This window comes from Azohydromonas caseinilytica (assembly GCF_012927045.1).
GTDB classification, from domain to species: domain Bacteria; phylum Pseudomonadota; class Gammaproteobacteria; order Burkholderiales; family Burkholderiaceae_C; genus Azohydromonas; species Azohydromonas caseinilytica.
Map to the genome: position 1 here is coordinate 167,410 of NZ_JABBFW010000007.1, position 109,745 is coordinate 277,154.

Below are 109,745 nucleotides of genomic sequence, written 5' to 3' on the forward strand. Positions count from 1 at the left end.
CGGCACCGAGGCTGGCGGCTTGAGCTTGCGGGCGAGCTTTGCCCTGGAGAGGGGTGAACAGGAGGACGCGCGATGAGCGGGAGTGCCTTGCGCATCGGCCTGGTGGACGACCACGCCGTGGTGCGGGCCGGCTACCGCCGGCTGCTGGAACTGGAGGGCATGGCCGTGGCGGCCGAATTCGCGGACGCGGACAGCGCCTACGCCGCGCTGTCGGTGGGAGACGCATGCCCGGTGGACCTGCTGATCCTGGACCTGTCGCTGCCCGGGCGCAGCGGGCTGGAGCTGCTGCGGCGGCTCTCGGTGCGGCGGCCGGATTTGAAGGTGCTGGTGTTCACCATGCACGACAGCGCCGCGGTGGTGGTGCAGTGCCTGCGCGCCGGCGCGGCGGGCTTCGTGACCAAGAACAGCGCGCCGGAGGAACTGATCGAGGCCGTGCACCGCGCCTGGCGCGGCGAGCGGCCCTTGTCCGCGGACGTGGCCCAGGCCGCCGCGCAGGCCGCGGAGCCGGCGCCGCATCTGCAGCTCTCGACCCGGGAATTCGACGTGCTGCAGGCGCTGCTGCGCGGCGCGGGGGTGGAGGAGATTTCCCGGCAATTGCGGCTCAGCCCTAAAACCGTGGCCAATTACCAGACGCTGGTGCGACAGAAACTCGGGGTCGGCAACGCGGTGGAATTGCTGCGCTATGGGCGCGAGCACGGGCTGGCGGATTGAGCCGGCCCCGCCTCAATTCGGGCAAACCACCTCGCCCGTGGCCTGCCGCTTGAAGCACAGGCCGCTGGGTTTTTCCGGTTGGGCTTTGGCCTTGAAATTCGGCTCCAGGGCCTCGGCCTTTTCCCGGTCCAGGCGCTGCTGCCGCTCCAGGGCCGCGTCGTGCTCCCTGCTCTTCTGTCCGCAGCTCGCCAGCGTGTCGGGCGTCGCCTGCTTGGGGCAGGTGCGGCTGGCATTTTCGAGATCCCGCAGCATGCCCGGATAGGCATGGGCCTGGGCGGCCGCAATGGCGAGCAGGCAGGCCAGGAGTTTGACCGAGCGCATGGCTTATTTCTGGTTGTTGAGGTTCCCGTTGATTTCGGCATGGCGGTGGCCGACTGAAGCCGGCGGGGCCGGTGGCCGTCGGCGCTGTGCCAGGTCGGGTGAGGCGGCCTGCCAGGCCGCGATCAATGTCTCGAAAACCTCGGGATTGCCGGGATATTGAGGCAACTGGTCATCCAGTTGCACCCAGGCCTGCTTGCTGCCCGTCCAAATATGGCCGGCCAATTGCAGCCCTTGGGTGTCGTCCAGCGTGCCGGGCTTGAGGCTGATGATTTCATTCTGGCCCAGCCCCTGGTGAAACAGCCGCGTGCCGCAATCGGGGCAGAAGCGGCAGGCCATCTTCTTGCCGGAGGGCAAATCCCGCACCCATTCCTTCATGGCGCCTTTTTCCAGCACCACCTCCGCATTCTTCACCCACAACGACAGGCCGAAGGCGCTGGAGGATTGGCGCTGGCATTCGGTGCAGTGACAGGCGAATAAAGTCAAGGGCGTGCCGGTGACGCGGTAGCGGACGGCGCCGCATTGGCATTGGCCAGTGAGGGAATGAGTCATGATTCAATTGGTGAATCAGAGGTTTTGAATATGAGGTCTGGCTTGCTTCTGAATGGAGCGCTGAAAATCGCCAATTTCAAGATCGTTTCCTAAGCCGTCGAGCATGGTGAATGTGGTGCTGCGTCCATGCAGGCCACACAGCAGGTACCTGTCTGAGGTAGTGCTTTGCTCGAAAGACTTGATGGCAAACCTGGCGCGCTCGATGCATGCGTCTACCAAAGGCCGCGAACTTCTGTAGAAAATCATGCAGCGCAAATCGGCGCGGGCCAGGAGTAGCTTTGAAAAGTCGTAAACAATTTCTTCTTCTCTGGGACTCCATTCACATTCGAGGACAAGAAGAGCTCGGCGCAATGGTGAGTGGGTGTAAAAGTATCCATTTCGTTCGTTGAAGGCTCCGGAAGTTTTCAAAAGGCAGATGTCATAAAGGAATTCGTAATTCCGCGGTTCCGATGCCGTGAACCTGACATCGCATTGGAGTTTTTCCGCCAGATGCCTGAACTGAGGAAAGACGCGCGCAGAAAAGCGCCCGCTGCTGTGCATCTCTTCGTCACTCCAAGTATCGAGATCGAAGAATGCCCGCTGTACCGCCTCGATGACCCCTTCGATGATTTGCGCGGTGCCTGCCGTATGGTTATTGCTGATTTCATGATTCATGAGCCGACTCTAATTTGAAGAGTTATTGACATGTGGATTTTTAATATGACGGAGTTTTTGGTGTGAATTGCTCCTCGCGTGTTGTGTGCCTGTAACGCCGGCGTCGGCGTGTCATGGTCTTGCAAGTTGCATATGTCAAGTCATATGGGCAGAGCCCAACTGCCTTGTCGTATTCAATGGCGGGCGGATTCACGTGTTCAGCGGTGCATGGGCGATGCCGCCGCCGCGCCAGCCGCTACCGTTCAGCGAGGGCCGTCCGCGGCCCTTGCCCTTCCGCCCTGCCCCGCCTGGCGGCGCAGGCCTTCTTCTCTACCCCGCAGTGAGCCCGTCATGAACCACCCGTCCGCCTGCTCCCCCGTGGACCTCGACGCCCTGCGCCCCTGGATCGGCCGCGAGGCGCTGGACGAGGACTTGCTGTCCGTGCGCCACGCCCGCCTCATGGCGGCGACGCTGGGCCTGCCGCAGGACGCTTTCAACATCGGCACGCCGCTGCCGCCGCTGTGGCACTGGCTCTACTTCCTGGAGGGGCTGCCGCCGGCCGAGCTGGGGCGCGACGGGCACCCGGCGCGCGGTGGCTTCCTGCCGCCGGTGCCGTTGCCCAACCGCATGTGGGCCGGTGGCGAGCTGGAATTCCACGCGCCGCTGCCGCTGGGCGCCACGGTGCGCAAGCGCTCGCGCGTGCGCTCCATCGAGCACAAGCGCGGACGCAGCGGCGAGCTGGTGTTCGTCGCCGTGCGGCACGAGCTGTTCCACGGCAACACCCTGGCGCTGAGCGAGACGCACGACATCGTCTACAAGCACCCCACCCCGCCCGGCGCCCGGCCCGCCGCGGTGCCGGCCCCGTTGGCGGCGCGCTACAGCGAGCCGGTGGAGGTGACGTCCACGCTGCTGTTCCGCTACTCGGCGCTCACCTTCAACGGCCACCGCATCCACTACGACGCCGACTACTGCCGCGCGGTGGAGGGCTACGCCGACCTGGTGGTGCACGGCCCGCTGCAGGCCACGCTGCTGGCCGGCTTGGCCAAGCGGCTGGGCCCGGGGCCGCTGCGGCGCTTGCGCTACCGCGGCCTGCAGCCGGCGCTGCTGGGCATGCCGCTCACGCTGCAGGCCGCCCCGCAGGGCGACGGGCTCACGCTCTGGACCGCGCTGCCCGACGGCAGCGTGGCCATGCAGGCCGAGGCGGCTTTTTGACTCGCGACCGCAGCAAGGCTTCCCAATAAACGTACCATATACGTTTCGTATATCGGGAGGACCCATGGGTCTTGTGAAGATCTCCGAGCCCATGCACGAGAACGTGCGCGTGGCCAGCGGGGCGCTGAACCGCTCCATCAACGCGCAGGCCGAGCACTGGATGCGCATCGGCATGCTGTGCGAGCTGCATCCGGAGCTGCGCTACGGCGACCTGTGCCGGCTGCTGATCGAGGACGAGATCCGGGCCGAGGCGCAGGTCGCGGCATTGGAAAGGCAGGCCCGCGCATGAAGTCCGCCCGCATTTCCATCCACTCGGCCGAAGGCATCGAGATGGCGCGCCGCGCCGGCCGCCTGGCCGCCGACGTGCTGCGCATGATCGGCGCCCATGTCCGGCCCGGCGTGAGCACCGACGAGCTCGACCGCATCTGCCGCGAGTACATCGTCGATGTCCTGGGCGCGGTGCCGGCCAACATCGGCTACCACGGCTACCCCAAGACCTTGTGCACCTCGGTCAACCACGTGGTGTGCCACGGCATCCCCTCGCCCAAGCCGCTCAAGGCCGGCGACATCGTCAACATCGACGTGGCCGTGATCAAGGACGGCTGGTACGGCGACAGCAGCCGCATGTACTTCGTGGGCCAGCCCGGCCCGCTGGCGCGGCGCCTGGTGCGCACCACCTACGAGGCGCTGCGCGCGGGCATCCTGCAGGTGCGCCCCGGCGCCACGCTGGGCGACATCGGCCACGCCATCCAGACGGTGGCGCACCGCGAGCACTTCAGCGTGGTGCGCGAGTACTGCGGGCATGGCATCGGGCAGGTCTACCACGACGAGCCGCAGGTGCTGCACTACGGCCGCCGCGGCGAGGGGCTGCGCCTGGAGCCGGGGATGATCTTCACCATCGAGCCCATGATCAACGCCGGCAAGCCCGCCATCCGGCAGCTGCCCGACGGCTGGACCGTGGTCACCAAGGATCACTCGCTCTCCGCCCAGTGGGAGCACATGGTGGCGGTGACCGAGACGGGCTTCGAGATCCTCACGCCCTGGCCGGACGGCTACGGTGACTATCCCGCCATCGAGCCCAAGGCGGTTGCGGGCGCAGCGGCTGCGGCGAGCGTGGCAACGGCCGGCTGAGCGCGCGCCGGCGTTGCGGGTGGCAGCGCCGAAGGTCCGCGCAGAGGCCGCCGCGGCGGCCTCGCTCAGCCACAACCCGAGCGGGTGAGTGCGGAGATGGATTTTTTCAGGCTGGCTTGAAGAGGGACCGGCAACGCAGGCGGCAGGCCTCGCGAGCCCGTTCGTGCTGCGCCTGACCCCAACTTGACGCCCATCCCCGCCCGCGGCCCCGATCCGGTATTTGTTCACGCCCGCCGCCCTGGCCTGGACCCCGGCGCCGCGCGTGCCTACAGAGTGCGCGCGCCGCGCCGAACTCCCTGGGATCACCGTCCTGCTTGAGCACCGATGAGCGTCTGTCGAGCCATTGAACGCGGTGCCCGTGTCTGCGCCCTACTGGTCGGCGTGTGCGGTGCGCTGGCGCTGGCTCTGCTGCTGTCGGGCCACGAGCGCGCGCTGGCGCTGGGCCTGCCGGGCTCGCCGCTGATGAAGCTCGGCTCGGCGCTGGGCTTCACCTTCGCCGGGCTGGCCGTGGCCGGCATGGGGCTGCGCTCGCGCGCCCGGCGGCTGGCGCGCGCCGCGGCCGCCGCGCTGGCATTGCTGGCGCTGCTGAGCCTGGCCATCGGGCTGGGCTGGCCCGGGCAGTCGCTGGCCGCCAGGGCCGCCCCCGCCTCGCTGGCGCTCACCTTCGTGCTGGTGTCCGTGGCGGCGCTGCGCTTCGACCCCGCGGCCGGCCGGGGCCTGCGCAGCGCGGTGGTGGCCTGCGTGACGGCATCGGCCCTGTCCGCCGGCGTGCTGGCGTTCTACGCCGCGTGGTGGTGGCACGCGGGCGAGCGGCTGCTGCTGGTGACGCTGGCGCCGCAATCGGCCGTGCTGCAGGCGCTGCTGGCGCTGGCGGTGAGCGCGCTGTGCCTGGCCGCCACGCCGCCGGGCTTCTTCAGGCGCCACGCGGCGCTGCTGTCCGTGGCCGGCACCATGACCGCCGCGCTGGTGGGCGCCTGGGGCCTGGTCATGGCCACCACCAGCGCCAGCATGTCGCGCGAGGTGGCCCAGCGCACGCAGAGCGTGGTCCAGACCCTGGTGGAGCACCTGCACCGCTCGCTGGACCCCGCCGACCTGATCCTGCGCCAGGTGGCGCTGCGCATCCGCGACGTGGGCGTCGAGCGCTTCGCCCGGTCGCGCCTGGAATGGGCCGAGCTGGCCGCCACCGCGGCGGCGCTGGAGCAGGTGGACGCCATCCTCGTGCTCGACCGCGAGGGCCGGGTGGCCAGCTTCTCCGGCCGCTTCCCGGCGGTGCTGCCGGGCAACTACGCGTACCGCGACTACTTCCTGGCGCACCGGCGCGGCGAGACGGTGTACCTGGGCCCGCTGATCCGCACCGCCATGGGCGGGCCCGCCTTCACCTACAGCCGGCGCATCGAGGACCGGGACGGTGCCTTCGCCGGCGTGGTCGTCGCCACGCTGGCCCCGGCCTACTTCCGCGCCTTCTACCGCGCGCTGGACCTCGGCCCCGACGGCGCCGTGGGCCTGTTCCGCACCGACCAGCGCACGCTGGTACGCGAGCCCATGCCGGAGCCGCTGGAGATGGTGGACATGAGCCGCTACGCGCTGTTCAGCAAGCATGTGCCGGCCCGCGACAACGGCACCTTCGTCGGCCTCTCGCCCTTCGACCAGGGCGAGCGCTTCATCGCCTACCGGGTGTCGGGCTCGCTGCCGGTGGTCGTGACCGCCTCGGTGGGCGCGGCGCCGCTGGCCGCGGAGTTCGCCGGGGAGTTCTTCGCCTCGGCCATGCTGCTGACGCTGGCGGTGGTGGTGCTGGCCAACGGCACGGCGCAGCAGCTGCGCGCCGTGGCCCGCGACCACGCGCAGCAGCGCGCGCTGCAGGAGCGCGAGCAGCACATCCGCGAGATCGCCGCCACCGTGCCGGGCATGCTCTACCAGTGGTACGCGCGCCGCGACGGCGGCAGCGGCTTCTACTACCTCAGCCCCCGCGTGCAGGAACTGTTCGGGCAGGGGCCGCAGGCCTACGAGCGCGACTGGACCGCCATGGTCGATGCGCGGGACCGGCCGGAGGTGCGGGAGTCCGTCGCGCGCGCGGTGGCCGCGCAGGCGCCCTGGCAGCACGAGTACCGCATCGCCCATGCCAGCGGCCAGGTGCGCTGGGTGCGCGCCATGTCGCGGCCCGTGCGCTGCACGGCCCGGGAGATCGTCTACACCGGCTTCGTCATCGACGTCACCGAGGAGCGGCGCGCGCAGGAGGCGCTGTCCGACAACGAGCGGCGCTACCAGACGCTCATCGAGGGCTCGCTGCAGGGCATCCTGGTGCAGAAGGTGCACGACGGGTTCAAGGCCCTGTTCGCCAACGAGGTCGCCGCGCGCATGTTCGGCTACGCCAACGCGGCGCAGCTGCTGGAGCAGCCCGACCTGCGCCACCTGCTGCCCGAGGGCGTGCAGGCCGAGCTGCGGCAGGGCTGGCAGCAGCTGTGCGAGGGCACGGTCGAGTCGGTGCACCAGCGCTTCGCCGCGCTGCGCCGCGACGGCACGCCGTTCTGGATGGAGATGCTGGGGCGGCGCATCGACTGGCGCGGCGACGCCGCGCTGCAGCTGACGATCATGGACGTGACCGAGCAGCAGCGCCTGGAGGCCGAGCTCAAGCGCCAGGCCAGCATCGACTCGCTGACCTCGCTGCTGACGCGGCGCCAGTTCAACCTGCAGGCCGAGCAGGAGCTGCGGCGCTGCCGCCGCTCGCTCCAGCCGCTGACGGCGCTGATGATCGACATCGACCACTTCAAGCGCGTCAACGACACCCATGGCCACCAGGGCGGCGACGCGGTGCTGGTGCGCGTGGCCGAGATCGTGCGCGGCGTGCTGCGCGGCAGCGACCTGGCGGCCCGCTTCGGCGGCGAGGAGTTCGTGGCGCTGCTGGTGGGCTCGGACGAGGCAGAGGCGGTGGGCGTGGCGCAGCGGCTGCGCGAGGCGCTGCACCGCGAGAGCGTGCCGCACAAGGGTCGCGAGATCCGCGTGACCGCCAGCTTCGGCATCAGCGCCTGGCAGCCGCATGAAGACAGCCTGGAGCCGGCGCTGGGACGCGCCGACGAGGCGCTGTATGCCGCCAAGGCCGCGGGGCGGGACCGGGTGTTGGTGTACGGGGCGGCGCAGGCCGGGGCGGCGACGGCGGCGTCGCCGCTGTAAGGGCTGGACGCGGCGCCTGCGTCTCGCCCGGGAGCCGTGCGGGGACGACCGCCGGCATCGCGATTGCTGCGCGGCACGGAAGCGTCCGAGGGGTTGCATCAGCCGTGCGCCGCACGGACGCGGCCAGCCCCACTGCGGGGCTGGCCCGGCACAGCACGCGAAGGAGAAGGCAATGACGGCATGGCGTCGCGGCACCGCACTCTTGGCCCTGGCATGGGTGGTCTGCCTGCCACTGCAGGCCCAGGACTGGCCGGCCAAGCCGGTCACCATCGTCGTGCCCTGGCCGCCGGGCGGTCCGTCCGACACCGTGGCCCGCCCGATGGCCAAGGGCCTGACCGAGGCGCTGGGCAAGTCCTTCGTCGTGGACAACCGCGGCGGCGCCGGCGGCAACATCGGCTCGGCCGCCGTCGCCAAGGCCGCGCCGGACGGCTCGATGCTGCTGATCACCTCCAGCGCGCCGATCGTGATCAACCCCCACATCTACAAGAAGATGCCCTACGAGGCGCAGAAGGACCTGGCGCCGGTGACGAACCTGCTGCGCGTGCCGCTGGTGCTGGCCGTGCACCCCTCGGTGCCGGCCAAGAACCTGAAGGAACTGATCGCGCACATCCAGTCGCAGAAGGGCAAGTTCCAGTACGCGTCGTCGGGCAACGGCACGCCGCAGCACATGACCGGCGAGCTGTTCAAGATGACCGCCAAGCTCGACATGGCGCATGTGCCCTACAAGGGCTCGGCCACCGCGATCAACGACGTGCTCGCCGGCCACGCGCCCATGATGTTCGACAGCACAGTGGCGATCCTGCCGCACATCAAGGCCGGCAAGCTCAAGGCCATCGCCGTCACCGGCGCGCAGCGCTCGCCGCAGCTGCCCGAGGTGCCCACCTTCGCCGAGGCGGGCCTGCCCGGCGTGGAGTCCTATGCCTGGTACGGCCTGTTCGCACCCGGCAAGACGCCCAAGGCGCTGGTGGCGCGCATCAACGCCGAGGCGCTCAAGGTCATGAAGGGCGACGAGTACCAGCGCGTGCTCAAGGAAACCGGCTCCGAGTTCGTCGGCGACACGCCGGAGAACTTCGCGGCCTTCGTGAAGACGGAAGCCGACAAGTGGGGCAAGGTGGCCAAGGCGACCGGGGCGACGGTGGACTGACTAGATCAGCCCCCGCAGCGTCTGCGCCGTCTCCAGCAGCGCCGGCAGCAGCCGGGCGTGGATCTGCTCGTCGCTCCAGAAGGCGGCCTGCAGCGTCAGGCCGATGGCAGCCTTGGTCTCGCCGCGGCGATCCTTGAGCGGCACGGCCACGCCCACCAGGCCGGGGTCGAGCGCGCCGCGCGAGATCCAGGCGTCCTGCCCGCGCGCGGCGCGCACCTGCGCCAGCCAGGCATTGGCCTCGGTCACGGTGCTGGCACTGAAGCCCGGGAAGGCGTAGTCCGCCACCCAGCCCTGCAGTGCCTCCTCGGGCAGCGCCGCCAGCAGCACCGCGCCCGGCGCCACCACGTGCGCCGGCACGCGCGCGCCGGCATGGAAGCCGATGGACACCACGCGCGGGCTGTTGCTGCGCGCCACGTACACCACCTCGTGGCCGTCGAGCACGCTCACGTTCACCGTCTCGCCGGTGGCCATGGACAGGCGCTGGATGAAGGGCTGCACCAGCCGCGGCAGCCGCGCCGCGTCCAGGTAGCTCTGCCCCAGCCGCAGCACGCGCGGCGCCAGCCAGAAGCGTTTCCCGTCGGTCTCCGCATAGCCGAAGTGGCACAGGCTCAGCAGGTAGCGGCGCGCTGCCGTGCGCGGGATGCCGGTGCGCGCCGACACCTCGGCCGCCGTCATGCGCGGGTGCGCGTCGTCGAAGCTCTCGATGACGGCCAGCCCGCGGCCCAGGCCGGCGATCAGGTCCGCCGGGTCGATGGGGAAGGCCGATGTCCCGATGTCGGCGGGCGCGGCAGGTGGGGAATGAGGCATAGGGATAACGAGAAGTCCGTCCGTTAATCGGACAATGGTGTCCGATTGCCGGACATTCTGTGAGTGTGGCATGCGCCGCAAGGCGGGTGCGCTGCCTACATTTGCGCCCCATCGCGCCGGGTGGCGCAGGCGGTACGGAGGTGGGGCGGTCATGAGGATTTCGGGCACGACGCGCGTGTTCATGGTGCTGGGCGACCCGGTGTCGCAGGTGCAGGCGCCGCAGCTGTTCAACCCGCTGTTCGAGCGCCACGGCATCGACGCCGTGCTGGTGCCGGCGCAGGTGGCGCGCGCCGAGCTGCCGGCCTTCTGCCGCGCGGTGCTGGCGGCGGGCAACATCGACGGGCTGTGGCTGACCATCCCGCACAAGCCGCTGGTGCTGCCGCTGCTGGAGCGCTGGGACCGCCACGCCGAGACGGCGCAGGCCGTCAACGCCGTGCGCCGCAACGCCGACGGCGGCCTGGAAGGCGCGCTCTTCGACGGCCGTGGCTTCTGCAAGGCGCTGCGCCACTTCGGCTTCGAGCCGCGCGGCCGGCGCGCGCTGCTGGTGGGCACCGGCGGCGCCGGGGCCGCCATCGCCACGGCGCTGCTCGACGAGGGCCTGGAGCTGCTGGCGCTCAACGACCTCGGCGACCGCGCGGCGCAGCTGACCCGGCTGCTCGCGGCGCAGGACGGCGGCACGCGGGTGGTGGCGGCGGACAACGACCCGGCCGGCTTCGACCTGGTCGTCAACGCCACGCCGCTGGGCCTGCGCGCCGACGATCCCCTGCCCTTCGACCCGGCGCGGCTGAAGGCCGACGCCACCGTGGTGGACATCCTGATGAAGCCGCAGGGCACGCCGCTGCTGCGCGCCTGCGCCGAGCGCGGCATCAAGGCCCACCCGGGCTTCGAGATGCTGGTGCAGCAGGTGCCCGACTACCTCGATTTCTTCGGCCTGAGCGACGCCGCCCATGCGGTGCGGGCCGACCTGTCCTCCGTGCGCGCCCTGGTAGGCGCGCTCTGATTCTTCACTGGAGAGCGAGATGGCCCATTCGGCATCCCATGACACCCAGCAGACCAAGAAAGCCACGGCCAGCGGCTGGATCGGCTCGACGCTGGAGTACTACGACTTTTTCATCTACGCCACCGCGGCGTCGCTGATCTTCCCGCAGCTCTTCTTCCCGAGCGCCGACCCCACCACGGCCATCATCGCCTCGCTGGCCACCTACGGCGTGGGCTACGTGGCGCGCCCCATCGGCGCCTTCGTGCTGGGCCACTGGGGCGACACGCTGGGCCGCAAGCGCGTGCTGGTGGCGTGCATGTTCCTGATGGGCTTCTCGACCATCGGCGTGGGCCTGCTGCCTACCTACGAGCAGGTCGGGCTGCTGGCGCCGGCGCTGCTGGTGGTGATGCGCCTGATCCAGGGCTTCGCCGTGGCCGGCGAGATCTCGGGCGCGAGCTCGATGATCCTGGAGCACGCGCCCTTCGGCCGCCGCGGCTTCTACGCCAGCTTCACGCTGCAGGGCGTGCAGGCCGGACAGATCCTGGCGGCGGCGGTGTTCCTGCCGCTGGCGCACTACATGCCCAAGGACGACTTCAACAGCTGGGGCTGGCGCATCCCGTTCCTGCTGAGCTTCATCGTCATCATCGTGGGCTACGTCATCCGCCGCGAGGTGGAGGAGACGCCCGCCTTCGCCGAGGAACTGCGCGAGGGCGAGGTACCCAAGGCGCCCTTCGTGCAGGCCATCACCGAGAGCTGGCGCGACATGCTGCGCGTGGTGTGCATGGCGCTGATGAACGTCATTCCCGTGGTGACCACCATCTTCGGCGCGGCCTACGCCGTGCAGCCGGGCTACGGCATCGGCTTCGAGAAGGATGTGTACCTGTGGATTCCGGTGCTGGGCAACATCGTGGCCGTGCTGGTGATCCCCTTCGTGGGCCGGCTCTCCGACCGCATCGGCCGCCGCCCGCCCATCATCGTGGGCGCGCTGGCCTCGGGGGCGCTGTCCTTCGTCTATCTGTATGCCATCAGCATCCACAACGTGCCGCTGGCCATCGCCATGTCGATCCTGATGTGGGGCATCGTCTACCAGGGCTACAACGCCGTGTTCCCCAGCTTCTATCCCGAGCTGTTCCCCACGCGCACCCGGGTCTCGGCCATGGCCATCTCGCAGAACCTGGGCACGCTGGTGACGGCGATGCTGCCGGCCGTGTTCACCGCCATGGCCCCGCCGGGAGCGGCCAACATCCCGACCACCGTGGGCGCCATCACCTTCGGCATCACCGTGCTGGCGGCGCTGGCGGCCTGGAGCGCCCGCGAGACGCACCGCGTCGCCATGCACGACCTGGGCAACCGCGACGCCGTGCCGATGGACCGGGCCGAGTACGAGCGGCTGCGCCTGCAGTCCGCCGCCATGCGCTGACGAACAATCGAACCCTTTCTTCCCCGTTCCATACAACACAAGGAGACCACCATGACCCCGCGACGCACCCTGCTGGCCGCCGCCCTGGCCACCGCCGCCCTGTCGAGCCTGCCGGCGCTGGCCGCCGACATCCAGGCCCGCACCATCAAGTTCACCGCGGCCAGCAACAAGGGCCATCCGCAGGTGATGGGCGTGGAGAAGTTCGCCGAGCTGGTGGCGCAGAAGAGCGGCGGCAAGTTGACGGTGAAACCTTTCCCCGGCGGCGCGCTGGGCCCGGACGCGCAGGTGGTGTCGGCGATGCAGGGCGGCACCGTCGAGATGAACGTCATGAACGCCAGCCTGCTCGCGGGCAACGTCAAGGAGATGGCGGTCTTCGACTACCCCTTCATGTTCAACAACACCCGCGAGGCCGACGCGGTGGCCGACGGCCCGGTGGGCCGCAGGCTGCTGGACAAGCTGCAGGAGCGCGGGCTGGTGGGCCTGGCCTACTGGGACCTGGGCTTCCGCCAGATGCACACCGTCAAGAAGCCCATCCGCACGGCCGACGACCTCAAGGGCATGAAGATGCGCGTGATCCCCACCGCGCAGTACGTGGACTTCATGAACGCCATCGGCGCCGTCGCCACGCCCATGCCCTACACCGAGACCTACACCGCGCTGGAGCAGGGGGCCATCGACGGCATGACCAATCCGCTGCTCAACATCGTCAACGAGAAGTTCTACGAGGTCACCAAGCACCTCACGCTAACGAACCACATGTACACGCCGCAGGCGGTGATCGTGAGCAAGAAGTTCTGGGACAAGCTCTCCGCCGACGAGAAGAAGATCCTGCAGGACGCCGCCACCGAGACCGCCCAATACCAGCGCAAGGTGGCGCGCGACGAGGCCGCCAAGGCCTTGGAGGACCTGAAGAAGCGCGGCATGCAGGTGCACGAGCTGCCGCCCGCGGAGGTGGCCAAGCTGCGCGAGCGCGCCAAGCCGGCCATCGACAAGCTCACGGCGCAGGTGGGCGAGCCGCTGGTGAAGGAGGTGCTGGCCGAGGTGCAGAAGGTGCGCACGGCGGCCAAGTGAGGCCGGCGCCGGGGGCAGAATCCCGCCCCTGACCTGTTCATCCTTCCCGGAAGTCCTCCCATGCTCGCAAGCCCCACCGACCGCGAAGCCATCGGCGCCGCTCCGAACCCGCTGGGGCTCGACGGCGTCGAGTTCATCGAGTTCGCCACCTCCCGGCCGCAGGCCTTCGGGCAGGTGCTGGAGATGATGGGCTTCCGGCCCGTGGCGCGGCACCGCTCGCGCGAGGTGCTGCTGTACCGCCAGGGCGGCATGAACCTGATCGTCAACGCCCATGGCAGCGCGGCGGCGCCGCTGGGCGAGACGCCGGTGATCTCCGCGGTGGCGCTGCGCGTGCGCGACGCCGCCGCCGCCTACCGCCGCGCGCTGGAGCGCGGCGCCTGGGGCGTGCCGCCGCGGGTGGAGGTGATGGAGCTGTACATCCCGGCCGTCCACGGCGTGGGCGCGAGCCGGCTGTACTTCGTGGACCGCTACAAGGAGTTCTCGATCTACGACGTGGACTTCACGCCCATCCCGGGCGCGGACCCGCAGCCGCCGGCGCTGGCCGGGCTGCACGGCTTCGGCATCGTCCAGTACATCGGCCTGGGCCGCACCGAGGACTGGACCGAGTTCTACGCCGAGCTGCTGGGCTTCAGCGCCCTGCCCGACGCGGAGCGCTTCGGCATCCTGCCCACCGGCCGCGTGCTGCGCAGCCCGGACGCGAGCTTCTACCTGCAGCTCATCGAGCCGCAGTTCGATGCGCTGGAGATCGACACCGAGGAGACGCTGCACCGCGTCGCCTTCGGCACGCCCGACGTGCTGGCCGCGGTGCGCGAGCTGCGCGCGCGCGGCGTGGAGTTCATCGAGAGCAGCGGCGTGCACACCGAGGCGCGCGGCGCGCTGACCCGGCCCGTGCTGGGCGGCCTCAGCTTCGAGCTGGTGCAGCACGAGTTGCCGCGATGAGCCCGGACATGGAGCGGGCCATGACCCCCATCGACGATTTCGGCCTGGACACGGCCTCACTCGCCGGGCCGCTGGAGGCGCGGCTGCGCGCCCTGCGCGAGGCGGGCTTCTCGCGCGTGGTGCTGCAGGCGCGCGACCTGATGAGCCATCCCGGCGGCTTCGAGGCCGCGGTGGCGGCGGTGAAGGCCAGCGGCCTGCAAGTGGCCGCGCTGCAGGCGCTGCGCGACTTCGAAGGCCTGCAGGGTCCGCGGCACGACTACAAGGTGGAAGTCGCCAAGGCCATGCTGGAGACCTGCCGCGCCGTGGGCAGCCCGCTGCTGGTGGCCACCTCCGCCTGCGCCGCGGCGCAGCCCGGCGGCGACCCCGAGGCGCTGGCGCGCGACCTGCGCAAGCTGGCGATGCTGGCGGTGCCGCCGGGCATCCGCATCGCCTACCAGGCGGTGGCGGCGGGGCGGCATGTCAACGACTTCAACATCGCCTGGGAGCTGGTCAGCCGCGCCGACTGCCCCAACCTCGGCCTAGCGCTGGACGCCTGCCATGCGCTGGGCGCCGGGACCTCGCTGGAGCTGCTGGAAGACATCGACCCGGAAAAGCTGTTCCTGGTGCGGCTGGCCGACGCGCTCAGCGACGCGCCCTGCGCGGACGGCGCGGCGGTGAACGTGTTCCCCGGTGAAGGCGTGCTGGCGGCGCCGCTGGCGGCGCTGACGCTGCGCCTGGACCGCATGGGCTACCGCGGCAGCTACGCCCTGAGCGTGTGCAACGACGAGAGCCAGCAGCTGCCCCCGGCCACGGTGGCGCGGCGCGCGCGCCGCGCCGCGGAATGGCTGTCCGAAGAAGTGCTGCGCCGCTCGGCGCCGCTGCCCAACCTGATGAAGCTGCGCGGGGCCGCGGGCGGGTAGCCCGGCCCGCCTCGCCGTGGCGCCAGCGTGAAATCCGCTCGCGCCACGGGCCCGTGTCGGCGATGGGCTGGCGCCAGCCTCTAGCATCGGCGGCTTTCACCTCTGGAGTCCCCGTCATGAGCCAGCCTCTTTCCCTTGGTACGCCCCTGTCCCCCACCGCCACGCGCGTGATGCTGCTGGGCTCCGGCGAGCTGGGCAAGGAGGTGCTGATCGCGCTGCAGCGCCTGGGCGTGGAAACCATCGCCGTGGACCGCTACGAGCACGCGCCGGGGCAGCAGGTGGCGCACCACGCGCGCACCATTGCCATGAGCGACCCCGAGGCGCTGCGCGCACTGATCGAGGCCGAGCGCCCGGCGCTGGTGGTGCCCGAGATCGAGGCCATCGCCACGCCGGTGCTGCAGGAGCTCGAAGCCCAGGGCCTGGTGCGCGTCATCCCCACCGCGCGCGCCGCGCGGCTGACCATGGACCGCGAGGGCATCCGCCGCCTCGCCGCCGAAACGCTGGGCCTGCCCACCAGCCCCTATGCCTTCTGCGACTCGCTGGAGGAACTGCAGCAGGCTATCGACGGCGGCATCGGCTACCCCTGCGTGGTGAAACCGGTGATGAGCAGTTCCGGCAAGGGCCAGAGCAAGCTCGACGGCCCGCAGGACGTGCGCAAGGCCTGGGACTACGCCATGGCCGGCGGCCGCGTCAGCCACGGCCGCGTCATCGTCGAAGGTTTCATTGATTTCGACTACGAGATCACGCTGCTGACGGTGCGCAGCGTCGGCGCCGACGGCCAGGCCGAGACCAGTTTCTGCGCCCCCATCGGCCATGTGCAGGTCAGCGGGGACTACGTGGAGAGCTGGCAGCCGCACCCGATGTCTCCGGCCGCGCTGGAAAAGGCTCAGCACATCGCGCGCGCCGTGACGCAGGACCTGGGCGGCCAGGGCCTGTTCGGCGTGGAGCTGTTCGTCAAGGGCGACCAGGTCTGGTTCAGCGAGGTCAGCCCGCGCCCGCACGACACCGGCATGGTGACGATGGCCACGCAGTGGCAGAGCGAGTTCGAGCTGCACGCCCGGGCCATCCTGGGCCTGCCGGTGGATACGTCCCTGAAGAGCCCCGGCGCCAGCGCCGTGATCTACGGCGGCGTGGAAGGCACCGGCGTGGTGTTCGAGGGCGTGGCCGAGGCGCTGCGCGTGCCGGGCACCGACATCCGGCTCTTCGGCAAGCCCGAGAGTTTCAGCAAGCGCCGCATGGGCGTGGCGCTGGCGCATGCGGACGATGTGGACACCGCCCGCGTGCGCGCCAAGGAGGCGGCGGGCAAGGTGCGGCCCAGGCTGGGCTGAGAACGGGCCGGGCCGCGGCGCGCGCGGGCCTCAGCCCGGCTGGCCGCAGCCGGCGGGCTTGAGGACACGCTCGGTGGAGGCCGGATATTTCTCCAGCTTGCCCGCCGGCCGGCGCGGCCGCGCCACCAGCTCGCCGCCGCAATTGGGGCAGCGGCCGTGCAGCTTCTCGTCCGCGCAGCTGCTGCAGAACGTGCATTCGAACGAGCAGATGCGCGCCTCGATGGAATCGGGCGGCAAATCCTTGTCGCAGCATTCGCAATTGGGGCGGAGTTTCAGCATGGGAACCTCGATGGGCGGGTTGCCCGAAAGCGGACCGTTTTCGGACTGGCAACGGTAACGCAGCGTGCCGGAATACCTGCGACGCCACGGTTCGTGACCTGAAAAGCGGCAATAGTTCACGAGAAAAGCCGCGGCCTGGCGTGGAGCTGATCACAAACCCTTCGGGCGGCCGATAAGGGGCCGCCGGCTCCCTGGGCGGGGCGCCGGACCAGGCCGGAATATCCGGGGCGCCGGCACAGCCTCGCGCCCGGATCGGGACGGTGTTTTGCCGTGATGACCGCCGCCATCGGCCACAGGAGTCAGCGACCATGATGGAAACACGAGATATCGCGAGCTGGGTCTATTCGGGTGCCGAGCGCCGCAGGACCGAGCGCAAGGTGCTGCGTGGCTCCGCGCAGTTGCTGCTGCCCAGCGGCAACCTGGTGGAAACCAGGCTGGTCGATATCAGCCAGGGCGGGCTTGGCCTGGTGGCGCCCGTGAACCTGCCGGTCGGGACGGTGTGCGAGGTCAAATTCCGCTCCGCCCTGTTCGGCAATGGCACCGAGGCTTTAGTGGTTCGCGGCCGCATCGCGCGCAGCATTCTCAGCGGCAAGGAAGGCGGATTCATGATCGGCCTGGAGTTTTCCAATCTTGCGCCGGCCTTGCGCGACAAGATCAAGCGCTATGTGACGCCTTGAGCGGCGAAAGCGGCCGGGCCGCGGACGGCCTCCCGCCTGAGGTGGCCGGTCGGATCTCATAATAAATATCACAGGGGAGCGGACCGGGGCCCGCAATGGCGCCGCGGTTGGCCGATGAATGAATCCAATAGGTTGTACCTCCAGGCGGTGGCTTGAAGCCGAAACGCTGCCGCATGAGCCGGCGCCGGAAATCGTAGCTTGCACCCGCGCGTGCCGGTGAAACCGTCCGACCACAGCGGAAATTCGGCCATCACGGTGGAAATCCAAGAGCAGGCGACCTGGGTATACCTGGGGCTGCAGCATCGCCATGTCGAGCGCCGCAGATTCAGGTCACTGGCGCAGGTATTGCTTCTGCCGACGCGAGAATTGATGGCGGTGCCCACGGTCGATATCAGCCCGGGCGGGGTGGGATTCGTTTCGCCGCTGAACCTGCCGCTGGACCTGGCTTGCGAAATCAGGTTTCGCGCGCCCATCATCGGCCAGCACGTTGAAATGTTCGTGGCCCGGGGACAGGTGGCGTACAGCGTCCTCAGCGGTCCGGAAGGCGGTTTCATCATCGGCCTGCAGTTCACCGACATCGCGGTGTCCGCGCTGGCGCTCATTCGCGAGTATGTGAGCCAGAGCGCCTGGCCGGCGTGATGCCGCGCGGCGGCATGAAGAAATTGGCCGGGAATATCAAGGCCCGTCCGGTTCCGCAGGCTGGCTTCTCTGCAATGTGAAACCGCAATAGCGGTGTCCGGTATTTGTTCACGACTGCCGGGCCAAGCTGGAACCTTTCCACAATTACGCCATGGTTTTACCCGCGGTCGGGCCACGATGTAACTAGATGAAAGTTGATTTGACGGTACTGCGCCGAGCGTTTTGACAAGCCGTTCGGTTCGGGAATTCATGCAAGCCGCCGGCAAGGGCCGGGCGGAATAGGACACAGCGATCATGATGGAGTCGGGCGACATCGCAACATGGGTCAACCTGGGGTTGGACCGCCGCCAAGTCGATCGCAAGGCGTTTCGGTCCCTGGGCCTGCTCAGGCTGCCCAGCCGGCAGGTGCTTGAAGTGCGTACCGTGGACATCAGCGTGGGCGGCATGGGCGTCGTGGCGCCCTGGAACCTGCAGCGGGACTTGTGTTGTGACATCCGCCTGCGCGCCCCGGTGATGAGCGCCGGCATGGATTTCCTGGTGCTGCGCTGCCGGGTGGCGCACAGCATCCTCAGCGGCAAGGCGGACGGCTTCATGATCGGCCTGGAATTCCTGGACCCGCCGGCCGCGGTCCTGGACGTGGTCCGGCAGTACGTCACCGAGTGAGGGCCGGCTGAAGGCTTCCGGCGCGGGCCCGGCCCTGCGATTGCCGGGAGCCGGGGCGATGCTCTTCAGGGTCTGCCCGCACCGAGCCATGTCCTGTCTTTTCACCGCGCGCCTGGTCAACGGCGCCACCGGCGACCCGGGCCTGCACTGCCAGCTCGCGGGCCAGCGCCGCGGCCTGCTGTTCGACCTGGGCGACGTGACGGCGCTGATGCCGCGCGAGCTGTTGCGCGTCTCGCACGCCTTCGTCAGCCACACGCACATGGACCATTTCGCGGGGCTGGACCACCTGCTGCGCGTGATCCTGGGGCGCCAGCCGCGGCTGGTGCTGCACGGTGGTCCCGGCTTCGTGGCGCAGGTGGAGCACAAGCTGCACGCCTACACCTGGAACCTGGTGCACCGCTACGAGGTGGCGCTGGAGATCGAGGTGCACGAGTTCCGTCCCGACGGGCGCCGGCGCAGCGCGCTGTTCTCCAGCCGCGACGGTTTCAGCCGCGCGCGGGACGAGGAGTCGGCCTGGGACGACGACGTGCTGCACGACGAGGACCAGTTCCGCGTGCGTGGCCGCTTCGTGGACCACGGCATCCCGGTGCTGGCCTTCGCGCTGGAGGAGAAGGCGCGCGTGGCCGTCAACGTCGAGCGCATGGCGGCCCGAGGCTTCACCAGCGGCGCGTGGCTGCGCGAGCTGAAAGCCGCCGTGATGTCCGGCGCCCCGGGCGCCACGCCGATCGAGGTGCGCTGGAAGGACCGTGCCGGCGAGCATGTGGCGCTGCGCACGGTCGATGAGCTGCGGCCCGTGGTGCTGGACCAGCGCCCGGGCCGTTGCATCGGCTACGTCACCGACCTGTGCGGCAGCGAGGCCGACGCGCGCACCCTGAGCGGGCTGCTGCGCGGCGTGGACCAGCTGCACATCGAGTGCGTGTTCCTGGACGCGGACCGCGCCCACGCGCAGCACAAGCACCACCTCACCGCCCGGCGCGCCGGCGAGATCGCGCGGCTCCTGGGCGCGCGCGAGCTGGTTCCCTTCCATTTCTCCCCACGCTACGAGGGCCGCGGCGAGGAGCTGCGCACCGAGGCACTGCAGGCCTGGACCGGCCGCTGAGGCCCGGACCGCGTCCGGCCGAGCCGCCGGCTCCCCCCAAGGGGGGACATGGCGCCGCCCTGCCCCGCGCCCTTTCCCTCCGTGGAGGGAAAACGCGCTTTCGCCCCTGCCGGGCCTGAACCGCCGCCGAGAGCCCCGCAACTGAGCCAGCGCATGGGACGCATCGATCGCGTCCCGGCCCCAGGGGCTGCCGCCGTACCAGGCAGCGCGCCGGCCCCGTCACTTCCCCGTTGCGCCTGGGTTTTCCTTCAAGGACTTCACCGATGAACCGTTTTGCCTTCTCCCCGCGCCGTACCGCCCTGGCTGCCGGTCTGCTCGCCGCCGCGGCCGTCTCCACCTCCGCGCTGGCCAACGAACAGGAAGCCGCCGCGGCCGGCTGGGACGACCCGGTCGTGTTCAACATGGTGCGTTCTCCGGGCCTGAAGGACGCGCCCAACTGCGCGCGCTGGGCCAAGGGCCGGGTCTCCATCCAGAAGATGGGTGGCGTCGAGGAAATGACCGTCAAGGTGCAGGGCCTGCCGCCCAACACCGACTTCGCCTTCTTCGTGCTGCAGGTGCCCAACTTCCCCTTCGGCATGGGCTGGTACCAGGGCGAGATCCGCACCGACTGGCAGGGCAAGGGCCAGCAGAAGTTCGTGGGCCGCTTCAACCAGGAGACCTTCTCGCTGGCCATCGGCAACCCGGCGCCGGCGCCGAGCGTGCATCCGCACAGCCCGTTCCCGGATGCGACGACGAATCCGCTGACCCCGCCGCTGCACCAGTTCCACCTGGGCATGTGGTTCAACAAGGCCGCCGATGCCCAGAAGGCCGGTTGCCCCGGCAACGTCACGCCCTTCAGCGGCGAGCACGACGCGGGCATCCAGGTGCTCAACACCAGCAACTTCCCCGACCACGCCGGCCCGCTGCGCCGCGTGAAGTAAACGGCCCTGCCTTTGTGTGTGTGGGACCGCGGCTCAGGGCGCCGCGGTCCGGTTTTGCCGGGGTTGCGCCGCTGGTGCTCCCCGGCCTTTTTGCGCCTGCCGGGCTCAGGCCGCCAGCCGCATCGGCCGCAGGCGCGAGGCCTGGCCCGCGCAGCCGAAAGCCTCGAAGCGCTGGGCGCACAGCTCGCGCGCCGCGGCGGTGGCCTGCTTGAGCACGCTGCGCGGGTCGAAGTCGCCCGGGTTGCGCGCCATGGCACGGCGCATCGCGCCGGTCATGGCCAGGCGGATGTCGGTGTCGATGTTGATCTTGCGCACGCCGTGGCGGATGCCTTCCTGGATCTCCTCCACCGGCACGCCGTAGGTCTCGCGGATCTTGCCGCCGTGCTCGCGGATGACGGCCAGCCACTCCTGCGGCACCGAGGAGGAGCCGTGCATCACCAGGTGCGTGTCGGGCAGCCGGGCGTGGATCTGCCTGATGCGGTCGATGGCCAGGATGTCGCCCGTGGGCTTGCGGCTGAACTTGTAGGCGCCATGCGAGGTGCCGATGGCGATGGCCAGCGCGTCCACGCCGGTCTGGGCCACGAAGTCCGCGGCCTGCGCCGGGTCGGTGAGCATCTGCTCGTGCGAGAGCGTGCCCTGCGCGCCCACGCCGTCCTCCTCGCCGGCCTGGCCGGATTCCAGCGAGCCCAGGCAGCCCAGCTCGCCCTCCACCGACACGCCCACCGCGTGCGCCATGCGCACCACCTGGCGCGTCACATCCACGTTGTAGTCGTAGCTGGCGGGCGTCCTGGCGTCGGGCATGAGCGAGCCGTCCATCATCACGCTGGTGAAGCCGGAGCGGATGGCCTGCACGCACACCGCCGGGCTGGCGCCATGGTCCTGGTGCAGCACGATGGGCAGTTGCGGGTACATCTCGGTCGCGGCTTCGACCATCTTGCGCAGGAAGGGCTCGCCGGCGTACTTCCTCGCGCCGGCCGAGGCCTGCAGGATGACCGGGCTGTCGGTGGCGGCGGCGGCCTGCATGATGGCCTGGATCTGCTCCAGGTTGTTGACGTTGAAGGCCGGCACGCCGTAGCCGTTCTCGGCGGCATGGTCGAGCAGCTGGCGCAGGGAGATCATGGGCATGGTGGGCTCCTGAGAGGTGGGAGGTTGAGGGGGCGACGAAAAACGGAAAGCGTGTTTGAGGGCGGCCGTGGGCTGATCTGGACCGCTCTCTACGTCGTCATTCCCGCGAAGGCGGGAACCCAGGCGGCCCCGCGTCGGAGCGAAGCAGCGGTGCAGTGAGCCGAGCCAGAAGCCCTCGGTGTGCCGACCGATCCACTCACGGCCGACTGGGGGACTGCCTGGGTCCCCGCCTGCGCGGGGATGACGAAGTAGTGGATGTGGACGGTGGGCTTCGGCCCGCAGCCCTCAACCGTGGCTTGGCTTATGCAAGCAGCCTCCTCGCCCTCTCCGCCACCGCCTGCGGCGTGAACCCGAAGTGCTCCAGCAGCGCCGGCGCCGGCGCGGACTCGCCGAAGCGCTCCAGCGCCACCACGTCGCCGTCCTCGCCCACGTACTTCCACCACAGCCCGCTGCGGCCGGCCTCGATGGCCAGGCGCGGCAGATGGCGCGGGATCACGCTGCGCCGGTAGGCCTCGTCCTGCCGCTCGAACACCTCCAGGCAGGGCGCGGACACCACGCGCGCGGCGATGCCCTCATCGGCCAGCCGCTGCGCCGCCGCCAGCGCCAGCTGCAGCTCGGAGCCGGTGGCGATCAGCACCACGCGCTCGTCGCGCGCGCCGCGCAGCACGTAGGCGCCGCGGGCGATCAAGTCGGCGCGTTCCTGCCCGCCGTCGGCATGCGGCAGCGCCTGTCGGCTCAGCAGCAGGCAGCTCGGCCCGTCGCCGCGCTGCAGCGCCTGCTGCCAGGCCACGGCGGTTTCGGTGGCATCGGCCGGGCGCCACACGTCCAGGTCCGGGATCAGGCGCAGGCTGTGGGCGTGCTCCACCGGCTGGTGCGTGGGCCCGTCCTCGCCCAGGCCGATGGAGTCGTGCGTGAACACGTGCACCACCGGCAGCCGCATCAGCGCCGACATGCGCAGCGCGTTGCGGCTGTAGTCCGAGAAGGTGAGAAAGGTGCCGCCGAAGGGCTTGTAGCCGCCGTGCAGCGCCACGCCGTTCATCACCGCCGCCATGCCGAACTCGCGCACGCCGTAGTGCACGTGGTTGCCGCTGCCCTGCCCCGTGAGCGGGCGGCTGCCCTTCCAGTCGGTGAGGTTCGATCCCGTCAGGTCGGCCGAGCCGCCCAGCAGCTCCGGCATCGCCGGGGCCACGGCATCAAGAAACTCCTGCGAGGCCTTGCGCGTGGCGACCTTGGCGGCGCGGCGCTCGGCATCGAGCACGGCGCGGGCCAGCGCGGCGGCCGTGTCCTCGCGCAGCGTGCCGCCGGCGCGGCGGCGCAGGAACTCGGCCGCCAGCTCCGGGAAGGCCCGCGCGTAGGCGTCGAAGCGCTGCTGCCACTGCCGCCGCTGCGCGCCGCCGCGCTCCACCGCGTCCCAGGCCTGGCGCAGCTCGGCCGGCACCTCGAAGGGCGGCGCGTCCCAGTCCAGCGCCTGGCGCACCAGCGCGATCTCCGCCTCGCCCAGCGGCGCGCCGTGCACGTCGGCCGTGCCGGCGCGGTTGGGCGAGCCATGGCCGATCTGCGTGCGGCAGCACACCAGCACCGGGCGCCCGGACTTGCGCGCCTGGGCGATGGCGGCGTCCAGCGCGGCGAAATCATGGCCGTCCACGTTGCGGATCACGGTCCAGCCGTAGGCCTCGAAGCGCGCCGGCGTGTCGTCGCCGAACCAGCCTTTCACGTCGCCGTCGATGGAGATGCCGTTGTCGTCGTAGAAGGCCACGAGCTTGTTCAAGCCCCAGGTGCCGGCCAGCGAGCAGGCCTCGTGGCTGATGCCCTCCATCAGGCAGCCGTCGCCCAGGAACACCCAGGTGCGGTGATCGACGATGTCATGCCCCGGGCGGTTGAACTCCTGCGCCAGCAGTTTTTCAGCCAGCGCCATGCCGACCGCATTGGCCAGGCCCTGGCCCAGCGGGCCGGTGGTGGTTTCCACGCCGGGCGTCATGTGGACTTCCGGATGCCCCGGCGTGCGCGAGCCGAGCTGGCGGAAGCGCTTGAGCTCGTCCATGGGCAGGTCATAGCCGCTGAGGTGCAGCAGCGCGTACAGCAGCATCGAGCCATGGCCGTTGGAGAGCACGAAGCGGTCGCGGTCGGGCCACTGCGGGTCGGCCGGGTCGTGCTTGAGGTGATGGCGCCACAGCGCCTCGGCGATGTCGGCCATGCCCATGGGCATGCCGGGATGGCCCGAGTTGGCGGCCTGCACGGCGTCGATGGCGAGCATGCGCAGGGCATTGGCGCAGCGGCGGCGGATGGGGTCCGGAGCATGGGGCATGGGTTCTCCTTCCAGTGAAATTGACGTACCGGGAAATCAATAGGCACGGTTCGGCACCACAGACCGAGACCGGCATCCCGTGAGTTCGCGCGCCGCGCGCCCTACTTCGTCATTCCCGCGAAGGCGGGAACCCAGGTGGTCCCCACGCCGACCGTCAGCCCATGCGGCGGCGTGCCGGGCATTTCAAATCCCGGGTTTCCCGCAAGTGCTCTTGCGCTCTGGCGTGGGACCGCCTAGGTCCCCGCCCCCGCCTACGCGGGGGCAGGCTCTGCGCGGGGATGACGAAGTGGCAGGCGAAGCAGGCACGCTTACGGTCAGCGTCCGCGACGGTTGCTCACGCCACCATCGCCTGCCTCCTGCGCTCCATCAGCCGCAGGATCATGGGCGTGAAGATGAGCTGCATGGCCAGGTCCATCTTGCCGCCCGGCACCACCAGCGTGTTGGCGCGCGACATCCACGAGTCGTGCAGCATGCTCAGCAGGTAGGGGAAGTCGATGCCCTTGGGGTCGGCGAAGCGGATCACCACCAGGCTCTCGTCGGGCGTGGGGATGGTGCGGGCGATGAAGGGGTCCGAGGTGTCCACCACCGGCACGCGCTGGAAGTTGATGTGCGTGCGCGTGAACTGCGGACAGATGTAGTGCACGTACTCGTGCATGCGGCGCAAGATCACGTCCGTCACCGCCTCGGTGGAGTAGCCGCGCGTGGCCTTGTCGCGGTGGATCTTCTGAATCCATTCCAGGTTGATCACCGGCACCACGCCGATGAGCAGGTCCGGGTAGCGCGCCACGTCATGCTCATCGGTCTTCACGCCGCCGTGCAGGCCCTCGTAGAACAGCAGCTCCGACTCCGGCAGCGGCTCCCAGGGCGTGAAGGTGCCCGGCGGCTGCTGGTAGGGCGCGGCCTCGCGCTCGTCGTGCAGATACTTGCGCGCCTGCCCGGTGCCGGTCTCGGCGTAGTGGCGGAACAGGTTCTCCAGCTCGGCGAAGAGGTTGGCGTCGGTGCCGAAATGGCTGAAGTGCGGCTTGCCGTTGGCCTCGGCCTCGGCCATGGCCTTCTTCATCTCGGCGCGGTCGAAGCGATGGAAGCTGTCGCCCTCGACGATGGCGGCGCGCACGCCCTCGCGGCGGAAGATGGTCTCGAAGGTGCGCGTCACCGAGGTGGTGCCGGCGCCCGAGGAGCCGGTGATGGCAACGATGGGGTGTTTCACGGACATGGGCTGCTCCCGTAGATGGCTTCGATTTCTCCGTTCGCCCTGAGCTTGGTCGTTGGGCCTGCAGGCGGGTCGTGCGGCAGGGCTTCGACGGGCTCAGCCCGAACGGAACCTTTCTCTCAAACCGGGGCGAACAGCCCGCGCTGCCCGAACAGCGGCGAGCGGTAGCCGCCGTCCAGCAGTTGCTCTTCGTGGTAGCGCTCGATGCGTTCGACCTCCTCGGCCGAGCCGAAGATGAAGCCCACGCGCTGCTGCAGCGCTTCGGGCTGCAGGCCCAGTACGCGATGCCGGCCGGTGCTGGCGCAACCGCCGGCCTGCTCGATGAGCATCCCCACCGGGTTGGCCTCGTGCAGCAGCTGCAGGCGGCCCGGGCGCTTGGGGTCGGTGCCGTCGCGCGGGCACAGGAACACCCCGCCGCGCAGCAGGATGCGGTGCGTCTCCGCCACCAGCGAGGCGATCCAGCGCATGCTGAAGTCCGCGCCGCGCACCCCGGCGCTGCCGGCCAGGCATTCATCGACATAGCGCTTCACGGCCGGCTCCCAGAAGCGGCTGTGCGAGGCGTTGATGGCGAACTCGCGCGTGCGCCGCGGCACCTGCAGGTTCGGGTGGCTCAGCATCCACTCGCCCAGCTGCGGGTCCAGCGTGAAGCCGTGCGTGCCGTTGCCCAAGCTCAACACCAGCATGGTGGCGGCGCCGTACAGCGCATAGCCGGCACAGACCTGCTTCGCGCCGGCCTGCAGCCAGTCTTCGGCGGTCGGCGCCGCGCCGGCGGTGGGCGCGCGCAGCACCGAGAACAGGCTGCCCACGCCGTGGTTGATGTCCAGGTTGCCGGCGCCGTCCAGGGCCTGGAACAGCAGCAGGTATTTCCCTCGCGTGTAGGGCTCGGGGATGGGCGTGGCCTCGGCCTCGCCGCAGGCCGAGTAGCCCGCCAGGTTGCCGCCCCACTCGCAGCCGCGCGTGAAGGCCTCGCGCGCGAACTGCAGCGTCGGCTCGCACGCCGCCTCCTGGCCCAGCGCGCCGCGCGCCACGCGCGCGGCGATGGCCTTGCAGGCCAGCGACACGTCGGTCACCAGCGCATTGAGCTCGCCGGTGGCGCGCGGGTGGCGGCGCCGCTCCTCGATGAGGAACTGCGTGAGGTTGCTGCGGCCTTCGATGAGCATGGGAGGTCTCCGTCCTTGGTGGTGTGTGTTTCTGTCAAAGGCCGGCCTGGGCCGCCTGGCGCGGCAGCAGGGCCAGCAGTTGCTGCGGCGCGCGCAGGCGCCACACGGCCGGGCCGGGGTCGGCCACGCCGCCGTAGCCCCAGTCCACCAGCGCGGCCGGGCAGCCGGCGGCGGCGGCGGCCTGCAGGTCCGCCGGGCCGTCGCCCACCATCAGCAGCCGCGACGCCGCCACGCCGAGCTGCCGCGCCGCCGTGTGCAGCAGCGCCGGCTCGGGCTTGCGCAGCGCGGGCGTGTCCGCGCCCAGCACCTCGGTGACGTAAGGCATCAGCCCGGCGGCCTGGACCACGGCACAGGCCAGCTTCGTGGGCTTGTTGGTCACCACCGCAATGGGCAGCACCTCGGACAGTCCGTCCAGCACGGCTTCGATGCCCTCGAACACGCGCCCATGCGCCAGCGGCGCGGCCAGCGTGGTGGTGTCGAAATGCGCGCGCAGCCGCCGCAGCAGCTCGGGCGCCGGGTTGTCCAGGCCGTGCGCGGCCAGCGCGCGCCGGATCAGCACGTCGGGCCCGTCGCCGATCCAGGCCCGCACCACGCGCAGCTCGAAGCTGCCGAAACCCTCGGCTCGCAGCGCGGCGGCCAGGGCGGCGGCGATGTCGGGCGCGCTGTCCACCAGCGTGCCGTCGAGGTCGAAGGCCAGGGCGTCGGCGCGCATCAGGCCACCCGGTACAGCTGCTGCACGGCGCAGGTCGAGAGCGGCCGGCGCAGCTGCTCCAGCCCCTGCAGCGTGAGCCAGGGCGCATCGGGCAACCGGCCGCCGGGCTCGCCGGACAGCGGCTGCTCAGGGTCGCCCAGGTGCGGCAGCAGCAGCGAGGCCTCGCCCAGCTCCTCGTCCACGGTCCACAGCGTGGGCGTGACCACGGTCCACAGCCCGGCCGCGCGCGCCGCGCGCAGGCCGTTGGCCGAGTCCTCGAAGGCCACCGCCTCCTCGGGCTCCAGGCCCAGCGTGCGCAGCGCCAGCTCGAACACGTCGGGCGCGGGCTTCTTCCGGCGCACCAGGTCGCCGCAGGCGATGACGTCGAACAGCCCCGGGCCCTCCGGCCCCAGCGTGGACACCAGCAGCGCCTCGACGTTGGAGGGGCTGGTGGTGCTGGCGATGGCCAGGCGCAGCCCGGCTTCGCGCGCCTCGCGCAGCAGCCGTGCCACGCCCGGGCGCAGCCGCAGCGCGCCGCTTTCGACCAGCGCCGCGTAGTGCCGCGTCTTGGCCGCGTGCAGCGCCGGGACGCGCGCCAGCGCGGCGCGGCGGTCGTTGTCGCCAAGGCCGAGGCTGTCGATGTGGTGCGCGATGCGCTCCTTGCCGCCGGTGACGCGCAGCAGCTCGCGGTAGCGCGCGCGGCCCCAGTCCCAGCGCAGGCCGGCGTCGGCGAAGGCGGCGTTGAAGGCCTGGCGGTGCAGTTCCTCCGTGTCGGCCAGGGTGCCGTCCACGTCGAAGATCAGGGCATTGAGAGTCAAGTGCGGCTCCTTGGGGGTCACTCCACGCCCCGTTCGCCCTGAGCTTGTCGAAGGGCCTGCGGCTTGCTGGGGCTACAGGGCTTCAACAGGCTCAGCCCGAACGGGATGCTTGTGTTCATCAAACGAGTCAGGTGTCGGCAGTGGCCGAGGTGGAAAACACCCGGCTGGCCAGCACGTCGGCGGCCTCCAGGGTGACGAGGTCGTCGGGCTGCAGCGGCGTGTCGCTGTCGAACAGCCGCGTGGCGTGGCGCAGCCGGATGCGGTCCAGCGCGTTGCGGATGGAGCGCGCGTTGGCAAAGTGCGGCTGCAGCCGGCGCAGCGCGATGTAGCGCGCGAAGGCTTCTTCCGCCTCGTCGTCGAGGCGGTAGTGCAGCTTCTGCAGCATCAGCTGGGCGATGCGCAGCAGCTCGGCCTCGTCGTAGTCGGGAAAGTCGATGTGGTGCGCGATGCGCGAGGCCATCCCCGGGTTGGAGCCGAAGAAGGTCTGCATGCGGTCCTTGTAGCCGGCCAGGATCACCACGATGTCCTCGCGCTGGTTCTCCATCACCTGCAGCAGGATCTCGATGGCCTCCTGGCCGTAGTCGCGCTCGTTCTCCGGGCGGTAGAGGTAGTAGGCCTCGTCGATGAACAGCACGCCGCCCATGGCCTTCTTCAGTACCTCGCGCGTCTTGGGCGCGGTGTGGCCGATGAACTGGCCCACCAGGTCGTCGCGGGTCACGGCCACGAGGTGGCCCTTGCGCACGTAGCCCAGCTGTTTCAGCACCTCGGCCATGCGCAGCGCCACGGTGGTCTTGCCGGTGCCGGGGTTGCCGGTGAAGCACATGTGCAGCGAGGGTGGCTGCGAGTTGAGGCCTTGTTGCGCGCGCAGCTTGTCCACCAGCAGCAGCGCGGCGATGTCGCGGATGCGGCCCTTCACCGGCGCCAGGCCCACCAGCTCGGCATCGAGCTGCGTGAGCACCGATTTCACGCCGCTGCTCTCGAAGAGCTGGCGCGGGCTGAGGGCCGCACCAGCCTCCGGGGAGGCGGCCGCTTCGAGCACTTCGGCTTCCATGGCAGCCTCCCGCGCTCAGTAGCGTGCGCCCTCGGGCTTGGCCTGCGCGGCGTAGCCCTCGATGCGGTAGTGGATCTGCCGGCCCGGCCCTTCGGAGCGCACCAGGCGGAAGCCGGGCTCGTCCTGCGGGCGGTTCACGATGAAGGACAGCACCACCGATTCGACCCCGTGCGTGGAATCGAAGGCCGTGACGCGGATGTAGTGGTTGGGAAAGGCCTTGCGGCAGTCCTTGATCTCCATGAGCACGCCGGCCGGGTCCTGCAGGTCGAACATCGGGTTGCCGTGCATCTCCCAGAAGGTGTTGCGGGGATGGGGGTCGTCGGTGTACTCGATGCCGACGGCCCAGCCTTTGTCGAGGGCGTATTCGACCTGCTTGAGGATCTGCTCGTCGCTGAGGTCGGGCAGGAAGGAGAAGGTGCCTTGGGTCAGACGCATGGTGGGGGCTCCGTTTGCAACGTTCAGGCCACGGACGGCGTGGGCACGAAGTCCGAGGTGTCGGTGGGCGTGTAGTTGAAGCTGATCTCGCCCCAGGTATCGAGGGCGGCCTGCAGCGGCGTGCACCACTTGGCGGCGGCGCGCAGGATGTCGGGGCCTTCTTCCTTGATGTCGCGGCCCTCGTTGCGGGCCAGCACCATGGCTTCGAGCGCGACGCGGTTGGCGGTGGCGCCGGCCTGGATGCCCTGCGGGTGGCCGATGGTGCCGCCGCCGAACTGCAGCACCACGTCGTCGCCGAACAGGTCGATGAGCTGGTGCATCTGGCCGGCGTGGATGCCGCCCGAGGCCACGGGCATGACCTTGCGCAGCGCGCCCCAGTCCTGCTCGAAGAAGATGCCGCGCGGCAGGTCGGGCACCGTGTGCGCGTCGCGGCACACGTTGTAATAGCCCTGTACCGTCAGCGGGTCACCTTCGAGCTTGCCCACCGCCGTGCCGGCGTGGATGTGGTCCACGCCCGTCAGGCGCATCCACTTGGCGATGACGCGGAAGGACACGCCATGGCTCTTCTGCCGGGTGTAGGTGCCGTGGCCCGCGCGGTGCAGGTGCAGGATCATGTCGTGCTGCCGGCACCAGTGCGACAGGCTCTGGATGGCCGTGTAGCCCACCACCAAGTCCACCATGATGATCACCGAGCCCAGCTCCTTGGCGAACTCGGCGCGGCGGTACATCTCCTCCATCGAGCCGGCGGTGACGTTGAGGTAGCTGCCCTTGACCTCGCCGGTGGCGGCGCTGGCCTTGTTGACCGCGTCCATCACGAACAGGAAGCGGTCGCGCCAGTGCATGAAGGGCTGCGAGTTGATGTTCTCGTCGTCCTTCATGAAGTCCAGGCCGCCCTTGAGGCCTTCGTAGACCACGCGGCCGTAGTTGCGGCCCGACAGGCCGAGCTTGGGCTTGGTGGTGGCGCCCAGCAGCGGGCGGCCGAATTTGTCCAGCCGCTCGCGCTCCACGATGATCCCGGTGGGCGGGCCGCTGAAGGTCTTGACGTAGGCCACGGGGAAGCGCATGTCCTCCAGCCGCGCCGCCTTCAGCGGCTTGAAGCTGAAGACGTTGCCGATGATGGAGGCGGCCACGTTGGTGATGGAGCCTTCCTCGAACAGGCTCAGGTCGTAGGCCACGTAGCAGAACCACTGGCCCGGCTGGCCCGGCACGGGCTCCACGCGGTAGGCCTTGGCGCGGTACATGTCGCAGGCGGTGAGCCGGTCGGTCCAGACCACGGTCCAGGTCGCGGTGGAGGACTCGCCCGCCACCGCCGCGGCGGCTTCCACCGGGTCCACGCCGTCCTGCGGCGTGATGCGGAACAGCGCCAGGATGTCGGTGTCCTTGGGCTCGTAGTCCGGGTTCCAGTAGCCCATCTGGGCGTACTTCAGGACGCCGGCCGCGTAGCGCTTGCTGGCGTCCACGATCTGCTTGAGTTCATTCATCTCGCCCATCAGCTGCTCCTCGGTGGTGGTTGGTTCGATGCGTCGGCATCGGCTTGGGAGCAAATCTAGGGACGAGCTGGCATCAGGAAAAGTTAATTATTTTTAAGGTGCTATCAGTCCGGACTAATATCAGTGCATGTCAGCCCTGCGCCATGCCACCTTCAAGCAGCTCGCCGCCCTGCATGCCGTGGCGCGGCTGGGCAGCGTCTCGGCCGCCGCGGCGGAGCTGCACCTGACGCAGCCGGCGGTGTCGATCCAGATCGGCGCGCTGGAGGCGGCGGCGGGCACGCCGCTGCTGCAGCGCACCGGGCGCGGCATCCGGCTCACCGAGGCCGGCACGCTGCTGGCGGGCTATGCCGGGCGCATCCTGGAGCTGTGGCGCGAGGCCGGCGACGAGATGGCGGCGCAGCACGGAGACTTTTCGGGAACGCTGCGCGTGGGTGCGGTCACCACGGCCGAGTACCTGCTGCCGCCGCTGCTGGTGGCGTTCGCCAACGCGCATCCGAAGGTGAAGGTGAAGCTGCAGGTGGGCAACCGCGACCAGATCGTGCGCATGCTCGCCGGCCAGGAGGTGGACCTGGCCATCATGGGCCGCCCGCCGGCGGAGCTGAAGACGGTGTCGGCGTCGTTTGCGCGCCACCCCATGGCCTTCCTGGCGGCGCCGGGGCATGCGCTGATGCAGCAGCGCGGTCTCAACTTGGCACAGTTGCTCGACGCCGAGCTGCTGGTGCGCGAGCGCGGCTCGGGCACGCGCGCGACGGTGGAAACGCTGTTCAAGGAGGCCGGGCTGCCGCTGCGCATCGGCTCGGAGATGTCGAGCAACGAGGCCATCAAGCAGCTCGCCGCGGCCGGGCTGGGCGTGGCCTTCCTGTCGCTGCACACCTGCACGCTGGAGATGCAGGCCGGGCTGCTGGCGCTGCTGCCGCTGCCGGGCAACCCGATCGAGCGCGACTGGTACGTCATGCACCTGGCGGCACGCCAGCTGCCGCAGGTGGCGGCGGCCTTCGAGCGCTTCCTGTGCGAGCAGGGCCAGGACCTCGTGCGCGCCCAGCTGGAGCGCCGCCCGGCCGCGCCCGCTGTAACGCGCTGACGCGCGCGCGGAGCGCGACTGTTCAATTTTGACCCTCACCGCAGGGTCTGCACCTAGTGGTTGGGTGCGCGCCCGCTCACTACAACGCCTGCCTGGGAACCCGTCGAGGACGCCACGGTGTGCCCGCTGACATTCACCAGGAGACGACAATGACCATGAGACTGAAGCCCTCCCTTGCTGTGCTGGCCCATGCCTTCGGTGGGCTGATGCTCGCTGCCCCCACCGTGGCCTCGGCCAACGCCGACGTGGAAAAGAACATCGCCAACCCGCGCAACTGGGCCGTGCAGGCGGGCGACATGTTCAACCAGCGCTACAGCCAGCTCAAGCAGATCAACAAGGGCAACGTCGGCAAGATGCAGGTGGCGTGGACCTTCTCCACCGGCGTGCTGCGCGGCCACGAGGGCTCGCCGCTGGTGATCGACGGCACGATGTACCTGCACTCGCCCTTCCCCAACAAGGTCTTCGCCCTCGACCTCGAGACGCAGAAGATCAAGTGGAAGTACGAGCCCAAGCAGGACACCGCCGTGATCGCGCAGATGTGCTGCGACACCGTCAACCGCGGCCTGGCCTATGCCGAGGGCAAGGTCTTCCTGCAGCAGGCCGACTCCACGCTGGTGGCGCTGGACGCCAATACCGGCAAGGTGATCTGGAGCGTCAAGAACGGTGACCCGAAGGTCGGCGCGGTCAACACCAACGCGCCGCACGTCTTCAAGGACAAGGTCATCACCGGCATCTCCGGCGGCGAGTGGGGCGTGCGCGGCTTCCTGGCCGCCTACGACATCAACACCGGCCGCCAGGTCTGGAAGGCCTACAGCGTCGGCCCCGATGCCGAGATGCTGATGGACCCCGAGAAGACCATGACCTGGGCCGACGGCGGCCTGAAGCCCGTGGGCAAGGATTCCTCGCTCAAGACCTGGCAGGGCGACCAGTGGAAGACCGGCGGCGGCACCACCTGGGGCTGGTACAGCTACGACAAGGCCACCAACATGGTCTATTACGGGACCGGCAACCCCTCCACCTGGAACCCGGCGCAGCGCCCCGGCGACAACAAGTGGTCCATGACCATCTTCGCGCGCGACCTCGACACCGGCGTGGCCAAGTGGGCCTACCAGATGACGCCTTACGACGAGTGGGACTTCGACGGCATCAACGAGATGATCCTGGCCGACATCCCGGTCAAGGGCAAGCAGACCAAGGCGCTGGTGCACTTCGACCGCAACGGCTTTGCCTACACCATGGACCGCGTCACCGGCGCGCTGCTGGTGGCCGAGAAATACGACCCCACGGTGAACTGGGCCACGCACGTGGACATGCGCACCGGGCGCCCGCAGGTGGTCAAGCAGTACTCCACGGCGCAGAACGGGCCTGACGTCAACACCAAGGGCATCTGCCCCGCGGCGCTGGGCACCAAGGACCAGCAGCCCGCCTCCTTCGACCCCAACACCAAGCTCTTCTACGTGCCCACCAACCACGTGTGCATGGACTACGAGCCGTTCAAGGTCGAGTACACGGCCGGCCAGCCCTATGTGGGCGCCACGCTGTCGATGTACCCCACGCCCAACAGCCACGGCGGCATGGGCAACTACATCACCTGGGACGCCGGCACCGGCAAGATCGTGCAGAGCAAGCCCGAGAAGTTCTCGGTGTGGAGCGGCGCGCTCAACACCGCCGGCGGCTTGAGCTGCTACGGCACGCTTGAGGGCTACCTGAAGTGCGTCGATGCCAACGACATCTCCAAGGAGCTGTTCAGGTTCAAGACGCCCTCCGGGATCATCGGCAACGTGTTCACCTACGAGCACAAGGGCAAGCAGTACATGGGCGTGTTCTCGGGCATTGGCGGCTGGGCCGGCATCGGCATGGCCGCGGGCCTGGAGAAGGCCAACGACGGCCTGGGCGCCGTCGGCGGCTACCGCGAACTGAGCCAGTACACCGAGCTCGGCGGCTCGCTGACCGTGTTCGCGCTGCCCAACTGAGCCGGCTCGCCTTCCATACCAAGCACAAGCAGATCAGCGCCTGAAGCAGGGCGCTGAGCGCGCGGCGGCAGGCGCGTCCCATCCCCCGATGGGCGCGCCCGTTGCCCGCGTTTCCTCACCGACGATCGTTGGAGTGAACCTTTCATGAAGTTCCGCAAAACCGCCCTGACGGCCCTGTCGTGCCTTGCCCTGTTCGGCGTCGCGGTCTACAGCAATGCGCAGGGCAACCAGCTCTACACGGTGGTGGATGGCAACAAGGTCGATCCCCAGACCATGAAGGGCTTCCGCACCTGGCGCTCCGCCGCCTGCGACCGCTGCCATGGCCCGAACCAGGAAGGCATGGTCGGCCCCTCGCTCATCGAGAGCCTCAAGAAGCTCAGCAAGGACGAGTTCACCAAGACCGTGCTGGAAGGCCGCCTCGAAAAGGGCATGCCCTCCTTCGGCAGCAATCCCGCCGTGGCCGAGAACATCGACCACCTCTACGCCTACCTCAAGGGCCGCTCGGACGGGGCCATCACTTCTGCCCGGGTGCAGGAGATGCCGTGATGAACGCCGCCTTTCCGCGCTCGCGCCGGCGCGGCTGGAGCGCGGCGCTGTTCCTCGGCGCCCTGGTGGCGGCAGCGCCCGCCGCCGCGCAGGAGGAGCCGCCACGCCAGGCCTTCAAGGTCTGCCAGGACCCGCACAACCTGCCCTTCTCCAGCGCCCAGGGCAACGGCATCGAGAACCGCATCGCCGAGCTCTTCGCCCGCGACCTCGGCCTGAAGCTGGAGTACTACAACTTCCCGAATCGCCTGGCCTTCATCCGCAACACGCTGCGCTACAAGCTCCCCGGCGAGGATTGGCGCTGCGACGTGGTGCTGGGGGTGCCCGAGGGCTTCGACCAGGTGTCGGTGACCAAGCCCTACTACCGCTCGACCTACGCGCTGGTGTTCCCGCGCGGCAAGGCGCTGGACGCGGTGCGCACGGGCCAGGACTTCCTCCAGCTCAATCCGGCCGTGCTGAGCAAGCTGCGCATCGGCGTGCACGACCGCTCGCCGGGCTCGCAGTGGCTGGCCAAGCACCAGCTGGTGGACCGCGCCGTGGTCTACCCGATGATGAGCCCCGACACCGAGCACGATCCCGGCCAGGCCGTGGAGCAGGACCTCGCGGCCGGGCGCATCGACGCGGCGATCCTGTGGGGACCGATGGCCGGCTTCGCCGCCAAGCGCCAGGGCGCGGCCAACCTCGTGGTGGTGCCGCTGGCCTCCGAGCCGGGCGTGCGCTTCGACTACGCCATGGCCATGGGCGTGCGCTACGGCGAGCCGCAGTGGAAGGGCCAGATCGAGGGCCTGATCGAGCGCCACCGCCCCGCCATCCAGGCCATCCTGCGCGAGTACGGCGTGCCGCTGGTGGAGCAGCAGCCGGCGGGCGCCGGCGGCCGTCCCGCGCCCAAGGACTGACATCGTGGCGCACCGGCTTTCGCCGCGGCATCGCAGCCTCATGGGCTCGGCCCTGCTGGCGGCCTGCCTGGTCAGCAGTAACAGCGCGCATGCGGAGTTCGACCGCCGCTCGCTGATCCTGCTGGGCCGCAGCGTGATGCGCGTCGAGGCCGAGGGCGAGAACGGCCGGCTGCAGCTGGGCTCGGGCGTGGTCATCGCCCGGGAGCGCGTGGTCACCAACTGCCATGTCACGCGCAACGCCCGCAACATCTCGGTGGTGCAGGCCGGCACGCGCTGGTCGGTGCAGGCGCAGTCGCTGGATGCCGAGCGCGACCTGTGCGTGCTGCAGGTGCCGGGCTTGCCCAACGCGCCGGTGCCGCTGGGGCGCGCCGCCTCGCTGCGCGAGGGCCACGAGCTGGCCGCGCTGGGCTACACCGGCGGCCCGGCCCTGCAGATCAGCGGCGGCAGCGTCGTGGCGCTGCACCACTGGAGCGGCAACGTCGTGATCCAGTGCAGCAACGGCTTCACCTCCGGCGCCAGCGGCGGCGGGCTGTTCGATCGCGACGGCCGCCTGGTGGGCATCCTCACCTTCCGCCTGCCCGGCGGCCGTACCCACTACTACGCCGTGCCCGCCGAATGGCTGCTCGACGAGGCGCTGGAGCAGCGCATGCGCTTTGCCGAGGTGCGCCCGCACAACGGCGAGAGCTTCTGGCAGCGGCCGACGCCTGCGCAGCCGCTGTTCCTGCAGGCGGCCACGCTGGAGCGCGCCGGCCAGTGGCAGGAGCTGCTGCAGCTGGCCGAGCGCTGGGCCCGCGACGATGCCACCGACGCCGAGCCGCTGTACCTGCGCGCCCTGGCCTACGCCCAGCTCGGCCGCGACGCCGCCGCGGTGCAGAGCTGGCAGCGCAGCCTGGACGTGGACCCGAACTACAGCCGCAGCTGGGCGGCCCTGGCCCAGCTCTACCACCGCAACGGGCAGGCGACCCGGGCACAGCAGGCCATCGAATCCCTCACCGCGCTCAATCCCGGGCTGGCACTGGAAGTGTCGGACCGCTTGCGCGCCGAACCTTCCGAACCGCAGGAATCCACACGCCAATGAGCTTTTCAACCGCACGCCGCTGCACCGGTGCCGCTGCGCTGGCCGCCGCCCTGCTGGGCGGGCTGCCGGTCCAGGCCGCCGAGGAGGCCCCGCGCGTGGCCGGCAGCGGCGCCATCTCGGCCGCCGAACAGCAGATCTTCATGGCGCCGCACCTGCGTGGCCTGCGTTCCGGCACCGTGCTGCGCTATGCCTTCGTGCATGGCGGCTCCATGGAGACCGGCTACCAGGGGCCGCTGGAGCTGCAGCTGCGCGCCGGCGCCGATGGCCGCTGCTGCGACGCCGGTGCCACATCCTTTCCCGAAGCGCAGGGGCCGCGCCCGCTGCCGACGGTCGAAGGCGCCAGCTCGAACCCCGTGATCCTCTATTTCCTGGAGCACGACCTGCGCGAGATGCAGCGCCTCACGCGCGGGCAGATGAACCATTTCCGCCGCCGCATCCGCCTGGCCCTGGCCGAGGATGCACGCAGCGACGACGTCCGCGTGCGCTACCAGGGCCGCGAGCTGAGCGCGCAGCGGCTGCAGGTCAGCCCCTACCTCGACGACCCGATGCGCTCCCGCTTCGAGCAGTACGCCGCCAAGCGCTACGAGTTCGTGCTGGCCGACGTGCCCGGCGGCGTGGTGCAGCTGCGCACGCAGCTGCCCGCCGGCCAGCCCGGCGCCCAGCCGCTGCTCGAAGAAACCCTGACCCTCGAAGGCGCCGAAGTGAGCGCCGCGACTGCGAAACCATGACCCTTTCCTTCGTCCGCCTGACCCGCTTCCTGCGCCGTGCCGCCCCGCCCGCGCTGCTGGCCCTCGCCAGTCCCTGGGCTGCCGCGCACGACTACCCGACTGCGGCGCGCGTGGAATACGTGCAGGCCTGCATGCGCGACCACCCCGGCAGCTACTACGAGATGCTCAACAAGTGCTCGTGCGTGCTCGACCGCCTGGCCAGCGATATTCCCTTTGACGACTTCGTCACCATGAGCACCGCCACCAACGCCAACAGCATCGGCGGCGAGCGTGGCAACACCATCCGCGACACCGAGCCGTTGCAGAAGCAGATCCGCGAGTTCCGCAAGCTGCAGGCGGCGGCGCGGGAGGGCTGCTTCATCAGGAGCCAGGCCGCGCGATAGATGGAATACGGGGCGCCCTGCTCCAGGGCGAGCCCCAAGCGTTGCAAATCAGCTCAGGATGTGTTGCGGCACGGCGCTGCCGCCGTGAGCTTCGATATCGACTTGCTGCGATATTCCAAATTCCACCGGATATTTGAGCTGCGGTAGGTTCTCCACGGCGAATACGGGTTCGAAAACCAAGTCCGATCCGTATCACACCACCCCGTATTTGGCCAGCAAGCCCAGCCCGGTTTTTACAAGCCCCATGAGTTCTTGGAGGCTTCGGTCCTGCTTGATGGCCTCGTCGATGTCACCCAGGATCTTTCTCAGTTCTTCGTCCGACAGGACCGGAGCGGATGTCTGTGCCTCCAGGAATTCTCTGCTGATCACGACGTGAGTGAACGGGTTGTCCGGGCTCTGCAAGGTTTCAGCGGCCGCCACGTCGGCTATCAGGTTCTGGAAACTGACTGCGATCTTTTTCTTCAGATCATGTTCATCCATTTTGCGCTCCTTCGGGATGGTGGTGATCAATTTCCTTTCTTGCTTTTTTCTTCGTCTATTTTGCTGAGGTCCGCGTCGATCTGCGTCAGCAACGTGGAAAAATCGCCGGCGGTAAATTTGTCCGACGCGGAATACTGCATCACCTTGGCATGGAGCGCCTTGAGAATTTCCAGGTTTCGGCTGTTCAGGTATCGGTCTCTTGCCAAGTTGGCTTGCGCCACCAGTGTGGCGCGTTGCTGGGTTCTTTGTGTTTCCAGGCGGTTGATGTCTGCGGCGGTCATTTTCTTGCCTGACAGTTCCAGCTTTTCTATCTCATACCTGAAGATATCAGCCAGCCGCCCGTCAATCATTTTGACAAGTTCGGCGTGATACATGTTCACCGAGTTTTTGTAATCGGCTTCGACGGCGTTGATGGCCGCTGCTTCTTTTTCCAGGGCGATATTCACGGACGCAGGCATGGAGGAGCAGCCCGTGACAAGTGCCATCGCGCAAACCACGATTGCTTTATTCATCGTTTTCTCCGGTCCACAGCCACGGCAGAAATTGTGTGCGTGGCCAGGCCGGGACGCTACGTCTCTGAAGTCACTTGCTGTTTGCCGCCGGCGGTGAGAAACGTACGCGATGAACGAAGCGGGAGGGAGGGGTTTCCTACATCCCGTACTTCGGATTCGTCTGCCGCTTCTGTGCCATGTCGCGCACCATGAAGCGCACGGCCCGCTCCCAGGACTCGTCGTTGTTGCCGCGCATGTCCACCGACTTGGACAGCACCACGCGGCCGCGGCGCACGTCGTGCACCTCGATGTTGAGGTTGAGGATCAGCTCGCTGACCTTCTGCACCCAGCCGGTGATGGCGTAGTCGGTGTCGAGCTGCCGCCCCACCTGCCGCGCGCAGTCCTCGCAGCGGTGCATGTACTCCTGCTCGGCCTGCAGCTTGTCCAGCAGCGCCCGTGCGCCCTGCAGCGGCACGATGCGGTAGAGGCCCTGCGCCTGCAGCTGCTGCTCCAGGCTCTCGCGCGCCTGGCGCAGCCGCCGCTGCAGCGCGGGCTGCCCTTCCGGGTTGGGATGGTCGTCGAGCAGGTCGAAGTCGATGACCACGGCGCTGGGCGGCGGCGTCTGCTGGGCCCAGGCCGGGGCCGCCAGCGCGGCGGCCAGGACGGCGAGCAGGCGGCGGCGCCGCATCGGGTGGAGCGGCCTCATCTTCAGCGCCGGCGCAGCTTGCGGTAGATGGTGTTGCGGCTGATGCCCAGCCGCTTCGAGGCCAGCGAGATGTTGCCGTCGAGCTCCTGCACCACGCGCAGGATGGTCTGCATCTCCAGCTCCTCCAGCGTGGCGGTGGACTTCGCCGCATCGGGCTGCGGCGCCGGGGTCCGGGCGGCGTCGTTGGCCGCGCCCGGGCTGCCGGGCGGTGCCGCGCGCCGCTGTGCCGCGCGCTGCAGGTCCTCGATGAAGTCATCGGGCAGGTGCGCGCGGGTGATGGCCGGATCGTCGCCCGCCATCGCCGCCGCGGCGCGCAGCACGTTGACGAGCTGGCGCACGTTGCCCGGCCAGTGGTAGCCCTGCAGCAGCTGCACCACCTCCGCATCCAGCGCCGGCGTGCGCAGCGGGCAGCGGCTGCGCAGGATCTTGTGCGCCAGCGCCATCAGGTCGCTGCGTTCGCGCAGCGGCGGCACCCGCACCGACAGCCCGTTGAGCCGGTAGTACAGGTCTTCGCGGAAGGTCTGCTGCTCGATCATGTCGCGCAGGTTGCAGTGCGTGGCCGCGATCACGGCCACGTCGGCCGCCAGCGCGCGCGTGCCGCCCAGCGGCGTGACCTCGCGCTCCTGCAGCACGCGCAGCAGCCGCGCCTGCAGCGCCAGCGGCATGTCGCCCACCTCGTCCAGGAACAGCGTGCCGCCGTGGGCCTGCAGGATGCGCCCCACCGCGCCGCGCCGGCGCGCGCCGGTGAAGGCGCCTTCCTCGTAGCCGAACAGCTCGGCCTCGATCAGCGACTCCGGGATGCTGGCGCAGTTGACGGCGACGAAGGGCTGGCGCGCGCGCGAGGATTCCTGGTGGATGGCGCGCGCCAGCACCTCCTTGCCGGTGCCGGTCTCGCCCAGGATCAGTACCGCGATGTCGCGGTCGATGACGCGGCGCAGCTTGGCCACCACCGTCTCGACTTGCGCGTCGCCGGTCTGCAGCCAGGACAGGTCGGGCGCGGCCTCGGCCTCCGGCGCGGCGCGGGCGCGCTCGCGGGCTTGCGGCGCGGGCGGCGCCGGCTCGGCCGCGACCTCGGTGACCTCCCTGACCTCGGCGACGGGCGCCTCGGGGCCGCCCAGCTCCATGGCCGGGCGCACCAGCGGCCAGTTCATCTGCAAGCGCGCGTGCAGCTGCAGCCCGTTGGCCAGCGTGAGCGCCAGCGGGCCGGTCGAGGCGCTGCGCGCCTGGCCCAGCAGCCGCGCCAGGTCCATGCCGAAGAGGCTTTCCAGGCTGTTCATGCGCAGCCCGGCGGGGCTCAGGCCGAGCAGGTCCAGCGCGCTGCGATTGGCGCCCATGAGGCGGCCGTCCTCGCCCACGGCCAGGATGCCGCCCATGAGCGTGTCGATGAACTCCACGCGGCTGTGGAAGTGCAGCCGCAGCGCGTGGCGGCAGTCGTCGGTGAGCCAGTGGTTCTCGATCATGCGCGCCGACATCTTCACCAGCCCCAGCGTGTGGGCGTGGAAGGTGCGGTGGTCGCCGGTGACGTCGAGCACGCCCAGCAGGTTGCCGCGCGGGTCGAAGATGGGCGCTGCCGAGCAGGTCAAGAAGTCGTTGGCGTACATGAAATGCTCGTCGGCATGCACGAACACCGGCTCTTCCGTCACCAGCGCCGTGCCCATGCCGTTGGTGCCCTTGCTGCTCTCGGACCAGTTCACGCCCGGCGCCAGGGCCACCTTGGCCGTGCGCTCCATCAGGTCGGAGTGGCCCACCGAGTGCAGCACCGTGCCCTGCGTGTCGGCCAGCACCACCATGCTCTTGCTCACCAGGATCTGCTCCAGCAGCAGCTCCATCACCGGCGCGGCATGGACGAAGAGGCGACGGTTGCGCTCATGCGCCAGCGCCAGGTCGGCACGCGGCAGCGGGGTGTAGTCGCCATGGCCGATGCGCGTCAGCCCCAGGGCCGCGCAGCGCTCGTGCGATTTGCGGATCGCTTCCACGTGCGCCGGGTCGCTGGGCACCAGCACGCTCGTGGCCGAATGCCCGAAGCCCAGCTCGCGCTTGCGGCCGGACGCCGTGCCATCGGTAGGACGGGTCGTGAGCATCACTGTCCTTTCAGTCCGCCCAAGGCGAACGTCTCCTCTGGGTTTTCTTACAGGCGGCGCAGCATACGCCTGCGGCGCTCCGTGACACTGTGTCCTGATTCCAGGGCAGCAGCAGGGTTGTCCGACATCTGGGATTGCAACAAGTACGCCATGACGTCGCCGTGGAACGGGGCTTGCAACCAACCGGTTCCACTCCCTGAGACGCGTCTCCCGCCATGACCCCTGCCGTCGCCGTGTCCGCTGCCCCCCTGGCCTTTTCCGACCGTGTGCGCGTGAGCGCGCCCGGCCGCCTGCACCTGGGCTTCCTCGACCCGGGCGCCTCGCTGGGACGGCGCTTCGGCAGCCTGGGCCTGGTGGTGGACGGGCACGCCACCGAGCTGGAGCTGTGCTTTGCCGGGCGCAACAGCGTGGAGGCCGCTCCCGATGCCGATGCGGCCGAGGTCGAGCGCGCCGCCGCGCACCTGGCGGCGATGCAGGTCCACACCGGGCTGCTGCGGCCCGTGCACCTGCACCTGTTCAGGCATCTGCCGCCGCATGCCGGCCTGGGCTCGGGCACGCAACTGGCGCTGGCGGTGGGCATGGCCTTCGCACGGCTGCACGGGCTGGAGCTGGGCGCGGCCGACGTGGCCCGCATGCTGGGACGCGGCTTGCGCTCGGGCGTAGGCATCGCCGGCTTCGAGCGCGGCGGGCTGCTGCTCGACGGCGGTCCGCAGTCCGACGGCCGGCCCGCGGCCGTGACGGCGCGGCTGGACTTTCCCGCCGAGTGGCGCGTGCTGCTGGTGCTGGACCCGTCCCGGCGCGGCCTCTCCGGCGCGCAGGAGAAGCAGGCCCTGGCCACGCTGCCGCCCTTCCCGCGCGAGTACGCCGCCGAGCTGTGCCACCGCGTCGTGATGCAGGTGCTGCCCGGCGTGGCGGCGGCCGACTTCGGCTGCTTCGCCGAGGGGCTCAACCGCATGCAGGCGCTGCTGGGCGGCTACTTTGCGCCGGCGCAGGGCGGGCTCTCCTACACCAGCCCGCCGGTCGATACGCTGATGCGCTGGATCGGCCGCCACGGCGAGGCCGCCGTCGGCCAGAGCTCCTGGGGCCCCACGGGCTTCGCCGTCCTGCCCTCGGCCGAGGCCGCCGCCGCGTTGCTGCAGGGTGCGCGCGCCGCCGGCATGGTGGCGCCGGGGCTGCGATTGCAAGTCGTGCAGGGCCGCAACGTCGGCGCCGACCTCCAGATCCTGGCGGCCTCCGCGGCCGCTGCCTGCGCCTGACGGCGCGCCTTTCTCCGGCATCACCACATGGAACGACCCTACATCCTGCACATGCTCACGCCCGGGCCCTGGATGAGCCCCTTCGACGTCAACATGGCCGCCGACGCCGGCTACCAGGTGATCGTCCCGTACTGCGGCGTGGACGTGGCCGCCACGCCCGGCCTGACGCAGGACGCGATCTTCTCGCGCGGCCCCAAGGGCGTGGCGCGCACAGGCCTGTTCATTGGCGGGCGCGATGTGGCGCAGGCCGTGGACATGCTCGACGCCGCGCGCAAGGCCATGGTGCCGCCCTTCGTGGTGTCGGTGATGGCCGACCCCAGCGGCGCCTTCACCACCGCCGCGGCGATGCTGGCCTGCGTGCGCCAGCAGTTGAAGAAGGCGCATGGCGCCGAGCTGGCCGGGCGCCAGGTGCTGGTGCTGGGCGGCACCGGGCCGGTGGGCCGCGTGGTGGGCGTGCTGGCCGCGCGCGCCGGCGCGCAGGTGCGCATCGCCAGCCACAAGGGCCTGCAGGCGGCGCAGGAGACGGTGGATGCCGTCAACAAGCGCTTCGGCACCGCGCTGCTGCCGGCCTCCAGCGCCGACAAGGCCGCGCTGCGCGAGGCACTGGCCTCGACCGACGTGGTGCTGGCCACCGCCGCGGCCGGCGTGCAGGTGCTCAGCGCCGACGACCTCGCCGCGGCCGGACAGAAGCTGCTGGTGGCGGCCGACGTCAATGCCGTGCCGCCCGAGGGCATCGCCGGCGTGGGCGTGATGGACGACGGCAAGCCCGTGGCCGGCACGCAGGCCGTGGGCATCGGCGCGCTGGCCGTGGGCAACGTCAAGTACCAGGTGCAGAACCAGCTGCTCAAGCGCATGCGCGAGGCGGAGAAGCCTGTGACGCTGAGCTTCGACGACGCCTTCGCGCTGGCCTGCGAGCTGCGCGCCTGAAGCCATGACCCGGCCCACGCTGCTGGTGGCCGGGCTGTCGGTGCGGCAGCTGGCGCAGGCCGCCGCGCGCGAGGGTTTCATGACCATCGCGCTGGATGCCTTCGGCGACCGCGACACGCGCCATGCCGCGCGGCGCTGGCAGGCCTGGCGCGGTTTCGACGCCGGCGACCTGCTGGACGCGCTGCAGCAGGCCGCGGACGCCGGCGCGCTGGGCTGGATCGCCGGCAGCGGCTTCGAGGCCCACCTCGACCTGCTCGCCGCCGGCGCGCTGCGCCTGCCGCTGCTGGGCACGCCGGCCGAGGGCTGGCGCCTGGTGCGCGACCCGCGGCGCTTCTTCCCGCTGCTCAAGGCGCTGGGCCTCCCGCATCCCGACACGCGCTGGGACAGCGCGCCCGCCGACCCGGCCGGCTGGCTCATCAAGGACGGCACGGCCTGCGGCGGCTGGCATGTGCGGCCGGCCGCCTCGGCGGCCGGGCCGGGCTGCTGGCAACGTCGCGTCGGGGGCATGCCGATGTCCGCGGCCTTTGTCGCCGACGGCTGCCGTGCCGTGCTGCTGGGTTGCAACGAGCAGCTCGTGGGCGTGGCCGATGCGCCTTTCGCCTGGCGCGGCGCCATCGGCCCGCTGCCCCTGCCGCGGGACGTGGCGGCGCAGATCGACACGGCCTTGCAACAGCTTGTCCCGGCTTGCGGCCTGCGCGGGCTGGGCAGCCTGGACTTCATGCTCGGCGACGGCGGCGTGTCGCTGCTGGAGCTGAACCCCCGTCCCGGGGGCACGCTGCAGCTCTACGCGCCGCAGGCGCCGCTGCGACTGCACCTGCGCGCCTGCCTGGGTGCGCCGTTGCCGGCACAACCTGTACCGCAACCGGTCCACGCCCTGGAAGTGCTGTACGCGCCGCGGCGGCTGCGCCTGGAAAGCCCGGCGCTGCAGCGGCTGGCCCGCCGCGACTGGGTGCATGACCTGCCGGCCGCGCCGGTGGAGCTGGCCGCACTGGAGCCGGTGTGCTCGCTCAGCGCGGGCGGACCGGATGCCGACACGGTGCGGGCGCTGCTGCGCCGGCGCCACGACGAATTGACTGAACTTCTGGAGGACTGCCCGCATGAGCTCCCTTGCTGAACCCTTGAGCGTCAACCACCTGGCGCAACCGCTGCTGCAGCGCCTGCTGGACGAGGAGGCGGCGCTGCGCATCCGCGTGCAGCGCGACGAATTCGGCGTGCAGATCATCGATGCCGGGCTGGAAGCACCCGGCAGCGTGGAGGCCGGCCTGGCCGTGGCGCGCATCTGCATGGGCGGCCTGGGCGAAGTGAGCCTGCGCAGCGCGCCCGAGGAGGGCTGGCCGACCTGGGTGCAGGTGCACAGCGCGCAGCCGGTGCTGGCCTGCCTGGGCAGCCAGTACGCGGGCTGGAGCCTGTCGGCGACCAAGGAGGAAACCGGCGGCAAGAAATTCTTCGCCCTGGGCTCCGGGCCGGCGCGGGCGCTGGCCGGGCGCGAGGACCTGTTCCAGGAGCTGGGCTACCGCGACCGTGCCGACGCCGGCTGCCTGGTGTTGGAGGTGGACCGCCTGCCGCCCAACGTGGTGGTGGAGAAGGTGCTGCGCGACTGCGCCCTGCCGCCACAGGGGCTCACGCTCATCGTCACGCCCACGGCCAGCCTGGCGGGCACCACGCAGGTGGTGGCGCGGGTGCTGGAGGTGGCGATGCACAAGGCGCACGAGCTGGGCTTCCACCTCGACGACATCGTCGGCGGCAGCGCCACCGCGCCGCTGCCCTCGCCCGGCGCCGATGGGCTGGAGGCCATGGGCCGCACCAACGACGCCATCCTCTACGGCGGGCGCGTGCACCTGCAGGTGCGCGGCGACGAGGCCGCGGCGCAGCGCCTGGCGCAGCAGCTGCCCGCGCGCAACGCCAAGGAGTACGGGCGCAGCTTCGCGGAGATCTTCAAGGCCGCGGAATACGACTTCTACAAGATCGACGGCGCCCTGTTCGCGCCGGCCGAGGTCTGGGTCAGCCACCTCGGCTCCGGGCGCACCTGGCGCGCCGGCGGCTGCGACATGGCGCTGCTGCGCAAGCTGTGGCTGGAGGAGGCGTGAGCACCGGGCGGGACGAAATCCCCGTTCGGGCTGAGCCCTTCGACCAGGTTCAGGACAGGCCTGTCGAAGCCCTGTTGCCCGGCCAGGCTGCAGGCCCTTCGACAAGCTCAGGGCGAACGGTGTCAGGTGGACCGGTCCTGAGGCCCACCACCACCGGCCTGCGCGTCGCGCTCATGAGCGACGAGTCCGGCTGGCACGTGCGGCGGCTGCGCCGGGCGCTGTTGGCGCGCGGGGCCGCGCTGGTGCGCTGCCTGGACCTGGCGCAGTGCGGCGTGGCGACGCACGCCTCGCGCCACGGGCTGGTGCTGCCGGGCTTCGGCCGCGAGCTGCCCGATGCCGTGATCGTGCGCGGCATCGCCACCGGCAGCTTCGAGCAGGTCACCCAGCGGCTGACGCTGCTGCACGCCCTCGCCGCGCTGGGCGTGCCGGTCTACAACGAGGCGCGCGCCATCGAGCGCAGCGTGGACAAGGCCATGACGAGCCTGCTGCTGCGCGCTGCGGGCATTGCCTCGCCGCCGGCCTGGAGCACGGAGTGCCCGGCGCAGGCACAGCGCATCGTGCTGCGCGAGGCGGCGGCCGGGCATGCGCTGGTGCTCAAGCCGCTGTTCGGCTCGCAGGGCAAGGGGTTGCAGCTGGTCGGCCAGGTGGACGGCACGTTCGTGCCGCTGCCGGACCTGGCGCCCTATGGCGGCCTGGCCTACCTGCAGCGCTTCGTGCCGCCGATGAGCGCGCCGGGCTTCGACTGGCGCGTGCTGGTCATCGGCGGCCGGGCCGTGGCCGCCATGCGGCGCGTGAGCGCGCACTGGGTGCACAACTTCGCGCAGGGCGCGCGTTGCGAGGCGGCCGAGGTGACGCCGGCGCTGGCGCAACCCGCGGTGCGCGCGGCGCAGGCGCTGGGGCTGGACTACGCCGGCGTGGACCTCATCCCCACGCCCGACGGGCCGCAGGTGCTGGAGGTCAACGGCGTGGCGGCCTGGCAGGGGCTGCAGCGGGTGACGGGCTTCGACATCGCCCAGGCCATCGTGGACGACCTCATCGACCGGAAGGTGGCGGCGGCGGTGGGGAGACGGAGTGCGTGAGGGGGTTGTCGCGCTGCTTTTCCGCCAACGCCACAACCTGTCACCCCGCCCGTGACACCCCTACACCCATGACCGAACCGAGTTCTCCTCCCGTCGCCCTCACCCGCGCCCGCGCCGCCTTCCTCGCCGCCTGCCGCCTCGACGTCGAGGTGCGCAAGCCCGGCAATGTCAGCGTGTTCTCGGCCGGCCACGGCATGCAGGCGCGGCAGTTCCTGGACAGCGCCGCCGCGGCGCAGGAGGCGCTGTTCGCGCCGGGGCTGTCGGTGGGGCGGCGCATAGAGGGCGCGGTGCGCGCCACGCTGGCCGTGGCCGGCTGCAACACCAACCTGGGCATCGTGCTGCTGTGCGCGCCCATCGCCGCGGCGGTGGAGCGTGCGCCCCATTACCGAGACGCCGAGGAACTGCACGCCGCCGTCCGGGACGTGCTCCGGGGGCTGGACATCGAGGACGCGGCGCATGCGTTCCGCGGCATCGCCGCCGCCAACCCCGGCGGGCTGGGCCGCGCCGAGGCGCAGGACGTGAAGGAGGCGCCCACGCTGGACCTGCGCGCCGCCATGGCGCTGGCGGCGGAGCGCGACAGCATCGCGCGCCAGTACGCGCAGGGCTTCGACGACCTGTTCCACACCGGCCTGCCCGCGTTCCGGGCCGGCGCGAATGCGCGGGACGGGATGCTGCGCGCCTGGCTGGCCTTCCTGGCGCGCTGGCCCGATTCACACATTGTTCGAAAGCACGGTGCAGCGGTGGCACAGACTGTCCTGCGCCGCGCGGCCGAGATCGAGGCGCGGCTGCGGCAGGAGGGCCCGGCGGCGCTGGCGGAAACGCTCGCCGCCTGGGACGAGGCACTGAAATCCCGGGGCATCAACCCCGGCACCAGCGCCGATCTGGCCGTGGCCACCGCGCTGCTGGCCGGGCTCGCGGGCGGTGGCACGGATCGTGATTGATGTCATGAAGCGCCGCGTCCGCGGCGTTGCTCGCGAAACTCTCATGGAGACTGACCCATGGCAAAAATCGACCGCATGCTCGTCGGCGAATCACTGGTGGGGGATGGCAACGAGGTCGCCCACATCGACCTGATCATCGGCCCGCGCGGCTCCCCGGCGGAGACCGCTTTCGCCAACGCGCTGGTGAACAACAAGGAAGGCTTCACGTCGCTGCTGGCGGTGGTCGCGCCCAACCTGATGGCCAAGCCGGCCACCGTGATGTTCAACAAGGTCACGATCAAGGGCGCCAAGCAGGCGGTGCAGATGTTCGGTCCGGCCCAGCGCGGCGTCGCCATGGCGGTGGCCGACAGCGTCGAGGACGGCACCATCCCGGCCGACGAGGCCGACAACCTGTTCATCTGCGTCGGCGTGTTCATCCACTGGCAGGCCGAGGACGACAAGAAGATCCAGGAGTTCAACTACCGGGCCACGCGCGAGTCCATCGCCCGCGCCGTGCGCAACGAGCCCAGCGCCCAGGAAGTCGTCTCCAAGAAGTCTTCTTCGGCCCACCCCTTCGCGGCCGGCTGAAGCAGGCCGCCAACCATCCTCCCCGCCACCCGGCGGGGATGTGAAAAAGGCCCGTGGCGCCACAAGCGCCACGGGCCTTTTGTGTCCTGGCGTTTCAGTCCGCCTGCCCGCGCCCCGGCACCATGCCCTCGCCGATCAGCGACAGCACCCGCGCGCCGGTGCGGCTGGGCGCGGCGGCGGCCTTGAAATCCTCGGCGCGGCGCTCGATCACGACGCCCACGCCCCGCAGGTCCTCGAACTTGCGGGGTTTGGCCAGCGCCACGCGCACCCAGTGCGCGCCGAACTCGCAGACGGTGATGCGCGCGATCTCCTCGGCCAGCGCCTCCAGCAGCTGCACCTCGTGCTCGGCGAAGAGCCGGTGCAGCCGCTCGCGCAGCACGGCGTAATCGATGGTGTCGCCAATGCGGTCGCTGTCGCAGGCTGCCGCGCGCGGCAGCCCGGCCGCCACGTCCACGCGCACGGGCTGCGGGTCGTGCAGCTCGGTGTGGTGGATGCCGATCACGGTCGGGATGGTCAGGCCTTCGATGAACACCAAGTCCAGCGCGGCGCCGGTGGTGTCGTGGCGAGGCAGGGGCGACAAGGGCATGAGGGCGGACATCGGTGCGGTCTCCAGACTTCTTGGCAGTGAGAGGGCGCGCCTCCGCAAGTTGCGCGCCAGTCACCGGCAGGAGGCCTTTCAGTCCCGGCAATTGGGACGCCCGCGCACTGTCACGTTCTGGCGCACTTCCCCGGGTTACCACGGGCAATTCCTGACGCGGGCCTTGCTGCTGCGGCACCGCACAATGCCCCCCGACCGGGGCCCTCCGAAGGGGGAGCCCGAGAAGAAGGAGCACTACATGACACAAGGCCTGCTGGCAGCCGCGGGACATGGGCAGCGCGTGCTGGGCGCCGTGCTGCAGGGCATGCGCACCGGGCTGCAGGAGCAGGTGGCGCAATCCTGGACGCGCTGCCTCAACGATTACCGGCTCGATCCCGACGCTGAGCCGCATCCGCCCCTGCTGGACCGCAGCGCGCTGGCGCTGCGCTGCCGCCGCCTGGGCGACGTGATCGAGGCCGCGCGGCTGGAGATGAGCACGCTCTACCAGCAACTGGCCGACACCGAGACGGCGGTGGTGCTCACCGACGGCGACGGCGTGATCCTGCACCTGGTGTCCTCGCACGAGTTCGCGCAGGAGCTGGAGCCCATGGGCTTCACCGTGGGCGCGCAATGGAGCGAGGACGCCGCCGGCACCAACGGCATGGGCACCTGCGCGGCGCTGGCCGAGCCGGTGTCGGTGCGCCAGGAAGACCACTTCTTCACCCGCCTCACCTCGCTCACCTGCTCGGCCGTGCCGGTGCACGATCCCGAAGGCCGCATGGTGGCGGTGCTGGACGTGACCAGCCGCTCGGCGCTGCAGCAGCAGCATGTGCTGGTGCTGCTGGGGATGACGGCGCGCATGATCGAGAACCGCCTGCTCGAGCTGCGCTACCGCGACAGCCACCCCGTGCATTTCCACACCCGGCCGGAGCTGGTGCACACGCTGCACGAGGGCCGGCTGGCGCTGGACGGTGAGGGCATCATCCGCGCCGCCAACCGCAGCGCGCTGTTCCAGCTCGGCGCCGAGTCGCCGCAGGCGCTGTGCGGGCGGCGCGTGGAGGAGGTGTTCCAGACCACGCTGGACGACCTGCTGGAGCGCAGCCGCGGCGCCTCCTTCCACCCGGTGCCGGTGTACCGCGTCAACGGCGCGCACCGCTTCTTCGCCGTGGCGCGCTGCCCGGCCACCGAGGCCCAGCCGCCGCGCACGGGCACGCCCGCGCTGCAGGCCCGGCCGCCCGCCAAGGCGCCCTCCGCGCCCAGCGTTGCGCTGTCCGACGCGCAGCTGGTGCAGCAGCTGCACACCGGCAGCCGCGTGCTGGCGCGCGGCACGCCGCTGCTGCTGCGCGGCGAGACCGGCGCGGGAAAGGAGGTATTCGCCCGCGCGCTGCACGAGCGCAGCCCGCGCGCCCCGGGCGCCTTCGTGGCCGTGAACTGCGCCAGCCTCCCGGAGAGCCTGATCGAGTCCGAGCTGTTCGGCTACCGCGCCGGCGCCTTCACCGGCGCGCAGCGCAACGGGCGCCGCGGAAAGATCCTGCAGGCCGACGGCGGCACGCTGTTCCTGGACGAGATCGGCGACATGCCGCTGGACCTGCAGGCGCGGCTGCTGCGCGTGCTCGACGAGCGCCGCGTCACGCCGCTGGGCACCGAGGAGACGCTGCCGGTGGACTTCCAGCTGCTGAGCGCCAGCCACCGCAACCTGCTCGATCTCGTGGCGCAGGGCCGCTTCCGCGAGGACCTGTACTACCGGCTGGCCGGCATCGAGCTGCACCTGCCGGCGCTGCGCGAGCGCAGCGACAAGCGCGAGCTGATCCAGCGCATCCTGCAGGAGGAGAACGGCGGGCCGGTGACGCTGCGCCCCGAGGCCGAGCAGCTGCTGATGACGCACCGCTGGCCGGGCAACGTGCGCCAGCTGCGCCATGTGCTGCGCGCCGCCGTGGCCCTGGCCGACGGCGCCCCGGTCGGGCTGGAGCACCTGCCCTCGCTGCGCGGGCAGCCCGCGGCCACGCCGGCGCCGGCCCTGGCCTCGCCCTTGCTTGAGATGGCGGCGGCCGCGGCGCCTGCGGCCGTGGCGGGGGTGGCCCCGCCCGAGAATCCCGTCCCGCAAGGACTCAACCTGATCCAGTCCCACGAGCGGCAGGTGCTGCTGCAGTTGCTGGAACAGCACCGCTGGAACGTCAGCAACGTGGCCAAGGCGCTCGATGTCAGCCGAAACACCCTCTACCGCAAGCTCCACAAGCTCCAGATCGCCGTCTCCCAGCGCGTCGGATGACCCCAGCCTGAGCCCTGACGAAGCGCTGGTCGCGCCGGACGGCCCGCCGCGCTCGCGCTTCGCCTTCGCTGTCACCGGCTCGGGCCACTACCTCGAAGAAAGCATGGCGCTGGCGGCGCGGCTGCCGGCGGTGGACCTGTTCCTCTCCGCCGCGGCCGAGGAAGTGCTGGCGCAGTACGGTTTCACGCTGGACGCGCTGCGCAAGCGGCACAAGCTGTTCCGCGACAAGAGCGCCAGCTCGGTGCCGGTGGGCATGCTGTATTCGGACGTCTACCACACGGTGATCGTGGCCCCGGCCACGAGCAACACGGTGGCCAAGTGCGCCTTCGGCATCTCCGACACCCTGCCGACGAACATGTTTGCCCAGGCCGGCAAGCTGGGCATCCCGGGCATCGTCTTCGCCTGCGACACCGAGCCCACCGTCATCACCAAGGCGCCGCACGAGTGGGTGACGCTGCACCCGCGCCGCATCGAGCTCGACAACGTGGAGCGGCTGCGCGGCATCGACCACTGCCGCGTGGTGTGCTCGCCCGCCGAGCTGGAAGCGGCACTGTCACGTCGCCTGCGGGAACTGTCCCTGGAATGGAACACATCGTCTTCCTGACGGGGCGCCTGGCGCAGCCCGCGCTGGAGCGCGTCATCGCCGGCATGGACCCGCCCTTCACCTGGGAAGTGCGCGAGATCGGCTTGCAGGTGGCCGGGCTCATGACCGCCGACATGGTGCGCCGCCGCGTCACTGCGCCCGTGCGTACCGAGCGCGAGGGCGAGGCGCCGCGCGCCGCCGACCGCCTGCTGCTGCCCGGCCGCTGCCGCGGCGACGTGCACGCGCTCGAAGCCCACTTTGGCATCCCCGTGCAGCGCGGCCCCGAGGAGCTGAAGGACCTGCCCGCTTTTTTCAACCGTCAGGCCAAGCCGGTGGACCTCTCCAGCTACCGGGTGGCGATCTTCGCGGAGATCGTGGACGCGCCGCGCCTGGGCGTGGAAGAGATCCTGGAGCGCGCCCGCGCCTATGCCGCCGACGGCGCCGACGTGATCGACCTCGGCGGCCTGCCCGCCACGCCCTTCCCGCACCTGGAAGAGAGCGTGCAGGCGCTCAAGGCCGCGGGCTACCGGGTCAGCGTCGATTCGCAGGACAGCGCCGAGCTGCTGCGCGGCGGGCGGGCCGGCGCCGACTATCTGCTGAGCCTGAACCTGGACACGCTGTGGATCGCCGACGAGGTGGCGAGCACGCCGGTCCTGATCCCGCGCACGCCGGAGGACGAGGAGTCGCTGGCGCAAGCCATCGAGGCGATGCGGGCCAAGGGCCGCGCCTTCCTGGCCGATTCCATCCTCGATCCCTTGCCCTTCGGCTTCACCAAATCCGTCTGCCGTTACCAGCGCCTGCGCGACCGCTTTCCGGACATCGACATCCTGGTCGGCGTGGGCAACGTCACCGAGCTGACCGAGGCCGACACCTCGGGCATGAACGCGCTGCTGCTGGGCATGTGCGAGGAGCTGCGGGCCAGCGGCATCCTGACCACGCAGGTCAGCGGCCACGCGCGCCGCGCCGTGCGCGAGGCCGACGCGGCGCGGCGCCTGATGCACGCGGCGGTGGCTATCCAGAGCCTGCCCAAGGGTCTCACCGACCAGCTCATGACGGTGCACGCCAAGCGGCCCTTCCCCGACTCGCCGGAAGAGATCCGCCAGACCGCGGCCGGCGTGCGCGACCCGAACTTCCGCGTGCAGGTCGCCGGCGACGGCATCCACGTCTACAACCGCGACGGCCACCACCTGGCGCAGGACGCCTTCAGCCTGTGGCCGCAACTGAAACTGGAGCACGACGCCGCGCACGCCTTCTACATGGGCGTGGAGCTGGCGCGTGCCGAGATCGCGTGGCAGCTGGGCAAGCGCTATGTGCAGGACCAGTCGCTGGACTGGGGCTGCGCGGTGGAGCGGCCCGCGCAGGACCTGGACGCCTGGTGCGCGCCGGGCCCCACGCTGCGCAAGGACGACAAGACATGAACGACCAGATCTTCGAGACGGTGGTGAGCACCGTCTCTCCCGAAGGGCAGCCGCACCTGGCGCCGCTGGGCGTGCGTTACCGCGGCGACGAGGTGGTGCTGATGCCCTTCAAACCCTCGACCACGCTGCAGAACATCCTGAGCACTGGCCATGCCGTGCTCAACGTGGTGGTGGACACGCGGGTGTTCGCCGGCTGCGTCACCGGCCGGCGCGAGTGGCCCACCGTGCCGGCCGAACGCATCGCCGGCGTGCGGCTGAAAGCTGCGCTGTCGCACCTGGAGCTGCAACTGGTGGACGAGCAGGACGACGCGCAGCGCCCGGTGCTGCGCATGGCGCGCGTGCACGAGGCGCGCCATGGCGACTTCCGCGGCTTCAACCGCGCGCAGGCCGCGGTGGTGGAAGGCGCGGTGCTGGTGAGCCGGCTGCACCTACTGCCGCGCGACAAGATCGAGAGCGAGATGCGCTACCTGCAGATCGCCATCGACAAGACCGCCGGCTCCGAGGAGCACGAGGCCTGGGGCTGGCTGTGCGAGGCGGTGGCGCGCCACCGCGCACGGGAGGCGGCGTGATGGCGGCACGGGAGTTCAATGACGACGCTGCGGGCGTACCCGATGCAGCTCCGGCGGCCCGGCCGTCCCGCCTGCAGGCCGTGGACGGCCGCGTGCAGGTGCTGGTGAGCGTGCGCGACGTGAACGAGGCGCTGGCCGCGGTGGCCTGCGGTGTGGATCTCATCGACCTCAAGGAGCCCGGCAGCGGCGCGCTGGGCGCGCTGCCCTTGCACGTGGTGCACGAGGTGGTGCAGGCGCTGCGCGGTGCGGGGCATGGGCAGGTGGTCAGCGCCACGGTGGGCGACTGGCCGGTGGACGCGCGCGATGAGGTGCTGGAGCGGGTGCGCGCCACTGCGGCCTGCGGCGTGGACATCGTGAAGGTCGGCATCCCGCGCGCCGATGGCGCCGCCGCGCTGCTGGCCGCGCTGGCCGGCAGCCCGGCCACGGTGGTGCCGGTGTTCCTGGCCGACGAGGGGCTGGACGAGGCGCTGCTGGCGCTGGCGTGCTGGCTGCCCTTCCCGGCGCTGATGCTGGACACGGCCGACAAGCTGGCCGGCAGCCTGTTCGACTGCCTGGACCCCGCCACCGTGGCGCATTTCATTGCACGCGTGCGCGGCGCCGGCAAGCTCGCCGGCGTGGCCGGGGCGCTGCGGCTCCCGCATGTGCCGCTGCTGCGCGAGCTGGCGCCGGATTTCGCGGGTTTCCGCAGCGCCGCCTGTGAGCAGGGCCGCGGTGGAGAACTGGTGCCGCAGCGGGTACAGGCCCTGGTGCGGGATTTCGCTGCCAAATAGTGTTGCGCTGGCCACGACTACGGCGTGGCCGGAGCCCGGTAGGGCACCCGGCCCAATTGCCGCAATTCGCGGCCGAGATTGAGCACTGCCGACCGGATGAGCGCGAAGCAGCTGCGCATGTAATCGTCGTCCATCCGGTAAGGGTCCTGGATATGCAGCCGCTGCGGCCGCGCCCAGTGGCCCAGCAAGGCCACGCGCTCGGGCGGAAAACCCTGGCGCACCAGGTGATAGGCGTGGCGCGATTCCATCACCAGATACAGGTCACCGGCGGCGGGCTCGAAATCCGGCAGGTTCGTGGCTTGGTGGCTGCCGATCGGGCAGCCCAGTTCCCCGGCAATATCCACGCTGCGCGCGGAGGGGCTGCGCCCGGTCTGGGCCTGTAGCCCGAACGAGGCGGCATTCAGGCCGGCCTGGACGCCGACGGCCTGGGCGAAGGCGCTGCGCTTGAGATTGGCCAGGCAGACGAACACCAGGCGATCCACCTTTGAAAGATCGGGCCGGGTGAATTTCACGGCCGGGCCCAGCACATAATCAGCCTGGGTCAGCAGTAGACGCAGCAAACCTTTGAAGCCACCGAAATTGCGCATCAGCATGGCGTTCAGGCGTTTTATCGCGCTGCTTTCTTCGAGAGCCGGATATTTTGATATTGGCGCCATGCTGCAAGTATTTAAATACTATATTCAGGATATGGGAATTGTGGCATAGCCGCCGCACTCAGCCATTTTTCATGCCTTTTCTTTGGCCGCCATCGGCCGCAGCCCGTGGTGTCGGTGCGCATCTGCGCAGCGCTGGTCGCCGAGGCGGAAATCAGGACGGATGCTGGAGCGTTGAGCATCGAGCGCGATGTTGAGCCACAGCAATGTGGCGGGCACCGGGGCCGGGAAAATAGCCGCGTTTTCCGTTCCGGGCGCTGGTAACTCCGGTGTCCCGATGCCAATAAGTTCGTTCCACCGAACCCCTCCGGCCTGAAGCCGGTTTATATGCCTCGCCCTTGGCGAGGCATTTTTTTCGGACCTGATGAGCCTGCCGTGGTGACGGCGCCGGCCAGCAGCGTTCAGGCGTTCGGGAAAAGGCAGGCCTGGCGCCGCCTGCCGGCCGGGTGCGGGGAATACCGCGGGCGTCGGATGCGGGCCTGCCGGCCGGCGGGCCCGTGTGGGATGTGAGTCGCCTCAGGAAGCTTCCACCGCTTCGGCCGGCGCGCGGGTGTGCGTGTGCGGCGGCTGCGTGGCGGGGGCGTCGTCCGCCTCTCCTTCGGGCACGGCCGCCAGCTGCCGCACCAGCGCGGGGGACGGCGGCGGCGCTTCGCTGAGGTCGAAAGCCTGGAGCTGCCCCTTGTCCAGCCGCACCGCCAAGCGCACGGGCTTCTGCAGCGAGGCGCGCAGCTCCGGCAGCCGATCCAGCTCCTCCTTGATCACCACCAGCTCCGTGCGCGCGTTCTCGAAGGTGTTCTGCGCGAAGGTCCGCATGGCGGCGCGGCGATGGGCCAGCGTCTTGTCGTCGGTGAGCGTGGTGTCCAGGTTGTCGAGCTGGTGCAGGATGGTCTGCAGCGTGGCGTCGAAATCTCCGGCGATCTCCGGCGCCTCGGTGGCCTCGGCGATCGCCCCCTTGCGCGGCTCCAGCCGGCTCGTGTCCTGCGCGAACATGAACAGGAACTGGCAGCACATCGCGCGCAGCCGCACGCTGATCACGTACTGCTTGCGCGTCGCATCGATCTTCTTGATGTGCTCGGACAGCAGCTTGAAGGTGTCCTCGGTGTCCACGCCCTGCGCGTACTTCACGTGCTTGGTCTGGCTGATGAGGGCGTTGTGCTGGCGCACCAGGTGGCGCATCACGCCGATGAGCTTGGACTCGATGCCGTCGAGCTCCTCGGTCAGCGCCGTGGAGTACTCGCCGCGCATGACCGCCGGCAGGGCCTTCTCCTTCAGGTAGGTCATGGCCTCGGCGATGTCGGGCTTGCGCTCGGTGCTGGCCGGGTCGCGCAGCTCCGACAGCGTCAGCTTGAAGCTCTCCAGGCGGCTGTCCACGCCTTCGAGGTAGCGCTGCGCGGCGATGGCCGACGCGATGGAGGCCGCCAGGTCCGAGGACAGCCGGCCCAGGCTGGGCGAGTTGCGCAGCCGCGCCTGCTCGAAGTAGCGGCCGTTGGCGCCCTTGACCATGGAGATCAGCGCCTCGCCGGGCCGCGACGCCGCCAGCGCGCCGTTGATCAGCACCTCCATGTGGCTGCCCTGCACCAGGTTCGCATGGGTCAGCACCGCGGGCACCGCCTGCAGCAGGCCGCTGATGTCGCCGAGCCGGCTCTCGGCCAGGCCCAGGTCGCTCTTGTGGTACCTGGCCAGCCGCTGGCGCTCGATCTTGCGGATGCCCAGGATCACCTTGCCCTCGCCGGTGCAGAAGTACAGGTGGGTGGGCTGCAGCTCCTCGGCCGACAGGTCTTCCACCTGCCTGGACGGCACGTCCTGCCGGCTCGGCTCATGGCCGGGCTCCGCGCCGTCGCGCGTCACGGGCGCCACCGTGTGCCCCGTGGTCATCAGCAGCTTCAGCTCGGCCAGCTGCTCCAGGATCTGGTCTGTCTTGCGGTTATTGCGCACGACAACGACGCCCACGCCGATCGTGGCAGCGAGCAGGGTCAACAGGGCGGCAATGTCCATAAGCAGGCGTGATGGCTCCGACGAGCGCTTCGTTCGTTTGGTGTGATGGCCGGTGCGGTCGTGCCCAGCCGGGTCGGACACGCGGGGTGTCTGAACAGGCTATCGGCAGGTCCCGCAGTCTATGGAGTCGCAGTGACAATTCGTATCGCCGGTGTGCAATTTTTTGCCGGAGCCGGTGATCTTGCTCAAGCCGGGCTCAGGCCGGCGCGTGGCGGCAGCCGCCCACCAGCAGCGCCCGCATCTCTTCCAGCGCGCCCTTCTCCACCACGTCCACGCCGCAACCCGCGCCGGCCGCCATGGCGGCAAAGCGGGCATCGAGCACGCCGGCATCGGCCAGCGCCTGCACACCGGCCGAGGGGTCCAGCGCGCAGCTCTTGACCACCACCACCCGCTCGGCATTGAGCCGCAGCGCCAGCCACAGCGCCAGGCTGTCGGAGGTGACGTCCCAGCTGGTGAGCTCGTCGGCGTGCTCGCGCAGCAGCTCCAGCGGCATCCACAGCGCCGTCTTGCCCGCGCGCAGCGCGCGCCGGATGTCGGCGTCGCGCCCGGCCAGCTGCAGCGAGGGCTGCAGCGCGCGCAGCAGCAGCGCGCTCTGCCCCATGCCCAGGATCGCCATGTTGTGCGCCGCCAGGTCGTCGAAGCCCCAGGCCGCCTGGGCCTGACGCACCTGCTCCACGAAGGGCCCGCCACCGGGGACGATCACGACCCGGCCGCGGCCGAGCGAGCCCAGCAGCTCCAGCCAGCGCCGCAGTTGCGGCGCGTCCTCCTGCAGGCTGCCGCCCAGCTTGACGACCCACATGTCAGTGCCGCTCCCGCTCCAGCAGCAGCGCCACGGCCACCGCGGGCGCGCACAGCTGCGCCTGGCGCAGCGCTCCCGGCCCGGCACCGGGGTCCAGCGGCACCGCCTGCGAAGCGAAATGCACGCAGGGCCGGCCGCGCGCCGCCGCCAGCTTCTCCACCAGGAAGGAGCCGCAGCCCGCCGCCACCAACGGTGCCCGCGCCGGCACGCCGGCAGCGGCCAGCACGCGGTCGAGGTTGTGGCCGATGAGGTTGAGCTGCTCGGCGCGCCAGGCGCGGGCGAAGTCCAGCCAGGCCTCGGCGCCGGCCTCCTCGGCGTCGCGCCCGACCATGCGCGCCAGGCGGCGGCGGGTGCCCTCGGCGTCCTTGGCGCCATGGTCGGCAGCGGGATGCTGGTCGTGCGCCGGGTCCAGCTCGCCCAGCAGCCGGTACACGTCCGCCGTGGTGGCGAAGAACTCGTTCATCACGTTGTGCGGCCGGCCCTCGAAGTCGATGCGCTGCGCCAGCGCGCACAGCGGGGTGCGCACCACGCCCTGGTAGACCAGCTCGCCGCTCATCAATCGCTGCGCGTCGGTGCGCCCCCGCGCGGCAGCCTGTTCCTGGCGCAGCGGGATCAGGTCGCAGGTGGTGCTGCCGATGTCCACCAGCACGCCGTCGCCCACGCGCCGCGCCGCCAGCTGTGCCGTGGCCAGCCAGTTGGCCGAGGCGATGGCTTCCCATTGCGCCGCCACGTCCTCGGGCGCGACGAAGCCCTGCTCGCCCGCGTAGAAGCGCAGCCCGATGCCCGGCTGCCGCGCCATGTGGTCGGCGATGCGGCGCACGCCCTCGGCGCGGCTGGCGAACAGGTCGGCCATCTCGCCCGTCATCGTCACCACGTGCTGCGCCCGGCGCATCTGCGGCCAGCGCGCGCGCGCCTGCGCCAGCACGGCATCGAGCCGGTCCAGGCTTTCCCACAGCGGGCAGGCCCACTGCACCGCGTCCTGCAGCCGGCCGTTGCGTACCCAGGCGGCCTTGACATGCGCGCCGCCGATGTCCCAGCCGACGACGTGGCGTTCAGGCTGCATGCCGCACCTCCGCGCGCGCGAACTGGCTCAGCACCTCCAGCCCCAGCCGCCGGCCCAGCCGCTGCGACAGGCCGACGAAGGCGGTGGTTAGGCGCGGGTTCACCTCGATCAGCACCGGCCCGCGCGTCGCGTGCCACACCAGGTCGATGCCGATGCAGCCGCGCAGGCCCGGCAGCGCCAGCACCACGTCGCGCGCCAGGCGCTGCAGCACCGGCGCGCGCGCGTCGTCCAAGGGGATCACCCCCTGCTCCACGCCGCCGAAGTGCAGCGCTCCATCCGCGCCCACCGCCACCCGCTGGCGGTTGATGCTCAGCAGCTCGGTGCGGGCGCTGCCGCACAGCAGCGACAGGCTCAGCGGCTCGCCGTCCACCCAGGGCTCCAGCGTGGCGCTGGCGTTCATGCGCTGGCGCTGGCGCAGGTCGGCCTTGGCCTGCGCCAGGTCCTCGTGCACGCGGGTGTGCAGCGCGCCGGCGCCGTCGTCGGGTTTCACCACCCAGCGCGCGGCGGCGTCCGCGCTGGCGCCGTCCAGCGGCGTGGGCAGCCCGTGGCGCGCCAGGTGCTCCAGGGTGGCGAGCTTGCTGCTGGCCACGCGGATGGCGGCGCTGTCGCAGCCGATCCAGCGCAGCGGCCCGACCAGCTTGCGCAGGCAACCGAGCAGGCCGCCGGTTTCGGGCGCGACGATCCAGCACAGGTCATGCGCCGCGGCCTGGCGCAGCACGAAGTCGTGCGGCGATTCGTCGGGGCGCGGACTGACCCACTGCACCCCCGGCGGCGCCGGGCAATGCGGCACGGTGGCGGCGGCGCTCACCTGCAGCCCCGGCACGCCGGCGAGGTCGGCCACCAGCGCGTCGCGCATGGCGACGCCCTGTTCCAGCAGCTCCTCGTCATCGCCGTCCTCGCCGCCGACCAGGCCACCCCCGCTGAGATACTCGTAGACGAACACGCGTTGGGCTTGCATGACTTCATTCCTTCTTGTTCCTGTCATCGACCTGCTGGGCGGCCAGGTGGTGCGCGCCGTGCGCGGCCAGCGCCACCTCTACCGACCCATCGAATCGCCCCTGTGCCGCGGCAGCGAGCCGCTGGCCGTGGCGAGCGCGCTGTGCGAGCGCGCGGCGTCGGACACCCTCTACGTCGCCGACCTCGACGCCCTGACGGGCCGTGATGCGCAGACGCCCCTGCTGGCGCGCCTGCTCGCTGCCCGGCCCGGCCTGAGGGTGTGGCTGGACGGTGGGTTCAACGATCTGGCCTCGGCCCGGGCCACGCTGGCCGGCCTGGGCGAGCACGCGGTGCGGGTGCGGCCGGTGTTCGGCACCGAGTCTTTCAGTTCGGCCGAGGCTTTCGACGAGTGCTTCCCGGAGGGCGCCGCTGCGGGCACGCCCTTGCCGGAGGCGCTGCTGTCCCTGGACCGCCGCCAGGAGACGCCGATGGACCCGGCCGGCGCCTGGACGCAGCCCGCGCGCTGGCCGCGCGAGCTGATCGTGATGACGCTGGACCGCGTCGGCGCCGACGCCGGGCCGGACCTGGACACGCTGGCCGCGGTGCAGGCGCGCTCGCCGCAGGCCGGGCTCATCGGTGCGGGCGGCATCCGCAGCAAGGCCGACCTGGAGGCCGCCCAGGCCGCCGGCGCCCGCGGCTGGCTGGTGGCCAGCGCGCTGCACGACCTGAAACTGCGCGCGCGCTGACACCCCTGGCCGCCCGGCGGGTCGGGCGGGCCGGCTGAAAGAGGGTGGCCGGTGCTCCATGGCGGGGGTGAAACACGTTCCGTGCCATGGGGGGCGTGCGCTTTCACGGTAGCCCGGACACTGAAAGGTGCCGCCATCCACTTCGTCATTCCCGCGAAGGCGCCCGCCACACACTGTCCCACCCCCGTGGCACTGTGAATCTCCCCCGGCGCAGCCTCCGCCCGCGACAGCCCCGAGGTTCCCCATCGCAGCTCGTGGCATGGGCCTTGCGGAATCCGCCGCCATGGATGACGCCCCTGACGTGGTTGCCGACCCGGCCGCCGGCCCCTGGACCTGCCCCTTCTGCACGCTGCTGTGCGACGGCTTCGGCGTGGCCGCCGGGCCCGACGGCCGGCTGCAGTTGCAGGGCAGCGACTGCCCGCGCGCGCAGCGGGGGCTGGCGCAGTTCGCGGCCCAGCCGGGCAACGCCGCACCGCCCCTGGTCAACGGCACCCCCGCCACGCCGGAAGCGGCCGTGGCCGCCGCTGCGCAGCTGCTGCGCCGCAGCCGGCTGCCGCTGTTCGGCGGCCTGGGCACCGACGTGGCCGGTGCCCGTGCGCTGTACCGGCTGGTGGAGCGCAGCGGCGGTGTCAGCGACCACATGAACGGCCCGGCGCTGTTCACCGCCGCGCGCGCGCTGCAGGACCGCGGCGGCTACACCACCACGCTGGCCGAGGTGCGCAACCGTGCCGACCTCATCGTCTGTCTGACGCGGCCCACCGAGAACTTCCCCGAGTTCTTCCGCCGCTGCAGCGTGGGCGACACCTCGCTCGTGCCGAATCGCCGCATCGTCTACCTGGGCCTGGAACCCGAGGCCGCGCTGCAGGGCCTGCCCGGCGTGACGGTGGACCAGCTGCCGCTGCAGAACGGTGACCTGTTCACCACCCTCTCGACGCTGCAGGCGCTGTGCGCTGACCGCGTCGTGCCGGGCGCGGGCCAGGACCTCGTGGACCTGGCCGAGGCGCTGGTCGCGGCCCAGTACACGGTGCTGGTGTGGGAGCCCGGCCGGCTGGGCGAGCACGGCGCGCTGGCGGCGGAAGTGATCCACCAGATCGTCAACGCCATCAACCACGTGGCCCGCGCCGCCTCGCTGGCGCTGGGCGGCAACGAGGGCGCCGGCACGGTGCAGCAGGTCTTCGCCTGGCTGTCCGGGCTGTCCACGCGCACGCACTGCTCGCCCCTGGGCCTGGAGCACGATCCGCTGCGCCACGACGCGCGGCGGCTGGTGGCGCAGCAGGACGTGGACGCGCTGTTCTGGGTCAACGCCTTCCATGCCGAGCCCCCGCCGCCGACGGGTTTGCCGCTGGTGCTGCTGGGGCATCCCGGCACGCCGCCGCCCCCGGCCGGCGTGGACAGCGTGTTCATCCCGGTGGCCACGCCCGGCATCGGGCAGGCCGGCCACCTGTTCCGCACCGACGGCACGGTGCTGATGCCGCTGCGCGCGCTGCGCCCGGACCCGCTGCCCGGCGTGGCCCAGGTCGTGGCGGCGATCAGCGCGGAGTTCGAAAAAGCATGACCACATTCCTGCTCAGGGGCGGCCACGTCGTCGATCCGGCCTCCGGCCTGGACGCGGTGCAAGACGTGCACGTGCGCGACGGCCACATCGTGGCGCCCGACCCGGCCACGCCGCCTGCCGAGGTGTTCGATGTTTCCGGCTGCGTGGTGATGGCCGGCGGCATCGACATGCACACGCATATCGGCGGCGGCAAGGTCAATCTGGCGCGCATGCTGCTGCCCGAGGACCACCGCCGTGGCCGTGACCCGGTGCCGCGCCCGACCAACCCGCTGGAGCTCGACGCCTGCGGCACCTGCGCGCCGGGCACGCTCTCCACCGGCTACCGCTACGTCGAGATGGGCTACACGGCCGCCTTCGAGCCGGCCATGGTGGCGAGCAACGCGCGCCACGCCCACATGGAAATGGGCGACGTGCCCATCCTCGACCACGGCGCCTACGTGATGCTGGGCAACGAGGAGCTGTTCCTGCAGATGCTCGCGGAGGGCCAGCCCTTCGAGCGCATCCGCGACTACGTGGGCTGGGCCATCGACGCCACCAAGGCCATGGGCGTGAAGGTGGTGAACCCGGGCGGCATCTCGGCCTTCAAGTTCAACCAGCGCCGCCTGGACGTGGACGGCAAGCACACGCACTGGGACATCACGCCGCGCCAGGTGCTGGCCACCCTGTCGCGCGCGGTGCACGAGCTGGGCCTGGCGCACCCGCTGCACATCCATGCCAGCAACCTGGGCGCGGCCGGCAACATCGCCTCCACGCTGGCGACCATCGACGCGCTGGAAGGACTGCCCGGCCACCTCACGCACGTGCAGTTCCACAGCTACGGCAAGGAAGGGCCGTTCAAATTCTCCTCGGCGGCGCGGGAGCTGGCGGAGGCGGTCAACGCCCACCCGAACGTCTCCATCGACGTGGGCCAGGTGATCTTCGGCCAGACCGTCACGGCCTCGGGCGACACCATGAGCCAGCTCGCCACCGCGGCGCTGGCACATCCGCGCAAGTGGACCGGCGCCGACATCGAGTGCGTGGGCGGCTGCGGGGTGGTGCCCTTCAAGTACCGCGAGCAGAGCTACGTCAACGCGCTGCAGTGGAGCATCGGCCTGGAGCTGTTTCTGCTGATCAAAGACCCGTGGCGCGTGGTGCTGACCACCGACCATCCCAACGGCGGGCCGTTCACCAGCTACCCGCATCTGATCCGGCTGCTGATGGACAAATCCTTCCGCGACGAGCAGCTCTCCAAGCTGCACCCGGAGGTGGCGGCCAACTCGGCGCTGAAGTCGATGGACCGCGAGTACACGCTCAACGAGATCGCCATCGTCACGCGCGCCGGCCCGGCGCGGCTGCTGGGGCTGCGCGACCGCGGCCGGCTGGGCGCGGGCGCGGCGGCGGACATCGCCGTGTACCGGCGCCAGGACGACGCGCAGGCCATGTTCACCACGCCGGAGCTGGTGTTCAAGGACGGCCGGCTGGTGGCGCAGGCCGGGCGCATCCTGGCCGTGCCCACCGGCGGCACGCACTTCGTGACGCCGGAGTACGACCGCTCCATCACCAAGCTGCTGCGCAGCTGGGCGAACAAGCACGGCAGCATCCACCCCGACCATGTCGCCATCGGGCGCGACGAGCTGTGTGCCTGCTGCAACGGCGGACGGCTGCTGCCGGCGGCGTGCTTCGGCACGGAGGAGTTCGAGGCATGACGGGCGCTGTGAACCTCAACGGCGTGCTCGTCGATGACGGCTTCGCCGAGGCCTTTCCGATGAAGGGCACGCGGCTGCTGATCACGGCGCACAACGCCGAGTGGGCGCACCATGCCGCCGTGGCCGCCACCGGCTTCGCCACCTCCGTGATCGCCTGCGGCTGCGAGGCGGCCATCGAGCGCGAGCTCTCGGCCGAGGAGACGCCCGACGGGCGCCCGGGCGTGTCGGTGCTGATCTTCTCCATGTCCGGCAAGGAGCTGGCCAAGCAGGTGGAGCGGCGCGTGGGCCAGTGCGTGCTGACCTGCCCCACCACGGCGGTCTATGCCGGGCTGGACCAGGGCGAGGCCATCGCGCTGGGCAAGAACCTGCGCTTCTTCGGCGACGGCTGGCAGGTGAGCAAGGTCATCGACGGCCGGCGCTACTGGCGCGTGCCGGTGATGGACGGCGAGTTCGTCGCGCAGGAAACGACCTTCGTCGTCAAGGGCGTGGGCGGCGGCAACCTGCTGCTGATCGCGCGCGACGTGCCCGCCGCGCTGGGCGCGGCCGAGGCCGCGGTGGCGGCGATGCGGCGGGTGCCCAACGTCATCATGCCCTTCCCCGGCGGCGTGGTGCGCTCGGGCTCCAAGGTGGGCAGCAAGTACCCGGCACTGTCCGCTTCCACCAACGACGCCTTCTGCCCCTCGCTGGCCGGCGTGTCGCCGCGCAGCGAGCTGCAGCCGGGCCAGGACTGCGTGATGGAGATCGTCATCGACGGATTGAGCGAGGCCGACGTGGCCGCCGCCATGCGCGCGGGCCTGCACGCGGCGCTGGAGCGCGGAGCCGACAGCGGCCTGCTGCGCATCTCCGCCGGCAACTACGGCGGCAAGCTGGGCCCCTTCCTCTTCCACCTGCACCCGCTGCTGGAGGTGAAAGTATGAGCTGGGTGTTGAGCCTGATGCAGCCGCCGCCGCTGCGCCTGGACCTGCGCAACCTCGTGCCGCAGGCGCTGGCCGGCCTGGCGCCGGCGGCCGTCGAGACACTGTCGCTGTGGCAAGGCCGGCAGGCGCTGCCGCTGGCCGAGTTCTTCCAGGTGTCCCGCACCGAGGGCGCGGACGACACGCTCGTTTTCGAGGGCGACCTGTCCCGTTGCGACCGCATCGGCTGGCAGCTGGCCGGCGGGCGCATCGAAGTGCGCGGCAACGCGGGCGATCTGGTCGGCGCGGGCATGGCGGCCGGCGAGATCAGCGTGGCCGGCAGCGCCGGGCTGCTGGCGGGCTGCGAGATGCAGGGCGGGCTGCTGACGGTGCGCGGCAACGTCGGCGACTTCGCCGCCGCGCCGCTGCCCGGGAACATGGAGGGCGTGCGCGGCGGCACGCTGGTCGTGCACGGCAATGCCGGGGCGCGGCTGGCGGACCGCATGCGCCGCGGCCTGGTGCTGGTGCACGGCAGCGTGGGCGACTTCGCCGCCTCGCGGCTGGTGGCCGGCACGGTGGCCATCGGCGGCGCGGCGGGCGCGCACGCCGGCTTCCAGATGCGCCGCGGCACGCTGCTGTGCGCGGGGCCGGCGCCGCTGCACTCGCCCACCTTCGTTCCCACGCGCCACGACACCGGCGTGATCTGGCAGCTGCTGTCGCGCTCGCTGGTGCGCCATGGCGGCGCCTTCGCCGGGCTGCCGGCGCGGCGCATGCAGCGGCTGGCGGGGGACCTGGCGACCGGCGGGCGGGGGGAGATCCTGCTGCCGCAATGAAAGTGTCCCGTTCGGGCTGAGCCCTTCGACAAGCTCAGGGCGAACGGGAAGAGACAGCAACCTTCGCGGCACGTTCCAGCGTCCGCGGTTTCACACAGACAGGAACATCACCATGACCAAGGACCTCATCTTCCACGCCGGCGAAGCCACGGTGCTGGCCGCCGAAGGCCAGTACACCGACGCGATGCCCGAGATCCTGATCGGCCGCACCGACGGCCCGGTGGGCCAGGCCTTCGCCAACATGATGGCCCAGAGCAAGGGCCACACCGCCATGTTCGCCATCCGCGCCTGCAACCAGCTGGTGCGCCCGGCGACCATGCTGGTCCCCAAGGTCACGCTCAAGGACATGGCCAACATCGACCTCTTCGGCGGCGTGGTGCAGTCGGCCACGGCCGACGCGGTGGTGGACTGCCTCATCGAGGGCATCATTCCCAAGGAGCAGGCCAACGAGCTGTGCATCATCTCCCTGGTGTGGATCGACCCGCGCTGCGCCACGCACGCGCAGCTCGACAAGAAGGACATGTACCGCACCAACTACGAGGCCACCAAGCTGGCCATCCGCCGCGCGCTCGCCAACGAGCCCAGCGTGGAGGAGCTCATCGCCAACCGCCACACCATCAAGCACGACATGGACGACTGGAGCTGAGCCGGTACGGGCTTCATGCCGGGGGGTCTGGCAGCGGCGGTGCGTCGGCGCAAGATGCAGCCTGCGGCGGCGGCTGCCGCGCGATCCCCGCGCGGTCCGCGGCCCTCAGGAGGGATGTCATGACGCAATGGCGCAAGTCCACGGCCGACACGGTCTACAGCCCCGAGGAGATCGAGGCGCGGCTCAAGCAGGAGCTGCCGCACTGGTACTACGAGGACGGCTGGATCAGGCGCAAGTACAGGACCAGCGGCTGGAAGTCCACGCTGATGGTGGTCAACACCGTCGGCCAGCTCGCGGAGGCCGCCTGGCACCACCCGGACCTCACGGTGTCCTATGCCTTCGTGATCGTGAAGCTCATGAACCATGCCGCCAAGGGGGTGACCGACAAGGACTTCGCCCTGGCCCACAAGTTCGAGGAGGTGCTGATGTGGCAGCCGGGCAAGGACGAGAGCTCGCCGCTGGAGGGCACGCCCGATGACCCGCGCTTCAAGCACCTCAAGTACGACTGAGCCCATGGCCCGATCCCAACGCCTGGCGCTGTTCGATCTCGATCACACGCTCATTCCCTTCGACAGCGGGCGCGAGTGGCTGCTGTTCCTGGTGGAGCGCGGCGCCGTCGATGCCGCGGTGGAGCGGCGCTACCTGGAGTCCTGCCGCAGCTACGTCAGCGGGCGCTGCGGCATCGAGGTGCTGCACCGCGCCGTGGTCACGCCGGTGGGCCACACGGCCGAGGCCCAGATCGCGCGCTGGAGCCGCGAGTTCGAGGCCGAGATGGCGCGCCGCGTGCCGCGCTCCACGCTGGCGCTGGTGGCCAGCCACCGCGACGCCGGCGACCGCTGCGCCATCGTCACCACCACCACGCGGCTGGTGGCCGAGCCCTTCGCGCGGATCTTCGGCGTGCCGCACCTGCTGGCCACCGAGCCGCGGCGCGTGGGCGGCTGGCTCACCGGCGACATCGAGGGCCACGCCTGCCACCGCGAGCACAAGGTGACGCACGTGCAGCGCTGGCTGGCCGCGGAAGGGCTGATGCTCAAGGACTTCGAGCGCAGCTGGTTCTACTCCGACGCCGCGGGCGATCTGCCGCTGCTGCAGGCGGTGACGGACCCGGTGGCGGTGCGCCCCGACGACCGGCTGCGCGCCGTGGCACAGGAGCGCGGCTGGCCGGTGCTGGGGACGGCGGATGTGGCGTTCTGAGCGGCGCGCCGCCCTGGCCCGCCGCACCGTGGCCGCGGCGCTGCTCCTGGCCGCCGGCGCCGCCGAGGCCAGCGGTGCGCTGGCCTTCATCACCAACCAGGGCAGCCACGACGTGAGCGTGGTGGACCTGGCCCAGCGCCGCGTGGTGGCGACGGTGGCGGTGGGGCGCTCGCCCGCGGGCGTGGCGGTGGCGGGCGACCGCGTCTTCGTCACCAACCCCGACAGCCACGAGCTGGCGGTGATCGAGCTGGGCAGCTCGCGGCTGCTGGGCACGCGGCCCGCGGGCGAGCAGCCGCTGGGCATCGCCGCGGCGCCGGACGGCCGCCAGGTCTGGGTGGCGGACTGGCAAGGCCAGCGCCTCCTGGGCTTCGACGCGCGCAGCCTGGAGCGGGTGGCCGACATCCCGCTGGGCCGCACTCCGTCGGGCGTGGCCGTGTCCGCCGACGGCCGGACCGCCTATGTCGCCGAGCGCGACGACGACGTGGTGGCGGTGGTGGACCTGGGCGCGCGGCGCGTGAAGGCGCGCATCGCCGTCGGGAGCCATCCCTACGCCCTGCTGCTGGACGCGGCGCGCGAGCGGCTGCTGGCGCTCAACGTCCAGGGCGACGACATGAGCGTGGTGGACCTGCGCACGCTGCGCGAGGTGCGGCGCGTGCCGCTGGGCCGCGCGCCCTACGGCGCGGCGCTCTCCGGCGACGGGCGGCGCCTCTACGTCACCAACCAGCACGAGGACACGGTGAGCGTGCTGGACGCCCAGAGCTACGAGTCCCTGCAGCGCCTCACCGGCTTCGGCCATCCGGAGGGCGTGGCGGTGCAGGGCGATGATCTTCTCGTCGTCAACTGGATGGACGACGACCTCTCGGTGCTGGATGCCGACAGCGGGCGGCTGCGCGTGCGCATCCCCACCGGTTCCAATCCCCGCGGTTTCGGCGCCTTCGTGGCGACCGTGCCCTGACCCCCACGCGACCACTCAAGGAGACCCGTCGCATGCATTCGCCCCTGTTGTTGAGAAGAACCCTGCTCGCCATGGGCCTGGCCGTCGCCGTCGCCGGCGCCCAGGCCCATGGCCCGACCCGCCAGAAGGTGGTCGAGAAAGTGACCATCGACGCCCCGGCCGCGGCGGTGTGGGACAAGGTGAAAGCCTTCGACGGGCTGCACCAGTGGCATCCGGCCGCCGCCTCCACCACCGCCACGCAGGGCAACACGGTGGGCTCGGTGCGCACCATCAAGCTCAAGGACGGCGGCGAGATCGTCGAGACGCTGGAGGGCTACAGCGAGGAGCAGCGCCGCTACACCTACCGCGCCAAGGACGGCGGCGCGCTGCCGGTGAGCAACTACACCTCCACGCTGCAGGTCTCGCCCGAGGGCGACAACAAGTCGGTGGTGGAGTGGCGCGGCGCCTTCTACCGCGCCTTCCCCGGCAACGATCCCCCGGCCGACAAGAACGACGAGACGGCGCTCAAGGCCGTCACCGAGGTTTACCAGGCCGGGCTGGCGAACCTGAAGAAGGTGGCGGAAGGGCGCTGAAGCCATGCGCGCGCGCCTGCTCGCAGCCCTGGCGGCCGGTTGCACGGCCGCGCTGCTGGCGGCGTGCGCAGCACGACCCGGGCCGGAGGCCGCGGCACCGGGCGCTGGCGGCGCGGCGGCTGTCCCGGCCGTCGAAACCCTCGCCCCCGGCGCCTACCTCCTCCCCGGCCGCCATGCCGTCTGGGACGCCGCGCACACGCGCGTGGCCAACACCGGCTTCATCGTCGGCAGCCGCTGCGCGGCGGTGATCGACAGCGGCGGCAGCCCGCAGCATGGGCGCGAGCTGCTGGCGGCGCTGCGCCGGGTCACGCCGCTGCCGGTGTGCTACCTCATCAACACCCACGTCCATCCGGACCACGTGATGGGCAACGGCGCTTTCGCCACCGCCAACGGCGGCAAGGCGCCCCAGGTCGTCGGCCACCTCAAGCTGGCCGCGGCGCTGGCGGCGCGCACGCCCTACTACCTGCGCGCGCTGCAGCGCGAGGGCGCCACTGAAATTCCCGAGCGCATCGCGCCGCCGACGCTGGCCGTGGCCGACCGCATGGAGCTGGACCTGGGCGGGCGCAGCCTGGAGCTGCGCGCCTGGCCCACGGCCCACACCGACGCCGACCTCACGGTGCTGGACACCACCTCGGGCACGCTGTGGCTGGGCGACCTGGCCTTCGACGGCCACCTGCCGGTGCTGGACGGCAAGCTGCAGGGCTGGCTGCAGGTGCTCGACGCGCTGGGCCGCGAGAGCGCCCGCCGCGCCGTGCCCGGCCATGGCCGCGTCATGGCCGCCTGGCCGGCAGACCTGCAGCCCACGGTGGACTACCTCGCCGGTCTGCGGCGCGAAGTGGAAGCCGCGCTGGGCAAAGGCCTGAGCCTGACCGAAACTCTGGAAGCCACCCGCTTGCCCGGACAATGGCAGCTGGCGGAGGACTTCCACCGCCGCAACCTCACCACCGCCTACGCCGAGCTGGAGTGGGCGCGCTGACGAGGACCACCACCTCCCAGGAGGTCACCATGACAACCGTCTTTACCCGCCGCCGCCAGGTGCTCGGCCTGCTGCTGGCCGCGCCCGCCGTCACCCGCGCGCAGCTGCGCACGGCCGAGGAGCTGGAGAACAACCCGCGCTGGCTGCAGCAGCGCGAGGCGCTGTTCGGCGCTCGCGCCATCGTCGAGGACGAGGCCCTGATCTCGCTGCAGGCCCCGGCGCGCGCCGAAGACGCGGCGGTGGTGCCCATCGCCGTGCGCGCGGGCCTGGTGCAAGGCCAGCAGGGCCGGTTCATCCGCCGCCTGGTGCTGATCATCGACAACAACCCCTCGCCGCTGGCCGCGCAGATCGAGTTCGGCCCGGCCAGCGGACGCGCCGACCTGGAGACGCGCGTGCGCATCGACGAGTACGGCTTCGTGCGCGCCATCGCCGAGTTTTCCGACGGCCGCCTGGCGATGAGCAAGCGCTTCGTGAAGGCCTCGGGCGGCTGCTCCGCGCCGCCGGGCAAGGACGCCGAGGCCGCGCGCGCCACGCTGGGGCGCATGCGGCTGGCGGTGCAGGAGGACGCGCCGGCCGGGCAGCCCTTGCGCGCGCAACTGATGGTCAGCCATCCCAACGACTCCGGGCTGGTGATGGACCAGGCCACGCGGCTCTACACCAAGGCGCAGTACGTGCGCCGCATCGAGCTGGCCTATGCCGGGCAGCCGGTGCTCAAGGCGGAGGTCGATTTCTCGCTGAGCGAGAACCCGCACCTGCGCTTCTGGCTCAAGCCCGAGCCGCGCGGCGGCGAGCTCGTCGCCCGGGTGGACGACACCGAGGGCCGCCACTTCGAGCAGCGGCTCCAGCTCGCGGCCTGATCCGGGCGCAAGGAGCCGATCCTGGGTGCCGCCGCATCGCCCTCGCTCCCGTCCCGCCGCCGCTGCCTGCGCGGGATGGCGGCGCTGGCGCTGGGCAGCTGGGCGCAGGCGTCCACGGCGGCCGTGGCGGCGCTGCCGCCGGCCCGCTACGGCCAGCCGCTGGCGCTGGCGCCGGGCGTGTTCGCGCTGCCGGGCGGCCTGGAAGGCGCCGAACCCGACAACCAGGGCGCCGTCGGCAACCTGGGCCTGATCGACACGCTGGCCGGGCCGGTGCTGGTCGAGACCGGCGGCTCGTACCGGCTGGCGCGCTGGGCCATCAGCGAGGCGCGGCGGCTCACCGGGCGCCGGCCGGTGCTGGCCGTCATCACCCAGGCGCGGCCGGAGTTCCTGATGGGCGGCGCGGCCTTCGAGGAGGCCGGCATCCCGGTGCTGGCGCATGCGGACACGGCCGAGCTGATGGCGCTGCGCTGCCATGAGTGCCTGCGCCGGCTGCGCGCCGACCTGGGCGAGGCGGCGATGCGCGGCACGCGGCTGGTGCTGCCGGGGCGGCGCATCGAGGCCGGCCTGTCCCTGGAGCTGGGCGGGCGGCGCATCGAGCTGCTGCACCTCAACGGCCACACCTCGGGCGACCTGGTGGTGCTGGCGGCCGACCGCGGCGTGGCCTTCGCCGGCGCGCTGGTGCCGGCCGGGCGCATCCCGGAGATCGACCCCGGGCGCGAGGCCACGCCCTGGCGCGCGGCGCTGCGGCGCCTGGGCCGGCAGGAAGGGCTGCGCACGCTGGTGCCCGGCTACGGGGCGCCGGGGCCGGCGGCGGGGCTGGTCGACGCGGTCGAGGCCTACCTCGCGGCGCTGGAGTCGCAGGTGCAGGCGCTGCTGGACGCGGGCGTGGACCTGCTCGAAGCGCAGCGCCGCGTGGAGCTGCCGGCCTGGCGCGGCTGGGCGCGCTACGAGGCCTTCCACAAGCGCAACGTGCAGCGCCAGTACCTGGCGGCCGAGCTGCGCTGGCTGGGCGGCGTGCCGGACCCTGGCGCGCCACGCTGAAGGCCCAGCGCGCGCCACCCGGCACCGCGGCGGGCGTTGGCGGTTCGCAACAGAAAGACCCTGCTGGGGGCTCGGGTGTCCGCCTCCCGCGCCACCGCGCCGGCGCGGCTGCGACAGCCGGCTTACGTGCAAACCCGAATGCGCCGGCCATTGGCGCCGTGGTTGCGCACGCATGTGCCGCTGCCGGTGCTACCGCCCGCCACAACGCTGCAAGCCGAAGCAAGGCCGCGCACGGCTAGCCCGTGGAAACCCGGGCGGGTGGCCGCTTTTGGCGCAACAGACACTCGCTTCGCCGAAATGCCGGGCCGGCCCGTGAAGCGGGCGCCGGCGGCGGCGCGGTCCGTCAGCGCGAGGACCGGCCGAGCCAACGCATTCCACCAAGAGGAGACGTCTCCATGAAGCAGTCCATCCTGAAGCCCAGCCTGATCGCGGCGGCCATCCTGGGCGCCGCGCCGCTGGTGCAGGCCCAATCGAACGTGACGCTGTACGGCCGCGTGGACCTGGGCGTGCAGCACAGCACCAAGACCGCCGCTGACCTTCTGTCCCCGGTGGACGCCGGCAAGCTCACCGAGCTCTACAACGGCGGCATCCTGCCCAGCATCTGGGGCCTGCGCGGCACGGAAGACCTGGGCAGCGGCCTGAGCGCCTTCTTCAATCTGGAGAGCCACTTCAATGCCGACACGGGCACGAGCGTCAATGGCCTCTTCCGTCGCCAGGCCAACGTCGGCCTGAAGGGCGGGTGGGGCGCGGTGGCCCTGGGCCGCCAGTACTCCCCGGCCTTGCTGGCGCACCTGGGCACGGACCCGCGCGGGTTCAAGGAGCAGTTCTCGATGCTCTACCCCTACGCGTTCAACCAGTTCCAGGCCGGTGGCGCCAACGACCTGGCCGTGTTCCTGGGCAACGCCATCTCCTACACCGGCAGCTTCGGCCCGGTGAACGTGGGCGTGGCCTATGCCTTTGGCGAGCAGACCGGCAGCACCAGCAACGGCAGCACGGTGTCGATTGGCGGTTCCTACACGGGCCCGGTGACCGTGTCGGCCTCCTACCAGCAGATCAAGCTCAACAACGGTGCCGGCGACACCAAGCAGTTCGGTCTCGGTGCGGCCGTCCCGGTGGGGCCGGTGAAGATCAAGGCGCTGTTCATGCGCAACAAGGGTGACGCCGGCGTCCTGACGGCGTTCTCCGGCCGCGCCACGGAAACCGAGGTCGATGCCTGGGGCGTGGGCGCGGACTACGCCTGGGGTGCCAACACCACCACCCTGGCTTACTACTTGGCCAAGGACCGCAACTTCTCGGCCGACAAGACCAAGACCCTGGTGCTGAGCAACGACTACGCCCTGTCCAAGCGCACGACGCTGTACGCGCAGATCGCGTATGCCGATGCCGAGGCCGGTGCCACCAACCTGACCAACATCATCGCCACGCCGGGGCTGCGCGGCCTGGTCCAGAACGAGAAGACGGCCGTGTTCGGCGTGGGCGTGAAGCACGACTTCTGATCCCGCCTTCCAGTTCGAAGAGTCCTGCTCTGGGCGGCGCCGCAAGGCGCCGCCCTTTTTCATGGCACGACCTGAGCGCGCTGGCTCAGCGGCAATAGCGCCCGCCGCCGACCTCCAGGTGCAGGTGGTCGCGGTGCGCGGCGTTGTAGTCCGGGCCCAGCACGCCGTCGAAGCTGCGGCAGGCGCCGCGGTGCAGCGTGCGCAGGAAGCGCCCGGCCGGGGCGTCGGCGTCGCTCCAGTCGCGCCGCACGCTGACGCGGCGCCCGTCCTCCAGGGTGAAGCCGGCCACGTCCAGCGCATCGGCCTGGGCATGGCGGCTGCGCCGCCCGGGCCGCGCGGCGATGTCGCGGCAGGCCAGGCTGCCCAGGTGCTGCAGCCGCTGCACCGGCGCCCCCAGGATCCGCACGGCCGCGGGCTGCACCACATGCGCCTCCCACAGCGCCAGCGACACCGCGGCGCGGCAGCTCAGCAGGAAGGGCGTGTCCAGCGCGAAGCGGGTGCGGGTGATGCGCACGGCGTCGGCGAGGCGGCAGCCGGGGCCGAGCTCGCGGTCCGGCACCGGCGTGGCCCGCAGCGGCGCTTCGGACAGCACCTCGCGGCACAGCGCGCCGTCGCGCCCCAGGCGGGCGAGCTTCCATGGCGTGAGCACGTTGGGCGGGTCGGCGATGCGCAACGGCGCCCAGGGATTCCAGCGCGGCGGAATGCCGCCGTGGTCGGGCGGGCGAGGCAGCGCCAGCAGGATCAGCAGCAGTACCGCCAGGCGGATGAAGTCGGCCATGCGCGCGGCATGGCAAGGGGGGTGCCGATATCCGGCTCAGGTTTCGAAGAAGTACCGCTTCAGTCCCGCCAGGATCATCTCCACGGCGATGGCGGTGAGCACCAGCCCCATGAGCTTTTCCAGCGCCGTCACCACCGAGTCGCCCAGCAGCCGGCGCAGCCGCTCGGCCGCGAGCATGACCACGCCGCACACGATCATGGCCGCCGTCAGCGCGCCCACCCAGTCGGGCATGCGGTCGGGCGCGCGCGAGGCCAGCAGCAGCACCGTGGCCATGGCCGAGGGGCCGGCCAGCAGCGGCACCGCCAGCGGGAAGATGAAGGGCTCGCGCGTCTCGCCCGCGTACAGCGAGTGGGCCGACGCGAAGATCATGCGCATGGCGATCACCAGCAGGATCACGCCGCCGGCGACCTCCAGCGAGCGCTCCGACAGGTGCATCAGCCGCAGGAAGCCCTGGCCGCTGAACATGAAGGCCAGCAGCACGAGGAAGGCGATGGCGGTCTCGCGCAGCGCCACGCGCGTGCGCCGCGCCGGGTCCACGTTGCGCAACACCGAGATGAACACCGGCAGGCTGCCCAGCGGGTCCAGCACCAGCAGCAACAGCACGAGGGCGGAAAGAAAGGTGTGATCCAAGGGCCGATCCGGACAGAAGGTTGAGAACGCGGGCGGCCCGAAGAGGTCATAGCCCCGAGGGCTTCGGCCACCTGGGCACGGCGGCGGGGGCGCGCATCCTACGATGCCGCGGCGGCGCGGCCAGGAGAGGCCCCGCCCGTCAAGGAGCCGCCCATGAACGTGCCTTTCCTGGACTTCGCCGGACAGCTGCAGCCGCAGTCGGTGCTGCGCTCGGCCATCACCGCCGCCAGCCGCCGGCCCGAGGCCGAGGCGGTGGCGACGCTGCTGGAGGCGGCGCGGCTGCCGCCCTCGCAGGCGCTGGCGACGCACACGCTGGCGGCCTCGCTGGCGCAGCGCCTGCGCGAGCGCAGCGTGGGCGCCGGGCGCGAAGGCCTGGTGCAGGGGCTGCTGCGCGAGTTCTCGCTGTCCTCGCAGGAGGGCGTGGCGCTGATGTGCCTGGCCGAGGCGCTGCTGCGCATCCCCGACGCCGCCACGCGCGACGCGCTCATCCGCGACAAGCTCGGCGACGGCGACTGGGGCGCGCACCTGGGCCGCAGCGGCTCGCTGTTCGTCAACGCCGCCGCCTGGGGCCTGCTGCTGGGCGGCCGGCTGGTGGCGACCAATTCCGAAGCCGGGCTGCGCAGCGCCCTGTCGCGCGTGCTCACCCGCAGCGGCGAGCCGCTGCTGCGCAAGGGCGTGGACCTGGCCATGCGGCTGCTGGGCGAGCAGTTCGTCAGCGGCCAGAGCATCGGCGAGGCGCTGACCCGCGCCCGCCGCCGCGAGGCCCAGGGTTTCACCTTTTCCTTCGACATGCTGGGCGAGGCCGCCCTTACCGCGGAGGACGCGCAGCGCTATTGCAGCGCCTACGAGCACGCCATCAACGCCCTGGGCATCGCCATCGCGGGACGCGACCTGCACGAGGGCCCGGGCATCTCGGTGAAGCTGTCGGCACTGCACCCGCGCTACGGGAGGGCCCAGCACGAACGGGTGATGGGCGAGCTGTACCCGCGGCTGCTGCACCTGGCGCTGCTGGCGCGGCATCACGGCGTGGGCCTGAGCATCGACGCCGAGGAGGCGGAGCGGCTGGAGCTGTCGCTGGACCTGCTGCAGCAGCTGTGCGGCGAGAGCGCGCTGGCGGGCTGGAGCGGCATCGGGCTGGCGGTGCAGGCTTACCAGAAGCGCTGCCCGCAGGTGATCGACTTCTGCATCGACCTCGCCCGCCGCAGCCGCCGGCGCCTGATGCTGCGGCTGGTCAAGGGCGCTTACTGGGACAGCGAGATCAAGCGCGCCCAGGTGGACGGGCTGGAGGGCTACGCGGTCTACACCCGCAAGGCGCATACCGATGTCTCGTACCTGGCCTGCGCGCGGCGGCTGCTGGCCGCGCCGGATGCCGTCTACCCCCAGTTCGCCACGCACAACACGCACACGGTGGCGGCGATCTTCCACATGGCCGGCGCCTGGCAGCCCGGGCGCTACGAGTTCCAGTGCCTGCACGGCATGGGCGAGCCGCTGTACGAGATGGTGCTCGCGCCGGAAGCCGAGGGCGGCCTGGGGCGGCCCTGTCGCATCTACGCGCCGGTCGGCACGCACGAGACGCTGCTGCCCTACCTGGTGCGGCGGCTGCTGGAGAACGGCGCCAACACCAGCTTCGTCAACCGCCTGGCCGACGAGCAGGTCCCGGTGGCGGCGCTGGTGACCGACCCGGTGACGCTGGTGGAGCAGCGCGTGCTGGAGGAAGGCGGCACCGGGCTGCCGCATCCGGCCATCCCGCTGCCGCGCGCGCTGTACGGCGCGCAGCGGCCCAACTCGGCGGGCATCGACCTCGGCAGCGAGCACCGGCTGGCCTCGCTGTCGGCGGCGCTGCTGCACAGCGCGCGGCAGGACGGGTTCGCGTCGCCGCTGGTGGCGGGCCAGCCCCGGCCCGGCGACCTGCCGGTGCCGGTGCTCAATCCGGCCGACCGGCGCGACCGCGTCGGCACCGTGCACGAGGCGCGGCCCGACGAGGTGCGCGAGGCGCTGGCCGCCGCCGCGGCCGTGCAGGGCGCCTGGGGCGGGACGCCGCCCGCGCAGCGCGCCGCGCTGCTGGAGCGCGCCGCCGATGCGCTGGAGGAGCGCATGCAGGGAGTGATCGGCCTGATCGTGCGCGAGGCCGGCAAGACCGTGCCGGCCGCCGTGGGCGAGGTGCGCGAGGCCGTGGACGCGCTGCGCTACGCGGCGCTGCAGGCGCGCGCGCTGGGCCCGGACGCCCTGCCGCTGGGCCCGGTGGTGTGCATCAGCCCCTGGAATTTCCCGCTGGCGATCTTCACCGGCCAGGTGGCGGCGGCGCTGGCGGCAGGCAACGCGGTGCTTGCGAAGCCGGCGCGGCAGACGCCGCTGGTGGCGACGGAGATGGTGAAGCTGCTGCACGGCGCGGGCGTGCCCGGCGCGGCGCTGCAGCTGCTGCCGGGGCATGGCGAGTCGGTCGGGATGCAGCTCGCGGGCGACGAGCGCGTGCGCGGCGTACTCTTCACCGGCTCCACCGCCGTGGCGCGGCGGCTGCGGGAGCTGCTGGCCGGGCGGCTGGACGCGCAGGGCCAGCCGCCGTTGCTGGTGGCCGAGACGGGCGGGGTCAATGCCATGGTGGTGGACTCCTCGGCGCTGGCCGAGCAGGTCGTTGCCGATGCGCTGCTCAGCGCCTTCGACAGCGCCGGCCAGCGCTGCTCGGCGCTGCGCGTGCTGTGCCTGCAGCAGGAGGTGGCCGAGCGCGTGCTCCAGTTGCTGCGCGGGGCGATGGCGGAGCTGAGCGTGGGGCGGCCGGACGTGCTGGCGACCGACGTGGGGCCGGTGATCGGCGAGGCGGCGCGCACCGCCATCGACAAGCATGTGCAGCGCCTGCAGGCGCAGGGGCTGCGCGTGACGCGGCTGCCGCTGCGCGAGGGCCTGAACGAGCACGGCAGCTTCGTGGCGCCGACGCTCGTCGAGCTGGAGTCGCCGGCGCTGCTGCCCGGCGAAATCTTCGGCCCGGTGCTGCATGTGCTGCGCTACCGGCGCGAGGAGCTGGAGGAGCTGCTTGGGCAGCTCAATGCCACCGGGTATGCGCTGACGCTGGGCCTGCACACGCGCATCGACGAGACCATCGATCTCGTCACCAGCCGCTCCCGCGCCGGCAACCAGTACGTCAACCGGTCGATGATCGGCGCGGTGGTGGGCGTGCAGCCTTTCGGCGGCGAGGGGTTGTCGGGCACGGGGCCGAAGGCGGGCGGGCCGCTGCTGGTGCGGCGCTTGTGCCGGCGGCATGGCCTGGCGCTGCCGGCCCTCGGGCCCGCGGCGGCCGGGCCGATGACCATGACGGCGGCAACCCCGGGCAACGGGGCGGCGCCGGAGACGGCAGCACTCGACGCGGCCCTGCACCTGCCGGCGTTGCAGGCATTGCGAAGCTGGCTGGAGGAAATGAACGAAGAGCAGGCGCTGATCACGGCCTGCGACACCCTGCTCGCGTGCAGCCCCGCGGATGTCAGCGCCGTGCTGCCGGGGCCAACCGGCGAGCGCAACGTCTATGCGCTGCGGCCGCGGCGGCGCGTGCTGTGCCAGGCGGCGGCGCGGGGTGACGCGCTGTTCCTGCTGGCGCTGGTGCTGAGCACCGACGGCCGCTCGCTGTGGGCCGACTCGGGACCGGCGCGCGAGTTGCGCGCCGCGCTGCCGATGCCGGTGCGCGAGCGCATGGAGTTCTCAAACGCACCGCTGCAGGAGGACATCGACCTGGCCGTGGCGCAGGACATGCCGGGGCGGGTGCTGGAGCTGTCCCTGGCGCTGGCCGGGCGCCCGGGCGCGATCGTGCCGCTGCTGGCGGGTCCGCCCGGCGCCCGCGACGTTCACCTGCTGCCGCCGGAGCGGCTGATGGTGGAGCGCAGCCTGAGCGTCAACACGGCGGCGGCCGGGGGGAATGCGGGGTTGATGGGGGTGGGGTGAGGAGAATCCGGTGCCTATGGAAACCATTTCTTCAGACGGCTCGGCGCGGCTGGTGCAGGTGATGCTGAGAGCCGTTTCGGTGTTCGAGAGCGAGCAGGCTGCGTGGGCTTGGCTGCAGTTGCCCAACGGCGCCTTGAGCGGGGCCACGCCTGCCTCGTTGCTGGGTACGGTGCGAGGAACAGCCTCAGTGTTGGAAGTGCTGGGCCGGATCGAGCACGGGGTGTTTTCCTGAGGACTTGAGCTGGCGGGATGCCGCAGGCTGCAGCTTCCTACCCTTCGCGCCCCGCCCGCAGCGCCCCGAATCCCCAGGCTACCGCCAGCACCCCTGCCGCACCGAGCGCGATGGTGGCGGTCGAGCCCCAGCGCGCCATCAGCCAGCCCGCCAGCACCACGCCGGCCGACTGGCCCAGGAAGAACAGGGACGCGAAGGCCGACACCGCCGGGCCGCGGCGCTGCGGCGCCATCTGCGTGGCATTCACCTGCAGCGTGTTGTGCAGCATGTAGAAGCCCAGCCCCATGCCCAGGCAGCCCGGCAGGGCCCAAAGCCAGTGCGGCGCGAAGGCCACCAGCGCCATCGATGCCGCCATGGTCGCCCCGCCCCAGCGCGCCAGCCCGACCTCGCCCAGCCGCGCCACCAGGCGGCCCGCGCCCAGCGCGAACACGAAGCCGCCCATTCCGAACAGCATCAGCACCGAGCCGGCGGCCGACAGCGTCAGCCCGAAGCGCTCGTGCAGGTGCGCGGCGATGAAGGCGAAGGGCCCGTACAGCGCCACCGCCTCCAGGAACACGCTCACCAGCACCACCCGCGCCCAGCGCTGGGCCAGCACGTGGCGGAAATCCCCGGCGATGCGCGCCAGCGCCGAGCCGCTGCCCGGCCGCCGGGTGCGCGCATGCGCGGGCAGGCCACGCTCCACCATGAACAGCACCACCGCCACGGCGCTGAACAGCAAGGCCAGGATGAAGTACGGCACGCGCCAGCCCAGGTGATCCGCGGCGATGCCGCCCAGCCACACCCCGGCGGACAGGCCCAGGATCTGGCCGATCAGGAAGCGCGCCAGCACCGGCTGGCGGTTCTCATAGGGCACCACGTCGCCGATCCAGGCCATGGACAGCGGGATGATCGCCGCCGCCGTCACCCCGGCCAGCGCCCGCAGCGCGCGCAGCGCCGTGAAGCCGGGCGCCAGCCCGCACAGCATCGCGGCCAGCGCGCAGGCGGCGCAGCCCCAGGCCACCACGCGGTATTTGCCGTAGCGGTCGCCCAGCGGGCCGAAAAAGAGCTGCGCCAGGCCGTAGGCGATGGCGAACACGCTCACCACCTGCGCCGCCTGCGCCAGCGGGATGGCGAACTCCCCGGCCAGGCGCGGCAGCAGCGCGTCGTTGACGCGCAGCGACATGCCGCTGCCGAAGGCGCCCAGGGCCAGGGCGGCGATGGAGAGGGTGGAAACCGATGGCGCGGCGTCGGCCGCCGTGGAGGGCGGCGCGGTGGAAGTGGGGGACTGCATGGGGCGTGAAGGATGGCGCGGACGCCGTGCCGACGTGGCGTGATGGGTGCGTGGCAAACGCCCGTCCTGCCAAAGGGTGGGACGGCAGGCGGCTACCATGCGCCCCCTCATGAGAGAGCTGCTGCTTGCCCCCATGGAGGGGCTCCTGGACCACCCCCTGCGCGAGACGCTCACGCGCGTGGGCGGCATCGACCGCTGCGTCTCCGAGTTCATCCGCGTCACCGGCACCCTGCTGCCCGAGCGCGCCTTCACGCGCGTGGTGCCCGAGCTGCTGCAGGGCGGGCGCACGCGCGCGGGCACGCCGGTGCGGGCGCAGCTGCTCGGCTCGGACGAGGCCTGCCTGGCCGACAACGCGGCGCGGCTGGCCTCGCTGGGGCCGGCGGGCATCGACCTGAACTTCGGCTGCCCGGCCAAGGTCGTGAACCGCCATGGCGGCGGCGCCATGCTGCTGCAGGACCCGGAGCTGGTGCACCGCATCGTGGCCGCCGTGCGCCGCGCCGTGCCGGCGCACATGCCGGTGTCGGCCAAGATGCGGCTGGGCTTCAACGACGACACGCGGGCCGAGGACTGCGCCCAGGCCATCGAGGCCGCCGGCGCCGATGAGCTGGTCGTGCATGCCCGCACCAAGGTCCACGGCTACAAGCCGCCCGCGTACTGGGAGCGCGTGGCCGACATCCGCGCCGTGGTGCGCCTGCCCATGGTCGCCAATGGCGAGATCTGGACCGTCGAGGACGCCCGCCGCTGCCGCGAGGTGTCGGGCTGCCAGTCGCTGATGCTGGGCCGCGGCATGGTCAGCGACCCGGGGCTGGCGCTGGCGATCCGTGGCGGCGCGGGCATCGCCTGGAGCGCGCTGCTGCCGCTGATGCTGGACTTCTGGGCGCATGTCTCCCGCCGCGTCGAGCCGCGGCACCGCGCCGGGCGCCTCAAGCAATGGCTGAACTACCTGCGCCGCACCTACCCCGAGGCGCAGGCCGCCTACGACGCCGTGCGCACGCTCAACGACCCGCGCCAGGTGGCGGCGGCGGTGTTCGGCGAGGCGGCGGCGCGCATCGACATTCCGGCGCCGCGACGCCGCGCCTGGGCCGAGGCACGGGAGCGGGACGAGGAAGTCCCGGCCTGACGGGGTCGCTGCCATGGACACGCCGGCGCTGCCCCTGACGCGCTTCCACCTGCGCCGCCTGCACGAGCTGTGGCGCTCCGCGGGCTGGCCCTGCCAGGACCTGCTGGAGGTGGAGCTGCTGGCTGCCGGGCTGCTGGAGCGGCTGGTCGAGGACGGGCGCGAGCGGCTGCGCCTGACGGAAACCGGCATCGCCGCCCTGGCCGCCGGCCGGCAGCGCAACCGGCGCGCCTTCGATGCGCACGAGGCCTTGGTGGAGCGCGTGGCGCGGCACCTGCAGCGCAGCGGGCGCGTGGTCTACACCGAGCTGAAGCTGCGGGCGCAGGTGGCGGTGAGCTCGCCGACGCAGGCCGTGGCGGTGGCGGAGGGCGCGCCAGCCGCGCTGCCATCCCTGCCCTCGACCGAGCCGCTGCCGCCCGGCCTGGGCTTCGAGGACGAGATGCCGCTCCCCAGCGCGGCACCGGGAAAACTGCGCTGGGTGCAGGCGCGGCCGGACGTGTTCTCCATCCGCTACACGAGCGTGGAGGCCTACCTGCAGCCGCTGGTCCACGAGATCAAGGTGCGGCGCTCGGACCTGCTGTCGGACCTGCGCAAGCCCGAGAAGCGCGCCGCCTACCTGGGCATGGCGGCGGAGTGCTGGTACGTGCTGGCCGAGGGCATCGGCGGCCCGGAGGACGTGCCGCCGGAGTGCGGCGTGCTGATCGCCACCGCCTCCGGCCTGGAATGCGCCCGCCCGGCCCCGCCGCGCGCCAAGCGCATGCGCTTCGACCTGTGGATGGCGCTGGCGCGGGCCACGCCGCTGGGGCGGGAGGACGACGAGCGGCAGGGGTGGCTGGGCGGGGTGCCGGACGCGGAAGACTGCGCGTAGGCGCTCCGCGAACCACGGCGTGGAGCTTTGGACTGCTCACGCTGGCTTTGGCGTATCTGGAGGGGGTGTTGCGGTTCTGTAACATCCGGCACCGGCACGACTCCTGCTATTGCCGCCCGATGCCCTTGCCCACCCTCTCCACTTTCTCCCAGCCCGTGGCCTTCCTCGGCCAGGTGCTGCTGGCCGGCGTGGGGCTGGTGCGCGGCAAGGTCCGGCTCAGCGCCCGCGACCTCGCCCGCGTCTCCACCGACACCAGCGCGCGCGCGCTGCCGATCATCACCGTGGTCAACGTGCTGGTGGGCTCCATCCTCGCCTTCGTCGGCGCGGTGCAGCTGGTGCGCTTCGGCGCGGGCATCTACGTGGCGGACCTGGTGGGCATCGCCGTGGCGCGCGAGATGGCCGCCGTCATCACCGCCGTGGTGATGTGCGGGCGCACCGGCGCGGCCTTCGCCGCCGAGCTCGCCACCATGCAGGCCAACGAGGAGATCGACGCCTACGAGGTGCTGGGCATCGACCCGGTGCCCTACTTGGTGCTGCCGCGCGTGATGTCGCTGCTGCTGCTGCTGCCGCTGCTCTACATCTACGCCTGCCTGGCCGGGCTGCTGGGCGGCATGGTGGTGGGCGGCGGCATGCTGCAGCTCGCACCCCAGGCCTACCTGGACCGCACCGCCATCGTCCTGAGCTGGAACCACCTGGGCCTGGGCCTGGTGAAGTGCATCGCCTTCGGCGCCCTCATCGGCATCGTCGGCTGCTACTGCGGGCTGCACGCCAAGCGCAACGCCGCCGGCGTGGGCCAGGCCACCACGCAGGCCGTGGTCGCCAGCATCGTCGGCGTGATCGTGCTGGACTCGCTGTTCGCCATCCTGGCCAACGCGCTGGGGGTGTGAGCGCCATGACGCAGCCGGTGGTGGAAGTGAAAGACCTGGAAATGCGCTTCGGCACCCGGCTGATCCAGCGCGGCGTCAGCTTCGCGGTGGCGCCGGGGACGATCTTCGCCGTCATGGGCGGCTCGGGCGTGGGCAAGAGCACGCTGCTGCGCCACATGATCGGCCTGCTGCCCCCGGCGGCCGGCCAGGTGCTGCACCAGGGCACCGACTACTGGGCCAGCGACCTCGCCACCCGCGCCAGGCTGCGCGCGCGCTGCGGGATGCTGTTCCAGAGCGCCGCGCTGTGGAGCGCCATGACGGTGCTGGAGAACGTGATGCTGCCGCTGGAGCAGCTCACCAAGCTGAATCGCGCCCAGCGCCGCGAGCGCGCCCTGCAGGTGCTGGGCTGGGTCGGGCTGGAGAGCTTCGCCGGCTACCTGCCCGAGCGGCTGTCGGGCGGCATGAAGAAGCGCGCCGGCCTGGCGCGCGCCATCGCCGCGGAGCCGCCGCTGCTGTTCCTGGACGAACCCTCGGCCGGCCTGGACCCGATCAGCGCCAAGCGCCTGGACGACCTGGTGCTCGACATCCGCCAGCGCACCGGCGCCGCGGTGGTGATGGTCAGCCACGAGCTGCCCAGCCTCATGGCCATCGCCGACGACGGCATCTATCTGGACGATGAGAGCCGGCACCCCATCGGCCGCGGCAGCCCGCGCCAGCTGCGCGACGCGCCCGACACCCATCCCACCGTGCGCGCCTTCCTGCGCCGCGAGGAACCTCCCGCATCATGAAAAAACACGCCCTGCTCGTCGGCTCCTTCGCGCTGGGCGCGCTGGCCCTGGTCGTGGCCACCGTGCTCTGGCTCAGCGGCAACAGCCTGTTCCGCAAGCAGACGCTGGCGAACATCTACTTCCAGGGCGGCGTGGCCGGCCTGTACGTGGGCGCGCCCGTCACCTTCCGCGGCGTGCCCGTGGGCCAGGTGGAGGACATCGGCATCGAGGTGGACCAGCGCTCGCTGGACGCGCGCATCCCGGTGCGCATCCGCCTCAATCCCGACAGCGTGCGCTTTGGATCGGCCGACGGCCAGGCGCCGCCGTCGCTGGAGACGCTGGTCAAGCGCGGGCTGCGCGCCAGGCTGGTGGCGCAGAGCTTCGTCACCGGGCAGAAGCTCATCGACCTGGACTTCATCGAGGAGGCGCCACCGCCGCCCCAGGCGCGCGGCAGCCGCTACCCGGAGATCCCGGCCGTGCGTGACCGCTTCGAGGCGCTGTTCGACCAGGTGGCGCAGTTGCCGCTGCGCGAGACGGTGCAGGACCTGCGCGCCACGCTGCAGGTGCTCAACGCCACCCTGGCCGAAAGCCGGGACACGGTGCAGAGCGCGCGCCAGGCGCTGGACGACGTGGCCAAGCAGGCCAGCGGCCTGGCCAGCGAGGGCCAGCGCACCCTGCGCGCCACCACCGCCGCCATGGACGAGCTGCGCCAGGGCGCCGCCGCCAGCCTGGCCAGCGCCAACCGCCTGCTGGAGGCCAGCCGCGAGACCGTCACCGCCGCCCAGCCCGAGCTGCAGGCCACGCTGCGCAGCGCGCGCGCCGCGGCCGACACCGCCGAGCAGGCGATGCGCCGGGTCAACGAGCTGGCCGAGCCGGGCGCGCCGCTGCGTGCCGACCTCGACGGCGCGGTGCGCGACCTGTCGCAGGCCGCGCGCAGCCTGCGCGACTTCAGCGAGCTGATCGAGGAACAACCCAACGCGGTCATCTTCGGCCGCCGCCGCGAATGACACCCCTGCACACCGCCTGCCGTGCCGCCGCGGCACTGTCGCTGTCCGCCCTGCTCTGGGGCTGCGCCAGCGCGCCGCCCTCTTCCACCTTCCTGGCGCTGCCCAGCCTCGGCGCGCCGGAGGCCACCGGCGCGGATGGCCGCGGCGGCGTGGCCGCCCCGGCGGCCAGCCCCGCCATCGGCGCCACCGGCGTGGCCACCGCGCCGGTGCTGGTGGTGCGGCGCCTGGGGCTGCCGGAGTACCTGCTGGCGCGGCGCGTGCGCTACCGCGCCGACACCACCACGGTGGACGACTGGCCCCGCACCTTCTGGGCCGAGCGCATCGAGGTGGCCATGACGCGCGAGCTCACCGCCGCGCTGCGCCAGCGGCTGCCGGGTTGGACGCTGTGCAACGCCAGCTGCGGCGCTGCTGCCGGCGAGGCGGAGCCGCGGGCGCAGACGCTGCGGCTGGAGTTCTCGCCGCTGGATTTCCGGCGCGACCGCCATGAGCTGTTCACCGTGGTGCGCGGCAGCTTGGAGGCGCCCGACGGCACGCTGCTGCAGCGCATCGAGCGCCGCTACACGCTGCCGGCCCGCGCCGACACGCCGCAGGCGCATGCCGAGCTGCTGGGCGAACTGCTGCAGCGGCTCGCGGCCGACCTGAGCCCGCTGGTGCAGGCCGGAGCACCGGCCGGGGGCTGAAGAGCGCCGAAGCGCCGGCTGGTCAGGCCGCCGGCGCCGGTGTGCCCACGGTCCGGGCCCCGGCCCACCGCCCGGCGGACACGCTCACTGCGCGGCAGGCGAGAGCAGCGTGTCGATCATGGCCTTGACGGCCTTCATCTGCGGCGCGGACTGCTTGGAGAAATTCCGGTCCATCGGCGCGTATTTCTCGGTGTAACCCCAGAAATCCCAGCAGCCCTTCGGGTTGTAGCGGTACGGGTTGGCCAGATTGCCCAGCGTGCTGGACTTGGCCTGCGGATAAAGCACCACCACGTTGGCGGCTTCAGCCCATTCGTTGTACCCCGCGCCCTGCACGAAGCGCTTGCCGAAAACCTCGTTGCCGTTCCTGAAACTCTGGCCTTGCTCGCAACCGTGGAAAGCCACGTGCAGCCGGCATTTCGAACCGTCCTTTTCACAGGCTTGCGGGATATAAACCCAGGCCGTGTCGTCCAGGCCGCTGAATTCCACCTTGCCGGCATAGCCTGCCTGCTTGAATTGCCGCAGCTGTGCCGGTTGCGGGGCCAGCGCCTGCTTGTCGCCCAGGTCGGTATACAGCCATTTGAGCAGGCTGCCGGCCGCGTCGTAGGCGCCCGCATCGGTCGGGCACTTCACCATGAACGGGAAACGGGTCAGATCGCACTGGTCCGAAGATTGCGGCGAAGGAAAAGCGTGGCCGGCATTCCTCATGTCCACGTAGTCGATCTGCTCCTTGGGCACGCCCAGGCCCAGGTACAGATCCCTGGCGGCCTCGGTGAGATGGCCGTTCACCACGCCGTCCTTGTCGCCGCGGTAGATCCAGATCCGCTGCCTGCGCAGGTTGGCGACATCGTCGATCTGGCCCTTGTTGCGCGCCACGGCGCCGTCGGCAAAGGCCAGGTACTGGTCGGGGCCCAGGGCGCGGCAGTCCAGGCCGAAGTACCTGGTGACCTCGAACAGCTGCGGCTTGTCCGCCGGGCAGGAGCAGTTGAGCATGGCCGTGGACACCGAGCCCCGCGAGCAGCCGTAAGGGCCACCGGCCACCATGCCCACGCCCGCCACCGACGCCGAATAGGCCACCCCGAACTGCGAGGCCATATAAGCACCGGAGGAAATACCGGATACCGTCACCGAATCCTTCTGCAACCCCAGCCGCGGCAAGCCGGGCAGAACCGAATCCTGCGCCTGGGCTGGCGTGGCGGCCAGCAGCGCGGCCACCGAAACCCATCCCAATACCCGCCGCAGCGGGCGCAATTTATTTGTTTCCCTCAGCATGGTGCGCCTTTCAATATCTTGTCATTCCAGGATGACTGCTTTTGAGGCCGCGACAGCCCGCTGCCTACTGCCATGGCATGGCACCTGATTCGTGACCTTTTTCCGGCGGTTCACGGCCCGCGGAGTCCAGCACGCAAAGCTTGCCGAGAACTGACGCGCGCTCGAAGCCGTTCGGCCCGGCCCATGGTTGCCAGGGCCGGTTTCGGCCCACCGTGGGCGCCTGATTGGCGCTGTTTCAGGAGCGGTTCTTGCGGCGTGAGGCGCCGTTGCGCGCGTCCGGCGCTCGCACTTCCGCGCCCACCACCTCTTCCATGAACGCGACCAGCGCCGCGGAAGGGTCGTCCTCGTCGCCGTCGGGCGAGATGGCCTGGATGCCCCATTGGGCCAGCACCGCCTGCTGCACCGGGTTGCGCACCGGCAGGAAGATGTACGAGGGCGGCTGCGGCACGCCCGGCACCGAGGTGTGCCACAGCCGCGCGAGCTTGTAGAACAGGTAGCGGATGTTGATGTCGGCCAGGCTGTAGCCGATGAACAGCACCGAGCGGCCCAGCACGTCGGCGCGCAGCTTGATGTCCAGCGGCGACTCGAAGTCCAGGCGCCGGAAGTAGCTCGTCTCGTCGAGCACGATGGAATCGTCGTTCTCGAAGTCGCCGTGGAACTTGACGATCTGCGTCACGTCGCGCCGGATGCGCGCCAGGTCGGCCACGCTCACCACCTTGATGAACTCGCGCCGGTGGTGCTCGAAGGCGTTCTCCAGCCAGCGGTCGTAGTTGGTGGTGTAGATGATCTTGAAGTTGCCGCGCACGATCAGCTCGTGCACCCGGGAGCTGGCCACCGACATGTCCGGCGCGTGCCACTGCCGGTCCATCCAGCTGCGCAGCGGGCCGATGTTGCCGTGCTGCAGCCGGAAGTACTCCGCCAGCGCCAGCGCGCTGCCGTACTGGCGGTACTCCTCGGGCTCGAAGCCGAGCTGGCGCGCCATGTGGTCGATGAGCTCGCTCCATGGCGGCAGGCCCAGCGACTGCGACACGCCCGCGCCCACGAACAGGATCAGCTGCTCGCGCTCGTGCGCGGCCTTGAGCGCGGCGGTGTTCAAGGCAGCGCCTGCACGTCGCCGATGACGAAGCCGCCGCGCGGCAGCGCGGGCAGCCGGCTCATGTCCAGCTCCAGGTCCTGCGGCGGCACCTCCCAGCGCATGCGGTGCAGCAGCCAGTCCAGCGACAGCAGCATCAGCGCGATGGCCACGCCCTCGCCCGGGCAGCGGTGGTGCGCATGCGGCTCGGCGCCGCCCTGCGGAATGAGGTCATAGGCGCCGGGCCGGCGCGTGAGGAAGCGCTGCGGGCGGAAGGCCTCGGGCTTGTCCCAGCTGCGCGCGTCGTGGTCGGTGCCGTAGAGGTCCAGCAGCGCGAGCTGGCCGCGCGGGAAGTGGTAGCCCTGCCATTCGAAGTCATGGCGCACGCGCGCGGCCACGGCCGGGAAGAAGGGATACCAGCGCCGCACCTCCTGCACGAAAGCCTGGGCGTAGCGCATGTCGCCGCCCAGCAGGCTCTCGCTCAGCGGCTCGCGGCACTCGGGATGCACGTGCAGCGCGTGCGCGGCCTGCGTGATGAACACCGACACCGCCACGGTCGGGCGCAGCAGGTTGATCAGCTCCACGGCGGCGACATGCGGGCGCAGCACGTTGCCGTCCTCGTCGCGGTGCAGCGCCACCGTCTCGGCGGCGCAGCCCTCGGGCAGTTCCACGCGCCCGGCGCGCGCCTCGCTCAGCAGGTGCGCCAGCCAGGACTCCAGTGCCATGCGCGCCACGCGCGCGTGCAGGTGCTGCAGCGGCGGACCGATGGCGCGGTCGAACAGCGCCACCAGCTCGCCGCTGCGCAGTTCCACCTGCTCCGGCGCCAGCGGCACGCCAGCCCAGTGGCAGACCGCGCGCGTGAGCAGCGGGTGCAGTGCGCAATACAGAGAGAAAGGCGGCTGCTGCGCCCAGCGGCCGAGCTCGTGCTCCCACTCGTGCGACACCTGCCGCGCCAGTGCCGCGAGCTGCTCCGGCGCCAGCGCGCGCATGAACAGCGCCTTGCGCCGGCGATGCCTGGCGCCGTCGAGGGTCTGCACCCCGCCCTTGCCGAACAGCGTGGCGCGCACCGGCTCGGGCGCGGCGCCGGCGCGCAGGAACAGCGCCTCGTTGTAGAACAGCTCGGCCGCGCGCGGGCCGGTGAAGCACAGCGTGGCGCGCAGCATCAGCCGCGCCTCCACCACATCGCTGCGGCGGTCCAGGCAATGCCTGTGGATGAAGCGGTAAGGGTCGCCCAAAAACTCCAGGCTGCTGTCCCAGCCGCCGACGCGGGGAATCGGTCGCATGGCGCCGCTGGGGCAAGCGGTATTCCGCTGCAGGCGCCAAATCCGCCCGGGCTGGACCCGTTGCCGCCGGGAAACGGCGGAAACCTTCAGGCACGCGCCGCCTTGCCCGGCGCCGCGGCCGCCTCAGTCGCTGTCCAGCCCCGCCAGCAGCTGGCGCTCGAACACCGCCGCCAGCGGCTGGTGCTCCGGCAGCACGTAGATCACGCCGCGCCGGCGGCCCAGCACCGGCTGCACCACCGAGGTGTAGAAGGCCGGATCGACCACCACGCAGCCCAGCGAGATGCGGTTGTCCGCCGGCGTGGCCGAGGCCAGGCGCCCGGCGCGGCGCTCACGGGCCGGCGCCGGGCGCAGGCGGTGCAGCGCCAGCCCCTCGGCGTAGTCGAACCACACCAGCAGCTCGCCGGCCAGGTTGCGTCCGGGCTCGGTCTCGAAGCGGCCGGCGGGGGTGGTGCGCTCGTCGGGGCGGATGGCTGACAGCGGCTTGCGGCCCACGCCGGGCACCGCGTGGTCGCCCGGCTGCAGGCCCAGCAGCACCGGGGCAGCGCCCAGCACGCGGCCGTCGGGCGCATACAGCACCAGGCGCGCCTGCTTCTTGTCCACGACAGCAAAAGGGCGTTGACGGTGGTCATTGCTTTCCAGCACACCGCGCGCGAAGCGCTGGGCCTCGTCCTGGGCCGGTGCATCGGCCGGGCGCGGCGCGGCGTGCAGCACGCCCTCCTGCGTCGGCATCACCCTGGACATCGCCGGCCACGCCAGCATCAGGCCGCTCGCCAGGGCGCACAGCGCCCGCCCTCCCCTGAACATCGCTTTCCCCCGCTGCGGCGGCACCGCCGGTGCCGCATGGACCAGCCGGACAGGCCGCCCGGCACCTGCCCAAGATGCTAAGGGGAAAAGCGGTGCGGCCCGGTGGCCCGGACCGCGCTTAATTCACGATTTGGGACGTACTGCCGTCAACGGCAGTCAAAAACACCACGCGCTGCGGCAAAGGTCGGGGCAGCGGCCCGCCGGCACGCTTCAGGCCGGCGGGTTCTGGCGGTGCGCGGGGCCCTCCTGGTCCGAGGGACCCGAGGGGTTGTTGTGGGCGGGATCGCTGCTGTCCTCATAGCCTTCCCAAGTGTTGTCCAGCGTGGCCTGCGCGCGTTCGGCGGCCTGGACGGCCTCCTTGTCGTCGGGATTGACGTCGGGGACTTTGGGTGCGGTGCTCATGGGGGTTCTCCAGGGTTCGGTCCTGCCCGACAGTGCGGCAAGCGGCATACCCCGGCGCGATACCGTGCCGACCAGGCCCTGCCGGCCCCGGGCGCGCCACATGCAGGGGCCCTTTGTCCAAGACCGGACCCGCCACGCCTCCATGCCGCCGTTCCTCATGCCTGCCCTGTACAAGACCGGCCTGCGCGACACCCTGCGCGCTCCCTTGCTGGTGCTGGTGGGCGGCTGGGTGCTGGCGGCGGGCCTGGGCGTGTGGCAGCACCACGCCAACCGGACGCTGGAGCACACGCGCTTCGAGGCGTTGGCCCACGCCGCCGCCGAGCAGCTGCAGCTGCGCTTGCGCACCTACGAGTACGGATTGCGCGGCGCGCGCGGCGCCGTGATCGCCGCCGGGGCCGACAAGCTGACCCGCGAGCGTTTCCACCAGTACACGCTCTCGCGCGAGCTGGAGCAGGAGTTCCCGGGCGCACGCGGCTTCGGCTTCATCCGCCGCGTGCCTGCCGCTCAGGAGGAGGCCTTCGTGGCCGCGGCGCGGCGCGACGGCGCGCCGGACTTCCGCGTCCACGCCATCCAGCCCCACGACGGCGACCGCTACGTCATCCAGTACATCGAGCCGCTGCGCCACAACGAGCTCGCCGTGGGGCTGGACGTGGCTTCCGAGCCCAAGCGACGCGCCGCGGCCGAAGCCGCCATGCGCAGCGGCCGGGCATGGCTCACGGCGCCGATCACGATCGTGCAGGCGCAGGACAACCCGCAGCGCTCCTTCCTGCTGATGCTGCCGGTCTACGACGGCGTGGCGGTCCCGCCGCCGTCCGAGCGCGATGCCCGCACCCTGGGCTGGGCCTACGCCCCGTTGGTCATGGACGAGGTGCTGCGCGACTTCGACTTCGGTCACGACGAGTACGCGCTGGCGCTGGATGACGTGACGCCGGGCGAGGAGCGCGACAACTTCTTTGCCTCGGCCCACTGGCAGCGGCAGGCCGGCGAGGCGGTGCGCCACCGGCTGGAGCTGCCGGTGTTCGGCCGCACCTGGGCGCTGGACCTGCAGGCGCGGCCCGCTTTCCGCCAGGGGCTCAACCTGACCGATCCGGTGGCGCTGGCGCTGACGGTGGCGGGCGTGGCGGCGCTGCTGTCGCTGCTGCTGGGCGGCACGCAGCGCGCGGCGCGGCGCGAGCGGCTGATCCAGCACCAGCGCGCGCGCATGGCCGCCATCGTGGCCGGGGCGCAGGACGCCATCATCGGCCACGGCAGCGACGGCACGATCACGGAATGGAACCCGGCCGCCGAGCGGTTGCTGGGCTGGAGCGCGGCACAGCTGCTGGGCCGCAATTTGTACGAGCTGCTGGTGCCGCAGGCGCAGCGCGAGCGGGTGCGCCAGGCCGGCGCGCAGGCGCTGCGCGGCGAGCCCACGCCCCCCTTCGACACCGAGCTGCTGCACCGCGAGGGACACACGGTGGCGGTGTCGCACTCGGTGGTGGCGATCCGCGACGAGGACGGCCGTGCCAGCGGGCTGGCCAGCACGCTGCGCGACATCCGCGCGCAGCGCGCGGCGCAGGCGCGCATCCTGGAGCTCAATGCCGCGCTGGAGCGCCAGGTGCAGCAGCGCACGACGGAGCTGCGCGTGGTGTCGGCACGCGAGCGCGCGATCCTGGACGGGGCCGGCAGCGCCATCGTCGCCACCGACGCGCAGGACCGCATCACGCTGTTCAACCCGGCCGCCGAGCGCCTCACCGGCCATGCCGCGGCCCAGGTGATGGGCCGGCCGGCCATGCCGCTGCTGCTCGACCAGCAGGAATTGCGCGAGCGCGAGGAGGCGTTGCGGGCGGAGCTTGGGCGGGCGACGGCGCCGGGCGAGGTGTTCCTGTGGCGTGCGGGCGGTGCCGAAGGAGGCGAGTGGCAACTGCTGCGCGCCGACGGCACGCGCGTGCCGGTGCTGCTGGACGTGCGCACGCTGCGCGACGAGCGCGCGCGCACCGTGGGCCTGATCTACGTGGCGGTGGACTTGTCCGAGCGCAAGGAGCTGGAGCAGACGCTGCAGCAGCGCACGGCGCAGGCCGAGGCCGCCAGCCGCGCCAAGAGCGCCTTCCTGGCCAACATGAGCCACGAGATCCGCACCCCGCTCAATGCCGTCATCGGGCTGAGCCACCTGCTGCAGCAGATGCCGCTGGAGGGGCGCCAGCGCGAATTCGTCGGCCACATCGGCGCGGCCGGGGAACAGCTGCTGGCGCTGGTCAACGACGTGCTGGACCTCTCCAAGATCGAGGCCGGCGAGATGACGCTGGAGCAGGTGCCTTTCGCGCTGCGCCAGCTGCTCGACGAGGTGATGGCGCAGGCGCAGGTGCAGGCCGGGCAGAAGGGGCTGGCGCTGCGGCTGGAGGCGCCGGCGCAGCCGCTGCGGCTGCGCGGCGACCCGCTGCGCCTGAAGCAGGTGCTGCTCAACCTGCTGAGCAACGCGCTGAAGTTCACCGAGGCCGGTGGCGTGACGCTGCGGGTGCGCGCGCTGCCGGGCCGGCCCAGCCAGGTGGTGCTGCGGCTGGAGGTGATCGACACCGGCATCGGCATCGCGCCGGAGCTGCAGGCGCGCATCTTCGAGGCCTTCACCCAGGCCGACAGCTCCACCACGCGGCGCTTCGGCGGCACGGGACTGGGCCTGTCCATCGTGCGGCGCCTGGTGTCGATGATGGACGGCCAGTTGGCGCTGGACAGCGCCCCGGGCCAGGGCAGCACCTTCACGGTGACGCTGCCGCTGGCGGTGGCGCAGGAAGAAACCGCTTGAGCCGGGTTATCGAAGCCGGACGTCCAATACGCCTGCCAAAACCTCAATTTCAATATGTTGAGAGGCGGGTGAAACAGTGGTTCCAAAGCCTTGATAAAGGGCCAATGCAATTGCGGGCTGGCAGGAAAGGGTTTGAAAAACTAGCCTAATACCTTGCGCGTTATCACGCGCCTTATTAATTCCAGTGTGCTGGCGCGTCTGAAAGGAAGTACCGATGTTGCAACGCTGCTGCCTGACGGGCTTGGCCGTGGCGGCCACGCTCGCTTTTACCACTGCCACGGCCCGGGCCGAATTGCGCTACCGGCTCCAGGAACTGGCGAACTACGGCGCCGTCGCCAACGCCGGCCCTCCCGGGCCGGTGGACTATTTCGTTCCCAGTGCCATCAACAACCACGGCTTGGTCGTTGGCCTGCGGCAGCAGGAGGTCTACGACGAGATAAAGGATTACATAGAAACCGCCTACATTTACGGCGGCACCCGGCTGGAGCCGCTGCCCGGCAGCGACGCCTTCCACGAATCCCATGCGGCCGGCATCAACGACCGCGGCCAGATCATCGGCGGGTTTCGCATGCGGCATACCCCGGGGCAAACGCCGTTTCTCTACGCCAATGGCCACTACCTGGATTTGCGTGTCGAGGGTACGGAAATCGAGAATCGAACGACCGGCATCAACGCCTCGGGGCAGGTCGTGGGTGACGCCAACGGCCGGGCGTTTTTCTTCGACGGCACGCGCTCCCGGTATATGGATATTCCCGGCGCCCTCGGGTCCAACGCCGAGGCGCTCAACGACCATGGTGCGGTGGTGGGCAATGCCTACTTTAATGCACCCGGTGGCGGTTATGACTTTCGCGCCTTCGTGCACGACGGGCAGAACGTGAAATTCCTGCCAAACCCGCTGCGGGATTTCGGGACCCCGGAGATGGTCGACATTAACAATGCCGGGCAGATGGTCGCCAACGTGGTCAATGGCGAGCGACGGGCGCGCCGCTCCTTGATTTACGAGGCGGATGGCCGGTTCACCGACCTGGGCAACTTCTCGGCACGCTGGGAGGAGACCGTCGTGGAGAGCCTGAATGACCGGGGCTGGGCCGTCGGCCACTCCAGGGGCGACACCTGCTTCGACTTCAGCTGCAACCAGGCGTTCCTGTGGCGCAACGGGCGGATGGTGAGCCTCAACGATCTCGTGCTCGTGTCCCCGGACGAGCAGTGGCACCTCAGCCGCGCGACGGACATCAACGAGCGGGGCCAGATCGTGGGCAGTGGCTGGCACGGCGGCTCCTTCAGCGCGTACCTGCTGACCCCCGTGCCCGAGCCGCGGAGCTGGGCCCTGCTGCTGGCCGGGCTGGGCCTGGTCGGCGCCGTGGCGCGGCGCCGGCCGGCGCGCGGGCGCTGAGGCCGGCCTCCGGCGCCCTGGCGGCTGCCCGTCAGTGCCCCCGGCCCCGCCGCTGCCACAGCGGCTTCTTGCCCTTGAGGTGTCGCTCGATGCCGTCGTTCAGGCGCGAGCGCAGGTCCTGCACCGCATCGACTTCGCCGTAGACGCCGGGGAAGCGCAGGTCCACCCACAGCCACAGGCTGCACGCGCGCAGCGCCTGCTCCATGCGGTCCAGGCGGCTGTGCTCGTCCACCTCGCTCAGGAAGCCCGGGCTGCCGGCCTCGCCGGTCATGGCGTGGTGGTGCACCCAGTCCAGGAACTCCTCGACCAGCATGGGCGTGCGCGTGTCCACCGGCGCCTGGGCGTAGACGAAGCGGTCGCGCAGCGACAGGTTGCCGCCGGCCTCGTCCAGCAGCCCGGCGAGCTCCAGCATCTGGTCCAGCTCGGCCACGGCGAAATGCGCGTCGTCCAGGCGCAGCTGCTCGATGAAGATGCCCAGCACGGTGCGCAGCTTGTTCAGGCCCAGCCGCGCGGCGATGGTGTTGACGTGCCACCAGCCCGGGGCCACCGGCGCCTTGAAGTCGCGCGGCGCGCGCGGCTGGCGCGGCAGCAGGTCCTTGAGCGCGCGCAGCGCGGTGGGCTCGGCCTCGCGCAGCACACCGGCGAAGCCCTCGTCGTGCATGCCGTAGCGGCCGGCGCGCCCGGCGATCTGGTGCACCTCGGAGACGTCCAACGGGCGCTCGGTCTGGCCGTCGAACTTGGTCATGGTCGAGAACAGCACGCGGCGGATGGGCAGGTTCAGGCCCATGCCGATGGCGTCGGTGGCCACCAGCACGTGCGAGGCGCCATGCGCGAAGCGCTCGGCCTCGCGGCGGCGCACTTCCGGCGGCAGCGCGCCGTAGATCACCGACACCGGATGGCCGTTGTCGGCGATCTGGTCGCGCAGCATCAGCACGTCGCGGCGGCTGAAGGCCACCACCGCGTCGCCGCGCTTGAGCGCGCCGATGGGCACCGGCGCCCCCAGCAGCTGCACATGCTGCTTGCGCTCGAAGTGGCGCACCTGGCACTGCTCGCCGCACAGCCGCAGCAGCCGCTCGATGGCCGGCACGGCGTAGGCCGAGCAGATGATGATGACCTCGTTGGCCGGCACGCCCACGATGGCCTGGGTCCAGGCCCAGCCGCGCGCGCTGTCGAAGATCATCTGCGCCTCGTCGATCACCGCCACGTCGATGGGCTGCTGCGTGCTCACCATCTCGATGGTGCTGGAGACCACGCGCGCCTCGGGCGCGGGCACGTTCTCCTCGCCGGTGAGCAGCGAGCACGGCACGTCGCGCGCCATGAGGCGGTCGCGCCCTTCCAGGGCCAGCAGCCGCAGCGGCGCGAGGTAGGCGCCGTCCAGCGCCTGGGCCAGCCGCTCGAAGGCGGCGTGGGTCTTGCCGCTGTTGGGCGGGCCCACGAACAGCGTGACGCTGCGCTGCATCTGGCGCGCCAGCGGGAAGCTGTCGGGGTAGCCGTGGAAGGCCAGCTCCGAGGTCAGGCTGGCCAGGGTGTCCATCTCGGCGGCGCGGTGCTCCCAGCGGTCCTGCGCGCGGGTGAGCGCGGCCTGCAGCGCCGGCAGCGGCTGGGGCACGCCGCACTCGGCCTGCAGCCGCGGCAGCAGCGAGTCGAGCTGGCGCGGGTGGCCGCTGGCGCTGCGGGCCACGAGCTGGCGCAGCTGGGCCAGCACCGCGTCGGCCTGCGGATATGGCGCGGGCAGGCCCAGCGCGGCCAGCAGCACGCGGCGGTCGCCGGTGCGCAGGAAATCCCAGACGGGGGCCTCGTCCACCGGCGCGCGGTGCGCGAGCTGCAGCGTCCAGGCCGGCTCGTCCAGCACCAGTGGGTGCTGCAGCAGCCGCTCCCAGCCCAGGCCGTGGCGCGTGATGCCCAGCTGCTCCAGCGCCGCCATGCGCTCCAGCATCAGGCCGCGCACCTCGGGGCCGGCGCCCACGGCGTCGAGGTGGCGCAGCGCGGCGTCGAGCTGCGAGGGGTGGACCCAGCGGCTGGGCCGGGCGCCAGCGGCGGCGCGCGCGAGCTGGATGAAGCCGCGGCGCTCCAGGTCTGGCGGCTCCGGCTCGTCATCGGCCTGGAAATCCGCTGGCTTCACCACCTGCGGCAGCAGGTAGGCGGCGCGGCGGATGCGCTCGACGTCGGCCGGGGCGATGTGGGGCGGAATGCGGGCCGCGTGGTGCGGCTGCGGCAGTTTCAGGGGCTGTTCTTGGACTTCATTCATGCGGCTGATTGTGGTCCGGGAAAAAGGCCTCCCCGGCAGCGGCACAATCCGGGGTTTTGCTTGCTCGTTTCCTGAGCCTGCCCATGACGAATCCCGAGACGCCTGCAACGCCGCCTGCCGCCGCCGCAGGGCAACCGACCGACCGACCCGATGCCGTCGCGCCCGCCGCGGCTGCCGCCGTGCCCGAGACGCCGGTGACGCCGACCACACCCGCCGCTGCGCCCGAAACCGCCGCCACGGGCGGGGCCGAGGCCGCGGCGGCGGACAGCCCCGGCGCGCAGGACACCCCGACGCCGGCCGAGGCGCCGGCGCAAGGTGAGACGCCTGAAGCCCAGGAGGCTGCCGCACCGGCGCCGGCGGACGCAGCCGCCGCGCCGGAGGCCGATGCCGACGCTGCCGCGGCGCCCGCCGAGGGCCAGGCCCAGACGCCCACCGCCCCCGAGCAGGCGGGCACGGCCCCGGATGCTGCCCAGGAAGCCGCCGCCCCGGCCGCGCCGCGCCTGGACGTGGCCGCCGCAGCCAAGGAGCTGGCCGAGCTGTTCCCGGCGCTGTTCGGCGGCAAGGGCCCGCTCAAGCCGCTGAAGCTGCGCATCCAGGCCGACATCCAGCAGCGCGCACCGGGCCGCTTCACCAAGGGGCTGCTGTCGGCCTTCCTGCGCCGCCACACCGGCAGCACGCCCTACCTGATCGCGCTCACGCGCTCCAAGGAGCGCTTCGACCTCGACGGCCAGCCCGCCGGCGAGGTGAGCGAGGAGCACCGCGTTGCCGCGCAGCAGGAAGTCGCGCGCCGCCGCGAGCTGCGCCAGGCCCGCATGCAGGCCGAGGCGGCGGCACGTCCGCAACCGACGCCGGGCGAGGCTGGCCAGCCGGGCGCCCTGCGTCCGGAGCGTCCGCGGCGCGAGGGTCGTCCCGGTGCGCCGGGCCGCCAGGGCGAAGGCGCCCAGCAGACCGGCCAGCGCCCGCCGCGCGACGGCGAGCGTGCCCAGGGCGAAGGCCAGCGTCCGCGCCGCGAGGGCGACCGCCCGCGCCGCCAGGACGGCGGCCGGCCGGGGGCGCAGGAGCGGGGCGAGCGGCGTCCGCCGCAACAAGGCCAGGGCCAGCCGCGTCGTCAGGACGGCGCGCCCGCCGGCCAGGCGCCGCGCGGCCGTGACGAGCGTCCGCGCCGCGAGCGCGAGGGCGGCCGGCCGGGCGGCGAGCAGCGCCGGCCGGAGCACCGCGCCGAGCGGGGTGACATGCTGCGCCGCGACATGGACGCGCCGGTGCGCGAGACCGACCCGCAGCGCCGCGAGCGCGCGCTGCTGCTGCGCGACTTCGAGCGCACCACGCTGTCGATGACCAACTTCTGCGTGCTCAAGGGCATCAAGCCCGAGGCGCTGGAGGCTCAGCTGACGCTGGCGCGCCAGGAGGCCCGCGAGCGTCCCGCACTGCCGCCGCGTGCCGAGGCGGGCTCGCGCCGCGACGGCGCGCCGTCGCAGCCGCGCGAGGAGCGCGGGCGCCGTGAAGGCGGCGCACCTAGCGGCCGGCCCGAGGGTGGCCGCCGTGAGGGCGGCGCGGCTCAGGCCGGAGAGCGCCGCCCCGACCGCGGCGGCGCCCAAGGCAGCCCGCCGCAACAGGGCGGTGATCCGCGCCCCGCACCCGAGGCCAAGGCGCCGGCCAACGCGGCGCCCGATGCGCCGGCCCCGGTGGAAGCCGGGGCCGAACCGGCCGTGTCCCAGCCGGCACCGGGCGGCGAGGCGCCGCAGGCCTGAGATGCTGCTGCGCGAGCTACTGGCTCGCGTGCCGGGCCCGGGGCGGCTGGAGGCGATCTGGCTGCGCCCGGCGCGCGGAGCCGCCGCAGTCGGTGTGCCGGAAGCGCTGGTGCTGGCTGGGCACGGCCTGCAGGGTGACCGCAGCGCCGCGGGACGTGGCGGCGGGCGGCGGCAGGTGACGCTGCTGCAGCAGGAGCATCTGCCGGTGGTGGCCGCGCTGCTGGGCCGTCCGGCGCTGGAGGCATCGCTGCTGCGGCGCAATCTGGTGGTGTCCGGCCTGAACCTGCTGGCGGCACGCAGCCCGCTGCCGGCCGTGCCGTTGCGGTTGTGGCTGGGCGACGAGGTCGAGCTGGAAGTGACGGGGCCGTGCGAGCCCTGCTCGCGCATGGAAGAGGCGCTGGGCGCGGGCGGCTATGCCGCGCTGCGCGGCCATGGCGGCGTCACGGCACGCGTGCTGCGCGGTGGCCGCATCCGGGTGGGCGACGCGGTGCGCTGCGTCGCCGGCCCCGGCCCGGACGAGGGCGCAGCCGCCCAGGCGGCCTTACCGCTGGACTGAAGGCGCACCGGGGTCCGGCGCGGCTGGCAGCGCACCGGAGCGGCGGGGTTCAGACGCGCGCCTGCGGCCGAAGCCGGCCCGCGCTCAGGCAGCCGGGTCGGGCGTCGCAGGTGCGGCCGTCACCTCGGGCGCCAGCACGGCCGCAGGCAGCACCGTGCCCAGCGCCAGAGCCTTGCAGGAGGGCTTGCACACCATGTGCACGCGGCCCAGCAGCCGTTGGCTCTGCAACTGGTCGGCCGAGCGGTGCTGGCCGCACTTGAAGCACGAGCGCGTCTGGCCCCGCCCGCTGAAAGGCGAGCCCGAAACCTTGCTGGCATAGCGCAGGCCGTCGTCCTTGATGCGTGTGGTCGTGTCCTTGGTCGTCATGAGCGCGGCATGGAGTGCGAGTCCATTGTCAAGGTGACGCAGCGCCTGGGCTGCGCGCGACAGGTCGAATCCGGCATCTGCACACGGCGCTGGCGGCTCCACCACATCGACTTGCAGCCCATGCTGCAACTGCACTATGGCTTTGAACTAACAACCTGCGGTTTGACACAACACAAGTGTTGAAAGCCAAGGTGTACTGAACGCAAGGAATATCACGTCCTCACGCAGTTCTTACGCTTTTTCCTATTTCTTCCTCAAAACACGCAGTTCGCACGTTCAAAACAGGAACGGGCCCGGAAAAAACGCTGCACCAGGCAACGCTCGGTCGTTAGTTCGGATCAATGCTTGAAGCCTCCGCGTCGCACGAGTTCCATGTACGTGGCGCGATGTCGCACCGGACGGGCTGCGGTGCAAAGCCTGCAAGCCGGCTCGGTCGTCCACCTGGGACACCGCCAACAGCCGGACAACCGGCAGGCCCGGGCGTGTCGCCGCCCCACCCATTGACCGGTACCGCTGGCGGGATTCCGGCAAGCGTGAAGGAACGTCTCTTGCCGCAGCCGGCGTCTTGGCCACCGCTTCGACGCCGTCATGACCTCGATTTCCGCCTGGGCCGCGCCAGCGGCCGGACAGCCGCTGCAACGCTACAGCTTCGACCCCGGCCCGCTGGGGGCGCAGGAGGTGGAGATCGCCGTCGAGCACTGCGGGCTGTGCCACTCCGATCTGTCGATGCTCGATGACGAGTGGGGCCAGAGCCGGTACCCCCTGGTGCCCGGCCATGAGGCCGTGGGCCGCGTGGTCGCGCTGGGCGAGGAGGCGCTGGGGCTGACGCTGGGCCAGCGCGTGGGGCTGGGCTGGACGGCATCGAGCTGCATGCACTGCCGCTGGTGCCTGGGCGGCGACCAGCAGCTGTGCCCGAAAGCGCAAGGCACCATCGTCGGTCGCCACGGTGCCTTCGCCGAGCGGGTGCGCGCGCACTGGGCCTGGGTGGTGCCGCTGCCCGAGGCGCTGGACCCGGCCAGCGCCGGGCCGCTGCTGTGTGGCGGCATCACCGTGTTCACTCCCCTGCACGATCTGGCGCTGCCGCCCACCGCGCACGTGGGCGTGGTCGGCATCGGCGGGCTGGGCCACCTGGCGCTGCAGTTCGCCTCGGCCTGGGGCTGCGAGGTGACGGCCTTCTCCTCCAGCGCGTCTAAGCATGCCGAGGCGCTGCGCCTGGGCGCCCACCGCGTGGTGGACAGCACCGACCCCGCGGCCATGGCCGCGATCGCCGGCACCCTGGACCTCATCATCTACACCGCCAATGCCGCGCTGGACTGGGAGGCGCTGATGGCCACGTTGGCGCCGCGCGGGCGGCTGCATGTGGTGGGCGCGGTGCTGCAGCCCATCGCGGTGTCGGCCTTCACGCTCATCGGCGGCTTCAAGAGCGTCTCGGGCTCGCCCACCGGCTCGCGCGGCGACATCGAGGCCATGCTCGACTTCACCGCCCGCCACCGCGTCGAAGCGCTGGTGGAGCGCTTTCCCATGAGCGGCGTCAACGAGGCGCTGGCGCACCTGCGCGCCGGCAAGGCACGCTACCGCGTGGTGCTGGACGCGGATTTCGACTGACAGGGGCCCAACCCGGGCCACCCGGCACCTTCCCGGAGCCGGTACCCGGGAAACACGGCATGCCGGTTGCTGCTCTTGAGGCTTCCCTTCGGCAAGGAGAACCCGCCATGAGCAAGACAGCACGCATCACCGGCCAAGTCGAGTACCGGGAAGGCGACGGCCCGGGACTGCCCATCCGGCCCGGCCTGGTGGAGTACGAGGAAAGCGACGAGGACGTCACGGTGAGCTGGGAGGACGGCGACTACCGCGGCTCCGCCGCCATGCCGCGCAGCGAGTGGCAGCGTTTCCTCAGCAGCCGCGACATCGAGCTGCTTGATTGAGGGCCAGCCGGCCAGGGCTCCGTCGGGGCCCTGGCGAGCCCTGCGCCGCCGGGTATCCAGGCCCCGGCGGCAAGCGCCTGCGCGGAAGTGCCCAAGCCATGGGCCAAGGCCGGCGCGGTACCCGGCAGACTGAGCTATCGTCGCTCCAACGGCGGCCCAGCGTTGCTGCCGCAACCGAATCGCACAGGGAGAAGTTGATGCGTTATCTCTTGGCCGCGCTGGCCGTGTGTCCGGCCGTGGCGTTCGCGGCCTCCGCCTCGTCGCCGTGGCAGCCCGACGCGGCGTTCGTCCAGTACGGCCATCAGGAAGACACCCGCTCCGTCACGCTGGGCCTGAACTGGGACTGGTCATGGTCGCGTCCGCTGGGGGGCGGCCTGCTCGGCGGCTACCACGAGCTGGCGCTGGGCCGCTGGCGCGCCGACGTGCCCGAAGGGCACGAGAACTTCACGCAGCTGGGCTACACGCCGGTGCTGCGCTGGTGGGGCGCCGGGGAGCCGCGCGGCTGGTTCCTGGAAGGCGGCATCGGCCTGAACGTGGTGACGCCGCGCTTTCGCACGCTGAGCAAGCACGTGGGCAGCAACTTCACCTTCGGTGACCACCTGGGAGTGGGCTGGCGCAGCAGCGGCGGGACGGAGCTGTCATTGCGCTTCCAACATTTCTCCAACGCCGGCTTGGCCGAGCCCAACCCGGCCGTTGACTTCGTCCAACTGCGCCTGAGCCTGCCGCTGCAGACGCCGTAACCGTCGCCGCCGTGCATCGGCGAGGCGACCACAAGGCCCGGGCGGCATCCGGGCCCGCGGCGGACGGCGCTGCCCGTGGCCGCCGGTGCGTGCGCGGCAGGAGCAGCGCCCCGACATGCCGGCCTCAGGCGCCTTGTTCCGGCTCCGGCTGCGGCGCGGGCAGCAGCGACAGGTCACGGACGTTCTTCTGCACGGCCACCGCCGCAAACAGGCTCAACGCAAAGGACATGGCGTAGAAACCCTTCTCGCTCAGCGCCAGCTGGGCGTTCCACAAACCCACCCCCAGCAGCGTCAGCGACAAGGCCAGCGACACCCAGCACAGGCTGTAATAAATGCCCGTCACCGGCGTGCCCTCCAGCCGGTCACGCACGCATTTCTGCAGCGATACCGCGGCAAACAGGCCATACATCAAAATGGTGAAGTAATAGCCTTTTTCGTTCAAAGGCATGTCGGCATTCCACAAGCCGGCCAGATAAGCCATAACGCCCGATAACAGCGCGGCCCAGGATGCGCCAATGAAGGCACCCGTGGGACGTTGAGCCTGCGTTTGCATGTATTCCCTCCTGAAGCTGTTCAAGGAGGGCTCAATGTACACGCGATATCGGATTCAACCTGTTTTCAGCGACAGCGGGTTGATACGCCCCGGAATATCACTGATTCACGGCTGCATTTCAGCGCTCCCGCAGACCCGCCAGATAACCGCGCAGCAGCCAGGTCGATACATCGTGCACCGCATCACCGGCCAGCAGCATCGGGTTCACACCCTTGACCAGGAAAGGGTGGGCATCGTTGGGAGGATAAGGCTCGCAATCGGGAAAGCGGCGCTGGAAGCGGGCGACATCGGCCGCCGCCCATTTACCCTGGTGCACGCCGATGCACAGCGAATATCCGCGATCCCGCCACAATTCGGACCACAAGCCCAGGTAAAGCACCGGGCGGCCCTTGTGCCGGATGTACATGCCGTAATCGCCGTCGGCCCAGCGCTTATGGAAAACCCCCTCCACCTCGAAACCATGAGCTTCGAACCGCGGCGCGATCTGCTCCATGAAATCGAACATCTTCTGGGCCGCATTGGCCGTTGAGACGCTGAACATGGCCGGCCCTTACTGCGCCGTCATGGCAACAGCCACGGTCATGGATTGAGGCGGCATGGAGGTCATCTCGGGCGGCGGGGGTGGAGCATGGGGGGGCGAGTCTACCGACTGCTTATCGGTTGACCGGGGCCTCAGTTAAATCAGGCGGGATTGTTGAGGGCACGAAAGCACGAATGCACCGCGCGGGGCCCCACGTTGCCGGCGTGCTGGCAGCTTGTACCCGACGATCGGGGCACCATCCCGTCAACGCTTCCAGGGCGGCCGGCGCGTGCTCTTTGTCACGGCCCGCCGCCCCGGCATCAGCGAAATCCGGGCCACGCCTGGTGGCGCGCATGCTTGAAACTCCGGCCCTGATTTCAGGTGCGGTGCAATTGCGCAATTTGCCGATCCTGCCCGCGTGAAAACAGGCCCAATGCCATGGCCGCGCCCACCAGCGCCATGAACATGTCCGATTGGGTATCCCAGGGATCGCCCTGCGTGCCCAGAAATTCGTCGGCCCCCTGCCCCAACGACAGCGCCGCAGCCCACTCGATCAATTCATAAGCCGCACTGATGGCCAGCACGATGCACAGCACCAGAAATCCCAGCATGCGTCGGCTTCTCACATGCTTGCCGCGAATCAGAATTTCACGCGCCGCCAGCGCCGGCACGAAACCCTGAAAGAAATGCCCTATCTTGTCGTACGGGTTGCGCTGCAGATCGAACCATTCAGCCATCTGGAATCCCAGCGGTACCCGGGCATAGGTATAGGCGCCTCCCACCATCAGCACGATGGCGTGCAAAAAGATGCACACGTACAGCAGCGTGGTCAGCGGGAAACGCCGGTGCGTGAGGGCCAAAAGCGGCAAGGCCACCAGCACTGGAAGCACTTCGAGTATCCAGGTGGTGCGGTCGTAAGGGTGAAGGCCGGACATCGCCAACAATACCAGCAGCGCCACGGCGGAAATCCGGAGGGATCTGGCATCCGGGGAGCCCATTGACCGGCCGCTTCGTTCAGCCTGGTATGGTTCGTTGCGATTCATGCAATGCCCATATTTTGAGAATCGTGGCCCAATTGCGCGTGGTGACCGAATTCCCCAGCACCCGATTGAAAGCCCGCAGCAGCCGCGACGCCCGGATACCCACGGCGCAATGCAAATAAGCCACGCCTTCCGCCAGGGCCAATTCTTCAGGTCTCCAGTTTTCACCCCGCAAGGGCTCGGCGCGGTCCAGGAGCTTTTCAGAGGTCGGGAAAGCGACCAGGAATTGACCCGGATTCCGCACGGCGCCTGGCAGCGGATTGCCCACGATGACGCGCTCCAGGGCCTGCGTGCGGCCGACCACGACGGGCACCTGAAATCCGAAGCGCTCGCGCAGGCCCGCCTCCAGCGCCGGGCCCAACGCCTGCAACTCGTGCGCCTGCGCCTCGAACACCGCGTTGCCGCTGTTGAGCAGCGTCCGCACCCTGATGCAGCCCAAGGACTCCAGCAGCCGGCGCAGCTCCGCCATCGGCACGCACTGCCGGCGGCCGAGGTTGATGCCGCGCAGCAGGGCGAAACAGGGGGAGGCGCTCATCGGTGCTCAGCAGCCCTTGTAAGCCCGGTCGCTGACACGGCACTTGCCGCCGCGGCTCACTCCCACCGGTACCCGTGCGCCGGCACCAGCTTCCAGTGCCCCTCTCCTTGCAGCTCCAGCACGTGGTGGTGGTACTTCTGCAGCGCCGGGCGGTGGCTGATGCTCACCGGGGTGACAGAGAGCTCGGCCAGTTGCGCGTACAGCAGCTCCTCATTGCCCGCGTCCAGCGCGCTGGTGGACTCGTCCAGCAGCGCATAGCGGGGCTTGGCCACCAGCAGCCGCGCGAAGGACAGCCGCTGCTGCTCGCCCACCGACAGCAGCTTCCCCCAGTCGCGCTCGGCGTCCAGGCCGCCGACGCGGTCGGCCAGCGTCGGCAGGTTCACGCGCTGCAACCACTGCAGCAGCTCCTCGTCGGAGATCTGGCGGTCGGTCTGCGGGTACAGCAGCTGCGTGCGCAGGTCGCCCGGCGGCAGGTACGGACGTTGCGGCAGGAACAGCATGTCCGCGCCGGAGGGGCGCATCACACGGCCATGGCCCGTGCTCCACAGCCCGGCCATCACGCGCAGCAGCGAGCTCTTGCCCGAGCCGCTGGGCCCGACGATCAGCAAGCCCTCGCGCGGCGGCACCTGGAAGCTCAGGTTGCTGATGAGCACCTGCTCGCGCTGCGGCGTGAGCACGCTCAGGCTCTCCACCGCCAGCGTCGTGCCGCGCACCAGCCGCACGTGGTCGCTGCCCTCCTCACGCTCGTGCTCGTCGCGCCCGGCCTGCTGCGCCAGCACCTGCGAGAAGCCGTGCAACCGCTCGATGCCCGCGCCGAAGCGGCTCAGCCCCTCGAAATGCTCCACCACCACCGTGAGCGCGCTCAGGATGGCGGCGAAGGCGCCCGCGGCCTGCACCGCGGCGCCCACTTCCAGCGTACCGTCGAGCACGTCCTTGGCCACCACCACGCTGGGCAGCGCCAGGGTCAGGAAGCTGTGCGCGTACTGGAACAGGTTGAGCTTCAACTGCCAGCGCAGCACGCGCCGGTAGTTGCGGTAGGCCACGTCGAAGACGCGCTGCAGCGCCGTCATCTCGCGCGGCTCGCCGTCGTAGAAGGCGATGGGCTCGGCGTTCTCGCGCACGCGCACGAGGTTGAAGCGGAAGTCGGCCTCGCGCTGCAGTTGCAGAAAGTTCAGCGGGATCAGCCGCTTGCCGAACACCGTGGCCGTGAACAGCGTGGCGACGATGGCGTAGCCGATGAGCACCACCACCAGCAGCCGCGAGATCGACCACAGCACGCCGGCGAAGGCCACCAGCTGGATCACCGAGCCCAGCACGATCATCGAGAAGTACAGCGACTGCTGCGTGAGGCTGTTGATGTCCTCGGCGATGCGCTGATCCGGGTTGTCCAGCCCCGGCATGGCGTTGAGCTTGTAGTAGGCGCGGTGGTCGAGGTAGTGGCCCAGGAAGTGGAAGGTCATCCAGCGCCGCCAGCGCAACCCCAGCGTGTCGCGCACGAAGTAGTACAGCGCGTACACCGGCACCGCGAAGGTCAGCGCCAGCATGAAGCGGCGGATGGCGGCCCAGAAGCGGTCGGCATCGCGCGCGGCCAGGGCGGAGGTGAACTCGCCCGTCTCCTGGTTGAACACCACCGCGAAGCCGGTCTGCGCCAGCAGCAGCGCCACCAGCACCGCCAGCAGCCCGGCGGCACGCCAGCGCTCATCGGAAGTCCAGTAAGGGGCCGCGATGTCCTTGAAGCGGTGCAGCAGTCGGGCGTTGAAGCCGGGTTGTCGTTCGGTGGTCGTCGTCATTGAGAAAGCGCAAGTCCCTGGGTCATCTTAGAGGGGCCCCCTCGGGCCGCCGCCCGAGGGTGATCCCGCCCGCGCCGTGCGTCCTCCCCGGTGCGCGGCGCGGCCTGCGGCGGCCGCTACAGTGGCCGCCGTAGTCCCCAGGAGCCACCGCCATGCCCAACCGCGACGATTGCCTGCAACTCGATGCCCACGACCCGCTGGCCCCGCTGCGCGCGGCCTTCGAGCTGCCCCCGAGCGTGGTCTACCTCGACGGCAACTCGCTGGGCGCGCGCCCGCGCGCCGCCGCCGCGCGCGCGGCGCAGGTGGTGCAGCAGGAGTGGGGCGAAGGGCTCATCCGCAGCTGGAACAGCGCCGGCTGGTTCGCGCTGCCGCGGCGCCTGGGCGACCGGCTGGCGCCGCTCATCGGCGCCGGCGCGGGCGAGGTGCTGGTCACCGACACCACCTCGGTGAACCTGTTCAAGCTGCTGGGAGCATTGCTGCGGCTGCAGCATGAGCGTGACGCGCGCCGGCGCGTGATCGTGTCCGAGCGCGGCAACTTCCCCACCGACCTGCACATCGCCCAGGGCCTGGCGCGCATGCTGCGCCAGGGCCACGAGCTGCGCCTGGTGGACCGGGCCGAGGACATTCCCGCCGCGCTCGGCGACGACGTGGCCGTGCTGATGCTCACGCAGGTGGACTACCGCACCGGTGCGCTGCACGACATGGCGGCGCTGACGCGGCTGGCCCACGAGCGCGGCGCGCTGGCGCTGTGGGACCTGGCGCACTCCGCCGGCGCGCTGCCGGTGGACCTGCGCGGCGCCGATGCCGACGCCGCCGTCGGTTGCACCTACAAGTACCTCAACGGTGGCCCGGGCGCGCCGGCCTTCCTGTGGATCGCGCCGCGCTGGCAGGGCGTGCTGGAGACGCCGCTGTCGGGCTGGTGGGGCCACGCCGAGCCCTTCGCCATGGAGCCGCAGTACCGGCCCGACGCGGGCATCGGCCGCTTCCTGTGCGGTACGCAGGGCATCGTGTCGCAGGCGCTGGTGGAGTGCGGGCTGGAAGTGTTCGAGCGCACCGACATGGCGGCGGTGCGCCATAAATCGCTGGCGTTGACGGACCTGTTCATCGCGCTGGTGGAGCAGCGCTGCGGCGCGCATCCCTTGACGCTGATCACGCCGCGCCAGCATGAGCGCCGCGGCAGCCAGGTGAGCTGGCAACATCCGCAGGGCTACGCGGTGATGCAGGCGCTGATCGGGCGCGGCGTCATCGGCGACTACCGCGAGCCCGGCATTCTGCGCTTCGGCTTCACGCCGCTGTACACGCGCTTCATCGACGTGTGGGACGCCGTGGAGGCGCTGCGCGCAGTGCTCGATGGCGAGGAGTGGAAGCAGGAGCGGTTCCAGGTGCGGACGGCGGTGACCTGAAGCGCACACGCCGCCCGCGGCCTCGGGCAGACTGCCTTCCACGCCGACGATAAAGGGAAGGGCAACCCATGAAGACCTGGCTGCCGCTGCTGCTGGCGGTGATGGTGGGAGTGGCGGCGGCGGAGTCTTTCGGGCCGCTGGCGGTGGGGCTGCTGGCCGCCTTCGGCATCTGGCTGATGCGCCGGCAGGAGAGGCTGGAAGCGGAAGTCCAGCGCCTGCGCGCGGCGCTGGAGGCCCAGCGCGGTACGGCCACGGCGACCGCACCGGTGCCAGCGCAACCTCAGGCCGCGCCGGACACCGTGCCGGCAGCCGCTCCGCAAGCGCCGGCGCAGCCCCTGCCGGGGCCCCTGGCCAGTCCCGAGGACGTTGTTCCCGAGCCGGTTGCCGCCGCACCGGTGCTGGCCGCTGAAGTGGCCTTGTCCTCGCCGGCCCTGGAAGTGCCGCCCTCCCCGGCCGCCGCGGCCAGCACCGAGGCCGACGAGCGCGCGCTGGCCGTCACCAGCTCGCTGGGCAGCACGTTGAAAGCCTGGCTCGCCGGCGGCAACACCATCGTGCGGCTGGCCGTGCTGATCCTGTTCCTGGGCGTGGCCTTCCTGCTGCGCTATGCCGCGGAGCGCTCGCTGATCTCCGTCGAGCTGCGCCTGGCCGGCGTGGCGGCCGCCGCCGTGGCGCTGGTGCTGCTGGGCTGGCGGCTGCGCGAGCGCCGGCGCGGCTACGGGCTGTCGCTGCAGGGCGCGGGCATCGGCGTGCTGTACCTGACGCTGTTCGCCGCGCTGCGCCTGTATGAGCTGCTGCCGCCGGTACTGGCCTTCGCGCTGCTGGTGGCACTGGGCCTGTTCGCCGCGCTGCTGGCGCTGTGGCAGGACGCGCTGGCGCTGGCGGTGCTGGGCTTCGTCGGGGGCTTCCTGGCCCCGGTGCTGACCAGCACCGGCCAGGGCAGCCACGTGGTGCTGTTCAGCTACTACCTGCTGCTCAACCTGGGCATCGCCTTCATCGCGCTGCACAAGGCCTGGAAGCTGCTCAACCTCGTCGGGCTGCTGTTCACCTTCGGCATCGGCCTGGGCTGGGGCCTGCGCTCCTGGCGCCCGGAGCTGCTGGCCAGCACCGAGCCCTTCCTCGTCGCCCACGTGGCGCTGTACCTGTGGATCGCGGTGCAGTACGGCCGCCGGCTGACCGAGGCGCCGGCCGGAGCCGTATCGCAGCGCGCGGCCTATGTGGACGCCGGCCTGCTGTTCGGCATGCCGCTGGCCGCCTTCGGGCTGCAGGCGGGCATGGTGCGCCACATTCCCGACGCGCTCGCCCTGTCCGCGGCGGTGATGGCCGGCGTGTACCTGCTGCTGGGGCGCTGGCTGTGGCAGCGGCTGGGCGAGCGCTTGCGCCTGCTCACCGAGGGGCTGCTGGCGCTGGGCGTGGTGTTCCTGGCCCTGGTGCCGCCGCTGGCGCTGGACGACGCGCGCTGGACCAGCATGGCCTGGGCGCTGCAGGGCGCGGGCGTGGCCTGGGTCGCGCTGCGCCAGCGCCGCGGCTGGGCCCTGGCCCTGGGCGTGGCGCTGCAACTGCTGGGCGCGCTGTCCTTCTGGGGCCAGCCGCCGCTGCGCTCGACCTGGGCCTTCGCCAACCTCACCTTCCTCGGCGTGGCGGTGATCGCCCTGGCCCTGCTCTTCAGCGCCTGGCAGTCGAGGCGCGAGGCGCCCTTGGCCACCGGCTGGCCGGCCGCCGGCGGCCGCCTCGCGCTGCGGGCCACGCCCGGCGGGCTGTATCGGCTGCATGCCGGCCTGCTGGCGCTGGGCGCGCTGCACTTGGTGGCCGGCGTGCTGCGCGAGGCGGTGGACCGGCCCTGGACCTGGCCGCACGAGCTGCAGTCCGCCCTGATGGCACTGGCGGTGCTGGCGCTGCTGTTCGAGGCGCTGCACCGCCCGCTGCGCTGG

General features: G+C 71.2%; 107 protein-coding genes and 2 pseudogenes (2 of these 109 only partly in view). 69 read left to right on the forward strand and 40 right to left on the reverse strand.

The features are described from left to right. Window positions 1-76, forward strand: the 3' portion of a protein-coding gene (locus tag HHL10_RS12425; RefSeq protein WP_169160678.1) for a sensor histidine kinase. The gene continues 1,322 nt to the left of window position 1, outside the view; 76 of the gene's 1,398 nt are visible here — the last part of the coding sequence; the start codon falls outside the window, past its left edge; it ends in the stop codon at window positions 74-76. Next, a complete protein-coding gene (locus HHL10_RS12430) occupies window positions 73-711 on the forward strand; it encodes a response regulator (protein ID WP_169160679.1) in 639 nt (212 codons plus the stop codon). Before HHL10_RS12425 ends, HHL10_RS12430 begins: the two co-directional genes overlap by 4 nt. A 12-nt stretch (window positions 712-723) precedes the next feature. Here the strand turns inward: HHL10_RS12430 and HHL10_RS12435 are convergent, their stop codons facing one another. From HHL10_RS12435 to HHL10_RS12445, 3 genes are read right to left on the reverse strand one after another with little or no spacing between them, the layout of a single operon-like run. Next, on the reverse strand, window positions 724-1,032 hold the full coding sequence (locus tag HHL10_RS12435) for a hypothetical protein (RefSeq protein WP_169160680.1): 309 nt from the start codon (window positions 1,030-1,032) through the stop codon (window positions 724-726). A gap of 3 nt (window positions 1,033-1,035) precedes the next feature. Then, window positions 1,036-1,581, reverse strand: a complete 546-nt coding sequence (locus tag HHL10_RS12440; RefSeq protein WP_169160681.1) for a GFA family protein — start codon at window positions 1,579-1,581, stop codon at window positions 1,036-1,038. Between the two features lie 15 nt (window positions 1,582-1,596). After that, window positions 1,597-2,235 (reverse strand): hypothetical protein, encoded by a 639-nt coding sequence (locus HHL10_RS12445; protein ID WP_169160682.1) that lies wholly within the window; start codon window positions 2,233-2,235, stop codon window positions 1,597-1,599. Between the two features lie 330 nt (window positions 2,236-2,565). Between HHL10_RS12445 and HHL10_RS12450 the strand changes: the two genes are divergently transcribed. From HHL10_RS12450 to HHL10_RS12470, 5 genes are all read left to right on the forward strand, one after another. Further along, window positions 2,566-3,426, forward strand: coding sequence for an HTD2 family dehydratase (locus HHL10_RS12450; RefSeq protein ID WP_169160683.1), 861 nt, complete (start codon window positions 2,566-2,568; stop codon window positions 3,424-3,426). Window positions 3,427-3,490: 64 nt separating this feature from the next. Beyond that, window positions 3,491-3,715 (forward strand): ParD-like family protein, encoded by a 225-nt coding sequence (locus tag HHL10_RS12455; protein ID WP_169160684.1) that lies wholly within the window; start codon window positions 3,491-3,493, stop codon window positions 3,713-3,715. Beyond that, window positions 3,712-4,557, forward strand: coding sequence for a type I methionyl aminopeptidase (gene map, locus HHL10_RS12460; protein ID WP_169160685.1), 846 nt, complete (start codon window positions 3,712-3,714; stop codon window positions 4,555-4,557). Before HHL10_RS12455 ends, map begins: the two co-directional genes overlap by 4 nt. 324 nt (window positions 4,558-4,881) lie before the next feature. After that, entirely contained in the window at window positions 4,882-7,725 is a 2,844-nt protein-coding gene (locus HHL10_RS12465; RefSeq protein WP_169160686.1) for a diguanylate cyclase, read from the forward strand. 172 nt (window positions 7,726-7,897) lie between these two features. After that, window positions 7,898-8,869, forward strand: coding sequence for a Bug family tripartite tricarboxylate transporter substrate binding protein (locus tag HHL10_RS12470; protein ID WP_169160687.1), 972 nt, complete (start codon window positions 7,898-7,900; stop codon window positions 8,867-8,869). Here the strand turns inward: HHL10_RS12470 and HHL10_RS12475 are convergent, their stop codons facing one another. Then, window positions 8,870-9,676, reverse strand: a complete 807-nt coding sequence (locus HHL10_RS12475) for an IclR family transcriptional regulator domain-containing protein (RefSeq protein ID WP_169160688.1) — start codon at window positions 9,674-9,676, stop codon at window positions 8,870-8,872. It lies immediately after the preceding gene. A gap of 151 nt (window positions 9,677-9,827) precedes the next feature. On the opposite strand from HHL10_RS12475, the gene HHL10_RS12480 reads away from it, so the two are divergent. The 6 genes from HHL10_RS12480 (at window position 9,828) to purT (ending at window position 16,312) form a co-directional block, all read left to right on the forward strand. After that, window positions 9,828-10,676: a shikimate dehydrogenase family protein gene (locus tag HHL10_RS12480; protein WP_169160689.1), complete on the forward strand. Its 849-nt coding sequence runs from the start codon at window positions 9,828-9,830 to the stop codon at window positions 10,674-10,676. 19 nt (window positions 10,677-10,695) lie between these two features. Beyond that, the gene (locus tag HHL10_RS12485; RefSeq protein WP_169160690.1) at window positions 10,696-12,075 is read left to right on the forward strand and encodes an MFS transporter; all 1,380 of its coding nucleotides are present in this window, start codon (window positions 10,696-10,698) and stop codon (window positions 12,073-12,075) included. 51 nt (window positions 12,076-12,126) lie between these two features. Next, window positions 12,127-13,146, forward strand: coding sequence for a TRAP transporter substrate-binding protein (locus HHL10_RS12490; RefSeq protein WP_169160691.1), 1,020 nt, complete (start codon window positions 12,127-12,129; stop codon window positions 13,144-13,146). A gap of 60 nt (window positions 13,147-13,206) precedes the next feature. Further along, entirely contained in the window at window positions 13,207-14,085 is an 879-nt protein-coding gene (locus tag HHL10_RS12495) for a VOC family protein (RefSeq protein WP_169160692.1), read from the forward strand. Between the two features lie 20 nt (window positions 14,086-14,105). Next, entirely contained in the window at window positions 14,106-14,984 is an 879-nt protein-coding gene (locus HHL10_RS12500; RefSeq protein ID WP_169160693.1) for a sugar phosphate isomerase/epimerase family protein, read from the forward strand. Between the two features lie 116 nt (window positions 14,985-15,100). Then, window positions 15,101-16,312 carry a formate-dependent phosphoribosylglycinamide formyltransferase gene (purT, locus tag HHL10_RS12505; protein ID WP_169160694.1) on the forward strand — a complete coding sequence of 404 codons (1,212 nt, stop codon included), beginning with the start codon at window positions 15,101-15,103 and terminating at the stop codon, window positions 16,310-16,312. 30 nt (window positions 16,313-16,342) lie between these two features. Here the strand turns inward: purT and HHL10_RS12510 are convergent, their stop codons facing one another. Continuing rightward, entirely contained in the window at window positions 16,343-16,591 is a 249-nt protein-coding gene (locus tag HHL10_RS12510) for a DUF1272 domain-containing protein (protein WP_169160822.1), read from the reverse strand. A gap of 311 nt (window positions 16,592-16,902) precedes the next feature. Between HHL10_RS12510 and HHL10_RS12515 the strand changes: the two genes are divergently transcribed. The 5 genes from HHL10_RS12515 (at window position 16,903) to HHL10_RS12535 (ending at window position 20,589) form a co-directional block, all read left to right on the forward strand. Continuing rightward, on the forward strand, window positions 16,903-17,268 hold the full coding sequence (locus HHL10_RS12515; RefSeq protein ID WP_205833014.1) for a PilZ domain-containing protein: 366 nt from the start codon (window positions 16,903-16,905) through the stop codon (window positions 17,266-17,268). Between the two features lie 198 nt (window positions 17,269-17,466). Beyond that, window positions 17,467-17,907, forward strand: a complete 441-nt coding sequence (locus HHL10_RS12520) for a PilZ domain-containing protein (protein WP_169160696.1) — start codon at window positions 17,467-17,469, stop codon at window positions 17,905-17,907. Window positions 17,908-18,201: 294 nt separating this feature from the next. Then, window positions 18,202-18,570 (forward strand): PilZ domain-containing protein, encoded by a 369-nt coding sequence (locus HHL10_RS12525; protein WP_169160697.1) that lies wholly within the window; start codon window positions 18,202-18,204, stop codon window positions 18,568-18,570. A gap of 88 nt (window positions 18,571-18,658) precedes the next feature. Beyond that, window positions 18,659-19,669, forward strand: a complete 1,011-nt coding sequence (locus HHL10_RS12530) for a ribonuclease Z (RefSeq protein ID WP_169160698.1) — start codon at window positions 18,659-18,661, stop codon at window positions 19,667-19,669. Between the two features lie 263 nt (window positions 19,670-19,932). Then, window positions 19,933-20,589, forward strand: coding sequence for a hypothetical protein (locus HHL10_RS12535; protein ID WP_169160699.1), 657 nt, complete (start codon window positions 19,933-19,935; stop codon window positions 20,587-20,589). Window positions 20,590-20,694: 105 nt separating this feature from the next. Here HHL10_RS12535 and fba read toward each other — a convergent pair whose 3' ends face one another. From fba to HHL10_RS12580, 9 genes are all read right to left on the reverse strand, one after another. Continuing rightward, window positions 20,695-21,714 (reverse strand): class II fructose-bisphosphate aldolase, encoded by a 1,020-nt coding sequence (fba, locus tag HHL10_RS12540; protein ID WP_169160700.1) that lies wholly within the window; start codon window positions 21,712-21,714, stop codon window positions 20,695-20,697. A gap of 301 nt (window positions 21,715-22,015) precedes the next feature. After that, window positions 22,016-24,019, reverse strand: a complete 2,004-nt coding sequence (gene tkt / locus HHL10_RS12545) for a transketolase (protein ID WP_169160701.1) — start codon at window positions 24,017-24,019, stop codon at window positions 22,016-22,018. Between the two features lie 334 nt (window positions 24,020-24,353). After that, a complete protein-coding gene (locus HHL10_RS12550; protein ID WP_169160702.1) occupies window positions 24,354-25,232 on the reverse strand; it encodes a phosphoribulokinase in 879 nt (292 codons plus the stop codon). A gap of 116 nt (window positions 25,233-25,348) precedes the next feature. Then, complete coding sequence (locus HHL10_RS12555) at window positions 25,349-26,389, reverse strand: class 1 fructose-bisphosphatase (RefSeq protein ID WP_169160703.1); 1,041 nt, start codon at window positions 26,387-26,389, stop codon at window positions 25,349-25,351. Window positions 26,390-26,423: 34 nt separating this feature from the next. Then, complete coding sequence (locus HHL10_RS12560; RefSeq protein WP_169160704.1) at window positions 26,424-27,101, reverse strand: HAD family hydrolase; 678 nt, start codon at window positions 27,099-27,101, stop codon at window positions 26,424-26,426. Continuing rightward, window positions 27,101-27,898, reverse strand: a complete 798-nt coding sequence (locus tag HHL10_RS12565; RefSeq protein ID WP_169160705.1) for an HAD family hydrolase — start codon at window positions 27,896-27,898, stop codon at window positions 27,101-27,103. Before HHL10_RS12565 ends, HHL10_RS12560 begins: the two co-directional genes overlap by 1 nt. 127 nt (window positions 27,899-28,025) lie before the next feature. Beyond that, window positions 28,026-28,949, reverse strand: a complete 924-nt coding sequence (cbbX, locus tag HHL10_RS12570) for a CbbX protein (protein WP_169160706.1) — start codon at window positions 28,947-28,949, stop codon at window positions 28,026-28,028. 15 nt (window positions 28,950-28,964) lie between these two features. After that, window positions 28,965-29,384 (reverse strand): ribulose bisphosphate carboxylase small subunit, encoded by a 420-nt coding sequence (locus HHL10_RS12575; RefSeq protein WP_169160707.1) that lies wholly within the window; start codon window positions 29,382-29,384, stop codon window positions 28,965-28,967. A 23-nt stretch (window positions 29,385-29,407) separates the two neighbouring features. Beyond that, entirely contained in the window at window positions 29,408-30,874 is a 1,467-nt protein-coding gene (locus HHL10_RS12580) for a form I ribulose bisphosphate carboxylase large subunit (protein WP_169160708.1), read from the reverse strand. Between the two features lie 127 nt (window positions 30,875-31,001). On the opposite strand from HHL10_RS12580, the gene HHL10_RS12585 reads away from it, so the two are divergent. The 7 genes from HHL10_RS12585 to HHL10_RS12615 all read left to right on the forward strand — a co-directional run bounded on the left by HHL10_RS12585 (window position 31,002) and on the right by HHL10_RS12615 (window position 37,556). Further along, window positions 31,002-31,955 (forward strand): LysR family transcriptional regulator, encoded by a 954-nt coding sequence (locus HHL10_RS12585; protein ID WP_169160709.1) that lies wholly within the window; start codon window positions 31,002-31,004, stop codon window positions 31,953-31,955. A gap of 206 nt (window positions 31,956-32,161) precedes the next feature. Next, the gene (locus tag HHL10_RS12590; protein ID WP_205833026.1) at window positions 32,162-33,928 is read left to right on the forward strand and encodes a methanol/ethanol family PQQ-dependent dehydrogenase; all 1,767 of its coding nucleotides are present in this window, start codon (window positions 32,162-32,164) and stop codon (window positions 33,926-33,928) included. 144 nt (window positions 33,929-34,072) lie between these two features. Then, entirely contained in the window at window positions 34,073-34,474 is a 402-nt protein-coding gene (locus HHL10_RS12595; protein ID WP_169160711.1) for a c-type cytochrome, read from the forward strand. After that, window positions 34,474-35,367 carry a quinoprotein dehydrogenase-associated putative ABC transporter substrate-binding protein gene (locus HHL10_RS12600; protein WP_169160712.1) on the forward strand — a complete coding sequence of 298 codons (894 nt, stop codon included), beginning with the start codon at window positions 34,474-34,476 and terminating at the stop codon, window positions 35,365-35,367. Before HHL10_RS12595 ends, HHL10_RS12600 begins: the two co-directional genes overlap by 1 nt. A 4-nt stretch (window positions 35,368-35,371) precedes the next feature. Beyond that, entirely contained in the window at window positions 35,372-36,445 is a 1,074-nt protein-coding gene (locus HHL10_RS12605; RefSeq protein WP_169160713.1) for a tetratricopeptide repeat-containing S1 family peptidase, read from the forward strand. Continuing rightward, window positions 36,442-37,173 (forward strand): hypothetical protein, encoded by a 732-nt coding sequence (locus HHL10_RS12610; RefSeq protein WP_169160714.1) that lies wholly within the window; start codon window positions 36,442-36,444, stop codon window positions 37,171-37,173. Before HHL10_RS12605 ends, HHL10_RS12610 begins: the two co-directional genes overlap by 4 nt. After that, the gene (locus HHL10_RS12615; RefSeq protein ID WP_169160715.1) at window positions 37,170-37,556 is read left to right on the forward strand and encodes a hypothetical protein; all 387 of its coding nucleotides are present in this window, start codon (window positions 37,170-37,172) and stop codon (window positions 37,554-37,556) included. The genes HHL10_RS12610 and HHL10_RS12615 overlap by 4 nt, the downstream gene beginning before the upstream one ends. Window positions 37,557-37,604: 48 nt before the next feature. On the opposite strand, the gene HHL10_RS31000 is transcribed toward HHL10_RS12615, so the two are convergent. The 5 genes from HHL10_RS31000 to HHL10_RS12635 form a co-directional block, all read right to left on the reverse strand. Continuing rightward, window positions 37,605-37,736 (reverse strand): hypothetical protein, encoded by a 132-nt coding sequence (locus tag HHL10_RS31000; RefSeq protein ID WP_259373249.1) that lies wholly within the window; start codon window positions 37,734-37,736, stop codon window positions 37,605-37,607. A gap of 12 nt (window positions 37,737-37,748) precedes the next feature. Further along, window positions 37,749-38,066, reverse strand: coding sequence for a hypothetical protein (locus tag HHL10_RS12620; protein WP_169160716.1), 318 nt, complete (start codon window positions 38,064-38,066; stop codon window positions 37,749-37,751). Beyond that, the gene (locus HHL10_RS12625; protein ID WP_169160717.1) at window positions 38,063-38,548 is read right to left on the reverse strand and encodes a hypothetical protein; all 486 of its coding nucleotides are present in this window, start codon (window positions 38,546-38,548) and stop codon (window positions 38,063-38,065) included. The genes HHL10_RS12620 and HHL10_RS12625 overlap by 4 nt, the downstream gene beginning before the upstream one ends. Window positions 38,549-38,684: 136 nt before the next feature. Further along, a complete protein-coding gene (locus tag HHL10_RS12630; protein WP_169160718.1) occupies window positions 38,685-39,233 on the reverse strand; it encodes a DUF3280 domain-containing protein in 549 nt (182 codons plus the stop codon). A 2-nt stretch (window positions 39,234-39,235) separates the two neighbouring features. Then, window positions 39,236-41,314: a sigma-54-dependent Fis family transcriptional regulator gene (locus tag HHL10_RS12635; RefSeq protein ID WP_169160719.1), complete on the reverse strand. Its 2,079-nt coding sequence runs from the start codon at window positions 41,312-41,314 to the stop codon at window positions 39,236-39,238. A 215-nt stretch (window positions 41,315-41,529) separates the two neighbouring features. Here HHL10_RS12635 and HHL10_RS12640 point away from each other — a divergent pair, with 215 nt between their 5' ends. From HHL10_RS12640 to fae (HHL10_RS12670), 7 genes are all read left to right on the forward strand, one after another. Further along, window positions 41,530-42,570 carry a beta-ribofuranosylaminobenzene 5'-phosphate synthase family protein gene (locus HHL10_RS12640; protein WP_169160720.1) on the forward strand — a complete coding sequence of 347 codons (1,041 nt, stop codon included), beginning with the start codon at window positions 41,530-41,532 and terminating at the stop codon, window positions 42,568-42,570. Between the two features lie 27 nt (window positions 42,571-42,597). After that, window positions 42,598-43,497 (forward strand): NAD(P)-dependent methylenetetrahydromethanopterin dehydrogenase, encoded by a 900-nt coding sequence (locus HHL10_RS12645; RefSeq protein WP_169160721.1) that lies wholly within the window; start codon window positions 42,598-42,600, stop codon window positions 43,495-43,497. 4 nt (window positions 43,498-43,501) lie between these two features. After that, window positions 43,502-44,611, forward strand: coding sequence for an ATP-grasp domain-containing protein (locus HHL10_RS12650; RefSeq protein ID WP_169160722.1), 1,110 nt, complete (start codon window positions 43,502-43,504; stop codon window positions 44,609-44,611). Continuing rightward, the gene (gene mch, locus HHL10_RS12655) at window positions 44,595-45,584 is read left to right on the forward strand and encodes a methenyltetrahydromethanopterin cyclohydrolase (RefSeq protein ID WP_169160723.1); all 990 of its coding nucleotides are present in this window, start codon (window positions 44,595-44,597) and stop codon (window positions 45,582-45,584) included. Before HHL10_RS12650 ends, mch begins: the two co-directional genes overlap by 17 nt. A 158-nt stretch (window positions 45,585-45,742) precedes the next feature. Next, window positions 45,743-46,663, forward strand: coding sequence for an ATP-grasp domain-containing protein (locus HHL10_RS12660; protein ID WP_259373250.1), 921 nt, complete (start codon window positions 45,743-45,745; stop codon window positions 46,661-46,663). Window positions 46,664-46,731: 68 nt separating this feature from the next. Further along, entirely contained in the window at window positions 46,732-47,604 is an 873-nt protein-coding gene (locus HHL10_RS12665; protein ID WP_169160725.1) for a triphosphoribosyl-dephospho-CoA synthase, read from the forward strand. A 57-nt stretch (window positions 47,605-47,661) separates the two neighbouring features. Further along, window positions 47,662-48,171 (forward strand): formaldehyde-activating enzyme, encoded by a 510-nt coding sequence (gene fae / locus HHL10_RS12670; RefSeq protein WP_169160726.1) that lies wholly within the window; start codon window positions 47,662-47,664, stop codon window positions 48,169-48,171. A gap of 94 nt (window positions 48,172-48,265) precedes the next feature. On the opposite strand, the gene HHL10_RS12675 is transcribed toward fae (HHL10_RS12670), so the two are convergent. Further along, window positions 48,266-48,769 (reverse strand): dihydroneopterin aldolase, encoded by a 504-nt coding sequence (locus tag HHL10_RS12675; protein WP_169160727.1) that lies wholly within the window; start codon window positions 48,767-48,769, stop codon window positions 48,266-48,268. A gap of 238 nt (window positions 48,770-49,007) precedes the next feature. On the opposite strand from HHL10_RS12675, the gene HHL10_RS12680 reads away from it, so the two are divergent. The 5 genes from HHL10_RS12680 to HHL10_RS12700 are packed head-to-tail and all read left to right on the forward strand — an operon-like array spanning window position 49,008 to window position 54,357. Beyond that, window positions 49,008-51,017 carry a sigma-54-dependent Fis family transcriptional regulator gene (locus HHL10_RS12680; RefSeq protein WP_169160728.1) on the forward strand — a complete coding sequence of 670 codons (2,010 nt, stop codon included), beginning with the start codon at window positions 49,008-49,010 and terminating at the stop codon, window positions 51,015-51,017. Further along, on the forward strand, window positions 50,947-51,621 hold the full coding sequence (locus tag HHL10_RS12685; RefSeq protein WP_169160729.1) for a flavoprotein: 675 nt from the start codon (window positions 50,947-50,949) through the stop codon (window positions 51,619-51,621). Before HHL10_RS12680 ends, HHL10_RS12685 begins: the two co-directional genes overlap by 71 nt. Further along, entirely contained in the window at window positions 51,600-53,018 is a 1,419-nt protein-coding gene (locus HHL10_RS12690; RefSeq protein WP_169160730.1) for a DUF6513 domain-containing protein, read from the forward strand. Before HHL10_RS12685 ends, HHL10_RS12690 begins: the two co-directional genes overlap by 22 nt. After that, window positions 53,015-53,587: a DUF447 domain-containing protein gene (locus HHL10_RS12695; RefSeq protein ID WP_169160731.1), complete on the forward strand. Its 573-nt coding sequence runs from the start codon at window positions 53,015-53,017 to the stop codon at window positions 53,585-53,587. Before HHL10_RS12690 ends, HHL10_RS12695 begins: the two co-directional genes overlap by 4 nt. Then, entirely contained in the window at window positions 53,587-54,357 is a 771-nt protein-coding gene (locus HHL10_RS12700; RefSeq protein WP_169160732.1) for a (5-formylfuran-3-yl)methyl phosphate synthase, read from the forward strand. Before HHL10_RS12695 ends, HHL10_RS12700 begins: the two co-directional genes overlap by 1 nt. A gap of 17 nt (window positions 54,358-54,374) precedes the next feature. On the opposite strand, the gene HHL10_RS12705 is transcribed toward HHL10_RS12700, so the two are convergent. The 5 genes from HHL10_RS12705 to HHL10_RS12725 all read right to left on the reverse strand — a co-directional run bounded on the left by HHL10_RS12705 (window position 54,375) and on the right by HHL10_RS12725 (window position 59,825). Beyond that, window positions 54,375-54,950 (reverse strand): arsenate-mycothiol transferase ArsC, encoded by a 576-nt coding sequence (locus HHL10_RS12705; RefSeq protein ID WP_169160733.1) that lies wholly within the window; start codon window positions 54,948-54,950, stop codon window positions 54,375-54,377. 576 nt (window positions 54,951-55,526) lie between these two features. Further along, complete coding sequence (locus tag HHL10_RS12710; RefSeq protein ID WP_205833015.1) at window positions 55,527-56,987, reverse strand: hypothetical protein; 1,461 nt, start codon at window positions 56,985-56,987, stop codon at window positions 55,527-55,529. Between the two features lie 214 nt (window positions 56,988-57,201). Then, on the reverse strand, window positions 57,202-57,804 hold the full coding sequence (locus HHL10_RS12715) for an amino acid kinase family protein (protein WP_169160735.1): 603 nt from the start codon (window positions 57,802-57,804) through the stop codon (window positions 57,202-57,204). A 1-nt stretch (window position 57,805) separates the two neighbouring features. Then, complete coding sequence (locus HHL10_RS12720; RefSeq protein WP_169160736.1) at window positions 57,806-58,867, reverse strand: hydantoinase/oxoprolinase family protein; 1,062 nt, start codon at window positions 58,865-58,867, stop codon at window positions 57,806-57,808. After that, window positions 58,857-59,825 carry an ATP-grasp domain-containing protein gene (locus HHL10_RS12725; protein WP_169160737.1) on the reverse strand — a complete coding sequence of 323 codons (969 nt, stop codon included), beginning with the start codon at window positions 59,823-59,825 and terminating at the stop codon, window positions 58,857-58,859. The genes HHL10_RS12720 and HHL10_RS12725 overlap by 11 nt, the downstream gene beginning before the upstream one ends. On the opposite strand from HHL10_RS12725, the gene HHL10_RS12730 reads away from it, so the two are divergent. The 14 genes from HHL10_RS12730 to HHL10_RS12795 all read left to right on the forward strand — a co-directional run bounded on the left by HHL10_RS12730 (window position 59,824) and on the right by HHL10_RS12795 (window position 73,252). Next, window positions 59,824-60,549, forward strand: a complete 726-nt coding sequence (locus tag HHL10_RS12730) for a HisA/HisF-related TIM barrel protein (protein ID WP_169160738.1) — start codon at window positions 59,824-59,826, stop codon at window positions 60,547-60,549. The two genes, HHL10_RS12725 and HHL10_RS12730, sit on opposite strands and share 2 nt — an antisense overlap. Before the next feature lie 283 nt (window positions 60,550-60,832). After that, the gene (locus HHL10_RS12735) at window positions 60,833-62,104 is read left to right on the forward strand and encodes a molybdopterin-binding domain-containing protein (RefSeq protein WP_169160739.1); all 1,272 of its coding nucleotides are present in this window, start codon (window positions 60,833-60,835) and stop codon (window positions 62,102-62,104) included. Beyond that, window positions 62,101-63,789 carry a formylmethanofuran dehydrogenase subunit A gene (locus tag HHL10_RS12740; protein ID WP_169160740.1) on the forward strand — a complete coding sequence of 563 codons (1,689 nt, stop codon included), beginning with the start codon at window positions 62,101-62,103 and terminating at the stop codon, window positions 63,787-63,789. The genes HHL10_RS12735 and HHL10_RS12740 overlap by 4 nt, the downstream gene beginning before the upstream one ends. Next, complete coding sequence (gene fhcD / locus HHL10_RS12745) at window positions 63,786-64,706, forward strand: formylmethanofuran--tetrahydromethanopterin N-formyltransferase (protein WP_169160741.1); 921 nt, start codon at window positions 63,786-63,788, stop codon at window positions 64,704-64,706. Before HHL10_RS12740 ends, fhcD begins: the two co-directional genes overlap by 4 nt. Further along, window positions 64,703-65,515, forward strand: coding sequence for a formylmethanofuran dehydrogenase subunit C (locus tag HHL10_RS12750; protein WP_169160742.1), 813 nt, complete (start codon window positions 64,703-64,705; stop codon window positions 65,513-65,515). The genes fhcD and HHL10_RS12750 overlap by 4 nt, the downstream gene beginning before the upstream one ends. 112 nt (window positions 65,516-65,627) lie before the next feature. After that, window positions 65,628-66,161, forward strand: a complete 534-nt coding sequence (gene fae / locus HHL10_RS12755; RefSeq protein ID WP_169160743.1) for a formaldehyde-activating enzyme — start codon at window positions 65,628-65,630, stop codon at window positions 66,159-66,161. A gap of 119 nt (window positions 66,162-66,280) precedes the next feature. Then, window positions 66,281-66,670 carry a 4a-hydroxytetrahydrobiopterin dehydratase gene (locus HHL10_RS12760; RefSeq protein WP_169160744.1) on the forward strand — a complete coding sequence of 130 codons (390 nt, stop codon included), beginning with the start codon at window positions 66,281-66,283 and terminating at the stop codon, window positions 66,668-66,670. Between the two features lie 4 nt (window positions 66,671-66,674). Further along, window positions 66,675-67,355, forward strand: a complete 681-nt coding sequence (locus tag HHL10_RS12765; protein WP_169160745.1) for an HAD family hydrolase — start codon at window positions 66,675-66,677, stop codon at window positions 67,353-67,355. Further along, complete coding sequence (locus HHL10_RS12770; protein ID WP_169160746.1) at window positions 67,342-68,310, forward strand: YncE family protein; 969 nt, start codon at window positions 67,342-67,344, stop codon at window positions 68,308-68,310. Before HHL10_RS12765 ends, HHL10_RS12770 begins: the two co-directional genes overlap by 14 nt. A 32-nt stretch (window positions 68,311-68,342) precedes the next feature. Continuing rightward, window positions 68,343-68,882: an SRPBCC family protein gene (locus HHL10_RS12775; protein WP_169160747.1), complete on the forward strand. Its 540-nt coding sequence runs from the start codon at window positions 68,343-68,345 to the stop codon at window positions 68,880-68,882. A gap of 4 nt (window positions 68,883-68,886) precedes the next feature. Continuing rightward, window positions 68,887-69,858, forward strand: a complete 972-nt coding sequence (locus HHL10_RS12780) for a quinoprotein relay system zinc metallohydrolase 2 (RefSeq protein WP_169160748.1) — start codon at window positions 68,887-68,889, stop codon at window positions 69,856-69,858. Window positions 69,859-69,887: 29 nt separating this feature from the next. Next, complete coding sequence (locus HHL10_RS12785; RefSeq protein ID WP_169160749.1) at window positions 69,888-70,715, forward strand: quinoprotein dehydrogenase-associated SoxYZ-like carrier; 828 nt, start codon at window positions 69,888-69,890, stop codon at window positions 70,713-70,715. 75 nt (window positions 70,716-70,790) lie between these two features. Beyond that, entirely contained in the window at window positions 70,791-71,756 is a 966-nt protein-coding gene (locus HHL10_RS12790; protein ID WP_169160750.1) for an MBL fold metallo-hydrolase, read from the forward strand. Window positions 71,757-72,151: 395 nt separating this feature from the next. Then, window positions 72,152-73,252 (forward strand): porin, encoded by a 1,101-nt coding sequence (locus HHL10_RS12795; protein WP_169160751.1) that lies wholly within the window; start codon window positions 72,152-72,154, stop codon window positions 73,250-73,252. Window positions 73,253-73,337: 85 nt separating this feature from the next. Here the strand turns inward: HHL10_RS12795 and HHL10_RS12800 are convergent, their stop codons facing one another. After that, entirely contained in the window at window positions 73,338-74,030 is a 693-nt protein-coding gene (locus tag HHL10_RS12800) for an extensin-like domain-containing protein (protein WP_169160752.1), read from the reverse strand. Between the two features lie 36 nt (window positions 74,031-74,066). Then, on the reverse strand, window positions 74,067-74,660 hold the full coding sequence (locus HHL10_RS12805) for a MarC family protein (RefSeq protein ID WP_169160753.1): 594 nt from the start codon (window positions 74,658-74,660) through the stop codon (window positions 74,067-74,069). A 153-nt stretch (window positions 74,661-74,813) separates the two neighbouring features. Between HHL10_RS12805 and putA the strand changes: the two genes are divergently transcribed. Together putA and HHL10_RS12815 are read left to right on the forward strand one after the other, a co-directional pair. Then, window positions 74,814-78,587: a trifunctional transcriptional regulator/proline dehydrogenase/L-glutamate gamma-semialdehyde dehydrogenase gene (gene putA / locus HHL10_RS12810; protein WP_169160754.1), complete on the forward strand. Its 3,774-nt coding sequence runs from the start codon at window positions 74,814-74,816 to the stop codon at window positions 78,585-78,587. Window positions 78,588-78,603: 16 nt separating this feature from the next. Beyond that, the gene (locus HHL10_RS12815) at window positions 78,604-78,819 is read left to right on the forward strand and encodes an MbcA/ParS/Xre antitoxin family protein (protein WP_169160755.1); all 216 of its coding nucleotides are present in this window, start codon (window positions 78,604-78,606) and stop codon (window positions 78,817-78,819) included. Between the two features lie 37 nt (window positions 78,820-78,856). On the opposite strand, the gene HHL10_RS12820 is transcribed toward HHL10_RS12815, so the two are convergent. Then, window positions 78,857-80,089: an MFS transporter gene (locus HHL10_RS12820; RefSeq protein WP_169160756.1), complete on the reverse strand. Its 1,233-nt coding sequence runs from the start codon at window positions 80,087-80,089 to the stop codon at window positions 78,857-78,859. 109 nt (window positions 80,090-80,198) lie between these two features. On the opposite strand from HHL10_RS12820, the gene HHL10_RS12825 reads away from it, so the two are divergent. From HHL10_RS12825 to HHL10_RS12850, 6 genes are all read left to right on the forward strand, one after another. Continuing rightward, on the forward strand, window positions 80,199-81,209 hold the full coding sequence (locus HHL10_RS12825; protein WP_235971388.1) for a tRNA dihydrouridine synthase: 1,011 nt from the start codon (window positions 80,199-80,201) through the stop codon (window positions 81,207-81,209). Between the two features lie 13 nt (window positions 81,210-81,222). Beyond that, window positions 81,223-82,074, forward strand: a complete 852-nt coding sequence (locus tag HHL10_RS12830; RefSeq protein ID WP_169160757.1) for a hypothetical protein — start codon at window positions 81,223-81,225, stop codon at window positions 82,072-82,074. A gap of 119 nt (window positions 82,075-82,193) precedes the next feature. Further along, window positions 82,194-82,961, forward strand: coding sequence for an MlaE family ABC transporter permease (locus tag HHL10_RS12835; RefSeq protein ID WP_169160758.1), 768 nt, complete (start codon window positions 82,194-82,196; stop codon window positions 82,959-82,961). 5 nt (window positions 82,962-82,966) lie between these two features. Continuing rightward, window positions 82,967-83,728: an ABC transporter ATP-binding protein gene (locus HHL10_RS12840; RefSeq protein WP_169160824.1), complete on the forward strand. Its 762-nt coding sequence runs from the start codon at window positions 82,967-82,969 to the stop codon at window positions 83,726-83,728. After that, entirely contained in the window at window positions 83,725-84,714 is a 990-nt protein-coding gene (locus tag HHL10_RS12845) for an MlaD family protein (RefSeq protein ID WP_169160759.1), read from the forward strand. Before HHL10_RS12840 ends, HHL10_RS12845 begins: the two co-directional genes overlap by 4 nt. Further along, the gene (locus HHL10_RS12850) at window positions 84,711-85,394 is read left to right on the forward strand and encodes a PqiC family protein (protein ID WP_169160760.1); all 684 of its coding nucleotides are present in this window, start codon (window positions 84,711-84,713) and stop codon (window positions 85,392-85,394) included. Before HHL10_RS12845 ends, HHL10_RS12850 begins: the two co-directional genes overlap by 4 nt. An 84-nt stretch (window positions 85,395-85,478) precedes the next feature. Here HHL10_RS12850 and HHL10_RS12855 read toward each other — a convergent pair whose 3' ends face one another. From HHL10_RS12855 to HHL10_RS12875, 5 genes are all read right to left on the reverse strand, one after another. Continuing rightward, window positions 85,479-86,663: an extracellular catalytic domain type 2 short-chain-length polyhydroxyalkanoate depolymerase gene (locus tag HHL10_RS12855; protein ID WP_445661305.1), complete on the reverse strand. Its 1,185-nt coding sequence runs from the start codon at window positions 86,661-86,663 to the stop codon at window positions 85,479-85,481. Window positions 86,664-86,898: 235 nt separating this feature from the next. Continuing rightward, window positions 86,899-87,759: an SIR2 family NAD-dependent protein deacylase gene (locus tag HHL10_RS12860; protein WP_235971391.1), complete on the reverse strand. Its 861-nt coding sequence runs from the start codon at window positions 87,757-87,759 to the stop codon at window positions 86,899-86,901. Then, window positions 87,756-89,018: a cytochrome P450 gene (locus HHL10_RS12865; RefSeq protein WP_169160762.1), complete on the reverse strand. Its 1,263-nt coding sequence runs from the start codon at window positions 89,016-89,018 to the stop codon at window positions 87,756-87,758. The genes HHL10_RS12860 and HHL10_RS12865 overlap by 4 nt, the downstream gene beginning before the upstream one ends. 123 nt (window positions 89,019-89,141) lie before the next feature. Continuing rightward, a complete protein-coding gene (locus tag HHL10_RS12870; protein WP_235971392.1) occupies window positions 89,142-89,822 on the reverse strand; it encodes a hypothetical protein in 681 nt (226 codons plus the stop codon). Window positions 89,823-90,032: 210 nt separating this feature from the next. Next, window positions 90,033-90,224: a hypothetical protein gene (locus HHL10_RS12875; protein WP_169160763.1), complete on the reverse strand. Its 192-nt coding sequence runs from the start codon at window positions 90,222-90,224 to the stop codon at window positions 90,033-90,035. 157 nt (window positions 90,225-90,381) lie between these two features. Between HHL10_RS12875 and HHL10_RS12880 the strand changes: the two genes are divergently transcribed. From HHL10_RS12880 to HHL10_RS31355, 3 genes and pseudogenes are all read left to right on the forward strand, one after another. Then, window positions 90,382-93,000, forward strand: coding sequence for a sensor histidine kinase (locus HHL10_RS12880; protein WP_169160764.1), 2,619 nt, complete (start codon window positions 90,382-90,384; stop codon window positions 92,998-93,000). A gap of 742 nt (window positions 93,001-93,742) precedes the next feature. Next, window positions 93,743-94,252: pseudogene (locus HHL10_RS31350) on the forward strand (hypothetical protein); the annotation flags it as partial. 48 nt (window positions 94,253-94,300) lie between these two features. Next, a pseudogene (locus HHL10_RS31355) lies at window positions 94,301-94,393 on the forward strand (PEPxxWA-CTERM sorting domain-containing protein); the annotation flags it as partial. A 31-nt stretch (window positions 94,394-94,424) separates the two neighbouring features. Here the strand turns inward: HHL10_RS31355 and HHL10_RS12890 are convergent. Next, entirely contained in the window at window positions 94,425-96,641 is a 2,217-nt protein-coding gene (locus tag HHL10_RS12890; protein WP_169160765.1) for a helicase-related protein, read from the reverse strand. A gap of 83 nt (window positions 96,642-96,724) precedes the next feature. On the opposite strand from HHL10_RS12890, the gene HHL10_RS12895 reads away from it, so the two are divergent. Both HHL10_RS12895 and HHL10_RS12900 read left to right on the forward strand, forming a co-directional pair. Beyond that, window positions 96,725-98,389 carry a ProQ/FINO family protein gene (locus HHL10_RS12895; protein ID WP_169160766.1) on the forward strand — a complete coding sequence of 555 codons (1,665 nt, stop codon included), beginning with the start codon at window positions 96,725-96,727 and terminating at the stop codon, window positions 98,387-98,389. 1 nt (window position 98,390) lies between these two features. Continuing rightward, window positions 98,391-98,945 carry an MOSC domain-containing protein gene (locus HHL10_RS12900; RefSeq protein ID WP_169160767.1) on the forward strand — a complete coding sequence of 185 codons (555 nt, stop codon included), beginning with the start codon at window positions 98,391-98,393 and terminating at the stop codon, window positions 98,943-98,945. An 84-nt stretch (window positions 98,946-99,029) separates the two neighbouring features. Here HHL10_RS12900 and HHL10_RS12905 read toward each other — a convergent pair whose 3' ends face one another. Then, on the reverse strand, window positions 99,030-99,311 hold the full coding sequence (locus HHL10_RS12905) for a hypothetical protein (RefSeq protein ID WP_235971396.1): 282 nt from the start codon (window positions 99,309-99,311) through the stop codon (window positions 99,030-99,032). Window positions 99,312-99,899: 588 nt separating this feature from the next. Between HHL10_RS12905 and ahr the strand changes: the two genes are divergently transcribed. The 3 genes from ahr (at window position 99,900) to HHL10_RS12920 (ending at window position 101,976) form a co-directional block, all read left to right on the forward strand. Then, a complete protein-coding gene (gene ahr / locus HHL10_RS12910) occupies window positions 99,900-100,916 on the forward strand; it encodes an NADPH-dependent aldehyde reductase Ahr (protein ID WP_169160768.1) in 1,017 nt (338 codons plus the stop codon). 107 nt (window positions 100,917-101,023) lie between these two features. Then, window positions 101,024-101,236 (forward strand): hypothetical protein, encoded by a 213-nt coding sequence (locus HHL10_RS12915; RefSeq protein WP_169160769.1) that lies wholly within the window; start codon window positions 101,024-101,026, stop codon window positions 101,234-101,236. Window positions 101,237-101,433: 197 nt separating this feature from the next. Further along, window positions 101,434-101,976: an acyloxyacyl hydrolase gene (locus tag HHL10_RS12920; protein ID WP_169160770.1), complete on the forward strand. Its 543-nt coding sequence runs from the start codon at window positions 101,434-101,436 to the stop codon at window positions 101,974-101,976. A gap of 124 nt (window positions 101,977-102,100) precedes the next feature. On the opposite strand, the gene yiaA is transcribed toward HHL10_RS12920, so the two are convergent. The 5 genes from yiaA to HHL10_RS12945 form a co-directional block, all read right to left on the reverse strand. Then, window positions 102,101-102,529, reverse strand: a complete 429-nt coding sequence (gene yiaA / locus HHL10_RS12925) for an inner membrane protein YiaA (RefSeq protein ID WP_169160771.1) — start codon at window positions 102,527-102,529, stop codon at window positions 102,101-102,103. 118 nt (window positions 102,530-102,647) lie between these two features. Further along, entirely contained in the window at window positions 102,648-103,070 is a 423-nt protein-coding gene (locus tag HHL10_RS12930) for a hypothetical protein (protein ID WP_169160772.1), read from the reverse strand. A 356-nt stretch (window positions 103,071-103,426) separates the two neighbouring features. Next, the gene (locus tag HHL10_RS12935) at window positions 103,427-104,008 is read right to left on the reverse strand and encodes a DUF2238 domain-containing protein (RefSeq protein WP_310734585.1); all 582 of its coding nucleotides are present in this window, start codon (window positions 104,006-104,008) and stop codon (window positions 103,427-103,429) included. 55 nt (window positions 104,009-104,063) lie between these two features. Beyond that, entirely contained in the window at window positions 104,064-104,624 is a 561-nt protein-coding gene (locus HHL10_RS12940) for a DUF1697 domain-containing protein (RefSeq protein ID WP_169160773.1), read from the reverse strand. Between the two features lie 56 nt (window positions 104,625-104,680). Then, window positions 104,681-106,414, reverse strand: coding sequence for an ABC transporter ATP-binding protein/permease (locus HHL10_RS12945; protein ID WP_169160774.1), 1,734 nt, complete (start codon window positions 106,412-106,414; stop codon window positions 104,681-104,683). 152 nt (window positions 106,415-106,566) lie between these two features. Between HHL10_RS12945 and kynU the strand changes: the two genes are divergently transcribed. Both kynU and HHL10_RS12955 read left to right on the forward strand, forming a co-directional pair. After that, window positions 106,567-107,817 (forward strand): kynureninase, encoded by a 1,251-nt coding sequence (kynU, locus tag HHL10_RS12950; protein WP_169160775.1) that lies wholly within the window; start codon window positions 106,567-106,569, stop codon window positions 107,815-107,817. Window positions 107,818-107,885: 68 nt separating this feature from the next. Further along, a protein-coding gene (locus HHL10_RS12955) for a DUF2339 domain-containing protein (RefSeq protein ID WP_169160776.1) crosses the window boundary here: on the forward strand, window positions 107,886-109,745 show its 5' portion. Its footprint extends 1,029 nt past the window's final position; the window shows 1,860 of its 2,889 coding nt (coding positions 1-1,860); its start codon is at window positions 107,886-107,888; its stop codon lies beyond the right edge, outside the window.

Excerpts from the sequence above, each read along its gene's own strand:
- HHL10_RS12475 (WP_169160688.1), bottom strand. The coding sequence starts at position 9,676 with ATGCCTCATTCCCCACCTGCCGCGCCCGCCGACATCGGGACATCGGCC.
- map (WP_169160685.1), top strand. The coding sequence starts at position 3,712 with ATGAAGTCCGCCCGCATTTCCATCCACTCGGCCGAAGGCATCGAGATG.
- HHL10_RS12550 (WP_169160702.1), bottom strand. The coding sequence starts at position 25,232 with ATGTCCGTGAAACACCCCATCGTTGCCATCACCGGCTCCTCGGGCGCC.
- HHL10_RS12820 (WP_169160756.1), bottom strand. The coding sequence starts at position 80,089 with ATGCAGTCCCCCACTTCCACCGCGCCGCCCTCCACGGCGGCCGACGCC.
- fba (WP_169160700.1), bottom strand. The coding sequence starts at position 21,714 with ATGCCCATGATCTCCCTGCGCCAGCTGCTCGACCATGCCGCCGAGAAC.
- HHL10_RS12600 (WP_169160712.1), top strand. The coding sequence starts at position 34,474 with ATGAACGCCGCCTTTCCGCGCTCGCGCCGGCGCGGCTGGAGCGCGGCG.
- HHL10_RS12525 (WP_169160697.1), top strand. The coding sequence starts at position 18,202 with ATGATGGAGTCGGGCGACATCGCAACATGGGTCAACCTGGGGTTGGAC.
- fae (WP_169160726.1), top strand. The coding sequence starts at position 47,662 with ATGGCAAAAATCGACCGCATGCTCGTCGGCGAATCACTGGTGGGGGAT.
- HHL10_RS12530 (WP_169160698.1), top strand. The coding sequence starts at position 18,659 with ATGTCCTGTCTTTTCACCGCGCGCCTGGTCAACGGCGCCACCGGCGAC.
- HHL10_RS12510 (WP_169160822.1), bottom strand. The coding sequence starts at position 16,591 with ATGCTGAAACTCCGCCCCAATTGCGAATGCTGCGACAAGGATTTGCCG.
- HHL10_RS12855 (WP_445661305.1), bottom strand. The coding sequence starts at position 86,663 with ATGCTGAGGGAAACAAATAAATTGCGCCCGCTGCGGCGGGTATTGGGA.
- HHL10_RS12850 (WP_169160760.1), top strand. The coding sequence starts at position 84,711 with ATGACACCCCTGCACACCGCCTGCCGTGCCGCCGCGGCACTGTCGCTG.
- HHL10_RS12645 (WP_169160721.1), top strand. The coding sequence starts at position 42,598 with ATGGAACGACCCTACATCCTGCACATGCTCACGCCCGGGCCCTGGATG.
- yiaA (WP_169160771.1), bottom strand. The coding sequence starts at position 102,529 with ATGCAAACGCAGGCTCAACGTCCCACGGGTGCCTTCATTGGCGCATCC.
- HHL10_RS12695 (WP_169160731.1), top strand. The coding sequence starts at position 53,015 with ATGAACGACCAGATCTTCGAGACGGTGGTGAGCACCGTCTCTCCCGAA.
- HHL10_RS12435 (WP_169160680.1), bottom strand. The coding sequence starts at position 1,032 with ATGCGCTCGGTCAAACTCCTGGCCTGCCTGCTCGCCATTGCGGCCGCC.
- HHL10_RS12845 (WP_169160759.1), top strand. The coding sequence starts at position 83,725 with ATGAAAAAACACGCCCTGCTCGTCGGCTCCTTCGCGCTGGGCGCGCTG.
- HHL10_RS12920 (WP_169160770.1), top strand. The coding sequence starts at position 101,434 with ATGCGTTATCTCTTGGCCGCGCTGGCCGTGTGTCCGGCCGTGGCGTTC.
- HHL10_RS12730 (WP_169160738.1), top strand. The coding sequence starts at position 59,824 with ATGACTTCATTCCTTCTTGTTCCTGTCATCGACCTGCTGGGCGGCCAG.
- HHL10_RS12865 (WP_169160762.1), bottom strand. The coding sequence starts at position 89,018 with ATGCGACCGATTCCCCGCGTCGGCGGCTGGGACAGCAGCCTGGAGTTT.
- fhcD (WP_169160741.1), top strand. The coding sequence starts at position 63,786 with ATGACGGGCGCTGTGAACCTCAACGGCGTGCTCGTCGATGACGGCTTC.
- HHL10_RS12690 (WP_169160730.1), top strand. The coding sequence starts at position 51,600 with ATGGAACACATCGTCTTCCTGACGGGGCGCCTGGCGCAGCCCGCGCTG.
- HHL10_RS12750 (WP_169160742.1), top strand. The coding sequence starts at position 64,703 with ATGAGCTGGGTGTTGAGCCTGATGCAGCCGCCGCCGCTGCGCCTGGAC.
- HHL10_RS12795 (WP_169160751.1), top strand. The coding sequence starts at position 72,152 with ATGAAGCAGTCCATCCTGAAGCCCAGCCTGATCGCGGCGGCCATCCTG.
- HHL10_RS12825 (WP_235971388.1), top strand. The coding sequence starts at position 80,199 with ATGAGAGAGCTGCTGCTTGCCCCCATGGAGGGGCTCCTGGACCACCCC.
- HHL10_RS12870 (WP_235971392.1), bottom strand. The coding sequence starts at position 89,822 with ATGTTCAGGGGAGGGCGGGCGCTGTGCGCCCTGGCGAGCGGCCTGATG.
- HHL10_RS12555 (WP_169160703.1), bottom strand. The coding sequence starts at position 26,389 with ATGCTCATCGAAGGCCGCAGCAACCTCACGCAGTTCCTCATCGAGGAG.
- HHL10_RS12585 (WP_169160709.1), top strand. The coding sequence starts at position 31,002 with ATGTCAGCCCTGCGCCATGCCACCTTCAAGCAGCTCGCCGCCCTGCAT.
- HHL10_RS12815 (WP_169160755.1), top strand. The coding sequence starts at position 78,604 with ATGGAAACCATTTCTTCAGACGGCTCGGCGCGGCTGGTGCAGGTGATG.
- HHL10_RS12900 (WP_169160767.1), top strand. The coding sequence starts at position 98,391 with ATGCTGCTGCGCGAGCTACTGGCTCGCGTGCCGGGCCCGGGGCGGCTG.
- HHL10_RS12800 (WP_169160752.1), bottom strand. The coding sequence starts at position 74,030 with ATGGCCGACTTCATCCGCCTGGCGGTACTGCTGCTGATCCTGCTGGCG.
- HHL10_RS12465 (WP_169160686.1), top strand. The coding sequence starts at position 4,882 with ATGAGCGTCTGTCGAGCCATTGAACGCGGTGCCCGTGTCTGCGCCCTA.
- HHL10_RS12715 (WP_169160735.1), bottom strand. The coding sequence starts at position 57,804 with ATGTGGGTCGTCAAGCTGGGCGGCAGCCTGCAGGAGGACGCGCCGCAA.
- ahr (WP_169160768.1), top strand. The coding sequence starts at position 99,900 with ATGACCTCGATTTCCGCCTGGGCCGCGCCAGCGGCCGGACAGCCGCTG.
- HHL10_RS12535 (WP_169160699.1), top strand. The coding sequence starts at position 19,933 with ATGAACCGTTTTGCCTTCTCCCCGCGCCGTACCGCCCTGGCTGCCGGT.
- mch (WP_169160723.1), top strand. The coding sequence starts at position 44,595 with ATGAGCTCCCTTGCTGAACCCTTGAGCGTCAACCACCTGGCGCAACCG.
- HHL10_RS12765 (WP_169160745.1), top strand. The coding sequence starts at position 66,675 with ATGGCCCGATCCCAACGCCTGGCGCTGTTCGATCTCGATCACACGCTC.
- HHL10_RS12610 (WP_169160714.1), top strand. The coding sequence starts at position 36,442 with ATGAGCTTTTCAACCGCACGCCGCTGCACCGGTGCCGCTGCGCTGGCC.
- tkt (WP_169160701.1), bottom strand. The coding sequence starts at position 24,019 with ATGCCCCATGCTCCGGACCCCATCCGCCGCCGCTGCGCCAATGCCCTG.
- HHL10_RS12680 (WP_169160728.1), top strand. The coding sequence starts at position 49,008 with ATGACACAAGGCCTGCTGGCAGCCGCGGGACATGGGCAGCGCGTGCTG.
- HHL10_RS12835 (WP_169160758.1), top strand. The coding sequence starts at position 82,194 with ATGCCCTTGCCCACCCTCTCCACTTTCTCCCAGCCCGTGGCCTTCCTC.
- HHL10_RS12615 (WP_169160715.1), top strand. The coding sequence starts at position 37,170 with ATGACCCTTTCCTTCGTCCGCCTGACCCGCTTCCTGCGCCGTGCCGCC.
- HHL10_RS12635 (WP_169160719.1), bottom strand. The coding sequence starts at position 41,314 with ATGCTCACGACCCGTCCTACCGATGGCACGGCGTCCGGCCGCAAGCGC.
- cbbX (WP_169160706.1), bottom strand. The coding sequence starts at position 28,949 with ATGGAAGCCGAAGTGCTCGAAGCGGCCGCCTCCCCGGAGGCTGGTGCG.
- HHL10_RS12470 (WP_169160687.1), top strand. The coding sequence starts at position 7,898 with ATGACGGCATGGCGTCGCGGCACCGCACTCTTGGCCCTGGCATGGGTG.
- HHL10_RS12720 (WP_169160736.1), bottom strand. The coding sequence starts at position 58,867 with ATGCAGCCTGAACGCCACGTCGTCGGCTGGGACATCGGCGGCGCGCAT.
- fae (WP_169160743.1), top strand. The coding sequence starts at position 65,628 with ATGACCAAGGACCTCATCTTCCACGCCGGCGAAGCCACGGTGCTGGCC.
- HHL10_RS12640 (WP_169160720.1), top strand. The coding sequence starts at position 41,530 with ATGACCCCTGCCGTCGCCGTGTCCGCTGCCCCCCTGGCCTTTTCCGAC.
- HHL10_RS12880 (WP_169160764.1), top strand. The coding sequence starts at position 90,382 with ATGCCTGCCCTGTACAAGACCGGCCTGCGCGACACCCTGCGCGCTCCC.
- HHL10_RS12760 (WP_169160744.1), top strand. The coding sequence starts at position 66,281 with ATGACGCAATGGCGCAAGTCCACGGCCGACACGGTCTACAGCCCCGAG.
- HHL10_RS12890 (WP_169160765.1), bottom strand. The coding sequence starts at position 96,641 with ATGAATGAAGTCCAAGAACAGCCCCTGAAACTGCCGCAGCCGCACCAC.
- HHL10_RS12455 (WP_169160684.1), top strand. The coding sequence starts at position 3,491 with ATGGGTCTTGTGAAGATCTCCGAGCCCATGCACGAGAACGTGCGCGTG.
- HHL10_RS12625 (WP_169160717.1), bottom strand. The coding sequence starts at position 38,548 with ATGAATAAAGCAATCGTGGTTTGCGCGATGGCACTTGTCACGGGCTGC.
- HHL10_RS12485 (WP_169160690.1), top strand. The coding sequence starts at position 10,696 with ATGGCCCATTCGGCATCCCATGACACCCAGCAGACCAAGAAAGCCACG.
- purT (WP_169160694.1), top strand. The coding sequence starts at position 15,101 with ATGAGCCAGCCTCTTTCCCTTGGTACGCCCCTGTCCCCCACCGCCACG.
- HHL10_RS12930 (WP_169160772.1), bottom strand. The coding sequence starts at position 103,070 with ATGTTCAGCGTCTCAACGGCCAATGCGGCCCAGAAGATGTTCGATTTC.
- HHL10_RS12515 (WP_205833014.1), top strand. The coding sequence starts at position 16,903 with ATGGAAACACGAGATATCGCGAGCTGGGTCTATTCGGGTGCCGAGCGC.
- HHL10_RS12575 (WP_169160707.1), bottom strand. The coding sequence starts at position 29,384 with ATGCGTCTGACCCAAGGCACCTTCTCCTTCCTGCCCGACCTCAGCGAC.
- HHL10_RS12780 (WP_169160748.1), top strand. The coding sequence starts at position 68,887 with ATGCGCGCGCGCCTGCTCGCAGCCCTGGCGGCCGGTTGCACGGCCGCG.
- HHL10_RS12905 (WP_235971396.1), bottom strand. The coding sequence starts at position 99,311 with ATGACGACCAAGGACACGACCACACGCATCAAGGACGACGGCCTGCGC.
- HHL10_RS12675 (WP_169160727.1), bottom strand. The coding sequence starts at position 48,769 with ATGTCCGCCCTCATGCCCTTGTCGCCCCTGCCTCGCCACGACACCACC.
- HHL10_RS12580 (WP_169160708.1), bottom strand. The coding sequence starts at position 30,874 with ATGGGCGAGATGAATGAACTCAAGCAGATCGTGGACGCCAGCAAGCGC.
- HHL10_RS12740 (WP_169160740.1), top strand. The coding sequence starts at position 62,101 with ATGACCACATTCCTGCTCAGGGGCGGCCACGTCGTCGATCCGGCCTCC.
- HHL10_RS12685 (WP_169160729.1), top strand. The coding sequence starts at position 50,947 with ATGTCAGCCGAAACACCCTCTACCGCAAGCTCCACAAGCTCCAGATCG.
- HHL10_RS12915 (WP_169160769.1), top strand. The coding sequence starts at position 101,024 with ATGAGCAAGACAGCACGCATCACCGGCCAAGTCGAGTACCGGGAAGGC.
- HHL10_RS12595 (WP_169160711.1), top strand. The coding sequence starts at position 34,073 with ATGAAGTTCCGCAAAACCGCCCTGACGGCCCTGTCGTGCCTTGCCCTG.
- HHL10_RS12480 (WP_169160689.1), top strand. The coding sequence starts at position 9,828 with ATGAGGATTTCGGGCACGACGCGCGTGTTCATGGTGCTGGGCGACCCG.
- HHL10_RS12735 (WP_169160739.1), top strand. The coding sequence starts at position 60,833 with ATGGATGACGCCCCTGACGTGGTTGCCGACCCGGCCGCCGGCCCCTGG.
- HHL10_RS12665 (WP_169160725.1), top strand. The coding sequence starts at position 46,732 with ATGACCGAACCGAGTTCTCCTCCCGTCGCCCTCACCCGCGCCCGCGCC.
- HHL10_RS12840 (WP_169160824.1), top strand. The coding sequence starts at position 82,967 with ATGACGCAGCCGGTGGTGGAAGTGAAAGACCTGGAAATGCGCTTCGGC.
- HHL10_RS12560 (WP_169160704.1), bottom strand. The coding sequence starts at position 27,101 with ATGCGCGCCGACGCCCTGGCCTTCGACCTCGACGGCACGCTGGTGGAC.
- HHL10_RS12775 (WP_169160747.1), top strand. The coding sequence starts at position 68,343 with ATGCATTCGCCCCTGTTGTTGAGAAGAACCCTGCTCGCCATGGGCCTG.
- HHL10_RS12450 (WP_169160683.1), top strand. The coding sequence starts at position 2,566 with ATGAACCACCCGTCCGCCTGCTCCCCCGTGGACCTCGACGCCCTGCGC.
- HHL10_RS12430 (WP_169160679.1), top strand. The coding sequence starts at position 73 with ATGAGCGGGAGTGCCTTGCGCATCGGCCTGGTGGACGACCACGCCGTG.
- HHL10_RS12590 (WP_205833026.1), top strand. The coding sequence starts at position 32,162 with ATGCTCGCTGCCCCCACCGTGGCCTCGGCCAACGCCGACGTGGAAAAG.
- HHL10_RS12945 (WP_169160774.1), bottom strand. The coding sequence starts at position 106,414 with ATGACGACGACCACCGAACGACAACCCGGCTTCAACGCCCGACTGCTG.
- HHL10_RS12495 (WP_169160692.1), top strand. The coding sequence starts at position 13,207 with ATGCTCGCAAGCCCCACCGACCGCGAAGCCATCGGCGCCGCTCCGAAC.
- HHL10_RS12770 (WP_169160746.1), top strand. The coding sequence starts at position 67,342 with ATGTGGCGTTCTGAGCGGCGCGCCGCCCTGGCCCGCCGCACCGTGGCC.
- HHL10_RS12790 (WP_169160750.1), top strand. The coding sequence starts at position 70,791 with ATGGCGGCGCTGGCGCTGGGCAGCTGGGCGCAGGCGTCCACGGCGGCC.
- HHL10_RS12700 (WP_169160732.1), top strand. The coding sequence starts at position 53,587 with ATGGCGGCACGGGAGTTCAATGACGACGCTGCGGGCGTACCCGATGCA.
- HHL10_RS12725 (WP_169160737.1), bottom strand. The coding sequence starts at position 59,825 with ATGCAAGCCCAACGCGTGTTCGTCTACGAGTATCTCAGCGGGGGTGGC.
- HHL10_RS12785 (WP_169160749.1), top strand. The coding sequence starts at position 69,888 with ATGACAACCGTCTTTACCCGCCGCCGCCAGGTGCTCGGCCTGCTGCTG.
- HHL10_RS12500 (WP_169160693.1), top strand. The coding sequence starts at position 14,106 with ATGACCCCCATCGACGATTTCGGCCTGGACACGGCCTCACTCGCCGGG.
- putA (WP_169160754.1), top strand. The coding sequence starts at position 74,814 with ATGAACGTGCCTTTCCTGGACTTCGCCGGACAGCTGCAGCCGCAGTCG.
- kynU (WP_169160775.1), top strand. The coding sequence starts at position 106,567 with ATGCCCAACCGCGACGATTGCCTGCAACTCGATGCCCACGACCCGCTG.
- HHL10_RS12705 (WP_169160733.1), bottom strand. The coding sequence starts at position 54,950 with ATGCTGATGCGCAATTTCGGTGGCTTCAAAGGTTTGCTGCGTCTACTG.
- HHL10_RS12650 (WP_169160722.1), top strand. The coding sequence starts at position 43,502 with ATGACCCGGCCCACGCTGCTGGTGGCCGGGCTGTCGGTGCGGCAGCTG.
- HHL10_RS12940 (WP_169160773.1), bottom strand. The coding sequence starts at position 104,624 with ATGAGCGCCTCCCCCTGTTTCGCCCTGCTGCGCGGCATCAACCTCGGC.
- HHL10_RS12895 (WP_169160766.1), top strand. The coding sequence starts at position 96,725 with ATGACGAATCCCGAGACGCCTGCAACGCCGCCTGCCGCCGCCGCAGGG.
- HHL10_RS12445 (WP_169160682.1), bottom strand. The coding sequence starts at position 2,235 with ATGAATCATGAAATCAGCAATAACCATACGGCAGGCACCGCGCAAATC.
- HHL10_RS12440 (WP_169160681.1), bottom strand. The coding sequence starts at position 1,581 with ATGACTCATTCCCTCACTGGCCAATGCCAATGCGGCGCCGTCCGCTAC.
- HHL10_RS12630 (WP_169160718.1), bottom strand. The coding sequence starts at position 39,233 with ATGAGGCCGCTCCACCCGATGCGGCGCCGCCGCCTGCTCGCCGTCCTG.
- HHL10_RS12875 (WP_169160763.1), bottom strand. The coding sequence starts at position 90,224 with ATGAGCACCGCACCCAAAGTCCCCGACGTCAATCCCGACGACAAGGAG.
- HHL10_RS12830 (WP_169160757.1), top strand. The coding sequence starts at position 81,223 with ATGGACACGCCGGCGCTGCCCCTGACGCGCTTCCACCTGCGCCGCCTG.
- HHL10_RS12490 (WP_169160691.1), top strand. The coding sequence starts at position 12,127 with ATGACCCCGCGACGCACCCTGCTGGCCGCCGCCCTGGCCACCGCCGCC.